The sequence below is a fragment of the Erwinia sp. MYb375 genome (assembly GCF_037479175.1).
GTDB lineage: Bacteria > Pseudomonadota > Gammaproteobacteria > Enterobacterales > Enterobacteriaceae > Erwinia > Erwinia rhapontici.
In genome coordinates this window covers 1,333,206-1,448,548 of sequence record NZ_JBBGZS010000023.1, presented here as the reverse complement: position 1 = coordinate 1,448,548, position 115,343 = coordinate 1,333,206, and the positions used below count along the sequence as shown (strand labels likewise).

General features: G+C 52.4%; 97 protein-coding genes, 2 pseudogenes and 1 other annotated feature (1 of these 100 only partly in view). Of the genes and pseudogenes, 65 read left to right on the top strand and 34 right to left on the bottom strand.

The window, feature by feature from the left end; translation table 11 throughout:
• From baeS to WH279_RS19530, 5 genes and pseudogenes are all read right to left on the bottom strand, one after another.
• A pseudogene (gene baeS, locus WH279_RS19550) lies at positions 1–846 on the bottom strand (two-component system sensor histidine kinase BaeS); it reaches 540 nt to the left of the window's first position.
• Positions 846–2,252 (bottom strand): multidrug transporter subunit MdtD, encoded by a 1,407-nt coding sequence (mdtD, locus tag WH279_RS19545; RefSeq protein ID WP_339458107.1) that lies wholly within the window; start codon positions 2,250–2,252, stop codon positions 846–848. Before mdtD ends, baeS begins: the two are co-directional and overlap by 1 nt.
• A 4-nt stretch (positions 2,253–2,256) precedes the next feature.
• Complete coding sequence (gene mdtC / locus WH279_RS19540) at positions 2,257–5,331, bottom strand: multidrug efflux RND transporter permease subunit MdtC (protein ID WP_339458106.1); 3,075 nt, start codon at positions 5,329–5,331, stop codon at positions 2,257–2,259.
• Positions 5,328–8,444, bottom strand: coding sequence for an MdtB/MuxB family multidrug efflux RND transporter permease subunit (locus WH279_RS19535; protein WP_339458105.1), 3,117 nt, complete (start codon positions 8,442–8,444; stop codon positions 5,328–5,330). Before WH279_RS19535 ends, mdtC begins: the two co-directional genes overlap by 4 nt.
• On the bottom strand, positions 8,444–9,691 hold the full coding sequence (locus WH279_RS19530; protein WP_133841516.1) for an MdtA/MuxA family multidrug efflux RND transporter periplasmic adaptor subunit: 1,248 nt from the start codon (positions 9,689–9,691) through the stop codon (positions 8,444–8,446). Before WH279_RS19530 ends, WH279_RS19535 begins: the two co-directional genes overlap by 1 nt.
• Before the next feature lie 255 nt (positions 9,692–9,946).
• On the opposite strand from WH279_RS19530, the gene WH279_RS19525 reads away from it, so the two are divergent.
• Positions 9,947–10,909, top strand: a complete 963-nt coding sequence (locus WH279_RS19525; RefSeq protein WP_339458798.1) for an aldo/keto reductase — start codon at positions 9,947–9,949, stop codon at positions 10,907–10,909.
• Between the two features lie 168 nt (positions 10,910–11,077).
• On the opposite strand, the gene yegD is transcribed toward WH279_RS19525, so the two are convergent.
• A complete protein-coding gene (gene yegD, locus WH279_RS19520; protein WP_200643556.1) occupies positions 11,078–12,430 on the bottom strand; it encodes a molecular chaperone in 1,353 nt (450 codons plus the stop codon).
• A 188-nt stretch (positions 12,431–12,618) separates the two neighbouring features.
• On the opposite strand from yegD, the gene WH279_RS19515 reads away from it, so the two are divergent.
• Positions 12,619–14,034 carry a hypothetical protein gene (locus WH279_RS19515; RefSeq protein ID WP_339458104.1) on the top strand — a complete coding sequence of 472 codons (1,416 nt, stop codon included), beginning with the start codon at positions 12,619–12,621 and terminating at the stop codon, positions 14,032–14,034.
• A gap of 22 nt (positions 14,035–14,056) precedes the next feature.
• Here the strand turns inward: WH279_RS19515 and WH279_RS19510 are convergent.
• Positions 14,057–17,395, bottom strand: a pseudogene (locus tag WH279_RS19510) (diguanylate cyclase).
• 159 nt (positions 17,396–17,554) lie between these two features.
• Complete coding sequence (locus WH279_RS19505; RefSeq protein ID WP_339458103.1) at positions 17,555–18,184, bottom strand: phosphatase PAP2 family protein; 630 nt, start codon at positions 18,182–18,184, stop codon at positions 17,555–17,557.
• A gap of 271 nt (positions 18,185–18,455) precedes the next feature.
• Between WH279_RS19505 and udk the strand changes: the two genes are divergently transcribed.
• From udk to asmA, 3 genes are all read left to right on the top strand, one after another.
• The gene (gene udk / locus WH279_RS19500) at positions 18,456–19,097 is read left to right on the top strand and encodes a uridine kinase (protein ID WP_339458102.1); all 642 of its coding nucleotides are present in this window, start codon (positions 18,456–18,458) and stop codon (positions 19,095–19,097) included.
• Between the two features lie 24 nt (positions 19,098–19,121).
• Positions 19,122–19,703: a dCTP deaminase gene (dcd, locus tag WH279_RS19495; RefSeq protein ID WP_133841521.1), complete on the top strand. Its 582-nt coding sequence runs from the start codon at positions 19,122–19,124 to the stop codon at positions 19,701–19,703.
• A 229-nt stretch (positions 19,704–19,932) separates the two neighbouring features.
• Positions 19,933–21,780 carry an outer membrane assembly protein AsmA gene (gene asmA / locus WH279_RS19490; RefSeq protein WP_339458101.1) on the top strand — a complete coding sequence of 616 codons (1,848 nt, stop codon included), beginning with the start codon at positions 19,933–19,935 and terminating at the stop codon, positions 21,778–21,780.
• A gap of 48 nt (positions 21,781–21,828) precedes the next feature.
• On the opposite strand, the gene WH279_RS19485 is transcribed toward asmA, so the two are convergent.
• Positions 21,829–23,394, bottom strand: coding sequence for a TerC family protein (locus WH279_RS19485; RefSeq protein WP_200643551.1), 1,566 nt, complete (start codon positions 23,392–23,394; stop codon positions 21,829–21,831).
• A gap of 812 nt (positions 23,395–24,206) precedes the next feature.
• Here WH279_RS19485 and wbaP point away from each other — a divergent pair.
• The 33 genes from wbaP to WH279_RS19320 all read left to right on the top strand — a co-directional run bounded on the left by wbaP (position 24,207) and on the right by WH279_RS19320 (position 63,104).
• Positions 24,207–25,640 carry an undecaprenyl-phosphate galactose phosphotransferase WbaP gene (gene wbaP, locus WH279_RS19480; protein ID WP_339458100.1) on the top strand — a complete coding sequence of 478 codons (1,434 nt, stop codon included), beginning with the start codon at positions 24,207–24,209 and terminating at the stop codon, positions 25,638–25,640.
• 115 nt (positions 25,641–25,755) lie between these two features.
• The gene (locus tag WH279_RS19475; RefSeq protein WP_133841525.1) at positions 25,756–26,889 is read left to right on the top strand and encodes a polysaccharide export protein; all 1,134 of its coding nucleotides are present in this window, start codon (positions 25,756–25,758) and stop codon (positions 26,887–26,889) included.
• A 15-nt stretch (positions 26,890–26,904) separates the two neighbouring features.
• Positions 26,905–27,339, top strand: a complete 435-nt coding sequence (locus WH279_RS19470; protein WP_339458099.1) for an arsenate reductase/protein-tyrosine-phosphatase family protein — start codon at positions 26,905–26,907, stop codon at positions 27,337–27,339.
• Between the two features lie 11 nt (positions 27,340–27,350).
• A complete protein-coding gene (gene wzc / locus WH279_RS19465; protein WP_339458098.1) occupies positions 27,351–29,531 on the top strand; it encodes a tyrosine-protein kinase Wzc in 2,181 nt (726 codons plus the stop codon).
• Between the two features lie 88 nt (positions 29,532–29,619).
• A complete protein-coding gene (locus tag WH279_RS19460; RefSeq protein ID WP_339458097.1) occupies positions 29,620–30,525 on the top strand; it encodes a glycosyltransferase family 2 protein in 906 nt (301 codons plus the stop codon).
• A 36-nt stretch (positions 30,526–30,561) separates the two neighbouring features.
• Positions 30,562–31,686: an EpsG family protein gene (locus WH279_RS19455; RefSeq protein WP_200643546.1), complete on the top strand. Its 1,125-nt coding sequence runs from the start codon at positions 30,562–30,564 to the stop codon at positions 31,684–31,686.
• Positions 31,687–31,875: 189 nt separating this feature from the next.
• Entirely contained in the window at positions 31,876–32,628 is a 753-nt protein-coding gene (locus tag WH279_RS19450; protein WP_339458096.1) for a glycosyltransferase family 2 protein, read from the top strand.
• A gap of 18 nt (positions 32,629–32,646) precedes the next feature.
• Entirely contained in the window at positions 32,647–33,681 is a 1,035-nt protein-coding gene (locus WH279_RS19445; protein WP_339458095.1) for a glycosyltransferase family 4 protein, read from the top strand.
• Between the two features lie 89 nt (positions 33,682–33,770).
• Positions 33,771–35,987: a phage tailspike protein gene (locus WH279_RS19440; RefSeq protein WP_339458094.1), complete on the top strand. Its 2,217-nt coding sequence runs from the start codon at positions 33,771–33,773 to the stop codon at positions 35,985–35,987.
• A gap of 144 nt (positions 35,988–36,131) precedes the next feature.
• Positions 36,132–37,382: a colanic acid biosynthesis pyruvyl transferase WcaK gene (wcaK, locus tag WH279_RS19435; protein ID WP_200643542.1), complete on the top strand. Its 1,251-nt coding sequence runs from the start codon at positions 36,132–36,134 to the stop codon at positions 37,380–37,382.
• A gap of 4 nt (positions 37,383–37,386) precedes the next feature.
• On the top strand, positions 37,387–38,610 hold the full coding sequence (locus tag WH279_RS19430; RefSeq protein ID WP_339458093.1) for a glycosyltransferase: 1,224 nt from the start codon (positions 37,387–37,389) through the stop codon (positions 38,608–38,610).
• Positions 38,607–39,947 carry a lipopolysaccharide biosynthesis protein gene (locus WH279_RS19425; protein ID WP_339458092.1) on the top strand — a complete coding sequence of 447 codons (1,341 nt, stop codon included), beginning with the start codon at positions 38,607–38,609 and terminating at the stop codon, positions 39,945–39,947. Before WH279_RS19430 ends, WH279_RS19425 begins: the two co-directional genes overlap by 4 nt.
• A gap of 147 nt (positions 39,948–40,094) precedes the next feature.
• Positions 40,095–40,991: a UTP--glucose-1-phosphate uridylyltransferase GalF gene (gene galF, locus WH279_RS19420; protein WP_339458091.1), complete on the top strand. Its 897-nt coding sequence runs from the start codon at positions 40,095–40,097 to the stop codon at positions 40,989–40,991.
• Positions 40,992–41,037: 46 nt separating this feature from the next.
• Positions 41,038–42,051, top strand: coding sequence for a UDP-glucose 4-epimerase GalE (gene galE, locus WH279_RS19415; protein WP_339458090.1), 1,014 nt, complete (start codon positions 41,038–41,040; stop codon positions 42,049–42,051).
• 591 nt (positions 42,052–42,642) lie between these two features.
• Positions 42,643–43,734 (top strand): dTDP-glucose 4,6-dehydratase, encoded by a 1,092-nt coding sequence (rfbB, locus tag WH279_RS19410; protein ID WP_339458089.1) that lies wholly within the window; start codon positions 42,643–42,645, stop codon positions 43,732–43,734.
• Positions 43,731–44,630, top strand: coding sequence for a dTDP-4-dehydrorhamnose reductase (rfbD, locus tag WH279_RS19405; protein ID WP_339458088.1), 900 nt, complete (start codon positions 43,731–43,733; stop codon positions 44,628–44,630). The genes rfbB and rfbD overlap by 4 nt, the downstream gene beginning before the upstream one ends.
• A gap of 33 nt (positions 44,631–44,663) precedes the next feature.
• Complete coding sequence (gene rfbA / locus WH279_RS19400) at positions 44,664–45,536, top strand: glucose-1-phosphate thymidylyltransferase RfbA (protein WP_212813030.1); 873 nt, start codon at positions 44,664–44,666, stop codon at positions 45,534–45,536.
• Between the two features lie 4 nt (positions 45,537–45,540).
• Positions 45,541–46,086 carry a dTDP-4-dehydrorhamnose 3,5-epimerase gene (rfbC, locus tag WH279_RS19395; protein WP_339458087.1) on the top strand — a complete coding sequence of 182 codons (546 nt, stop codon included), beginning with the start codon at positions 45,541–45,543 and terminating at the stop codon, positions 46,084–46,086.
• A gap of 7 nt (positions 46,087–46,093) precedes the next feature.
• Complete coding sequence (locus WH279_RS19390) at positions 46,094–46,510, top strand: sugar 3,4-ketoisomerase (RefSeq protein ID WP_339458795.1); 417 nt, start codon at positions 46,094–46,096, stop codon at positions 46,508–46,510.
• The gene (locus tag WH279_RS19385) at positions 46,488–47,684 is read left to right on the top strand and encodes an ankyrin repeat domain-containing protein (protein ID WP_339458086.1); all 1,197 of its coding nucleotides are present in this window, start codon (positions 46,488–46,490) and stop codon (positions 47,682–47,684) included. Before WH279_RS19390 ends, WH279_RS19385 begins: the two co-directional genes overlap by 23 nt.
• Complete coding sequence (locus WH279_RS19380; RefSeq protein ID WP_339458085.1) at positions 47,681–48,784, top strand: DegT/DnrJ/EryC1/StrS family aminotransferase; 1,104 nt, start codon at positions 47,681–47,683, stop codon at positions 48,782–48,784. Before WH279_RS19385 ends, WH279_RS19380 begins: the two co-directional genes overlap by 4 nt.
• A complete protein-coding gene (locus tag WH279_RS19375) occupies positions 48,781–50,031 on the top strand; it encodes an O-antigen translocase (protein ID WP_339458084.1) in 1,251 nt (416 codons plus the stop codon). The genes WH279_RS19380 and WH279_RS19375 overlap by 4 nt, the downstream gene beginning before the upstream one ends.
• 23 nt (positions 50,032–50,054) lie before the next feature.
• Positions 50,055–51,482, top strand: coding sequence for a hypothetical protein (locus WH279_RS19370; RefSeq protein WP_339458083.1), 1,428 nt, complete (start codon positions 50,055–50,057; stop codon positions 51,480–51,482).
• A 55-nt stretch (positions 51,483–51,537) separates the two neighbouring features.
• A complete protein-coding gene (locus WH279_RS19365; protein WP_339458082.1) occupies positions 51,538–52,611 on the top strand; it encodes a glycosyltransferase WbsX family protein in 1,074 nt (357 codons plus the stop codon).
• 42 nt (positions 52,612–52,653) lie between these two features.
• Positions 52,654–53,751 (top strand): hypothetical protein, encoded by a 1,098-nt coding sequence (locus tag WH279_RS19360; RefSeq protein WP_339458081.1) that lies wholly within the window; start codon positions 52,654–52,656, stop codon positions 53,749–53,751.
• On the top strand, positions 53,717–54,637 hold the full coding sequence (locus WH279_RS19355; RefSeq protein ID WP_339458080.1) for a glycosyltransferase family 2 protein: 921 nt from the start codon (positions 53,717–53,719) through the stop codon (positions 54,635–54,637). The genes WH279_RS19360 and WH279_RS19355 overlap by 35 nt, the downstream gene beginning before the upstream one ends.
• Complete coding sequence (locus WH279_RS19350) at positions 54,624–55,184, top strand: acyltransferase (RefSeq protein ID WP_339458079.1); 561 nt, start codon at positions 54,624–54,626, stop codon at positions 55,182–55,184. Before WH279_RS19355 ends, WH279_RS19350 begins: the two co-directional genes overlap by 14 nt.
• On the top strand, positions 55,181–56,374 hold the full coding sequence (locus tag WH279_RS19345) for a glycosyltransferase (protein ID WP_339458078.1): 1,194 nt from the start codon (positions 55,181–55,183) through the stop codon (positions 56,372–56,374). Before WH279_RS19350 ends, WH279_RS19345 begins: the two co-directional genes overlap by 4 nt.
• Positions 56,352–57,467: a glycosyltransferase gene (locus WH279_RS19340; protein WP_339458077.1), complete on the top strand. Its 1,116-nt coding sequence runs from the start codon at positions 56,352–56,354 to the stop codon at positions 57,465–57,467. The genes WH279_RS19345 and WH279_RS19340 overlap by 23 nt, the downstream gene beginning before the upstream one ends.
• A gap of 31 nt (positions 57,468–57,498) precedes the next feature.
• Complete coding sequence (locus WH279_RS19335; protein WP_339458076.1) at positions 57,499–58,887, top strand: mannose-1-phosphate guanylyltransferase/mannose-6-phosphate isomerase; 1,389 nt, start codon at positions 57,499–57,501, stop codon at positions 58,885–58,887.
• A 31-nt stretch (positions 58,888–58,918) separates the two neighbouring features.
• A complete protein-coding gene (locus WH279_RS19330; RefSeq protein ID WP_339458075.1) occupies positions 58,919–60,340 on the top strand; it encodes a phosphomannomutase in 1,422 nt (473 codons plus the stop codon).
• Positions 60,341–60,540: 200 nt separating this feature from the next.
• The gene (gene gndA / locus WH279_RS19325) at positions 60,541–61,947 is read left to right on the top strand and encodes an NADP-dependent phosphogluconate dehydrogenase (RefSeq protein WP_339458074.1); all 1,407 of its coding nucleotides are present in this window, start codon (positions 60,541–60,543) and stop codon (positions 61,945–61,947) included.
• Between the two features lie 149 nt (positions 61,948–62,096).
• On the top strand, positions 62,097–63,104 hold the full coding sequence (locus WH279_RS19320) for a Wzz/FepE/Etk N-terminal domain-containing protein (protein WP_339458073.1): 1,008 nt from the start codon (positions 62,097–62,099) through the stop codon (positions 63,102–63,104).
• 49 nt (positions 63,105–63,153) lie between these two features.
• Here WH279_RS19320 and hisIE read toward each other — a convergent pair whose 3' ends face one another.
• The 9 genes from hisIE to hisL form a co-directional block, all read right to left on the bottom strand.
• Positions 63,154–63,765: a bifunctional phosphoribosyl-AMP cyclohydrolase/phosphoribosyl-ATP diphosphatase HisIE gene (hisIE, locus tag WH279_RS19315; protein ID WP_339458072.1), complete on the bottom strand. Its 612-nt coding sequence runs from the start codon at positions 63,763–63,765 to the stop codon at positions 63,154–63,156.
• Positions 63,759–64,535: an imidazole glycerol phosphate synthase subunit HisF gene (gene hisF / locus WH279_RS19310; protein ID WP_339458071.1), complete on the bottom strand. Its 777-nt coding sequence runs from the start codon at positions 64,533–64,535 to the stop codon at positions 63,759–63,761. The genes hisIE and hisF overlap by 7 nt, the downstream gene beginning before the upstream one ends.
• Complete coding sequence (gene hisA / locus WH279_RS19305) at positions 64,517–65,254, bottom strand: 1-(5-phosphoribosyl)-5-[(5-phosphoribosylamino)methylideneamino]imidazole-4-carboxamide isomerase (protein WP_200643518.1); 738 nt, start codon at positions 65,252–65,254, stop codon at positions 64,517–64,519. The genes hisF and hisA overlap by 19 nt, the downstream gene beginning before the upstream one ends.
• A gap of 5 nt (positions 65,255–65,259) precedes the next feature.
• On the bottom strand, positions 65,260–65,850 hold the full coding sequence (gene hisH, locus WH279_RS19300; RefSeq protein ID WP_133841553.1) for an imidazole glycerol phosphate synthase subunit HisH: 591 nt from the start codon (positions 65,848–65,850) through the stop codon (positions 65,260–65,262).
• Entirely contained in the window at positions 65,850–66,914 is a 1,065-nt protein-coding gene (gene hisB / locus WH279_RS19295) for a bifunctional histidinol-phosphatase/imidazoleglycerol-phosphate dehydratase HisB (RefSeq protein WP_339458070.1), read from the bottom strand. Before hisB ends, hisH begins: the two co-directional genes overlap by 1 nt.
• Positions 66,911–68,002 (bottom strand): histidinol-phosphate transaminase, encoded by a 1,092-nt coding sequence (gene hisC, locus WH279_RS19290; protein ID WP_167863649.1) that lies wholly within the window; start codon positions 68,000–68,002, stop codon positions 66,911–66,913. Before hisC ends, hisB begins: the two co-directional genes overlap by 4 nt.
• Positions 67,999–69,306 (bottom strand): histidinol dehydrogenase, encoded by a 1,308-nt coding sequence (gene hisD, locus WH279_RS19285; RefSeq protein WP_167863650.1) that lies wholly within the window; start codon positions 69,304–69,306, stop codon positions 67,999–68,001. Before hisD ends, hisC begins: the two co-directional genes overlap by 4 nt.
• Positions 69,307–69,310: 4 nt before the next feature.
• Entirely contained in the window at positions 69,311–70,210 is a 900-nt protein-coding gene (gene hisG / locus WH279_RS19280; protein ID WP_133841557.1) for an ATP phosphoribosyltransferase, read from the bottom strand.
• 58 nt (positions 70,211–70,268) lie between these two features.
• Positions 70,269–70,391 (bottom strand) — a sequence feature (His leader region).
• Entirely contained in the window at positions 70,367–70,414 is a 48-nt protein-coding gene (hisL, locus tag WH279_RS19275; protein WP_100396937.1) for a his operon leader peptide, read from the bottom strand. (Overlaps the previous feature by 25 nt.)
• Before the next feature lie 190 nt (positions 70,415–70,604).
• On the opposite strand from hisL, the gene WH279_RS19270 reads away from it, so the two are divergent.
• Positions 70,605–71,432, top strand: a complete 828-nt coding sequence (locus WH279_RS19270) for an SDR family oxidoreductase (RefSeq protein WP_200643516.1) — start codon at positions 70,605–70,607, stop codon at positions 71,430–71,432.
• A 64-nt stretch (positions 71,433–71,496) separates the two neighbouring features.
• Here the strand turns inward: WH279_RS19270 and WH279_RS19265 are convergent, their stop codons facing one another.
• The 3 genes from WH279_RS19265 to puuD are packed head-to-tail and all read right to left on the bottom strand — an operon-like array spanning position 71,497 to position 74,150.
• Positions 71,497–72,774 carry an NAD(P)/FAD-dependent oxidoreductase gene (locus WH279_RS19265; RefSeq protein ID WP_339458069.1) on the bottom strand — a complete coding sequence of 426 codons (1,278 nt, stop codon included), beginning with the start codon at positions 72,772–72,774 and terminating at the stop codon, positions 71,497–71,499.
• 57 nt (positions 72,775–72,831) lie between these two features.
• Positions 72,832–73,389 carry an HTH-type transcriptional regulator PuuR gene (puuR, locus tag WH279_RS19260; RefSeq protein ID WP_167863653.1) on the bottom strand — a complete coding sequence of 186 codons (558 nt, stop codon included), beginning with the start codon at positions 73,387–73,389 and terminating at the stop codon, positions 72,832–72,834.
• The gene (gene puuD / locus WH279_RS19255; protein ID WP_339458068.1) at positions 73,386–74,150 is read right to left on the bottom strand and encodes a gamma-glutamyl-gamma-aminobutyrate hydrolase; all 765 of its coding nucleotides are present in this window, start codon (positions 74,148–74,150) and stop codon (positions 73,386–73,388) included. The genes puuR and puuD overlap by 4 nt, the downstream gene beginning before the upstream one ends.
• Before the next feature lie 221 nt (positions 74,151–74,371).
• Between puuD and WH279_RS19250 the strand changes: the two genes are divergently transcribed.
• Positions 74,372–75,787 (top strand): glutamine synthetase family protein, encoded by a 1,416-nt coding sequence (locus WH279_RS19250; RefSeq protein ID WP_339458067.1) that lies wholly within the window; start codon positions 74,372–74,374, stop codon positions 75,785–75,787.
• 93 nt (positions 75,788–75,880) lie between these two features.
• Here the strand turns inward: WH279_RS19250 and WH279_RS19245 are convergent, their stop codons facing one another.
• Complete coding sequence (locus WH279_RS19245) at positions 75,881–76,204, bottom strand: hypothetical protein (RefSeq protein WP_339458066.1); 324 nt, start codon at positions 76,202–76,204, stop codon at positions 75,881–75,883.
• Between the two features lie 52 nt (positions 76,205–76,256).
• Between WH279_RS19245 and WH279_RS19240 the strand changes: the two genes are divergently transcribed.
• Positions 76,257–77,624: an APC family permease gene (locus WH279_RS19240; protein ID WP_200643510.1), complete on the top strand. Its 1,368-nt coding sequence runs from the start codon at positions 76,257–76,259 to the stop codon at positions 77,622–77,624.
• Positions 77,625–77,685: 61 nt separating this feature from the next.
• Here the strand turns inward: WH279_RS19240 and sbcB are convergent, their stop codons facing one another.
• Positions 77,686–79,113, bottom strand: coding sequence for an exodeoxyribonuclease I (sbcB, locus tag WH279_RS19235; protein ID WP_339458065.1), 1,428 nt, complete (start codon positions 79,111–79,113; stop codon positions 77,686–77,688).
• Positions 79,114–79,355: 242 nt separating this feature from the next.
• Between sbcB and WH279_RS19230 the strand changes: the two genes are divergently transcribed.
• Positions 79,356–79,583, top strand: a complete 228-nt coding sequence (locus tag WH279_RS19230) for a hypothetical protein (protein ID WP_339458064.1) — start codon at positions 79,356–79,358, stop codon at positions 79,581–79,583.
• A gap of 47 nt (positions 79,584–79,630) precedes the next feature.
• Here WH279_RS19230 and WH279_RS19225 read toward each other — a convergent pair whose 3' ends face one another.
• Complete coding sequence (locus WH279_RS19225) at positions 79,631–80,740, bottom strand: alginate O-acetyltransferase AlgX-related protein (protein ID WP_339458063.1); 1,110 nt, start codon at positions 80,738–80,740, stop codon at positions 79,631–79,633.
• A 10-nt stretch (positions 80,741–80,750) separates the two neighbouring features.
• Positions 80,751–82,232, bottom strand: a complete 1,482-nt coding sequence (locus WH279_RS19220) for an MBOAT family O-acyltransferase (protein ID WP_339458062.1) — start codon at positions 82,230–82,232, stop codon at positions 80,751–80,753.
• A 369-nt stretch (positions 82,233–82,601) separates the two neighbouring features.
• On the opposite strand from WH279_RS19220, the gene dacD reads away from it, so the two are divergent.
• From dacD to WH279_RS19200, 4 genes are all read left to right on the top strand, one after another.
• Positions 82,602–83,747, top strand: coding sequence for a serine-type D-Ala-D-Ala carboxypeptidase DacD (gene dacD / locus WH279_RS19215; protein ID WP_339458791.1), 1,146 nt, complete (start codon positions 82,602–82,604; stop codon positions 83,745–83,747).
• A gap of 155 nt (positions 83,748–83,902) precedes the next feature.
• A complete protein-coding gene (gene sbmC / locus WH279_RS19210) occupies positions 83,903–84,373 on the top strand; it encodes a DNA gyrase inhibitor SbmC (RefSeq protein ID WP_339458061.1) in 471 nt (156 codons plus the stop codon).
• A gap of 212 nt (positions 84,374–84,585) precedes the next feature.
• On the top strand, positions 84,586–85,644 hold the full coding sequence (locus WH279_RS19205) for an FUSC family protein (protein ID WP_339458060.1): 1,059 nt from the start codon (positions 84,586–84,588) through the stop codon (positions 85,642–85,644).
• 161 nt (positions 85,645–85,805) lie between these two features.
• Positions 85,806–86,123 carry a DUF496 family protein gene (locus tag WH279_RS19200; protein ID WP_133841570.1) on the top strand — a complete coding sequence of 106 codons (318 nt, stop codon included), beginning with the start codon at positions 85,806–85,808 and terminating at the stop codon, positions 86,121–86,123.
• Between the two features lie 56 nt (positions 86,124–86,179).
• Here WH279_RS19200 and WH279_RS19195 read toward each other — a convergent pair whose 3' ends face one another.
• Positions 86,180–87,253 (bottom strand): LacI family DNA-binding transcriptional regulator, encoded by a 1,074-nt coding sequence (locus tag WH279_RS19195; RefSeq protein ID WP_339458059.1) that lies wholly within the window; start codon positions 87,251–87,253, stop codon positions 86,180–86,182.
• Positions 87,254–87,428: 175 nt separating this feature from the next.
• On the opposite strand from WH279_RS19195, the gene WH279_RS19190 reads away from it, so the two are divergent.
• The 4 genes from WH279_RS19190 (at position 87,429) to WH279_RS19175 (ending at position 91,336) form a co-directional block, all read left to right on the top strand.
• Positions 87,429–88,325, top strand: a complete 897-nt coding sequence (locus WH279_RS19190; protein WP_339458058.1) for a Kdo hydroxylase family protein — start codon at positions 87,429–87,431, stop codon at positions 88,323–88,325.
• Positions 88,326–88,460: 135 nt separating this feature from the next.
• Complete coding sequence (locus tag WH279_RS19185; protein WP_339458057.1) at positions 88,461–89,888, top strand: EmmdR/YeeO family multidrug/toxin efflux MATE transporter; 1,428 nt, start codon at positions 88,461–88,463, stop codon at positions 89,886–89,888.
• Between the two features lie 130 nt (positions 89,889–90,018).
• Positions 90,019–90,807 (top strand): siderophore-interacting protein, encoded by a 789-nt coding sequence (locus WH279_RS19180; RefSeq protein ID WP_200643504.1) that lies wholly within the window; start codon positions 90,019–90,021, stop codon positions 90,805–90,807.
• 19 nt (positions 90,808–90,826) lie between these two features.
• On the top strand, positions 90,827–91,336 hold the full coding sequence (locus WH279_RS19175; protein ID WP_339458056.1) for a PadR family transcriptional regulator: 510 nt from the start codon (positions 90,827–90,829) through the stop codon (positions 91,334–91,336).
• A gap of 61 nt (positions 91,337–91,397) precedes the next feature.
• Here WH279_RS19175 and WH279_RS19170 read toward each other — a convergent pair whose 3' ends face one another.
• Together WH279_RS19170 and WH279_RS19165 are read right to left on the bottom strand one after the other, a co-directional pair.
• Positions 91,398–92,498: an NADH:flavin oxidoreductase/NADH oxidase gene (locus WH279_RS19170; RefSeq protein ID WP_171149144.1), complete on the bottom strand. Its 1,101-nt coding sequence runs from the start codon at positions 92,496–92,498 to the stop codon at positions 91,398–91,400.
• Positions 92,499–92,585: 87 nt separating this feature from the next.
• On the bottom strand, positions 92,586–93,485 hold the full coding sequence (locus tag WH279_RS19165; protein ID WP_339458055.1) for a LysR family transcriptional regulator: 900 nt from the start codon (positions 93,483–93,485) through the stop codon (positions 92,586–92,588).
• Positions 93,486–93,609: 124 nt separating this feature from the next.
• Here WH279_RS19165 and WH279_RS19160 point away from each other — a divergent pair, with 124 nt between their 5' ends.
• Positions 93,610–94,122: an SRPBCC domain-containing protein gene (locus WH279_RS19160; protein WP_339458054.1), complete on the top strand. Its 513-nt coding sequence runs from the start codon at positions 93,610–93,612 to the stop codon at positions 94,120–94,122.
• Positions 94,123–94,233: 111 nt separating this feature from the next.
• On the top strand, positions 94,234–95,172 hold the full coding sequence (locus WH279_RS19155) for a 2-hydroxyacid dehydrogenase (RefSeq protein ID WP_339458053.1): 939 nt from the start codon (positions 94,234–94,236) through the stop codon (positions 95,170–95,172).
• A gap of 279 nt (positions 95,173–95,451) precedes the next feature.
• On the opposite strand, the gene WH279_RS19150 is transcribed toward WH279_RS19155, so the two are convergent.
• Positions 95,452–96,144: an RraA family protein gene (locus WH279_RS19150; protein ID WP_200643500.1), complete on the bottom strand. Its 693-nt coding sequence runs from the start codon at positions 96,142–96,144 to the stop codon at positions 95,452–95,454.
• A gap of 12 nt (positions 96,145–96,156) precedes the next feature.
• Positions 96,157–97,365 carry an aspartate transaminase gene (locus tag WH279_RS19145; RefSeq protein ID WP_339458052.1) on the bottom strand — a complete coding sequence of 403 codons (1,209 nt, stop codon included), beginning with the start codon at positions 97,363–97,365 and terminating at the stop codon, positions 96,157–96,159.
• 320 nt (positions 97,366–97,685) lie between these two features.
• Here WH279_RS19145 and nac point away from each other — a divergent pair, with 320 nt between their 5' ends.
• The 13 genes from nac (at position 97,686) to licT (ending at position 110,754) form a co-directional block, all read left to right on the top strand.
• On the top strand, positions 97,686–98,609 hold the full coding sequence (nac, locus tag WH279_RS19140; protein ID WP_191932852.1) for a nitrogen assimilation transcriptional regulator NAC: 924 nt from the start codon (positions 97,686–97,688) through the stop codon (positions 98,607–98,609).
• Between the two features lie 220 nt (positions 98,610–98,829).
• Entirely contained in the window at positions 98,830–99,501 is a 672-nt protein-coding gene (gene pxpB / locus WH279_RS19135) for a 5-oxoprolinase subunit PxpB (protein WP_191932851.1), read from the top strand.
• The gene (locus WH279_RS19130) at positions 99,498–100,466 is read left to right on the top strand and encodes a 5-oxoprolinase subunit C family protein (RefSeq protein WP_339458051.1); all 969 of its coding nucleotides are present in this window, start codon (positions 99,498–99,500) and stop codon (positions 100,464–100,466) included. The genes pxpB and WH279_RS19130 overlap by 4 nt, the downstream gene beginning before the upstream one ends.
• A gap of 19 nt (positions 100,467–100,485) precedes the next feature.
• Complete coding sequence (locus WH279_RS19125) at positions 100,486–100,941, top strand: acetyl-CoA carboxylase biotin carboxyl carrier protein (RefSeq protein WP_339458050.1); 456 nt, start codon at positions 100,486–100,488, stop codon at positions 100,939–100,941.
• Positions 100,922–101,695 (top strand): LamB/YcsF family protein, encoded by a 774-nt coding sequence (locus WH279_RS19120; RefSeq protein WP_339458049.1) that lies wholly within the window; start codon positions 100,922–100,924, stop codon positions 101,693–101,695. Before WH279_RS19125 ends, WH279_RS19120 begins: the two co-directional genes overlap by 20 nt.
• Before the next feature lie 105 nt (positions 101,696–101,800).
• A complete protein-coding gene (locus tag WH279_RS19115; RefSeq protein ID WP_133841586.1) occupies positions 101,801–102,553 on the top strand; it encodes an SDR family oxidoreductase in 753 nt (250 codons plus the stop codon).
• A 28-nt stretch (positions 102,554–102,581) separates the two neighbouring features.
• Positions 102,582–103,283, top strand: coding sequence for an amino acid ABC transporter permease (locus WH279_RS19110; protein ID WP_133841587.1), 702 nt, complete (start codon positions 102,582–102,584; stop codon positions 103,281–103,283).
• 6 nt (positions 103,284–103,289) lie between these two features.
• Complete coding sequence (locus tag WH279_RS19105; protein WP_133841588.1) at positions 103,290–104,048, top strand: amino acid ABC transporter permease; 759 nt, start codon at positions 103,290–103,292, stop codon at positions 104,046–104,048.
• Between the two features lie 3 nt (positions 104,049–104,051).
• Positions 104,052–104,789 carry an amino acid ABC transporter ATP-binding protein gene (locus WH279_RS19100; RefSeq protein WP_339458048.1) on the top strand — a complete coding sequence of 246 codons (738 nt, stop codon included), beginning with the start codon at positions 104,052–104,054 and terminating at the stop codon, positions 104,787–104,789.
• A gap of 32 nt (positions 104,790–104,821) precedes the next feature.
• Positions 104,822–105,664, top strand: coding sequence for an ABC transporter substrate-binding protein (locus WH279_RS19095; protein WP_445235259.1), 843 nt, complete (start codon positions 104,822–104,824; stop codon positions 105,662–105,664).
• Between the two features lie 880 nt (positions 105,665–106,544).
• A complete protein-coding gene (locus WH279_RS19090) occupies positions 106,545–108,434 on the top strand; it encodes a beta-glucoside-specific PTS transporter subunit IIABC (protein ID WP_339458046.1) in 1,890 nt (629 codons plus the stop codon).
• Positions 108,431–109,843: a glycoside hydrolase family 1 protein gene (locus WH279_RS19085; RefSeq protein ID WP_339458045.1), complete on the top strand. Its 1,413-nt coding sequence runs from the start codon at positions 108,431–108,433 to the stop codon at positions 109,841–109,843. Before WH279_RS19090 ends, WH279_RS19085 begins: the two co-directional genes overlap by 4 nt.
• A 53-nt stretch (positions 109,844–109,896) precedes the next feature.
• A complete protein-coding gene (gene licT, locus WH279_RS19080; RefSeq protein WP_200644129.1) occupies positions 109,897–110,754 on the top strand; it encodes a BglG family transcription antiterminator LicT in 858 nt (285 codons plus the stop codon).
• 18 nt (positions 110,755–110,772) lie between these two features.
• On the opposite strand, the gene WH279_RS19075 is transcribed toward licT, so the two are convergent.
• The 4 genes from WH279_RS19075 to WH279_RS19060 all read right to left on the bottom strand — a co-directional run bounded on the left by WH279_RS19075 (position 110,773) and on the right by WH279_RS19060 (position 115,284).
• Entirely contained in the window at positions 110,773–111,633 is an 861-nt protein-coding gene (locus WH279_RS19075; RefSeq protein WP_339458044.1) for a MurR/RpiR family transcriptional regulator, read from the bottom strand.
• 135 nt (positions 111,634–111,768) lie between these two features.
• Positions 111,769–112,809: an ABC transporter permease gene (locus WH279_RS19070; RefSeq protein WP_339458043.1), complete on the bottom strand. Its 1,041-nt coding sequence runs from the start codon at positions 112,807–112,809 to the stop codon at positions 111,769–111,771.
• Positions 112,806–113,807 (bottom strand): ABC transporter permease, encoded by a 1,002-nt coding sequence (locus WH279_RS19065; protein ID WP_133841595.1) that lies wholly within the window; start codon positions 113,805–113,807, stop codon positions 112,806–112,808. The genes WH279_RS19070 and WH279_RS19065 overlap by 4 nt, the downstream gene beginning before the upstream one ends.
• On the bottom strand, positions 113,800–115,284 hold the full coding sequence (locus WH279_RS19060; protein ID WP_159336360.1) for a sugar ABC transporter ATP-binding protein: 1,485 nt from the start codon (positions 115,282–115,284) through the stop codon (positions 113,800–113,802). Before WH279_RS19060 ends, WH279_RS19065 begins: the two co-directional genes overlap by 8 nt.
• Positions 115,285–115,343 lie beyond the last annotated feature (59 nt).

Here is a 115,343-nt window from a genome sequence, read left to right as displayed (position 1 = left end):
GCCCTGTAAGGAGACAATTGATTCCGGAGTCAGTTTACGCACCCCGTCCTGAATCGCTTCCAGCTCGCCGCGCAGGATCGCCAGCGGCGTGCGCAGCTCGTGGGAGATATCGGCCATAAACGCCCGGCGCATTTTTTAATTTTTCTCCAGCGTGTTGGCGAGGCGGTTAAAGTCCTGCGCCAGCCTGCCCAGCTCATCGCGGCTGGAGGCCTGCACCCGGCTGGTAAAATTCCCTGTCGCGAGGTGATGGGTGCCTTCCACCAGACGTTTTACCGGCGCCAGCAGCCCGCGTGACAGCAGCCAGGTAACGGCGGCGGCCAGCAGCATCGTCAGGCCGACGATCATCCAGCTGGTACGATTCTGCTGCCGATCGAAATTAATGTCGGCGCTGCGCGTCAGGCGTTCAGAGGGGGAGCCAATCACCCAGCCGACCACTTTGCCATTGCTGGTGGTAATACTGCGGCGGGAGCCTTCCTGCGGAACCGGAGCGCGTGGGCCAATCATCACATGATACTGCTGGTCGATAATCCAGAACTGTGTACGCCAGCCGTGAGGCGGAAGCTGATTGTTAGCATCCGGGTTCTGCTCCAGCGAGCGCAGAATATTAAACACCAGCTTGTTGTTATTACGCAGGAAATCCCAGTTGCCATGCTGCTCATACTGGTCTGCCAGCGCATCGCTGAGCAGCGTCAGCCGCTGCTCATTGCCGCGTTTGATATAGTCGATAAAACCGTGTTCAAAGCTCAGACGAACGCCCCAGTGCATGGTGATCAACACCAGCATGCAGGTGGAGAAGATCGCCGCGAAAAGCTTGGCAGTGATGCCGATACGTAATTTTGCCAGCATTAAGGCTTTCTCCTGCGCGCCGGAAGCGTATTAGGGGACGTCTCTTTGGGGACGCGCCAGAAAACAAAGACCGGCAGGGCAATGATCAGTGCCATACACAGCCAGGTATAGATAAACGTCTCTGCGATTTGCGGGCTGCCGCTCGCGGCCTCGTGGCCGAAAGTGCCCAACAGCAGCCCGGCCACGGTCACGCCGATACTCATCGACAGCTGCATCACCATCGACAGTAGGCTGTTACCGCTGCTGGCAAGCTCGTCAGGCAGCTCTTTCAGCGTCAGCGTATTCATGGCAGAGAAGCGAATGGCGTTGACCATTCCTTGTAAAAACAACACCACGGGCAGCAGGGCATGCCAGCCCATCAGCGCCACGGCAGGGAATAAGAGCACCACCAGCGCCAGTGCCAGCGTCGAGCCCATCAGCACATGGCGGTAGCCAAAGCGGTTAACGATCTGCACGACAATGCGCTTCATCCCCATATTGCCCAGCACCATCGGGATCATCATTAATCCGGCGTGCAGCGGGCTGTAACCCATGCCGATTTGCAGAAAAATGGGCGTCATAAACGGCAGCATGCCACTGCCGATACGTCCGGTCAGGCTGCCAATCAGGCCAATAGAATAAATGCGATTGTCGAAAAGTTTCAGGCTGAACAGTGCGCCATCGTTGTGACGGGCATGCAGCAGATAAAACAGCAGGCTGAAGACCCCGCAGAGGATCAGCAGACACAGCAGCAGGGGAGAGAGACCGGAGCCGCGCTGGCCGGCCAGCGCCAGTGTGAGCGTGGCCATACCGGCTGCCAGCAGCAGATAGCCGGTAAAATCGAAGCGTCGGGTTTGCAGGGTAAAGTTTGACATCAACGTGAGCGTGGCAATCGCCCCGATAATCCCCACCGGGATGTTGATCAGGAAAATCCAGTGCCAACTGGCGTACTCCACCAGCACACCGCCCAGCGCCGGGCCGAGCAGCGGGCCAATTTGCCCCGGCAGGGTGACGAAGGTCATTGCGGCCATATAGTCGGCGCGCGGCACCAGCTTCATCACCGTTAAGCGGCCCACCGGCACCATCATTGCCCCACCGATGCCCTGCAACACGCGTGAGAGAATCAGCTGGTCCAGTGTGGTCGAGAGCGCACAGCAGAGCGAGCCCGCACTGAACAGCACAATGGCGCTGAAGAACACATTTCGCACCCCGAAGCGGTCTGCCAGCCAGCCGCTGATCGGTAACATCACCGCCACCGTCAGCACATAGGAGACAATCACCGAATGCATATTCAGCGGGCTTTGATGCAGGCTGGCCGCCATCGACGGCAGCGCCGTATTGACGATGGTGGTATCCAGCGTCTGCATAAAGAAGCCGAAGGCCACTATCCAGAGTTGCCAGCGTACGGAAGCAGGAGGCGCGGTCATGGCATCAGCTTTCCCCGGTGACGGCATCAAAGCGCGGTTTACGCCGCAGTTTGTCCATGTACAGATAGACCACTGGCGTCGTGTACAGCGTCAGCAACTGGCTCATCACCAGCCCGCCGACGATAGTGATCCCCAGTGGCTGGCGCAGTTCGGCACCGTCACCGCTGGTCAGCACCAGCGGCAGCGCACCGAACAGCGCAGCCAGGGTGGTCATCATAATCGGGCGGAAGCGCAGCAGACTGGCCTGGAATATCGCATCGCGCGCCGTCATCCCACCGTTGCGCTGGGCGTCCAGCGCGAAGTCGACCATCATAATCGCGTTTTTCTTCACGATGCCGATCAGCAACAGGATGCCGATCAGCGCGATCAGGCTGAACGGGGCACTAAACAGCTCCAGCGCCAGCAAGGCGCCGACCCCCGCTGACGGCAGGGTGGAAAGGATAGTCAGGGGATGAACGTAGCTCTCATACAGGATCCCCAGCACGATATACACGGTGGCAATCGCCGCCACAATCAGCCACAGCTGGCTGCTTTGGGTTTGCTCAAACACCGCCGCCGTGCCGGAAAAACTGCCGCGCACGCTGGATGGCACACCCAGCGAGGTGACGCTGCGGTCGATGGCCGCTGAGGCCTGCGACAGCGATACCCCTTCGGGCAGGTTAAACGAGACGGTGGAGGCGGCGGACAGCCCCTGATGATTCACCGACAGCGGTGAGTTCGCCGGCTGCCATTTTGCAAACCAGGAGAGCGGGATGGATTTCCCCTCACTGTTAATCACATACATCTGGTTAAGGGCGCTGATATCCTGGGTGTAGCGCGGATCGACCTCCATCACCACTTTGTACTGATTCAGCGGCTGATAAATAGTGGAAATCTGCCGCTGGCCGAAGGCGTTATTCAGCAGGTTATTAACATCGGCGACATCAATGCCGAGCCGCGCCATACTGGCGCGATCGTAGGTCAGCGCCATCTCAGCCCCTTTATCTTCCTGATCGGAGTTCACATCGGCCAGCTCGGGCAGGGCGGCAAAGGCGCGGCGGATTTTAGGCTCCCACTCACGCAAATCATCCAGGCTGTCTGAGAGCAGCGTGTACTGATATCCGGCATTGGACTCGCGCCCGCCGACGCGAATATCCTGCACCGCCATCAGAAACAGGTTGGCACCCGGTTCTTTTGCCAGCTTGCCGCGCAGCCGGGCGATCACCTGTTGGGCGTTTTCGCTGCGCTCACTGAGCGGCTTCAGTGAGATAAACATCGAGCCGCTATTGGTGCGAGAACCTCCGGTAAAGCCCACCACACTTTCGACGGCCGGATCGGCGTGGACGATACGCATAAAGTCTTCCAGCTTGCCGCGCATCGACTGGAACGAGATGCTCTGGTCGGCCTGAATAAAGCCCATCAACCTCCCGGTGTCCTGCTCCGGCATAAAGGTTTTAGGAATGGAGACGTACAGATAAAGGGTCAGCCCGATGGTGGCGAGAAACACCAGCAGCGTCCAGCGCGCATGGTCCATCACCCGTTGCAGAGTGCGGCCATAGCCCTGTTGTACCGCCAGCAGCACGCGGCCAAAACCGCGAATGCGCGGCTGCTCATGTTGGGGTTTATTACGTAGCAGCCAGGCACACATCATCGGCGTCAGGGTAATGGATATCACGAGGGAGATGGCGATGGCCACCGAGAGTGTGACGGCAAATTCTCTGAAAAAACGGCCAATAATGCCGCCGAGCATCAGCAGTGGAATAAACACCGCCACCAGCGAGATACTCATCGACACCACGGTGAACCCGACCTCGCGTACCCCCTGCAACGACGCCTGAAGCGGCTTCATGCCAGCCTCAACATGGCGTGAGATATTCTCCAGCACCACAATGGCATCGTCGACGACAAAACCGGTCGCTACCGTCAGCGCCATTAGCGACAGGTTGTTCAGACTGAAGCCACAGAGATACATCGCGGCAAAAGTGCCGATCAGCGACACCGGCACGGCCACTGCCGGGATCAGCGTGGCACGGCCGGAGCGCAGGAAGGCAAACACCACCAGGATCACCAGACCCACGGAGATCGCCAGCGACTGTTCCACCTCGTGCAGTGAAGCACGAATGGTCGGAGAACGGTCCTGCGCCACCTCCAGCTGAATCGAGGCAGGAATAATCTGGCTCAGCTCAGGGATTTTTCCCCGAATCCGATCAACGGTATCAATGATATTGGCTTCCGGTGCTTTTCGGATCAGCACCAGGATCGCCGGGCGGGCGTTTGACATCCCGGCGTTGCGCACATCTTCGACCGAGTCGGTTACCGTGGCGACGTCCTGCAAGCGGACTGCGGCACCGTTGTTGTAATGCACCACTAACGGCTGGTATTCGGCGGCGGTTTGCAGTTCATCGTTGGTTTTCAGCCACCAGCGTTGGTGAAGATCTTCAACGGCACCCTGAGGTTTACGCACGTTGGCGCTGGCAATGGCCGTTCGTACCGCGTCCAGCGATACGCCCTGATGGAACAAGGCTTGTGGATTGAGTGCAACACGCACCGCAGGCAGTGAACTGCCGCCGATAGTGACATCACCCACCCCGTCGATTTGTGACAGTTTCTGCGCCAGCTGTGTCGAGGCGTAGTCATACAACTGACCCGGGGACCAGCTGTCTGAGGTCAGCGTCATGATCATAATCGGCGCGTCGGACGGGTTCGCTTTGCGGTAGGTCGGCCGGCTGGGCATCCCGGTCGGCAGCAGGCTCTGGGCGGCGTTGATTGCCCCCTGCACATCGCGTGCCGCGCCGTTGATATCGCGTTCGAAATCAAATACCAGGATAATCCGCGTGCTGCCAAGCGAACTGGTGGAGGTCATTTCAGTGATGCCGGCCACCCGGCCCAGCGCGCGTTCCAGCGGCGTTGCAACGGAGGACGCCATGGTTTCTGGCGAGGCGCCAGGCAGCGATGCGCTGACCATGATCACCGGGAAATCGACCTGTGGCAGCGGAGAGACCGGCAACAGACGGAAACCGAGGATCCCGGCCAGCAGGATCGCCACGGTCAGCAGGCTGGTGGCGATCGGACGATGAATAAACAGGGCGAAAAATTTCACTCTGCCTCCCGGCGTGCCAGGCGGCGGGTCGCGCGCGACAGACGATCAAACAGCAGGTAGATCACCGGCGTGGTAAACAGCGTCAGCACCTGGCTGACAATCAGTCCACCCACCATCGCGGTTCCCAATGGACGACGCAGTTCCGCACCGACCCCGGTACTCAGCATCAGCGGCAGGGCACCAAACAGGGCGGCCAAAGTAGTCATCAGAATCGGACGGAAACGCAGCAGACATGCCTGGTAGATGGCCTCATACGGCGTCATGCCCTGTTCACGCTCTGCCGCCAGTGCGAAATCGATCATCATGATGGCGTTCTTTTTGACGATGCCAATCAGCAGAATAATACCAATGATGGCAATCACATCCAGCTCGCTACCGCTCAGCAACAGTGCCAGCAGCGCACCGACTCCCGCCGTTGGCAGTGTGGAAAGAATGGTTACCGGGTGGATCAGGCTCTCATACAGCACGCCAAGCACGATATACATTGCGACAACCGCCGCCACAATCAGCCATACGGTACTGGAGAGCGCGGCCTGGAAGGCGAGGGTGCTGCCCTGGAACTGCGTCATGATTTCTGACGGCATCGAGAGATCTTTTTCCGCCTGGGTAATGGCATTCACCGCCTGCTCCAGCGAATAGCCATCGCTGACGTTAAACGAGAAGGTGGTGGACGGGAACTGGTCGAGGTGATTGATGCTCAACGCACCATGACGCTGCTCTACGCTGGCAATCGCGCTGAGTGGCACGCTGCCGCCATCGGTACTGTTCAGGCGAATGGATTGCAGCGCTGCCAGGCCTGGCGTGGCCGCCGTGTCATGCTCCAGCACCACGCGGTACTGATTAGCCTGGGTATAAATGGTCGATATCAGTCGCTGGCCAAAGGCGTTATACAGCGCGTTATCCACATCGGCCAGTGAGATGCCCAGGCGGCTGGCGCTGTCACGGTCAACGCGGATATACGCTTCCAGTCCCTGGTCCTGCCAGTCGCTGCTCACTTCTTTGAGTTCAGGCAGTGTGGCCAGCCTGGCCTGTAACTTCGGTACCCAAAGGCTCAGTGAGTCCAGCGATCCGGCCTGCAGGGTAAACTGATACTGCGTGCGGCTGGCCTGGGTATCAATGGTCAGGTCTTGCACCGGTTGCAGCCAGAGGTTAATGCCGGGGATTTTCGCAGTCTGCTGTTGCAGACGGGCCATCACCACCGGGATGCGGTCATCACGTTCATCCAGCGGTTTCAGGTTGATTTGCAGCCTGCCGCTGTTGAGTGCGGCGTTGGTGCCGTCCACCCCCACGAAGGAGGTCAGGCTTTGTACCGCCGGGTCCTTCATGATCACCGAAGCCACTTCCTGCTGGCGCTGCGCCATATTGCTGTAGGAGACCGACTGCGGAGCTTGGAGGGTTCCCTGAATAATGCCGTTATCCTGCAGCGGGAAGAAGCCCTTGGGGATCACCAGCCACAGTAGGACGGTCAGCGCCATGGTGCCGAAGGCGACACCGAGTGTCAGCCACTGATGTTTCAGAACCTTCTGCAACAGGCGGCCATAGCGGGCAATAATCCGTTCGAACAGGGCTTCACTGGCACGTGAAAAACGGTTCTGTTTGCGCAGAGACTCAACGCTTAACATGCGTGCGCACATCATCGGCGTCAGTGTCAGCGACACAATGGCCGAGATAAGGATCGCTACCGCCAGGGTAATGGCAAATTCGCGGAACAGGCGGCCAACGATATCCCCCATAAACAGCAGCGGGATCAGCACCGCAATCAGCGAGAAGGTCAGGGAAATAATGGTAAAGCCAATTTCACCCGCCCCTTTCAGCGCTGCCGTCAGCGGTTTTTCCCCTTTCTCGATATAGCGTGAAATGTTTTCGATCACCACAATGGCATCATCAACCACGAAGCCGGTGGCGATCGTCAGCGCCATCAGCGTCAGGTTGTTGACCGAAAAACCAAAGAAATACATCACCGCAAAGGTGCCTACCAGAGAGAGTGGCACCGCCACGGCGGGAATAATGGTCGCCGCGACGTTGCGCAGGAACAGATAAATAATCATCACCACCAGCGCCAGCGCCAGTAGCAGTTCAAACTGCACATCGTGGACCGAGGCACGGATATTGGTGGTTCGGTCGGTCAGCAGCTTCACGTCTACGGACTTGGGCAGTGAGGCGGTGAGGGCGGGCAGCATTTGACGAATATTGTCGGCGGTGGCGATGATATTGGCCCCCGGCTGACGCTGGATATTCAGCACAATCGCGGGCTGGCGGTTAGCCCAGGCCCCGAGCCAGCTATTTTCGGCCCCTTGCTCTACGGTGGCCACATCCCCGAGCCGCACCGGCGCCCCGTTCTGGAAACTGACAATCAGCTGGCGATAGCCTTCAGCCGTTTTGATCTGGTCGTTGGCCGAGAGCGTAATCGAGCGTTCCGGGCCATCCAGGCTACCTTTCGCTGAGTTGACGTTGGCATTGCTGATGGCGGTACGCACCGTCTCACTGGTGATATTCATCGCCGCCAGCGCCTGAGCGTTCAGTTTCACTCGTACAGCCGGACGCTGACCGCCGGAGATCGTCACCAGCCCCACACCGGAAACCTGCGAAATTTTCTGCGCCACACGGGTTTCCACCATGTCGGCCACCTGGGTCATTGGCAGGCTGGTGGTGGTGACGGCAAGGGTCATGATCGGGGGATCGGCCGGATTGACCTTGCTGTAAACCGGCGGGTTAGGCAGATCGGAGGGCAGCAGATTGGTGGCGGCGTTGACCGCGGCCTGCACTTCCTGCTCGGCCACATCCAGCGGCAGCGTCAGTTGGAACTGAAGGGTGACAACCGAAGCACCGCCAGAACTTTGTGACGCCATCTGTTTCAGGCCGGACATCTGGCCAAACTGGCGTTCCAGCGGCGCGGTAATCGCCGATGTCACCACATCCGGGCTGGCCCCGGGGTACAGCGTGACCACCTGAATTGTCGGATAGTCGACCTCTGGCAGCGCCGAAACCGGCAGGGCGCGATAGCCGATAATCCCCGCCAGCAAAATAGCGATCATCAGCAGCGTGGTGGCGACCGGGCGCAGAATAAACTGGCGGGATGGACCACCGCCTGGTGTTGGGGGCATGACCTGCATCAGTCGCTGGCTCCCTTCGCCGGTTGGGCGGTTTTACCGGATGTCAGCGGTGTGGCCTGCGGGGCGACCACTTCCACCGTTGCCCCGTCTGTCAGACGATCGATACCGTCTGTCACCACTTTTTCACCGGCTTCCAGCCCGGCCTTGATCACCACTTTTTCGCTGTCCTGGAATTCAATGGTGACGATTTTCTTACTCACTTTGTTGTCGCTGTTAACCACCCAGACAAAGCTCCCCTCATTGCCCATTTGCAACGCGGCTGCCGGGATCACAATCGCATCCTGCAAGGTGCTGACCTTCAGACGGGCGTTAACAAACTGATTGGGGAACAGGCGGTCGTCCTGATTCTCGAAACGCGCTTTTAGCTTGACGGTGCCGGTCGTGGTATCGATCTGGTTATCCAGGCTCAGCAGCGCCCCGGTGGTCAGCAGCGTTTTATTGCTGCGATCCCAGGCTTCTACCGGCACTGCACCCTGTTTCTGCGCGCTGAGGATGGCGGAAATATCATTTTCCGGCAGGCTGAAAATCAGGTCGATGGGATGCGTTTGCGTGATCACCACAATGCCAGTGGTGTCGCCGCTGCTGACATAGTTGCCAATATCGACCTGCTTCAGGCCCACGCGTCCGTCAATCGGTGACGTCACGCGGCTGTAGGTGAGGTTGAGCCGGGCACTGGCCACGCTGCCTTCATCGGCTTTGATGGTGCCCTGGGTTTCACTGACCAGCGAACGCTGGGTATCCAGCTCCTGCTGTGAGACCAGGCTGGTTTTCGCCAGCTTCTCATAGCGTGCCAGGTCGCGCTTTGCATTGGCCAGCGTGGCGTTGCTTTTTGCCAGCTGCCCTTCGGCCTGGATCAGCGCCACCTGATAGGGACGCGGGTCGATCTCCGCCAGCAGTTGCCCGGCTTTCACTTCCTGGCCTTCATTAAAATGAAGGGCGATAAGGTCGCCATCGACGCGGCTGCGCAGTGTGACGGTGTTTGCCGCCGTCACGGTGCCCAGCCCGGTAAGATATTGAGGCACGCTCTGACGGATGGCGTCGGCGGCCTGCACCGGGGCCATCGCAGCGCCCATCGCACCGCCGTTACGCCCACCGCCGCGATGACCTTTGCCACGAGATTGCTCTGCGCCTTCGGCAGGCTGTGCCTGGGAAGCGCTACTGTGGCTGTACCACCAGTATCCGCCGCCTGCGATCAGCGCAACAGCGATAACCAGGGGGATGACAGGGAAACGACGCGGTGTTTTCATGTTTTTTGCTCTCAGTAAATCTGGTGAATACCCAGGCGGGACAAAAAGGTGCCCCGAATCTTAAAAGAATAGCGAACTTCAACCGCTGAAAAATGAAGGAATTAAGAATAACGGGTTAGCGATACGCTGTCGCGTGAGCATGAAATGATTTTAATCACTTCTCGCAAATTCATTACCATTATTGAACCAAGCGTGCTCCAGGTTCTTTGTTAGACTTAGGGACTGCTTTATTGACATCCAATCAGGAGAATCATGATGAGTACTTTAGAACATCGCCAGCTGGGCCGTTCCGGCATTCAGGTTCCAGTGCTGACGTTTGGCGGCAATGTGTTTGGCTGGACCATTGACGAAAAGACCTCGTTTTCTCTGCTCGACGCACTGGTGGAGAAAGGGCTGTATTTTATTGATACCGCTGATGTGTATTCTCGCTGGGCATCGGGTAACAAAGGTGGCGAATCGGAAGTCATTATCGGTAACTGGCTGAAAAAAAGCGGTCAGCGCGACAAGATTGTGCTGGCGACCAAAGTGGGGATGGATCTGGGTGACGGGAAAACCGGCCTGGCACCTGCCTATATTCGTCAGGCGGTAGACGCCTCGCTGGCGCGTCTGCAAACGGATTATATCGACCTGTATCAGGCGCATCGCGACGATGCGGATACGCCACTGCAGGAGACACTGGCGACATTTGACGCGTTGATTAAAGAAGGTAAGGTCCGTGCCATCGGTGCCTCTAATTATTCTGATGACCGCCTGAGCGAGGCGCTGAAAATCAGTGCCGACAATGGGCTGGCGCGTTATGAAACCCTGCAACCGGAGTATAACCTCTACGATCGCCAGGGGTATGAGAGTGGTCTGGAGTCGGTCGCCAAAGAGCACGGTCTCGGGGTGATTAACTATTATTCGCTGGCCAGCGGTTTCCTCAGCGGAAAATACCGCAGTAAAGCGGATGCCGCCAAAAGTGCGCGCGGTCAGGGCGTGGTAGAGAAGTATCTGAACGATCGGGGTCTGAAGATTGTGAATGCGCTGGTGCAGGTGGCAGAAGCACATCATGCTTCGCCTGCGCAGGTCGCGCTGGCATGGCAGATTGCCCGTCCGTCGATCACCGCGCCGATTGTCAGCGCCACCTCACTGGCACAGGTTGATGAGCTGGCGAAAGCGGCGGTGTTGACGCTGAAAGACGACGATCTGCGCCTGTTGTCGGAAGTCAGCAGTTATTAAATCATTGCCAACAGTGAACACGGGGGCGGGCATGCCCCACCCCTACGGCAGTAACGCGCGGGGCAAGGCATGATCAATCCCTACGGCAGTAGCGCGCAGGGGCGAGGCAGGCTCAATCCCTGGGACAGTATCCCGTAGGGGCGAGGCATGCCTCGCCCGATTGTTTCGTTACCGGAACATCACCTGCGCCCAGCGCGCCAGCCCCGCCGTTACGGAACCGAAGTCATCTCCGCTTGCCAGCGGAATATCCGGTAACTGCTGTTGCAGTGCCGCACGCAGTACTGGCGAGCGGGCGCTGCCACCCGTCAGATAAATCACGTCAGGACGCGTGCCACTGGTGTTCAGCGCCAGCGTCACCTGTTCCTGGATACGTTCCAGCGGCTGACTGATCGCCGCCTGAAGGCCCGCCACACTGATTTCGGTTTCCAGCCCACCATCAATAAAGTGCATGGCCGTCATCACCTCATCACGATCTGACAGCGCAATTTTGCTCTCTTCCGCTGCCCGCACCAGACGATAGCTCAGACGCTGTTGCCACACTTTCAGCAGGCGCTGCACTTTTTGCGGTTCGGCCGCGTCACGGATCAGATCCTGCAACTGCTTGCGGGATGCCGTGGCATAGAAGTCGCTCTGTGCCGGAACGTCGTTGATGGCAACGGCATTCCACCACGGCAGGGCCGGAAGTCCGGTGCCTTTCACGGTTTCGCCACCCAGACCGAGCAGCGGCATCAGTTCTTTAAAGGCCAGCATGATATCCAGATCGTTACCGCCGACGCGGCAGCCACTGTGGCCCAGCAGGCTGTCGCCACGATCGGCTTTATCGTGCCACTGCGGTCCCATCAGCAACATGGAGCAGTCGGTGGTTCCCCCGCCGATATCCACGACCAGCACACGCGTTTCTTTTGTCAGCGTGGCTTCAAAATCCAGACCCGCGGCAACCGGTTCAAACTGGAAGATCACATCCTGGAAGCCGGCACGACTGGCCGCGCGCGCCAGGATGCCTTCAGCCTGTTGGTTGGCCTCATCGCCGCCCAGTCCCTGGAAGTTAACCGGACGGCCAATCACCGCCTGGGTGACGCTGTCATTCAGGGTGCTTTCTGCTGTTTGACGGATATGCAGCATGGTGGCGCACACCAAGTCTTCAAAGAAGGCGACCTGCTGTGGTTTTAGCCCACTGGCTCCGAGGAAAGATTTGGGTGATTTCACAAACCACACGTCTTCCGGGTCATCCATATACTGTGCCAGTGAGGCAAGGCCAAATTTGACGCTGGCAGGCAGAACCTCAATATCTTCTTCGCGGTTAAAAGCCAGCGCGCGACGTAACAGCGCCTGGTTTTCTGCCTGCGGGGTCGGTACCTGGTGATGACGGAACAGCCATTCGCTGACCGCATCACGGGTTGGCGCACACAGCATTGAGGGTAAATAAGGCGAGCTCTGCTCTAACGGCAGCAGCTTAGGTGCGCCGTTCTCCATGATGGCAATAGAGCAGTTTGCCGTACCGTAGTCGAAACCGATAAACATCGTTTCCTCCGCTGAGTGTGAAAAAAGGGGGGACTTTAGCTTGAGAGCGCTGACGGCGCAAGCGGCAAGATGAGGCCCCACGCGGGGACTCGAATTATTTTGGGTATATCTGTCTGCTTTGTATAGAATCACGCCCTTCACACGGCATCACCGCCTTGCCATTTGGCCGCGGGGGCAGGGAGAAATAAATGGACTGGTCTGTACTGATATTACTGCTGGGGTTAATGCTGTCGCCATTGATGCTGGGGATCACTGCGCTGATGTTGCTGATCCGTAGTCAACATATCCGACCGCGCTGGGTTCTGCTGGCGATGGTGCTGCCACAGATACTGATTGGCGCACTGTTGCTCTGGCCGGGTGGCATGTCTACGGTGGAGTTTTCCCGCGATATTCTGCAATGGCTGGTGACGCTGGTGGCCTGGCTAACGCTGTTTCTGGCGCGCTGGCAGCGCCGCGGCACACCGCCCATCCAGGCGCTGGTGACCGGCTGGCTGCTGTTTATTGTCCTGGCCGCCGCCTTCTATTTTAATCCCTCCAATCAACGCACGATGGCCTGGAAACGCCACGAACAGCAGATGCAGCATAATTTGGTACTCCTGGAGCAGGGGGCCCGCTCGCAGCTGGACAGACTTTCGGAGGAGAGTGCGCGCGAGCTGTTCTATCGGGCGGCGGCAAAAGCGTATCCGGAACAGACGCTGCGCTACTTTATCCGGCGTGGCCTCTCGCCGCTGGATAAAGGTGAAAATGGCTATAGCGTGTTAAGCAATGCCATCGAAAGCCATAATACGGTGGCGCTGAAACTGTTCCTGTCGGTGCTCACCCCGGCGCAAATCCAGTCATTATCCTTTGATTACGACCCGCTGCGCGATCTGCGCCTGGACCCGCCAGCGGGAGAGGCAGAGCAGCAGCAGTTTTATGACAGCATGGCCTTGTTACTGGCGGCACGCCCGGACTGGATCCATCCGCGTGACAAGCGCGCCGCTTCTTACCTGACCCGTGCGATTTTTGACGGCAACGGTCAGAGTGCGAACTTCTTACTGAGGTATCTGCCTGCGCCGGAAGGGCTCTGGCGGCTGGCACTGCTGGCGCTCAATGAGGACACACAGACGCTGATGGCCGCGCTGCGTGAGCAGCCGTCACAGCTGGAACAAACGTTGTCTGATGGTGAGGGACGCCACCTGAACCTGATGGCGTGGATGATCAAATATGCCCCGCCAGCCACCCGCACCGCGCTGCTGAACAGCAAATTAATCGTCTGGGATCACTACCAGGAACCTTCTCCACGCGACGGGAAGGGGGCAATGACCAATACATTGATTGATGAATCCCGTGGCAACTGGCGTTTCCGTGAAGAGTCACCCAGCGTGTTACAGCAGGTGCTGGCCAGTGCGATCGCTCAGGGAGTGACCTTATCGCCTCAACAGATGCTGGCGGTGTTTCGTTATGAAGATGGGCCCGAGACGCTGGCCGTTATGCGCAAGGCAGGATTGCCCTGTGGTCCGTTGATGTCGGCCAGCGCACAGCTGTTGACTGATTCGGTGCAGGACAGTCAAGTCCGGCGCTGGGTCAGTGAGTCCTGTCTGCGTCAGCCCAGCTGGCAATAACATCGGCGTGGCGGTGAGGGGGTTATTTTATCGCAAAGTAGCTGTTGAGCAGCAGTGTCGATAGCGGCTGGCGTGGCGCAATCACCTCGCCCCAGACGACATCAATCCCAATGCCAGACAGCGTATTCAGCGCGCCCGGCAGTTCGACGGGCCCGGCAAGGGTGCTGATCCCCAGGCGCTGGGCGTGGCCGTGAATGATCGACACCATCATTTCGTCCATCAGATTGCGGTGCACATTGGCGACCAGCTCACTGGCGAGGATCATATAGTCGATCTGGTCGGCCGGTAGCTGGTTAAACGCATCAAGATTACGGCCAAAATCACGCAGTACAATGCGGCTTCCCATCGCGCGCAGACGGGCAATATTCTGGTGCAGCACGACGTCATGCTGGCTCAGGACATCGGCGTTGATCGCGAACCAGATAAGGTTGGCCGGAACGTGATAGCGTGCAAACTGTGCCAGTGTCTCGCTGATAAACTGCTCATCACGTAAACCAAAACCCGACACCGGTAGCGCCAGCGTTAACCCTTTGCTCAGTGCACCCTGCGCATAATGCTGGAAAAACTCTTTGATCAGTTTACGGTCAAGGGCCACAAACAGATCACCATCCTGTAACCCGGTGCGGAAGCTGGCCTCATCAATCTCGTGTCCCTCCGGGGTAAACAATTGCATCTCCGCCAGATAGAAGCTGGTGGCATGAATTTTCCCCGGCGGTGCGGCGGCCCAGACGTGCAGACGCATTGGCTGCTGAGCGATGATTTGTTCGTTTTCAATGCGGCTCATCACGGGTTTCAGGCGCTTCAGCAGATGGCTTTCATACATGGAAAGTTGGCCGCGTCCGTTATTTTTGGCGTGATAGCAGGCGAGATCGGCCTGTGCCATCAGTTCACTGGCGCTGGTGTTTTACGGGCTGATACGCGTCAGGCCTGCGCTAGCACCGACATGATGCAGGCGGCCCTCCCACAGGAAGCCATATTCATTCACGGCGTGAACAATACGTTCGACCACCTCACTGGCCTGTTCCAGCGAGCAATCTGGCAATAATGCACCGAACTCATCACCGCCCAGACGGGCCAGGAAATCGCTTGCGCCCAGATGCTGCTGCATCACGCCAGAGATTTCACGTAACAATGCATCACCCGCAGCATGGCCCGCGGTATCGTTGACCGCTTTAAAACGGTCGAGGTCGATAAACACCAGCACATGCTGCTGTTGCTCGGTGGAAGAGAGGATCAGACGTTTTAACTGATGTTCGAAGCTGACGCGGTTGGGAAGGCGAGTCAGCATATCGTGAGAGGCGCTGTAGCTCAGACGTTTCAGCATCGCACGCGATTCGCTGACGTCCTGAATGACCATCACGCTACCGATATTTTCTCCGGTCAACGTTTTCAGTGGTGACAGGCTGTAATGTATGGCGAACTGTTCGCCGGAACGGTTGTGCAGCACCAGTTCGGCATCAAGATCGCCGGGGGTTTTTTGCTGTGGCAATTCGCACAGCAGCAAATTTTCACGCTCGGATCCCTTACTGCCGTGAGTGATATGCAGAATATTGCTGATGTGTTGACCCGACGCCTGATGTTGCAGCCAGCCGCTCATTTTTTCTGCCACCGGGTTCATAAAGATAATGCGCATCTCTTCATCGGTGCTGATCACGGCTTCACCGATAGCATCGAGGGTAATATGCATGCGTTCTTTCTCTTCATAGAGCGCATCGGTCAACTGGCGCAGCGCGGTCATATCCTGATTGATGCCCAGCATACGTTCGACGTTGCCTTTTTTATCCAGCACGATACTGCACTGTGAGCGGATATGGCGGGTGCCGATATCGGTCTCAATGCGAAATTCAATATCCACGGTGGTGGCATTCTTAATCGCATTATCAAAAGCGGTGATGGCTCTATCGCGGTCGGTAGGGTGCAGGCTGTTTGCCCAGGTCAGATAGGTTGCCTGCGCATTGACAGGGAGTTGGTAGATCTGGAACATGCGCTTATCCCAGTTCATGGTTCCGCTTTGCAGGTCCCACTCCCACACGCCGATACCGCCGGCTTCATTCGCCAGGGTGATGCGTTCCATCAACTGCTGATTGACCTTCTCGGTTTTTTTTAACTCGGTAATATCTTCAATTTGCGCGATAAAGTAGAGCGGCTGCTGCTCACTATCACGAACCAGTGAGACCGCCAGCAGCGCCCAAAGGGTCTGTCCGCTCTTACTGAAATAGCGCTTCTCCATGCTGTAACTTTCAATATCCCCTGCCAGCAGGGTCCGTAACTGAACCAGGTCTGCATCAAGATCGTCTGGATGCGTCAACTGCTGAAAGTTCATCGCATAGAGTTCCTCGGGCGTATACCCCAGCAGTCGGCACAGGGCTTTATTGGCCTGCATCCACTGACCGCGGATGGAGACCAGTGCCATACCGATGGCTGAATATTCCATTGCGTGACGGAAACGGGTCTCGCTTTCAGAAATATGTTTGCGCTCTTCGCGGAACGAATGCATCACCAGCGTCATCATATGGCTGGGGATCAGCGCCAGCAGGAAAGGCACCCATGGCATGGAGGAGAGCAGTTGTGCACTGGTTTTGTCCGTTGGGATGAGGTGAAGCGCCAGCATCAGCGACATCATGGAAATGGTCGCGAGATAGATAACAAAGGCTTCAAAGCGGGGCAGCCGCACCGCACTGTAGAACAAGATCACAATGACAAAAGTGAACGGCCAGGGGGCATAGCTCAGCGTTACCCAGCACAGGGACAACGTGATGACCAGAGTCAGCAGCGTTTCAAACAAGACATGCTGGCGTAAGTGACGGCGAACATAATCAGGCTGCCACAGCAGACAAACCGGCCCCAGAGCCAGCATGCCGATCACCTCGGAAATCGTCCACGTGGTAAAAAAACGAAATGAGGCATGGCCGTTGATATCCAGTATCCAGGTGGCTAACAACCCGCCTGCCAGTGGCGTAAACAGGCCGATGGAAACGACCATCTTGCACCAGCTGTACAGGGAGTTGAGCGGCGCACGTCGGTCAAGCAGATGGCGAAGCAGTATTCCTCCCATCAATGCCTGTAGCAGGTTAACCAGGGGGAATTTTAGATTTGAGAACGACATGCCCAGCACCAGGGCGTTAGCGCAGGTGACACCCAGCACGCAGCTCATCAGAAGGACGGGCAGATCGCGTGAAGGATTGCGGAACACCACGATGGTCATCAGGGCGGTGGAAAACCACAGCGGGGAGATTTGTCCGCTGACTTTTATCAGCTCAAGGCAGAAAAAGGTGACGACAAAACTCAGTAATCCCAATAGCAGCCCGTTGACCCAACGTGGGCGGGAGAGGGCTACTTGTTGTAACGTTTCTGTCGTCATTACATATCCAGCGCGGCGCCGATATAGGCGTAATCTCAATCACTAATGCCATGCTAGCATAAGGAATAGACGATTCAGCGGCAAATGCACAATCAAAAGATCGTCTTATTCGAACGATTGAAGGGGGGCAATATCGCGTCAGGGAGAAGTTTTGCGCCATTACTGGCGCAATTTGAGCAACTCTTCACGGGTCCAGGCATGATCGATACCGGCGATCTGCACGGACAGGCGTTGCAGGAACTGCTGGGTGGTGGCGATGCGGCCATGACCAATCAGCAGCAGCGGCACCAGCAGGGCAATACTCAGTTGCCACAGGGAGAATCCGCGCGGGCGGGTGTGGCGCTGGCCGATCAGGAAGGCGCTGCTCAGTGTAAAGCCGAGGATCAATCCGCTGACCACTTCACTGACAGAGTGATAATTTAATACCAGGCGCGAGATGCCGACCATCAGCGGGATCAGATAGCCGATAGCGATCGCTGCGGTACGCCAGATTGTTGGCAGACGCGCGCCCAACAGCCAGAGCATCACCGGCCAGAGGGTTGCAGACATTGCGCTGTGGCCACTGAAACCGGTGAAATTGAAACGAGCGCTGCCAATACCAAACCCCAAGAAGGCGATTTTCGACAGGCTGACCACCGCGCCTGCGGTGCAGAAGGCCAGCAACCAGTACCAGGCGGTGCGTTTATTGTCGCTTTTCCGGTGAAGGAGTAACGCCATAATGGCTGCGGTGGGGATCAGCAACATGCTGTCGCCAAAATAGGTCAAAATATGGACAATATGCCAGGACACACGGTTTCCTTTTTACTGTTTTTCTGTCCATCAGTTTAACGATGAAACTGATTGTCGCCTAACGGGAAAGTCTGAAAAAGTTGCAGGCGCTTTTTGCTGGCATCAGCAGGGGTAACTCCCTATAATTGCGCCCTCTATGCCCTTCATATTTCAAGCCGCAGGCAGGTTTATTGACGTTATTTGCCTGCGTCAACAGCAGGCCCCATGAGGGGCTCGAAATCTGCCGGGTTATGCTTACCCTTATATTGTCTCAGAATCAGGTCTTTAATATATGACTGACAAGTCGCATCAGTGCGTCATCGTAGGTATCGCAGGCGCTTCGGCCTCGGGAAAAAGTCTTATTGCCAGTACGTTGTATCGTGAAGTGCGCGATCGCGTGGGTGATGAAAATATTGGTGTCATCCCCGAGGATGCCTACTACAAAGACCAGAGCCACCTCACTATGGAGGAGCGGGTCAAGACGAACTACGACCACCCCAGTGCCATGGACCACAATCTCCTGTTGCAGCATTTGCAAATGCTGAAAGCCGGTCAGGAGATTGAGCTCCCCGTATACAGCTATGTGGAACACACCCGCACCCAGCAAACCCTCTGCCTTAAGCCGAAAAAAGTGATTATCCTTGAGGGGATTTTGCTACTGACGGATGCGCGACTGCGTCAGGAGATGAACTTCTCTATTTTCGTTGATACCCCGCTGGACATCTGTTTGATGCGTCGTATGAAACGCGATGTGAACGAACGTGGGCGCTCAATGGATTCGGTGATGGCACAGTATCAGAAGACGGTGCGCCCGATGTTCCTGCAATTTATCGAACCTTCAAAACAATACGCTGACATTATTGTGCCGCGTGGCGGCAAAAACCGTATTGCCATTGATATCCTGAAAGCGAAAATTAATCAGTTCTTCGAGTAATCGAAGCGTCTGTTGGAGTGCTCCATGAGATTATGTGACCGCGATATAGAAGCCTGGCTCGATAATGGCAAACTGGGCATTGATCCTCGCCCACCGGTTGAACGTATCAATGGTGCCACCGTTGATGTCCGTCTGGGCAATCAGTTCCGCACTTTTCGCGGTCATACTGCTCCTTTTATTGATTTAAGCGGACCGAAAGACGAAGTCAGCGCGGCGCTGGAACGCGTGATGAGCGATGAAATTGTGCTGCCAGAAGGCGATGCCTTCTATCTGCATCCGGGTGAACTGGCGCTGGCGGTGACGCTGGAGTCGGTGACCATCCCCGACGACCTTGTGGGCTGGCTGGACGGTCGCTCTTCGCTGGCGCGCCTTGGGCTGATGGTTCACGTGACCGCTCACCGTATTGATCCGGGCTGGCAGGGCCGGATTGTGCTGGAGTTCTATAATTCAGGTAAACTGCCATTAGCACTGCGCCCTGGCATGCTGATTGGCGCACTGAGCTTTGAGCCGCTGTCGGGGCCGGCCGCGCGTCCTTATAACAGCCGCCAGGATGCCAAGTACAAAGGGCAGCAGGGTGCGGATGCCAGCCGTATTGATAAAGACTGATACCCGGCATCATTCAAGCTGAGCCTGCGCTATCAGTCAGTGACTGGGGTGAGGAAAGGCAGCCAACACCGCTGTGAGCGGAAAGAAGAGTGATGAAACCCTTTAGATTTCAGCTTGCAGCAATGCGGCAACTGAGCGAATCCCCAGGAGCTTACATCAGTCAGTGACTGGGGTGAGGGAAGGCAGCCAACACCGCTGTGAGCGGAAAGATGAAGGGGTAAGGAGAGGCATGAAAAGATTTATAACGACCCTTGCCATTCTACTGGTGGTGATGGTAGCGGGTATGACTGCGCTGGTCGTGCTGGTCAATCCTAATGATTTTCGCGCCTATATGATTCGCCAGGTGGAGCAGCGTAACGGCTACCAACTGGCGCTCAATGGCGATTTGCGCTGGCACGTCTGGCCGCAGCTCAGCATCCTTTCCGGGCCGATGACCCTGACCGCGCCGGGTGCCGCACAGCCCGTTGTCAGTGCGCAAAATATGCGGCTGGACGTCGATCTGTTGCCGCTACTTTCCCATCAGCTTTCCGTCAAGCAGGTGATGTTGAAAGGTGCCGTTGTGCGCCTGACGCAGGACAGCGAAAGCCAGCGTCCTGCTGATGCACCTATCGGCCCCGTCGATAAAGGTAACACTGCTTCCGTCAGTGACGTAACGCATGGCTGGAAGTTCGATATTTCCCATCTGCGCATTGCTGACAGCCTGCTGGTCTGGCAGCAAAGTAACGGTGAACAACTGAACGTGCGTGATTTTAATCTGGCGCTGGATCAGACGCAGCCTCGCCGTGCACATATCACGCTGAGCAGCCGGATTAACCGTGACCAGCGCGAGTTGCAGGTGAGCATGGATAGCGATCTGGATATTACCGATTATCCGCGACACGTTGGTGCGGTCATCAATCAGTTCGATTACCAACTCAAAGGGGCCGATCTTCCTCAGGACGGCGTGAAGGGCAGCGCCCGGATGAAAGCCCACTGGACGTCGCCAACCCGTCAGTTCAGTCTTGAAGATATCAGTCTCAGTGCCAATGACAGTCAGCTCACCGGCACGGTGTCCGGATCGCTGGGCACGCGCCCCCAGGTGGTTGCCAGTCTGCACGCGGCCAGTCTCAATCTGGATGCCTTACTGGGCCTGAACCCGGTTTCTGCCGGGGGGGGCACCGGGGCCGAACAGCGTTCCGGCCCTGCACCGGTGATTGCTGCGTTGCCAGAGTATGATAATGCCAATTCCCCGCTCAATGCGATGGACGGCCAACTCTCCCTCGTGGCCGATAAACTCAACTGGCGCGGGCTGCAGATGAACAATGTGCAGCTGGACGCCGCCAGTGAAGAGGGGTTACTGACGGTGAAAACCTTCAATGGCCAGGCCGCTGACGGCAGTTTCTCTCTGCCGGGTACGATTGATGTGCGTAGCGCCCAGACTAAAGTGGCCTTCCAGCCAGACCTGAAGCAGTTTGCACTCACTCCGTTATTGAATGGGTTTGAATTGCCAAACAACATCAGTGGTGCGCTTTCGCTGAAAGGGGACTTTCACGGTGAGGGGCTGACTGTCGACGCCTTTAAGCGACAGTGGCAGGGCAGTGCAGATCTGAGTATTCGAGACGCGCAGTTTGCCGGTCTGAATTTCCAGCAATTGATCCAGCGTGCGGTGGAGAATAACAGCACCAAGGTGCGCGGTCAGAATGACGACAGCCAGCCCAACCTGCAACAAATCCAGGGGCGGCTGGCACTCAATAATGGCGTGTTTAATTTTGGTCGCCTGGATGCCCGTTCCGATCAGCTCAACTATACCGGCGCAGGTATGATTGATGTGGTGAAAAGAACGCTGGATATTCGCTTTGGCGTGACGGTGACCCAAGGCTGGAGCGGTGACAGTACGCTGGTACAGCGTCTGCAACAAACGCCAGTGCCATTACACATCTATGGTCCGTGGTCGGCGATTAACTACAACCTGAGAGTGGATCAGGTGCTGCGTGACGAGTTGCGTGACGAAGCCCGTCAGCGTCTGCAGCAGTGGATTGAACGTAACCCGGATAGCAATAACAAAGACGATATGAATAAGTTGCTGAAAGGTCTGTGATGTTGTCGGGGGCGATGGGAACAGGATCGCCCCCGACATTCACTGACATTACACGGTGTCATTCTGCGGGATAATTTGCACCTTTTGTACCCGATGGCTGTCAACCTGTAACGTCCGGAAGAGGTAATCCCCCACCTGAACCTCTTCCCCTTCCTGCGGTATGCGCTGCAAATGCTCCATCAGTAATCCTGCCAGCGTGAGGTATTCGCGTTTCTCATCCAGTACCAGCGGCAGATGCATGGCCAGATCGTCGAGTGGCATATGGCCATTTGCCGTCCAGCTGCCGTCGGCATTCTGTTGAATATCGTAGCGTGGGTCGATCTTCTCCCCTTCATTGGGCAGATTCCCGGCGATGGTTTCCATCACATCACTCAGCGTCACAATGCCTTCAACCGAACCAAACTCGTCGACCACAAACGCAAAATGGGTACGGGCAGTACGGAATTGTTCCAGCGCGGGCAGCAGGGCAAGCTGCTCAGGGAAAACTAATGGCTGGCGGATCAGCGCGCGCAAATCCAGGTCATTGCCATGCAGAGCCTGCTTTAACAGGTCAATAATGTGTACCACACCGAGCGGTTCATCACTGTTTTCGGTAATGATCAGCCGCGTATGCTGATTATTGTCCAGCAGCGCCATGATTTTTTCCGGTGACTCTGCCAGGTCAATATGCTCAATATCATGACGCGAGGTCATGATGCTGCGCACGCTGCGCTGGCCCATGGCCAGTACGCGTGCAATCATCATGCGCTCCTGCTTGTTGAAGATGGCTTTGCGCCCGGCATTATCAGCAATCAGTGATGAGGTTTCCGCGTCCAGTTCAGCCTGTTCGTGGTGGCCGCGCAGTAGCCTCAGGACCGCTTCTGCGGTGCGTTTACGCAGCGGCGATTTTGCAGAGAGGAAACGGCGGCGGTTAAACTGTGCCAGCTGGTTCAGGGCTTCAATAATCACTGAGAAACCGATGGCAGCGTACAGGTAGCCTTTAGGAATATGGTAGCCAAAGCCATCGGCTATCAGGCTGAAGCCGATCATCAGCAGGAAGCTGAGGCAGAGAATGATAATGGTCGGGTGGCTATTAACGAAACGGGTCAAAGGCTTACTGGCCAGCAGCATCAGGAAGATGGCAATAATCACCGCTGCCATCATCACGGCGAGGTGGTCAACCATACCGACAGCGGTGATCACCGAATCCAGCGAGAACACCGCATCCAGCACCACAATCTGAGCCACCACAGGCCAAAAGCGTGCGCCCTGTTTTTGCGGGCCTTCTTCCCCATCCTTACCTTCCAGCCGCTCGTTCAACTCCATCGTGGCTTTAAATAGCAGGAATACACCGCCGACCAGCATGATCAGATCGCGTGCACTAAAACCGTGACCGTTGACGCTAAACAGGGCATCGGTCAGTGATGAAAGCCAGGAGATAGAGGCCAGCAGGCCAAGGCGCATCAGCAGAGCCAGCATCAGGCCGGTGACGCGCGCACGGTCGCGCAGTGCGGGGGGAAGCTTTTCAGCCAGGATGGCTATAAACACCAGGTTATCAATACCCAGGACCAGTTCCAGCAGGACTAGCGTGACCAGGCCGGCCCAGATTGACGGGTCGGCGATCCATTCGAACATTGTTTTCACCTGAACAGCATATGAGATCATCAATGATGAGTCGGAATCGCCACCATTTCAACCTGTAATCCGGGCGTATTGTCGTTAGGACTTCATGACGGGAGGATAATCCGCCTTATCGGCGGATTAATAACCATCGGTTACCGAAATTCTTAAACTGTTTCTTTTCAGGATTAATCGTATAGGGCCAGATTGATTAAAGAGTAATACTTATAACCTGAATACACGGAAGTAGGATTATTCTTAGTTTTCGACAGGGAATTAATCTTAATTTTACTGTGAGAGGAGTAGGGCAATGAGTGGTACTGACGCAGCAGCAACGTAGTCTTATTCCTAAAAGAAGGTACGGGCGAGGGGAGCCTCTTGTAAACAGGCCAGTTATAACTAGTATAGCAACGTGTTACTGAATGTCTGCGTGGATGTTGTATTTAGCGCAGTACTGACGGATTAAATGTTGATTTATGTGAATGATGACGCATTTCTGTCGATAAAAACGCTAAAACCTGACGCTGAAAATGGCAGGTGAACAACATGAAACGGCAACATTACAGCGCATTGGCAGCTACAAGCCAGGGGCGGTAGCGTGTCCTGACGAGTCTTGAGACTGTTCAGGAAGCGCCGCGGAACAGTAAACGTTCATGTTGATTTTCTTGCCAAAATCTCTAGCCGCTATGCCAGCTACGATGACCTTTTTGTCAGACTCCCTAAATAAGTTTCCTGTGTAATAACTGATGCGTTGATTAAATACTCATCTCACCAGGTCAGAAACCAATAAAACACAGGCTTCCTAAGATAAAAATTACGAGTTAACTATGCGCGATATTGAATTTACCTTTAAAGGGTTGTTAATAAAACTGTCATTGGCTCTCTCAGATCTCATCTGTTTTAATGCGGCACTGGCTGTGGCCATTCTGCTCATTAATAGTTTCCCTGGTGATACTCTGTCAGATATACCTGCCATCGATTTCAAATTGACTATTGCTACACATATTCTGCTTTCTGTTGTTTGCGTGGGATGGTTCTGGGTGAGATTACGCCATTACACTTACCGCAAACCCTTCTGGTTTGAGTTAAAAGAAGTCTTCAGAACGGTCTTAGTATTTTCGATTATTGCACTTTCCATCAGCGCATTATCTAAATGGGAATTGTCCCGCTGGATTTGGGTATTAACCTGGTTGCTGGCGATGGTGATGATCCCGGTGGGGCGTGCCGTTGTTAAACGGGTGCTTAATCGAAACAATCTGTGGAAAAAGCAGTCGATTATTTTAGGCAGTGGTAAAAATGCCGAAGAAGCGTATCAGGCGCTGCAAAGCGAAGAAGTGATGGGCTTTGATGTGGTGGCTTTCTTTGATGTCGATGGCAGCCAGCCCGCTCATGAACTCTTCGGTATCCCGGTGGTGAAAGACGAGCAGACGCTGTGGTCAATGGTGAACAGCGAAACTCAGTTTATCGTGGCAGTGGAATACGAACAGAGCCAGTCACGCGATCTGTGGCTGAAGAATCTGGCCAAACATAACTGTCGTTCAGTATCCGTCATCCCTTCACTGCGTGGTGTGCCACTTTATGGCACAGATATGGCATACATCTTTAGCCATGAAGTGATGATTCTTCGGGTGAACAATAATCTTGCCAAGCGCACTTCGCGCTTCCTGAAACGCACTTTCGATATTGTTGGCGCGCTGGGGATTATCACCATGCTGTTGCCCGCATTAGCGGCACTGATATTTATGGTGTCCCGCGATGGGGGTGCACCGATTTATGGTCATGAACGCGTTGGCTTCAAGGGCCGCAAATTTAAATGTCTGAAGTTCCGCTCCATGGTGGTGAACTCTAAAGAGGTGCTCGAAGAGGTGCTGCGCACTGACCCGGCAGCGCGTGAAGAGTGGGATAAAGACTTTAAGCTGAAAAATGACCCGCGCATTACCCGCGTTGGACATTTTATCCGTAAAACCAGCCTTGATGAATTACCGCAGTTATGGAATGTCGTGCGCGGTGAAATGAGTCTGGTGGGGCCACGTCCGGTCATCGAAGCCGAACTGGAACGCTATGCGGGTGATGTGGATTACTACTATATGGCTAAACCAGGCATGACCGGATTGTGGCAGGTGAGCGGACGTAATGATGTTGATTATGAAACGCGCGTCTACTTCGACTCCTGGTACGTGAAAAACTGGTCACTGTGGAACGATATCGCCATCTTGTTCAAAACCGTTGGTGTGGTTCTGAAACGGGATGGGGCTTATTAAAACAAAGCAGGGGGCCTTACAAATAAGTACCTGATTTGCAGTATTAGCAACTTTTAGACGCTACACAGCGGCGGTCTCGCCATTCACATTCAAATTACTGATAGCGATAAACCAGATGATTAAAATCAAAACTAAATTGATACCCCTGCTGGTCTCAGCAGCGTTCCTTTCCGGCTGTACCATCGAGCCGGGCAGCCACCTTTCCACCACGGGTAAAGATGTTGTCAAGCAACAGGACAGTGATTTTGACATCGACAAATACGTTAATGTCTTCCCGCTGACGCCGGGCCTGGTTGAACGCATGCGACCAAAACCGGTTGTGGCACAGGCGAATGAAGCGCTGCAGCGCGAGTTGCAGGCTTATGAGTATCGTATCGGGGTAGGTGATGTTCTGACGGTGACCGTCTGGGATCACCCGGAACTGACAACCCCATCTGGTCAGTATCGTAGCGCCAGCGACACCGGTAACTGGGTCCATTCCGATGGCACGATCTTCTATCCGTATATCGGTAAAGTGCGTGTAGCGGGTCGCACGGTGCAGGAAATCCGGGATGAGATCGCCCGCCGCCTGTCCCAGTACATTGAAAGCCCGCAGGTGGATGTCAGCATTGCCTCATTCAAATCACAGAAAACTTATGTGACCGGTGAAGTGACGACGTCCGGCCAGCAGCCGATCACCAACGTGCCGTTGACCATTCTTGATGCCGTCAACGCCGCGGGCGGGTTAACCGCCAACGCCGACTGGCGCAACGTAGTGCTGACGCACAACGGCCGCGAGCAGCCTATTTCATTACAGGCGCTGATGAAGAACGGTGACCTGTCGCAAAACCATCTGTTGTACCCTGGCGACATTCTTTATGTGCCGCGTAATGACGACCTCAAAGTGTTCGTTATGGGTGAAGTGAAACAGCAGGCCACACTGAAAATGGACCGCAGCGGCATGACGCTGTCGGAAGCGCTGGGTAATGCTCAGGGCATGGATCAGGCCGCTGCTGATGCAACGGGTGTCTTCGTGATTCGTCCAACTAAAGGACCTAACCGCAGCAAAATCGCCAACATCTATCAGCTCAATACTAAAGATGCCGCCGCGATGGTAATGGGTACCGAGTTCCAGTTAGAACCTTATGACATCGTTTATGTCACTTCTACGCCGCTCACCCGTTGGAACCGCGTGATTTCACAGCTCGTTCCGACCATCAGCGGTGTTTACGATGCGACACGTACCGTGCAGACGCTTCATAACTGGTAACCGCCGGAAAACATTATGATTAATTCAATCTTAGTTGTTTGTATCGGAAATATCTGCCGTTCCCCCACGGGGGAACGACTGCTGAAATCCGCACTACCTGAGAAGAATATCGCATCCGCGGGATTGGGGGCCATGGGCGGCCACGCTGCTGACGAGACTGCCAGCAGCGTGGCCGGTGAAAATGGTGTGTCACTGCAAGGGCATGTGGCACAGCAACTCACGTCGGGCATGTGCCGGGATTACGATTTGATCCTGGTGATGGAAAAAAAACATGTCGACCAGGTCTGCCGCATCAACCCTTCCGTACGTGGCAAAACCATGCTGTTTGGACACTGGATCAATCAGCAGGAAATCGCCGACCCGTATAAGAAAAGCCGCGATGCCTTTGAGGCCGTGTACGGAATCCTTGAAAACGCTGCCCAGAAATGGGTCAACGCATTAAGCCGATAGTTGGGACTTCCATGAAAATAAAAAGTAAGGCACCGTCAGCGCCTCAAGACGATTCAAACGGGTTCGATCTGGCGCATCTTGTGGGACAGTTCATTGACCATCGCTGGATAATCGTTGCGGTTACGGCGTTATTTATGTTGATGGGCACACTTTACAGCCTGTTCGCCACGCCGATTTACAGCGCGGACGCCATGGTGCAGGTTGAGCAGAAAAATGCCAACACCGTGTTGAATGACCTGTCGCAGATGATGCCCAATGCACAACCCGCGTCAGCGACTGAAGTGCAAATTATTACCTCACGTATGGTGCTGGGGAAAACGGTGGCAGACCTCGGCCTTGATGTGCTGGTGCAGGAGGACTATTTCCCGGTGATCGGTCGCGGCCTGTCACGCATGATGGGCAATAAGCCGCAGCAGATTGCCATTTCACGCATGAAAGTGCCGGCTATCTGGGATAAACGCCAGTTAACGGTTGAAGTCGATGGGCCGGACAGCTACACCGTCAGCAAAGACGGCGATGAGCTGTTTAAAGGCAAAGTCGGCCAGTTTGAACAGCACGGCGATGTCACCATGCTGGTCAGCGACATTCAGGCAGAGGAAGGCACCAGCTTCACCGTGTCTAAACTGAGCGACCTGCAAGCCATCAAACTGATCTACAACAACCTGACCGTTGCGGATATGGGCAAGGACACCGGCGTGCTGGGCCTGACCTATACCGGTGAAGACCCGGTATTGATCAGCCAGGTGCTGAACCAGGTGATTAATAACTATCTGTACCAGAACGTTGAGCGCAAATCTGAAGAAGCCGAGAAGAGTCTGGCCTTCCTGAAGAACCAGCTGCCTGAAGTTCGTAGCAAACTGGATGTCGCAGAAGACAAACTGAATACCTTCCGTCGCCAGAATGACTCCGTCGATGTGTCGCTGGAAGCGAAATCCGCGCTCGACTCTTCTGTCAGCATTCAGACGCAGCTGAACGAACTGACTTTCCGCGAAGCGGAAGTGTCACAGTTGTTCAAGAAAGATCACCCGACCTACCGCGCACTGTTGGAAAAACGTGCCACGTTGGAAGATGAACAGAAAAAGCTGAACGGCAAAATCAGTCAGATGCCGCAGACTCAGCAGGAAATCGTGCGTTTAACGCGTGATGTGCAGGCAGGGCAGGAAATCTACATGCAGCTGCTGAATCGTCAGCAGGAGCTGAGCATCAGTAAGGCCAGTACCGTGGGTGATGTTCGCATCATCGACCATGCGGAAACCGCCGGTACACCGGTGGCACCGAAAAAACTGTTACTGATTCTGGCCAGTATGGTGGCAGGTCTGGTGGTATCGGTGGGTCTGGTGCTGCTGAAAGCCCTGTTCCATCATGGTATTGATAACCCTGAACAGCTGGAAGAGCTGGGTCTGAGCGTGTATGCCAGCGTCCCGCTTTCCGAATGGCAGCGTAAGAAAGATGCCGAAGCGCTGGTGAAACGTAACCTGAAAGGGAAAACGGACCCGCACAACACGCTGCTGGCACTGGGCAACCCAACGGACCTCTCCATCGAAGCGATCCGCAGCCTGCGTACCAGCCTGCACTTCGCCATGATGGAAGCGAAAAACAACATTCTGATGATTACCGGTGCCAGCCCGGGCATAGGTAAAACCTTTATCTGTTCTAACCTGGCAACACTGGTGGCGAAAGCCGGTCAGAAAGTGCTGTTTATCGATGGTGATATGCGTCGCGGTTACACCCACGATTTGCTGGGTGCTGAGAGTAAAACGGGTCTGTCGAACATTCTGTCCGGTAAGACGCCATTTACCCCGGATCTGATCCAGCGCGGTGAATACGGTTTTGATTTTATTGCGCGTGGTCAGGTGCCGCCTAACCCGTCTGAGCTGCTGATGCACAGCCGCATGAATGAGCTGCTTGAGTGGGCCAGTCAGCACTACGACCTGGTGTTAATTGACACCCCACCGATTCTGGCTGTGACCGATGCGTCCATTATCGGCAAGCTGGCGGGAACCTCCCTGATGGTGGCGCGTTTCGAAACCAACACCCTTAAGGAAGTGGAAATCAGCTACAAACGTTTCGCCCAGAATGGTATCGATATTAAAGGGGTGATCCTCAACGCCGTAGTACGCAAGTCAGCCAATGCCTATGGTTACGGTTATGACTATTACGACTACAGCTATAAGCAGGATGCGAAAAGCTAATATCCCTGAGGAACCTTTATACCGAAAGGGTAAAGGTTCCTTTTTTCTGGTGAGTGTTTGTTTGTAACCGTTTAAAAGGTGCCTGGTAATGAAGGATATTTTCTTTTCCATCGTCATTCCTGCATATAATGCATCCGAATCTATTGTGACCACCCTGGACTGTGTGGCGGCGCAGAGCTATCAGCATTTCGAAGTGATCATCGTTGATGATAAATCGGCCGACGCCGATAAGCTTGCTGCGCTGGTGCAGTCAGACCGTTACCGCCAGCTGAAGATTAATCTGGTGCTGTCGCAGGAGAAACTGAACGGCTCCGGTGCGCGTAACAAAGGTATTGAACTGGCAACGGGTGATTACATCAGTTTCCTTGATGCCGATGATGAGTGGCACAAAGACAAGCTGGCTGAAAGCCTGAAGCTGATTCATCAGCTGGAAGGGCAGGGCAAACAGAAGTTCGTGATTTACAGCCAGGTCAATATTATTCAGGATGGCCAGTTCCTGAAAGTGTTGCCATTGCAGCAGGTGGGGCGCCATGAAACCGTGGCCGAGTATCTGTTTGGCTGCTATGGCTTTATCCAGACCAGCACCATCGTGCTGAAGCGTGAATGCGCGCAGGACATCCGTTTTGACCCGAAGTATATCCGTCACCAGGACTATGACTTCTGCATCCGGGCTGACAAACTCGGCTACGAGTTTGTGATGATTGACCAGCCACTGGCCAACTACCATCTGGTCACCAAATTTGGTTCTAAACATAAAGGCGAGTCGGTGAAGTATTCCTTCTTCTGGCTCGACAACATGAAACCGTATCTCACCCGGCGTGATATTCACACCTACAAAGCGTACAAACTGCCGCTGCGTTATAAGATGGACGGTAAGTCGTTCCAGGCCAGCCTCAGCTTTGCCCGCTACTTTTTCTTAACCAATAAAGATAACCGCACTTACTTCCTCAATCGTGTGAAAGACAAACTTCGGGCAAAACTCGGAGGGAAGTAACGTGAGCAGAAGAATAATAATTGGGTGGGAAACACTATGGCAATATATTGGATAGTCAGTTACAGCATTCTGATTTTATGTTTCTTTGAACTGGCGACGATTAACCAGGCGAATGAGCCGAAAATGAAACGCGTAACCACCTACTTCTTCTTTATCGCGGTGGTGGCGTTGATTATGTTTGCGGGCTTCAGGGGCCCCAATTCCGGTATTGATGACTGGCAGTATCTTGGGTTTTTCTACGATTTTTCCCGTCAGTCGAGTATCAGTGGTTATGAAACCGTGGCGGATATTTACCGTTACGAAAACCTGTTTATGTTACTGGCATGGGTATTGTCGTGGTTCACCCATGAAAGCTACTTTTTCCTGCTGTTCATCAGTTTTATTGCCGTATCAACCAATGCCTGGATTTTTAAAAAGTATTCGCCGTTGATCCTCTGTTCGCTGTGCCTTTACTCAGCGCACCTGTTTATCAACAAGGATATGAACCAGATTCGTTTCGGGCTTTCCAGCGCCTTCGCGGTGGCCTGCATCTGTTCTGCCGCCGGACGTAAATATTTTCTGGCGTTTGTTTTTCTGGCGTTCAGCACCCAGTCACACTCAACCGGTTATGCGGTACTGATGGTGTTACCGTTCCTGTTCCTGCGTGAGCGTAAATACTTTGGTATTGCGATGGTACTGGCGGCGATCCCGCTGGGCCTGATCGGCGGGAAAAAGCTGTTCCTGGACTCACTGGGGATTGTCCCGGTGATCGGGGACCGCGCGATGGGCTACAGCGGTACGGTATTTGATGCCGCCTCACCGGTCTTTGGTCTGGCGAACTTAAAAAACATCGCCTTTATTGCCTTCTTTACCGTGGTTTATTTTAACCGTCCGATTAAAGAAGAAGACCGTATTGCCTACATTCTGTTTATCGCTTACTCGGCCGGTGCCGCCGTGCGTATCATTTTCTCGGACTTCTCCATTATCGGTGGACGAGTCGGGAACCTGTTCCTGCACTGTGAACCGTTATTGCTGGCGTTTTTGATGATGCGTATCCGTCACACGCTGGTTAACTTTGGGCTGCTGTTTGCCATGACCTCTTATTATCTGGCGTACAACACCATTCTGTCAGTGCAGTCCATCAATGGTTACAGCATTGCGCCGTTATTCCGTCTTTTTTAACACCAGCGGGCGAGGCGTGCCTCGCCCCTACGCTTCCCCAGATATATTTCGTAGGGGTCAGGCATGCCTGACCCGTAATCTTCGACAGATATATTTCGTAGGGGGCAGGCCTACCTGGTCCGTAATCTTCGACAGATATATTTCGTAGGGGTCAGGCATGCCTGACCCGTAATAAAAATAGGGTATCAGATGAATAATCAAATCGGCACGGTAGGGATTATTATCCCGATGTACAATGCGCGCGCGACCGTTTTGCGTGCGGTGCAGTCGGTGATTGATCAAACGTATACCGACTGGCGGATCTATCTGATTAATGATAAATCCACCGATGACTCACTGGAATTTGTGCAGCAGCATTGCACTGACCCGCGGATTACTATTCTCAGTAATGACGTTAACCTCGGTGCAGCAGAAACCCGTAACGTGGGATTAAAAGCCGCGACGGAGCCGTTTATTGCCTTCCTCGACAGTGACGATGAGTGGGCCAGCGATAAGCTGATGTTGCAAACCGCCTGCCTGGCGGCCGGTGATGACCTGGTGATCAGTCATTATCATTACCAGTCACGCACCAAATCCTACGAGGTACGTTACGGTAACCCAGTGTTGCTGAAAGATAACTTCGTTAAAAAGCAGTTCCGCATCTGCTTCTCTTCTGTCTGCTATCGTCGTCCGGCGCGTCAGGTGCTGTTTAAGAAGAAAGGGCATGAAGATTTTCTCTTCCTGTATGAATTGTTCGAACAGTACAAGCAGGCGCGGGTGATTGATAAAAACCTGGTGACCTATTATGAAATGGGAGATTCCCTGTCGCGTAATAAAAATAAAGCGGCGAAATGGCACCTCGATTTACTCAAGTACATTTATAAAAATAACCCGCTGAAGGTTTATTACTACTACGTCTGGTACATGGTTAATGGCGTGTTGTTTACCTTAAAACATCGCTGATCTGAGGTGGTTGAAATAATGAAAAAAATCGTACTGGTCATCAAGGATGCGTATTCCTATGCCGGAACTGAGAATATCTGTAACTTCATGTCAGAGTGCTTCGGTGAGCAGCATGAGGTGACCATCTATTCACTGGAAGGGTCGGGAGAACCGTTTTATCCTTTCAGCCAGGTACAGCAGATCGTCAGCTTCGCTGGCGAAAAAAATCCGCTCAAGGCCGCCGTGAAGCAGATTCAGCAACAGCAGTTTGATGCGGTGTTTCTGATTAGCATGGGACGCCTGAGCGTGATGTTTGCACTCTACAGCATGATGACCCTCAAAAAGAAAACGGCCCGCGTCTATGCCTGTGAGCATGTGGCGATTAACTCCTTCAGTAAACCGATCAAACTCCTCAAGTACCTGATGCTGCGTTATTACGATCGCGTGATCGTACTGACCGACAAAGATCATCAGGTGTTCAATGGCTGGAATATCGCCAGCAAAACCATCCCCAATCCTGTGGTGTATAAAAATCTTCAGCGCACAACGCGGCACCATCAGGCGCTGGCGGTCGGACGTCTTGATCATCAAAAAGGTTTCGACCTGTTACTGGATGTCTGGCAGGGCTTTGTTGCCAGCAATCCTGACTGGAAGCTGGTGATTGCTGGGGACGGAGAGCTGAAAGATGAACTGATCGCGCTGGCAGCAAAGCTGAACATCAGTGACAGCGTTAATTTCGTTGGCCGCGTAAGCAACATTAACGACTATTACCGTGACAGTGATATGGCGCTGATGACCTCGCGCTACGAAGGTCTGCCGCTGGTGCTGCTGGAAGCCAAATCCTGGTCACTGCCTGTTGTCGCGTACGATTGTCCGACCGGGCCGCAGGAAATTATAAACCATCAGCAGGATGGCTTCCTGGTCGCAATGAACGATAAAGCGCGTTTCATCGACAGTATGAATAAGATCGCTCATGACGATGACCTGTTCTATGCCATGAGCGCCAGTACCCAAACCACGGCTCTCAAATTCGATGGCCGCGTGATTAAAGAGAGCTGGCTGTCCCTGGTGTAAGGGCAGTTCAGGTTCTAATTGAGTATCTCTGGACATCCGTTTCCTGCCTGCTTTGCAGGCTCCAAAAAATTGACCATGGGATAACACCAATGAAAAGAAGAGAATTACTCACGGCATTCTCGTCAATTCTTGCCGGGCTTTCTGTCAGCTCTATCTCCAGTGCGGCGGCGGCGAAAAGCGATCCTTCTCTGGCGTTAAAAGGGATTACACCCGGTGAGCTGCCGAAAGGCGATGTACCGATTCTGACGCCAGAGAATGTCTACACCATGCCAGACCAGTTCTGGAAGAATTTCAACGGTAAACTGTTTATCGGTAAAGCGGGCACGGACCCGACCCAAGCCGGAAATCTGATTAACCTCTATCTGCGCGATGCCTCTGGCAAACTGTCGCAGGTACAGCAGCCCGTTGCGCTGAATAAGGGCAATTTTGAACAGTTTATCGCTGACAACGCTGCGCTGATTGCCGATCCTTCGCATTCTATGGCGGTGGTCGATGATGCCGGAAACACGCTGTTTAATATCCCTGATGTGACCCGCGGTGCGAATAATTTCAGCCAGCGTCTGGCACAGCCCGCCGGGTATCAGCTGATTGGTGAAATTCCTTCGGTTGACGATCTGCGTAAAACGCGCCCGCTGTTTAGTGGCGCAAAAATTAAGCTGAAAAGCTGGCATGAGGGGCTGGAAGTGGGCGGCGGCGAGTTCGTTGGCACACTGGAAGCCGCCAAAGATGACGGAGGCGTCACGATCTCCTCCGGTGCGGATTACCACTGGCGCCGCGTGGTGGAGGACTTTAACCGTCTGACGCTGTTTGATTTCGGTGCGATTGCCGATGGTAAAACCGACAGCGCCCCGGCGATCAAAGCGATGTATCAGTGGGCGCAGGATGCGAACCAGCAGATCTGTCTGCAATTCCCGGCGGGCACCTTCTTCGTCAGTGCCTGTGACTTCTCGCAGCAGCAGACGCGTTTCTTCCGCGTCTCCGGTGCGATGGTGAACTTCGGCTATTTCCCGGCCACCACCATTGTCTCCAACGGCGATTCTGACTTCGTCTTCAAGGTCAACACCCGCTGGGTGGAAGTCAGCAACCTGCAATTTAACGGGCGCACCGACACCCAGCCGAACAAGCAAGGCTTCTTCGATAACCAATGCGAAGGCGGCCAGTATTTCCGTGGCGCCTGCCTGCGGTTTGTCCGCGTGGGGGGCACGGCGATCAGCCTGATGGATACCCTCGACTGTAAAATTGATCAGTGGTATGCGCTGCGCTGTAGCGGCGACGTAATCAAGTCTGTCTGGTCCAATGCACCTAAGGGTAAGTGGGATCACAGCACGGCCATCGAGCTGTCTAACTTTAATGCCCAGTACTGCACCGACGGTAAGGTGCTGAACCTGCAACGCTGCGGTCAGTCGCTGATCCACAACGGCTGGATTGAACACACCGAATTCCCCGGTGATATCTCGAACGGGCAGTGGATCATTGATGCGCTGAGCCTGGAAACCTGTAAAAACCCGCTGATTGCGCACAACTCGCGTCTCAATATGCGTCAGACCAATCTTCAGGCCGGTAGCTGGATTGATAATTCGCTGGCGGAAGGCGAGTGGCTGGGCGCCTGGGAACGCGGTTCCACGCGCGTGGAGTCTTACGGCGTGGCGGTTGATGGCAGTATGAAATACAACTATCTGACCTCAAGGTTCCGCATCGAAAACAACAGCGACCAGCAGAAGTGGGTGGAGCTGGGCAATATCTATACCCCGGATGTCGGCGATGCCTGGGAAATTGAAGTCTTCGGCCAGTCCTCCTTCAGCAATGGCAGCGGCAATGCGCCGCTGAACAAAGTGGTGGGGGACAAAACCACCGGCGGAAGGGCGATTGTCAGCCTGCAACGGAAAACCCACAAGTTTGAAGCGTCCTGGCATGCCGAAGGGGCCAGCCCGGTGCTGGATGTGATGATTGTGACACCGCACGACACCGATGTGCGGGTGTTTGTCAAAATCGATGGCTGGGTGGCGTCGGCCGGTGTGTTGATCAAAACCACCGCAAAAGATCGCTTTAAGACCGGCCGCTGCGCACGTTTCGATAGCAAAATGGCATTTGGCAACGCACCCTCGGGCAAGGATGTCAGCCGTGCCAGCCAGCGTTTCAGCCTGCATAACGGCAAGGCTGGGATCGGCGCAAATGAGGCGGGGGATTTGCTGATGGCTTCCCGGCCACTTACCGCCGATCAGGTCAATACCGATCACCCGGAAGGCTTCGTGTCTATCGTGCTGAACGGTAAACAGGTCGCCATTCCGTACTTTTCACTGAAATAAGTGTCAGTTTTTCGTTAAGACCAGGCAATTTCAGAGTTATCAGGCTGTTTTTCTCCGGGCAGGACAGGCAGCCTGTTTTAAACGATTCAGCTGCATTGATGGGCGTTAGCCTGTAAAAATTACAAAAATTTTTCTGGAGTAGTTATGAAGATTTTATTAGTTGGCAATCATACATGTGGAAATCGTGGTGATGGCGCTATTTTACGCGGGATTATTGATTCGTTGAATCTGGCAAGGAACGATATTGATATTGATGTTATTAGCCGTTATCCAACCAGTTCTGGTTACCTGCTCCAGCAAGACATTCTGCCTGATGCGCTCTTTTTGCAGACCAAAAAGGGCAAAAACAAGATCGTCGACAAGATCAAACGCCGCCTGATGCCAAAAATCATGATGGCGCACATCGCGAATAAGGGTGTGTTCAAGCTGTTTCCGGTGCCGCAGTATTTGCAGGAATTCAGCGACAACCTGAAACAGTACGATGCGATTATCCAGGTCGGCGGTTCGTTCTTTGTGGATCTGTATGGTCCGTTGCAGTTTGAGCACTCACTGTGTGCACTGCTGGCGAAGAAACCGATCCATATGATCGGTCACAGCGTGGGGCCGTTCCAGAAGCCACGTTTCAATGAAATTGCAAACTTCGTGTTCGACCGCGTCGATAGTCTGGTGCTGCGTGAAAGCGTCAGCCTGGAGATGATGAAGCAGGGCGGTATCACCACCGGGAAAGTGGTAAAAGGTGCTGATACCGCCTTCCTGGTCCGCGCACGTGAGGTGGCAGAGCCGGGTCATAACCTGGTGCACTGGCAGCAGGTGATTGGCCAGCAGAAAACGATTGCCATTACCGTGCGTGAACTGGCGCCTTTCGACAAGCGCCTTGGGGTGACCCAGCAGCAGTACGAAGCGGCGTTTGGCCGGGTGATCAACGCGATGATTGCGCGGGGCTATCAGGTGGTCGCCTTCTCCACCTGTACCGGCATCGACAGCTACAACAAAGATGACCGTATGGTGGCGATGACACTGAGCGATCATATTGAGCAGAAAGATAAGTATCACGTGATCATGGATGAATTTAACGACCTTGAGCTGGGTATCCTGCTGGGTCAGTGCCATCTCACGATTGGCACCCGTTTACACTCCGCGATTATCTCAATGAACTTTGGGACGCCAGCGGTGGCGATTAACTACGAGCACAAATCTCTGGGCGTGATGAACCAACTTGGGTTGCCAGACATGGCCAGCGATGTGAAGAGTCTGATGGACGGTAGCATTATCACGCGGGTGAATAATGTGCTGGATAACTATGAGGCGGTGAAGCAGCAGGTTGATACGGCTGTGGAACAGGAACGGATCCTGGGTAACCGTATCACTGACGACGTGGTCAAACGCTTAGGGTGAACCAATGAAACTGACATTTTTCACGATGCGATTTCCGGTTTCCTCGGAAACTTTCGTACTGAATCAGGTGACGCATTTTATTGATATCGGCTACGACGTTGAGATCATTTCGGTGTTTCCGGGCGACCTGGTGAATCGACACGGTGCGTTTGACCGTTATCATCTGGCTGAGAAGACCCACTATTTGCTGCCAGAAGAGAAGGTCAGTAATGCGGATAAACTGAAACAGCGTCTGCAAATTGTGCTGCCAAAAATCCTCAATACCGCCACGTTAAAATCCTTCAATATCGGGCGCTACGGCGCCCAGTCCAGCAAACTGCTGCTGCCGGCGATTGTGGCCGCCAACAAAACCCCTTTCGTTGCCGATGTGTTTTTAGTGCACTTCGGTTATGCCGGGGCGCTCGCCAATAAACTGCGTGAACTGAATGTTCTGCAGGGCAAGCAGGCCACCGTCTTCCACGGTGCCGATATTTCCCGCCGCCATATCCTCGATGAGCATAAAGATGACTATGCTCGCCTGTTTACCCAGACCGAGCTGCTGCTGCCTATCAGCCACCTGTGGGAGAACAAGCTGATTAGCATGGGCTGCCCGGCAGAGAAGATTCATGTGACGCGCATGGGCATCGAGCCGGAGAAATTTAATCTCAAAATCAGGGATTCTCTCCATCAGCCGCTACGCATTCTTTCCGTGGCGCGCCTCACCGAGAAGAAAGGGCTGGGTGTGGCAATTGATGCCTGCAAAATCCTCAAAGCGCAGGGCGGACAGTTTGAATACACCATTGTCGGCAACGGCGACCTCGAAGAGGAACTGCGTGCCACCATCGCGGCGGCCGATCTGGCTGACTGCGTGAAAATGGTCGGCTTTAAGCCGCAGGAAGAGATCAAACGCTATCTCGATGAAGCCGATATCTTCCTGCTTCCGTCGCTGACTGCGGCGGATGGTGACATGGAAGGGATACCCGTGGCGCTGATGGAAGCGATGGCTGTCGGGCTGCCGGTGGTGTCCAGCGAGCACAGTGGTATCCCTGAGCTGATTGAACACAATGTGTCCGGCTGGCTGGCACCGGAAGGCGATGCCGCAGCACTGGCTGACATTCTGCTGAAACTGTCACAGGGTGAGGCCGATATCGCACCGGTGGTGGTGGCCGCACGGCACAAGGTAGAAACCGAATTTAACCAGCATATCGCCTACCGCGAACTGGCAGAGATTCTGGAGCAATTAGCGTGAGTAGTTTAAAAAATCAGGCCGTATGGCTGTTTGGCGGTACCTGTTTTGCCGCCGTGTTACAGGTGGTGCAGCTTGGGGTGCTGGCGCGTAAGCTGGAAACCCACGAGCTGGGTATTCTGGCAATTATTAACGCCATTCTGGCCGTGGCGATGGTGTTGCAGGATATGGGGATGAGCAGCTACATCGTGCATCGCCAGAACATCACCCGCAAGGAGCAGAGCACCATCTACTGGGTGAACGTTTTACTGAGTCTGCTGACCGGATTGCTGTTGATCGCCATTGCCTGGCCGATCGCGCATTTCTATCACATCCCGGAACTCACCGGACTGATCATGCTGACCAGTATTAACTTCCTGGTGCTGGGTTCGCTGTCGCAGTATCAGGCCCACTTCGTTAAAGCCAAACGCATGGTATTGCTGGCGAAGATCGAAATGGTCACCAAGTTTCTGGCCTTTGTGCTGACGGTGGGGCTGCTTTACTACTCGCCGCTCAATGTCTCGGCGGTGATCCTTGGCCTGTTTGCCAATGCCGCCATGCGCATTCTGTGCATGATCTGGTTCGGTGAAAAGTCCTGGCGACCGACCTTCGAGTTTGATAAATCGACGTTTTTCAGTTCGATGAAGTACGGCGTGTATCAGCTGGGTTCACAGACGATTAACCAGTTACGTACCCAGGCCGACTCCCTGATTGTCGGTAAGGTGATGGGCGCTGAAATGCTCGGGGTGTACTCACTGGCGAAAGAGCTGGTGCTGCAACCGCTGAAACTGGTGACGCCGGTGATTAATCGCCTGGCACTGCCACGCTTTGCTGAGAAACAGCATGAACCTGCGCAGTTGCAGAAGCTGTTCCTGAAAGGCACCTTCATGATCATGCTGTTCAGCAGCCTGATGTATCTGGCGATAGGTATCCTCTCCCCGGTGGTGGTGCGCGTGCTTTACGGCCCGGCGCATGAGGCGGTTGGGTCGCTGATCCCGCTGATGCTGCTGTTCGGTATGCTGCGTCCGATGGGCGGGCTGACCGGCGCGATATCTCAGGCCAACGGCCGTACCAACGTCGAATTCTGGTGGAACGTGGTGGCAAGCATCATCGTGGTGCTGGTACTGGCAACCACCTGGATCTGGCCGAACGTCTGGTATGTGGCGCTGACGCTGTCGATTTCTCAGGTGCTCATCTCTGCCTTTGCCCATCCGTTCTTTATCAAACCAGTGATTGGCATTCCGTTTATCCCCTATGCCCGTCAGTGGATGTCGGTGGCGGCGGTGTTTGTCGGGATCATGGCGCTGGTGAGTTATTTCAATCTGTTTATCAGGCCGGAATGGTTCACTCACTGGCTGTAACCCGGTAATAAATATAAGGTCACCGTGATGGTGGCCTTTTTTATTGCTGGCCCTGGAGCTTATTTTTCAGATTAAGATTATACTTGTGAATCATCTCTTTAATGCATAATCAATGGACGTTTTTTACTTCATTTATATGGAAACACTATGACCAAGCTTAAAGCAGTTATCCCGGTTGCGGGTCTCGGTATGCATATGCTCCCTGCTACAAAAGCCATTCCTAAAGAGATGTTGCCTGTTGTCGACAAGCCGATGATTCAGTACATCATCGACGAGTGCGTGGCAGCGGGTATCAAGGAAATTGTCCTGGTCACTCATGCATCCAAGAATGCGGTTGAAAACCACTTTGATACGTCCTATGAGCTGGAAGCCCTGCTTGAAGCGCGTGTGAAACGTCAGCTCCTGAGTGAAGTGCAGTCTATCTGCCCGCCGGGTGTGACGATCATGAACGTGCGTCAGCCACAGCCACTGGGTCTGGCAAACTCCCTGTTATGTGCCCGTCCGATGCTGCATGATGAAGCCTTCGTGGTGGTTCTGCCGGACGTATTGCTGGATAACGCCAGTGCCGATCCGCTGCGTTACAACCTTGCCGCGATGGTGGCACGCTTTGAAGAGACCGGTCGTAGCCAGGTACTCGCCCACCATATGCCTGACGCGGATCTGTCTGAATACTCCGTGATCACCACCGAGGAGCCGCTGGACTTCCCTGGCAAGGTCAGTTCTATTGTCGAGTTCGTGGAAAAACCAGAGCAACCACAGACCCTGAATTCTGACCTGGCTGCGGTTGGCCGCTATGTATTGTCTGCGGATATCTGGCCAGAACTGGAAAATCTCGAGCCGGGTGCCTGGGGCCGCTATCAGCTGACCGATGCGATTGCCAATCTGAACAAAAAACAGCCGGTAGATGCACACCTGCTGAGCGGCGACAGCTTCGACTGCGGTCGTAAACTGGGCTATATGAAAGCGTTTGTGACCTGGGGCCTGCGTAACCACGCTCAGGGCCGCGAGTTCCGTGAAGAAATTCAAAAAATTCTGGCTAAGTAATCTTATTTGATTATGGCCGCGCCGGGCGTGGTCTGAAGGAGTCAACATGGCAATTTTAGTAACGGGCGGGGCGGGCTATATCGGTTCCCATACCGTGTTATCGCTGCTGCAACGTGGTGATGATGTTGTCGTACTGGATAACCTGAGCAATGCCTCACGCGAGTCGATTAACCGCGTGGAGAAGCTCACGGGTAAAACAGCCATCTTCTGCGAAGGGGATATCCTCGACCGTGCGTGCCTGCGCGATATTTTTGCCAGCAACCGCATCGATGCCGTGATTCACTTTGCCGGCCTCAAAGCCGTTGGCGAGTCCACCCGCAAACCGCTGGAGTACTACCAGAATAACGTTACCGGTACGCTGGTGCTGCTGGAAGAGATGCGTGCTGCGGGTGTGAATCAGTTTATCTTCAGCTCTTCAGCAACTGTCTACGGTGCCGATGCGCCGGTTCCGTATGTGGAAACCACGCCGATTGGCGGCACAACCAGCCCGTATGGCACCTCAAAGCTGATGGTTGAGCAGATCCTGCGTGACTACGCCAAAGCGAACCCGGAATTCAAAACCATTGCGCTGCGTTATTTCAACCCGGTGGGGGCGCATGAGTCTGGCCAGATCGGCGAAGACCCTAACGGTATCCCGAACAACCTGCTGCCGTACATTGCTCAGGTGGCCATTGGCCGTCTGGAGAAACTGGGCATCTTTGGCGGGGATTACCCGACGAAAGATGGCACCGGCGAACGCGACTACATTCACGTGATGGATCTGGCTGAAGGCCATCTTAAAGCGCTGGACCATATTGCTGCGGTTGATGGCTATAAAGCCTACAACCTCGGTGCCGGGGTAGGGTACTCGGTGCTGGAGATGGTGAAAGCCTTTGAGAAAGCCGCAGGTAAGCCTGTGCCTTACCAGATCTCACCGCGCCGTGATGGCGATCTTCCTGCGTTCTGGGCGGATGCTTCACTGGCGGATAAAGAACTGAACTGGCGTGTTTCACGCGGTATTGATGAGATGATGCGTGATACGTGGAACTGGCAGTCGAAGAATCCTAATGGGTATCGTTGAATAAAACGTGAAATCCCTTATGTATAAAACTCCCTCATCTGGGAGTTTTTTTGTTTGTGAGAGGTGGCAATGGTATATTTTAACCCTCTATCTTACCGATAGTTACTGAGAGCAGAGCGTGTGGGTGAGATCACAAAATAGCATGAGTTAGAAAATAACCTATCAGTGTTGCTTAATTGTTCATTTAAAGTCAAAAGCGTTAAACCCACAAAAAAAATAAAGATTAGGCTTGTATGGTCCAGTGCTTAGTATAAAAATTGGCGCTGGGTTTTGTGACACTTTATGTCTGATTATTTCCAGGACTAATCTGGTTATGAAAAGCACGTCGAGTGACAAGGTCAGACTATGCTTGTGTAACAAGGTAAGAGACAGCTATCTGGTGGCTACAGCCAGTGGCGGTAGCGTGGCTAAGTGAAACAGTATGCACATCTGATATGAACAATTCAGGTCATCACCGTATACCTATTGATGTTATACGCCATAAAAGTACGGCAAAAATTGACTGTGACTTCGCCACGCTGTTTGACGGACAAATGACCGTCAGCGAGCATTCTTAGCATTATCGATATTAGCCAAAGAGAGAACGACGGCGTGAAAATTCTAGTGACCGGCGGCGCCGGATTTATTGGTTCAGCAGTAGTTCGCCATATTATTACGCAGACTACAGACAGTGTCGTGAACATTGATAAACTCACGTATGCGGGCAATCCTGAGTCCGTTGCTGGTGTCAGCAATGATGCGCGTTATGCTTTTGTACAGGCCGACATCTGTGACAAAGATGCCATGAGTGCGATTTTCAATGAACATCAACCTGATGCGGTAATGCATCTGGCGGCTGAAAGCCACGTAGACCGCTCCATCAGCGGCCCGGCTGATTTTATTGAAACCAACATTGTCGGCACTTATGTCCTGCTGGAGGCCACACGCAGTTACTGGAGCGGGCTGGATTCTACGCGCAAAACGGCTTTCCGTTTCCACCATATTTCCACCGACGAAGTCTACGGGGATTTACCGCATCCGGACGAGATGAATGATGACTCAGCTGCGCTGCCATTATTTACCGAAACCACCGCCTATGCACCCAGCAGCCCGTATTCGGCATCAAAAGCCTCCAGTGACCATTTAGTCCGTGCCTGGCTTCGTACCTACGGTTTGCCAACGATAATTACCAACTGCTCAAACAATTACGGCCCTTATCACTTCCCGGAAAAACTGATCCCTTTAGTGATCCTGAATGCACTCGACGGTAAGCCTTTGCCGGTTTACGGACGTGGCGATCAGATCCGCGACTGGTTGTATGTGGAAGACCATGCGCGCGCACTCTACACGGTGGTAACAAAGGGTAAGATCGGTGAAACCTACAATATCGGCGGCCATAACGAAAAGCAGAATTTACAGGTGGTGGAAACCATCTGTGATCTGTTGGATGAGATGGTGCCGAAAGCCTCTCACTACCGTGAGCAGATTACCTATGTTGCCGACCGCCCGGGGCACGACCGTCGCTATGCGATTGATGCCTCTAAAATCAGTCAAGAACTGAACTGGCAACCGCAGGAAACATTTGATAGCGGGATCCGCAAGACGGTGCAGTGGTATCTGGACAATACCGAGTGGGTGAGTAACGTCAAAAGCGGCGCCTATCAGTCATGGATTGAACAGAACTACAGTGAACGTCAGCCATGAATATTCTGCTGTTCGGTAAAAATGGTCAGGTCGGCTGGGAATTGCAGCGTGCGCTGGCTCCACTGGGGAACGTTACCGCGCTGGCCACATCATCAACAAAATATTGCGGTGACTTTGCTGATACCAAGGGAATTATCGCTACGATCCGCAGCATCCGCCCTGATGTGATTGTGAATGCTGCGGCATATACTGCCGTCGATAAAGCCGAGAGTGAGCCTGAGCAGGCGCATCGGGTCAATGCATTGACCGTGGAAGCTATTGCTAAAGAGGCCGAATCGCTGAGTGCCTGGCTGGTTCACTATTCGACTGATTACGTGTTTCCGGGACAGGGTGAGCAGGCCTGGCAAGAAGACGATTCCACTGGGCCGCTTAATGTGTATGGTGCCAGCAAACTGGCCGGTGAGTTGGCCATTCAGCAGTATTGTTCCCGGCATCTGATTTTCCGCACCAGTTGGGTGTATGCCACCAAAGGTAATAATTTTGCCAAAACGATGCTTCGTCTGGCGAAGCAGCGTGATGAACTGTCAGTGATTAACGATCAGCATGGCGCACCAACCGGGGCTGATCTGATCGCGGATTGTACGGCTCATGCTATTACTGCTGCGTTGCGCGATCCGTCGGTGGCGGGGTTATATCACCTTGCCGCAGCCGGCACTACGACCTGGTATGATTACGCTAACGTCGTGTTTGCCGAAGCAAAAGACGCAGGTGTTGAGTTAGTCTTGAAGACGGTACATCCGTTGAACACCAGCCATTATCCAACGCCAGCGCATCGACCGCTTAACTCCCGGCTTGACACACGTAAATTTCAAAACACGTTTGGTCTGAACTTGCCCGACTGGCAGCGCGGGGTTCAGCGGATGATGGCTGAGTTAGCCGCCTTTAATGCGCTCTGACCTCATTAACCCCATATAAATTAGAGATATCTCATGCGTAAAGGAATTATTTTGGCAGGGGGGTCTGGAACCCGCCTGTATCCTGTCACTATGGCCGTCAGCAAGCAACTGCTGCCCATCTACGATAAACCCATGATCTACTACCCTCTCAGCACGCTGATGCTGGCAGGCATTCGCGATATTCTGATTATCAGTACCCCGCAGGATACGCCGCGCTTTGAACAGCTGCTGGGCGATGGCAGCCAGTGGGGGCTTAACCTGCAATACATTGTGCAGGAGAGCCCCGATGGCCTGGCACAGGCCTTTATTCTGGGTGAAGAGTTCATTGGTGAAGATACCTGTGCACTGGTGTTAGGCGACAATATTTTCTACGGTCACGACCTGCCGAAAGAGCTTCAGGCCGCGGTGAACCAGACCTCCGGTGCGACGGTATTTGCTTACCATGTTAACGATCCTGAGCGTTATGGCGTGGTGGAGTTTGATAAAGACGGCATTGCGGTCTCTCTGGAAGAGAAACCGCTGGAGCCCAAGAGTAACTATGCGGTTACCGGGCTCTATTTCTACGACAATAGCGTAGTGGAAATGGCGAAAAGCCTGAAACCTTCACATCGCGGCGAGTTGGAAATTACCGATATCAACCGCCTGTATATGGATCAGGGCAACCTGTCGGTGGCGATGATGGGGCGTGGCTATGCGTGGCTGGATACCGGTACGCACCACAGTCTGATTGAGGCGAGCAACTTTATTCAGACCATTGAGCAACGTCAGGGCCTGAAAGTCTCCTGCCCGGAAGAAATTGCCTATCGCAAAGGGTTTATCGATGCAGAGCAGGTGAAGAAACTGGCTGCGCCATTAGCGAAGAATGAATATGGGCAGTATCTGCTCAAGATGGTGAAAGGGTACTAATGCTATGAACGTGATTAGAACAGAAATACCGGATGTGCTGATTTTTGAGCCTAAAGTGTTCGGGGATGAACGAGGTTTCTTTTTTGAGAGCTTCAGCCAGAAAGTATTTGAAGAAGCAGTGGGCCGTAAGGTGGAGTTCGTGCAGGATAACCACTCTAAGTCTTTTAAGAGCGTTCTGCGTGGTCTGCACTACCAAGTCGCACCTTATGAGCAGGGCAAGTTAGTCCGCTGTATTTCTGGTGAAGTCTTTGATGTGGCAGTGGACATCAGAAAGTCATCTGCAACTTATGGTCAATGGGTCGGTTTTAATCTTTCTGCCGAAAATAAGCGTCAGATGTGGATCCCTGAAGGATTTGCACATGGGTTTCTGGTTTTGAGTGAGAGTGCGGAATTTGTGTACAAAACCACTAATTACTACAATAAAAATTCGGAAAGAGCGATTATTTGGAATGACACTAGTTTGAATATTAAGTGGCCTCTTATAAAAGCAATTCTATCCGAGAAAGACGAAATAGCTCCCGAATTTGAAATTATAAATTTAAAGAAGTGAGATAATGATGGATATCAAATTAATTCCATTGCAGTTGCATGGGGATGATCGCGGCTCACTTTTTGCGCTTGAAGAAGATAAAAATATACCGTTCAAAATAAAACGTGTCTATTATATGCTGAAGACAGCAAGAGGTGTAAGTAGAGGGTTTCATGCTCACAAAGCTCTTAAACAGATAGCGATTGCATTATGTGGATCATGTCGCTTTATTCTTGATGATGGCACTGAGAGGGTAGAGATTGTATTGAATGACCCAGCCCAGGGATTATTGATTGATTCGTGTATGTGGCGAGAAATGCATGATTTCTCAGAAGACTGCGTACTAATGGTGCTCGCCGACAGTTTATATGATGAATCTGACTATATCCGCGATTACGATGAGTTCATTAAAGAGATAAAAAATGAAAGTTATCATTGCAGGTAAAAATGATATAGCTGTTAACGTAACCTCTTGGCTGAGAGATAATTTTCAAGAGGTTGAGGTTTTAGCTGTTTTTAATAAAAGTGATGACGGTAAAAACACACACCAACGTTCCTTCAAAAACTATTGCCTTAAGAATAAGATTCAAGAAATTTCTTTAGATGTTGCATATGAAATTGAAGATTCAATTTTCCTCTCACTAGAGTTCGATCGTATAGTTAAACCAGAAAAATTTATTCATAAGCGGTTGTTCAATATCCACTTTTCGAAATTGCCACAGTACAAAGGGATGTATACATCAGCATGGCCTATTTTAAATAATGAAAAAGAAAGTGGTGTTACACTTCATATGATTGATGCTGGAATTGATACTGGAGCTATTTTAGATCAGTTCATATTTTCAATAGATGAAGATGAAACAGCTAAAAGTCTTTATCTAAAATACATAGCCAATGGAACCCGTTTGGTATTAAAAAACATACCATCGATAATAAATAACACTTTTAGTGTTCAAGATCAAAAAAGTGAAGGGTCTAGTTATTACTCTAAAAGCTCAATAGATTATAAAAAAATAACTATTGATCTGAATAAAACTGCATTCGAGATTTTAAGTCAAATAAATGCATTCACCTTTCGGGATTTTCAATTGCCAGAAGTTTATGGGTTCTCGATATTCGGTGGGTCTATTTTAAGTTCAAGATCAAGTGGTAAACCAGGTCAAATTTTACAAGATTCATTTAATAAAATAGTTGTATCAACAATAGATTACGATCTTGAATTAAAGAAAGATAACCTGCAAACCATTTTTGACATATGTGAAAAAGGGACTTTTCACGATTTAATTAAAATAGAAGCGACTAAAAAAAGCTTAATTGAGAAAAATGATAAGGGTTGGAGCCCTATTATAGTAGCAGCATACCATGGAAACATAGATATGGTTCGATGGCTTGTGGGTAATGGTGCTGACATAAATGATCGTAACCATAACGGCACAACCGTAGCGATGTATTTGAAAAATTTCATCGCTGAAAGCAGAAGATTTGAGTTGCTCGATGATTTAGTGGATATGGGTGCAGACTTGAATTTACAAGACTATAGCGGATTAACTGTTTTTGATTATGTATTAAATTCTCATGATGAAGAGTTAATCAACGAATTAAAAAGGCTGTCAAAATGATTGATTTTTTGAACTTAAAAAATGTTAATTCTCGCTATTCGAATGAGTTGAAAGAAGCTTGTGCGAGAGTCATTGATTCTGGCTGGTATGTGTTGGGTAAGGAGTTGGAGGATTTCGAAATGAAATTCTCTGAGTATTGTGATGTGAAACATACGATAGGGGTGGCAAACGGTCTCGATGCTCTTATCTTAGTCCTGCGCGCCTGGAAAGAGATGGGACTTCTGAAAGATGGGGACGAAGTTATCGTTCAGGCTAATACCTATATAGCTTCAATTATGGCAATAACACAGAATAAGCTAACGCCTGTGTTAGTAGAGCCCGATGAGGATAGTTTCAACTTGACAGTTGAGAATATTAAAAGAGCGATAACGAATAAAACACGCGTAATTCTTCCTGTTCACCTTTATGGGAAAATATCACCGATGTCTGAAATTATGGATATCGCACGTGAGAATAATTTGTTAGTTCTTGAGGATTGCGCGCAGGCACATGGAGCAAAGCTCAATAATACAATGGCAGGTAACTGGGGTGATGCTGCTGGTTTTAGTTTCTATCCAGGTAAAAATTTAGGTGCGTTAGGTGATGCAGGTGCAATCACAACAAATAATGAAGAGCTAGCGAAAAAAATTCAAGCTTTGAGAAACTATGGTTCACATAAGAAATACGAAAATGTCCATGTTGGATACAATAGTCGTTTGGATGAAATTCAAGCTGCTTTGCTTACAGTCAAATTAAAATATCTTGATGAAGACATCTTGAGCAGGCAAAAAATTGCAGCACGTTACAATAATGAAATTAGAAACCCATTGGTAAAATTACCGAAGATTCAAGATCCGTCAGAGCATGTTTGGCATCTATATGTAATTCAATGTGATCATCGTGAAGCACTTCAAAAACACTTAACTGATAATGGTGTGCAAACCCTTATACATTATCCTATTCCACCCCACAAACAAGAAGCATACAAAGAGTTGGCGGATACATACTTGCCTGTAACCGAGAAAATTCATTCGCGAGTGTTATCATTGCCTATGGATCCAACTTTGACGGATAGCGATATTTCAGTAGTGATCCGTGCTGTAAATGAGTTCCGGGCATGAAGAAATTTTTTAGCGTAACTGCATTTAGTGCCCTTTTAACACTTTGTCGTATGTGCGCAGGTTTTGTGGTTGCTAAGGTTGTCGCTATTTATGCTGGGCCATCTGGGATAGCAATGCTTGGGCAGTTTCAAAGTGTTGTCACTAGTATTACCGGCATTGTGAACGCTCCAGCAGGTAGTGGGGTTGTCAGATATACAGCGGAAAACCATAATAATGGTGTTGATTATTGTGCGCCCTGGTGGCGCGCATGTATTTACTGCATTATGGGCCTATCTCTGATAATTCTTCCTGCAGTTTGGTTTTTTTCCGAAGAACTTTCTCAGGTAATTCTAAAAGATAGTGAGTATTCCAGTTCTTTTAAAATTCTGGCTCTACTTATACCATTCGCCGCGTTTGGTACAATGCTTACTTCAATACTCAACGGCCAACAGAATTTCAGAAGATTTATTTCTATTGGGATGGTGTCCGTAATATTTTCATCTTTGATTATGCTCGGGTTTATATATTTTTATGGCCTCAAAGGTGCTATTAACGCAGTAGCATTACAAGGAGGGTTGGTTGGTGTTTTAGTCATGATGCTCTGTGTGACCCAACCATGGTTTAGGTTTAAATATTTTTTTTGTAAATTCAATGTTATTGAAATAAAAAAAATCGGTAGCTACATATTAATGACCGCGACTACCGCATTATGTATACCAATTTCATTAGTAATTATCAGGAAAATTCTAGTCGCTCATGTTGGATGGGAAAGTACAGGTGAGTGGCAGGCCGTCTGGAAAATATCAGAAACTTACCTGACAGTCATTACTGTCGCCCTCAGTACTTATTACTTCCCTAAATTGTCAAAATTGAATCGAGTTGGGGAAATTAAAAGTGAAATATTCAGCGTATTGAAAATGGTTTTACCTATTTCGATATTACTGGCAGTTTTAATTTATTTCTCTAAAGATATTATCATTTTTATCCTCTTTACTGAGCAGTTTAAAGGTGCGAGGGATTTATTTCTTATCCAGTTAATAGGTGATGTAGTTAAAGTTGCTAGCTGGTTGTTTGCATACCCAATGTTATCGCAAGGCGCGACTAAATGGTATATTAGTACTGAGGTGTTATTTTCAGTTAGTCTGATATCCTTAACCTACATTTGTGTGTCACACTTCGGGGTGCAAGGTGCAAATATAGCTTATCTGGCTAATTATATATTGTATTTTTTCGTTGCATATAAAGCTTTACCATTATATGTAAAATAACAATTAAACAGAATGGCATTTTTATGGATTACAATAAAAAGGTTTCCCTTTTAACTTCTGCAATTACAGTTAATAAAAATCTGGAAGAGGTTATTCTTGATTCACAGTATCTTGGGGAGATCTTGTGGCACAATAAAATTGGCGTTTTTAGTCTTCCCGATTTTGAAAATAAAATAACAGAAAAGTTTGATTTCTTAGTTGATGAGTTTAAAAAAGAACATAAAGGGTCAGTATATAAAGATCCTGTTTTTGTCGTAACAGAGGCGTTCAATGTTGGTGGGCATACACGGCTAATGGAAAGATTAGCAAGCTTTATGCCGAATAAACCAAACCTCATTATCACGCGGCCCATAGCAAAAGAAGTTATTTCCAGACTCAGTGGTTTTTTTGAAAGTCTGATCTTATGCTCGTCAGCTGGTGTAGACAGTGAGGTTGGACATGTCAAAAATATTCTAAAAGAAATGTTGTCTTATGATGAGGCTATATTAAATATACATCCTGATGACATCCACTCAGTAATAGCATGTAGTTTAGCGAAAAAGATAAACCACAAGTTTAAAGTTTATTTTGTTAATCATGCAGATCACGTTTTTAGTTTTGGTCAGACAATATCAGATGTTTGGTTTGAAATAAGTTCATCAGGAAGAAAATTAGATACCTTAAAAGGTATATCCTGTGAAAAATCTTTCTTAGGTATACCGTTATTCGAAAATTTCTCCGAGCTTAAATGTAGAAAAGTTGATGTTAATGATCAGGTTATTTATTTAACAGCAGCCGCAGGGTATAAATTCAGGCCAATACAGGGAGAAGGACTTGGAAAACTGGCCAGGGAAATCCTGAAAAAATATCCAAAATCTATTTTCAATGTTGTTGGCTGTGATCCTTTAAGAGACTATTGGTGGTGGTTACTAAAAGTTAAGTACAGACATAGAATTAATCTGATTAAAAAATTAGATTACAATCAATATATGACTCTTGCTAACAAAGCAGATGTGTATATTGATAGCCATCCTATGCCTGGCGGGAGTGCATTTGCAGAGCAATTTATATCAGGTCGGCTGTGCAGCGGTTTACTGAGCCCATTTCAGGGGTTTACTCCTCTTGAACTACTAAAAAAATCAAGCTCTGACGAGGTGCTGCAATTTTTGAGTGAAGGATTGACGGAGAACTATGAATCTGAACTGAGAAACAAAATAAAACAGGTACATGGTTATAACAACGTAAAGCAAAGATTTTTAGATGCAATTTATCATAATAAATATCATTCAAATTTGATTGAAGAAATTGTCCCTTGGACTGGTGATGTACATTTTGGAACATTACCTAAAATTGTAAGAATACCTGATCATTTTTTAGTGAACAATAATATTACCCGCTTCGCCTTGAAGAATTCGACATTGGTTGTTAAGTTGAAATTCTTATTGAAAAAAATCACTATCGGCAAGAAATAAAAAAGTAGCGTTCCTGGCTAAGACTAATATGCATTTTTAAAGGCAATTGAATTATATGAGTGAGAAATTAGCAATAAAAGAAAACCTGGCGTACTACCTTCCGCAATTTCATCAGATAGATGAGAACGATAAGTGGTGGGGCAAGGGTTTTACAGAGTGGACTCAGGTTCGTTCAGCTATGAAATTATTTAAAAACCACCAAATATTACAACCATATCAAGGTGATTATTATAATTTGATGAACCCGGAAATAATCGGTGAACAATACAAACTCGCTAAAGAGCATGCCATAACAGGTTTTTGTTTTTGGCATTATTGGTTTGGAAACGGTGAAATGCTGTTAGAGAAACCTGCAGAAATTCTTATTAAAAGTAATGTTGAAGCAAGATTCTGTTTTGGTTGGGCGAATCACTCCTGGTGGAATAAAACCGAAAATCTCTTGCTGAAAGAACAACGTTATCTCGGAAAGGAAGACCAAAGAAAACATTTTATGTATTTGCTTGATTTTTTTAAAGATGACAGATATGTAAAAATAGATGGAAAACCTGTTTTTCTTATTTTTAAAATTTATGAGATACCTGATGCTCTTGAATGGGTTCGAAACTTCAGGGCGCTTTGTAAGGAGTTTGGTTTTCCTGATGCATACATTATTGGTGAGTTCTGTAAGTCTCAAGACCTGAATGATTATAATCTGGATGCAGTTGTCAATTCTCGCGGTATGTTCACCAATAGAAGTTTTTACGAAAAAGTACGAGATAAACTTATTCGACATAAGTTCATCTCTGAGAGCCTGTTTAACCCGAGGGTTTATTCTTACCCGAAATTATCACCAGGCTTTAATAGTGATGAAACAAAATCAGATAAGGTTCTTCCAGTAATTATTCCTCGTTGGGATTCTACTATTCGTCATGGAAAGAACGGATGGTTACTTAACGGAAGCACCCCTGAGAGCTTTGAATTCCACGTTAGAGCAGTAAAGAAAATACTGTCAGCGAAAGATTACAATAACCGAGTTGTAATTATAAAGTCTTGGAATGAATGGGCTGAAGGTAATTTCATAGAACCGGATGATAACTATAATGATGCATATCTAAAAGTGATTAAAAAACATTTTAAGACTACGCTCTGAATATTATTTGGATGAAGTGTTTTTTCTATCGTGGTGAAAAAAATGATTTTCGTATTGTCACTAGTTTTTAGTTGTATGATTTCAATGTCATTTTCATATTTTATAAAAAATAGAAAAATATATTTGTCCATTATTGCATTTTCCTATTCCTTTGCATTTTTTTTCATGTGCGTGTTCTTTTTCGTCATTAAATTTAATGGCGAAAATATATTGATATTTCCAGATGAAGGGCTTTATGTAAATGATTATACTTCAGTCCTTCCATTTTCAGTATATGTCAGGACTGTAAATGAATTATTAGGGCAGGATGCTATTAGATTAATAAATATTTTCATTTTCTCGACTTCACTTGCGCTCTTATCGTCAGATGTAATGGGAAGAGTTGAAAGTGAAACTCATAAAATTTACATTGCATTCTTTTCTTTGTTTGGAGTGATCGTCGGTGGCTATTGGTCATACTTTATTTTAAAAGAAGCCTTTAGTATCGCTGCTATTTCTTTCTTGATGGTAGCTACACTGAGAAAAAGCTGGCTATTTTTAACCAACTCGCTCATTTTCTTAGCGCTTGCACGCCCTGATTTATTTACTCTTTATGCAGGTATCATTTTTATTTTTTATATACGAGATAAAAATAGAAGTCTATACAAGCTGATTGTGGTCGGCGCCATCCTTAGCACAATATGGTTTATGAATAGCGATCTTTCTTATCGTATTAAAATATTTACTCTTTCCAAAAGGTTTGGTGAGTTGAACGTAACGTATGATTCAACTACGTTAGCGGTGAGTCAATATTCGTTCATACCATTCATTTTATCTGATGCGTTCCATCAAGCTATAATCACAAATTTAAAAAGCAGTTTTAACCCATTCCACGAGATTAATGCTCTGACTATTGTACAAAGAACATTCAATGTATTAGCTATCATTCTCTTCATCAAATGCTTCTTTTCATCTTTCCTCAAAGATAAAGTATATACTTTTATCTTTATTGTTATCGTAGGTTTGATATGTACTCACTCAGTTTATAGATATATGAATACGTTGCTAATTCCATTTTCAATTTATTCTATCTACTTAATCGACTTGAAAAAAAGAAGAGCTAAGATTGAAAAAAATATCGGTCATAATACCCGTTTATAACTCATCTCAATATCTATTCGATGCTTTAAACTCTGTAGTTCAGCAGGAAATCACAGACTATGAAATTATTGTTGTTGATGATGGATCATCTAAGGTCGAACATGAAAACTACATTAAAATAGTTAATTCCTTTAAGAATACGATCATTTTTTCAAAAGAAAACGGTGGAGCAGCTTCTGCCAGGAACTATGGGGCAAGGAGAGCTAGTGGAGAGATTTTAGCTTTTCTTGATTCTGATGATGTATGGCTGGCTGGAAAACTCGTCAGCCAGTTAAAGGTTCTCGATGATGAAAATGCTGATGTAGTTCTTGGCAATATTCTTGTTGCCGATAACCTTTTGAACATTAAGCATCGATCATCCAAAAAAGTACCTACAGATTCTAAAAAATGTATGGAAGGTTTTTTCTACGGAAGGATTTTAATGAATACTCCAACAATTATTGTGAAAAAATCTTTCTTTGAGCAATTGGGTGGCTTCAACGAGCAGTTGAAGTATAGGGAGGATCATTACTTTCTCATCAATTGTGCCGCTAAAGGAAAAATCGCACTTGACGAGCAATTCCATACGATCCGGCGTGAAAGAGAAAATAGTTTGAGTATGGTTTCTGATATTGATACCGAACTTGGCAAGCATGTTGATTTTTGGACACTGGCTAGTGATAAATATCGCTTCTTGAATGTTAGAAAAGCAAGGGTAACGTTACTGCTCAGACTGTTTTTCTACTATCTAAGAATGAATAGACAAGCTGATATTCTCGGTGTGTTAAATTACATAAAGAAAGACAGCAGAATGCTTTATGTTTTTCTCTCGCCTGTCAGATTTCTTACCGGGTTCGCTAAATTACTCTTCAATCTAAGAGGTTCTCTGAGACGTGCACTTAAATAATTTTTTCAAACTCACCAGTCGTATTAGATACGCTGCACAGCTATTTTTTTTAAAAATTCGATTTGGTAAATCGATTAATTTGCCGAAGTTGCTAAGTTCTTATATCGCTTCAGGCACTTTGATAACCATTAATAAAGGAAAACTTACTTTCAGAGGTAAGTTTTACTCTCGTAGATTTCTAACGGTGAACATCAACGGTGGTAATGTCATTATTGATGAAGGTGTTTTCTTTAATCAGGGGGTAAGCATTAATTCGCATGAGCTTGTCACGATCGGAAAGAATACAATTCTTGGTGAAAATGTCAAAGTCTATGATCATAACCACCGCTTCCGGAGTTCAATCCCCGTGCTTCAACAAGGGTTTAAATCTAGACCTGTTCATATTGGTAATAATGTATGGATTGGTACCAATGCCGTTATACTTTCAGGCGTATCAATAGGAGATAATTCAGTTGTTAGTGCTGGTTCGGTAGTCAGGAATAATATACTTGAAAATTCACTCTATACTGATGGGCATTCGACAACGATAGAAAGGGACAAATCTTGAGCATTATTGCAGTTACTATAGAAAGAAGATATAAAAACTATAATAATGAGTTTTATGTGCAAGGTATCGAAGATGAGGAGTTTTTTAAACGATATCTTGATACCTTCGATCATGTGAAAATAATTGCTCGTGTAGAAAAAGTAGATGTATGCCCTGAAAATCATGTTAAATTTGAAAACGAAAATATCAGCTTCTTACCTATTTACACTACCGGAACTGGGTTGAGAAAATTCGCTGAAATTTGGCACTTGGCGAATAAGTTATATGTTGATAATACGCCTGTTATTATTAGAACACCTGGTATTCTTGCTTATCTATTTTCACTTGTTTGCATGCTCAAAAGGAAAAAATTCTCTTTAGAGGTTGTAACAAATCCCAAACAAGAAGCTTTACATTCTACCAATTTTTCAATTTTAAATCATTTTCTTTGCTTTGTATTTAACTTAATATTCAAAATGCAACTTAATTTTTCTAGTTGCGTTTCATTTGTTACTGAAAATGAAATACAAGATCTCTATTTAAAAAAAGAGGAAAAATCAGAACCAAAATTCAACTCTTTTTACAGTAGTATAACGCTATCAAAATTACTATACACAACAGAACAAGTTTTAGATGTTCGGTCAAATAACTATGACCCGATTAACAATGATACAGTTCTGCTGTTTACGGGAGTGCTCGATAGAAAATTCAAGGGGCTTGATGTTTTTTTGGATATTATTAAGCAACTGCCAGTAAACTACAAAGGTATAGTGGTTGGTGATGGTCTATTATTAGAAGATTATAAAGAGTATGCCCGCCAGCTAGGCGTATATGAGCGAGTGTTTTTTACTGGTTATATATCATCACCTGAAATGAAAAAAAATATAATGGAGTCTTCAGACATATTTATTCTGTCTTCTCGTAGGGAAGGGTTACCAAGAGTGGTAATCGAAGCTATGTCAAATGGCTTACCATGCGTTTGCACGAATGTATCCGGCGTTAAGGAACTCATATCACACTCAATGATCTATCCAGTAGATGATGTCTTATCGGCAAAAAAAATCATTCTTTCTTTAAAAAGAGATGATTATAAAAAACATTCTAAAATAAATTATTTAAAAGCATTAGATTTCGAAAAAGAAAAACTTCAACTTAAGCGTAATATATTCTATATTAAGGTAAGGAACAGTGAAAGTTCTTCATTTAAGTAAGTATTATAAACCTTTTTCTGGTGGACTTGAGCAGGTCGTTGCTGATATTTGTGAGGGTTTGGTTGAAAAAGGCATCTCTACTGACGTCCTTTGTGTTAACCATCTCAAAGAAAAATTCAAAACTTACTCCTACAATTCTGTAAATGTCTCTAGCTGCCCTTCAAATTTCCATAATAATTCTGCCGACTTTTCTTTAAGCTATATAAATAAATGTCGTCATATGATTAAAGACTTTGACGTCATACATGTCCATTTACCTAATCCTTTAGCAAATATCGCATTAATGGCATCAAGTCTTCGTGCAAAGAAAATTGTCGTACATTGGCATAGTGATATTATAAAACAAAAAAAACTCAAGTATTTCTATCAACCTTTTCAAAATTGGTTATTACGTCGCGCTGATAAAATCATTACTACTTCGCTAGTTTATGGGCAGCAGTCGAAAGACCTCACTGATTTTCAAGAAAAAGTCGTTGTTATCCCCATTGGAATAAAAGATGGCTTTCTGAAATCAGATCCTGCTGTTGTTAATAAAATAAAAAATGATTATTCTGATAAGAAAATCGTATTCTCTTTAGGAAGGCTTGTCTATTACAAAGGCTTCGAATACCTGATAGAAGCTGCTAATTTTCTCCCGTCCAATACTGTCATCGTTATCGGAGGAACGGGACCTGATAAAGCCAAACTTGAGAAAGTTATTGAATTAAACAATCTCTCTGAGAAAGTAAAGCTACTGGGGTTTGTAAAAGATGAAGACTTGCCTTCATGGTATGAAGCATGTGATGTTTTTTGTTTACCATCAATCGAGAAGTCTGAAGCTTTCGGTGTCGTGCAATTAGAAGCTTTTTCACTTAACACTCCAGTTGTTTCTTGCGATATTCCAGGATCTGGTGTTGGTTGGGTGAATAGGCATGGCGTCTCAGGACTGGTGGTAAAACCCAGGTCTCCTGAAGAACTTGCTGAAGCAATAAATGCTATTACTTCTAATTCTGTCGTTTTTGGTACTATTAAAGATTATTTTGAGAAAAACTTTGACTCAAAAGTTATGGTAGAAAAAACATATGATCTATATAAATCATTCTTCTTGAAATAAATTAATTTCGCACAATCTATAGGATGTAAGAATGCTGATCCCTGTCATTCTCGCCGGAGGTTCCGGTTCCAGAATGTGGCCATTATCTAGAATGAGCTACCCTAAGCAATTCCTTTCATTGTATACAGATGACTCAATGTTGCAGGATACCTTTAATCGCCTTACGAATATCGAATATACCGACTCTTTAGTTATTTGTAATAACGAACATAGATTCCTTGTCGCTGAGCAGTTAAGAAATATTAAAAATAAAAAAATTGAAATTTTATTAGAGACGGTAGGGAAAAACACAGCACCAGCTGTTGCACTGGCTGCATTTAAAGAAATCTCTTCTGGCCGTGACCCGTTATTACTGGTTTTAGCTGCTGATCATGTTATTAAAGATACTCAATCTTTTGAAAGTGCAGTTAGAGATGCTATTGAATTTGCTAATGCCGGTAAGTTAGTCACTTTTGGTATTGAACCCAAAACCCCTGAAACTGGATATGGGTATATCAAAAAAGGGTTTAAGGTTTCCGATACGGGTTATGCTGTAGATAGCTTTCATGAAAAACCTTGCTTAGCCGTTGCAGAAAGATTTCTCTCTGAAGGTGATTATTTATGGAATAGTGGCATGTTCCTGTTTAGATCCTCGACCTATTTGAGTGAACTGGAGAAATATCGCCCAGATATTTTACTTGCTTGTAAGGCCGCTTACGATGGAGCCTATAAAGATCTAGATTTTATCAGAATTGATGGCGCGTGTTTTTCGAATTGTCCCTCAGAGTCGATCGATTTTGCTGTTATGGAGCACACGCATGAAAGTGTTGTCGTTCCAATGAATGCGCAGTGGAATGATGTGGGTTCATGGTCATCATTATGGGATATTTCCAAAAAGAATAAAAACGGGAACGTCATTCGAGGTGATACGGTCGAAATAGACAGTAAAGATAATTATATCTATGGAGATAATGGACTTATTGCAGTCGTTGGTGTTTCCGATTTGGTAATCGTAAATACCAAAGATGCGACGTTAATTGCAAGCAGGAATAGTGTACAGGATGTGAAAAAAGTCGTTGAGAAACTCAATTCTTTGGGCCGCACAGAGCATATTAACCATCATGTTATCTACAGGCCCTGGGGTGAGTTCGATATTATAGAAAAGGGCAGTGATTACCAAGTTAACCGTATAACCTTACATCCTGGAAAGAAAATAAAAAATCAAATTCACTATCATCGGGCAGAGCATTGGATAGTGGTCTCAGGTACTGCTATGGTGCATTGCGGTGACGAAGTTTTCACATTAACGAGTAACAAATCTACATTTATCCCTGCTGGTGTTTCTCATTCTTTGGAAAATCCTGGCAAAGTACCTCTTGAAGTCATTGAGATTAAGACCGGTAGCTATCTTGAGGATGACGACACGGTACGGGTTCCTTGAGAACTTTCATTTCAGAATTAGGGATATATAATTGAATACCTCAGATATTCTAAAGCAGAGTGGAACTGCTTTTGGTACAAGCGGTGCCAGAGGACTGGCTGTAGATTTTACGTCGGAAGTGTGTCAGTCATACACACATGCCTTTATTGATGTTATAAAAAAGAAATATAGTTTCTCGAAATTAGCGATTGGTATCGATAACAGACCGGAAAGTGAAAATATTGCACGGCGTTGTGCTGCTGCTCTAATCGATTTAGGTATCGAAACTATATATTGCGGGGTTTTACCCACTCCAGCGTTGGCTTTTTATGCCATGGAGTGTGCGATTCCCTGCATCATGGTAACTGGAAGCCATATCCCTTTCGATCGTAATGGTCTGAAATTTTATACACCGGAAGGTGAAATCACTAAAAAAGATGAAGTTAACATTCTGCAATGTGATAAAAGCTTTTCGCTGTCACTGTCATTACCTGATTTTATTAAGACAAATGTTGCGGTAGAGCGTTATATTTCTCGTTATACTGACTTTTTACCTAAAAATGTGTTGAAGAATAAAAAGATCGGCATTTACGAACATTCCAGTGCAGGACGTGATATCTATCCTGAACTTTTCACTCGTCTGGGAGCGGAAATTATTTCGCTTGAACGTAGTGATGAATTCGTACCCATTGATACCGAAGCCGTCAGCCAGACGGACATTGAGAAAGCCCGTAAATGGGCTTCCATGCATCATTTAGATGCTATTTTCTCTACTGATGGAGATGGTGACCGGCCTCTGGTCGCTGACGAAAACGGAGAGTGGCTCCGTGGTGATATACTTGGATTGCTTTGTGCCGACGCACTCAATATAGAGATGCTGGCAATCCCTGTCAGCTGTAACACAGCAGTTGAGTTAAGCGGGCGATTTACTAAAGTCACACGCACCCAAATTGGCTCACCATTTGTGATTGAAGAATTTAACACTTTGCGTGCTGAGTCATCGAAAATTGCCGGCTTTGAGGCTAATGGAGGTTTTTTATTAGGCAGTGACATTCATATGGAGGGGGCGATCTTGCATGCCTTACCCACCCGTGATGCTGTACTGCCGGCTTTAGTGCTTTTTTCCGCAAGTCGGGATTGTTCTATTTCCTCCTTAGTGGCAAAGCTCCCGGGACGTTATACTTTTTCCGAGCGAGTGAAAGACTTTCCTACCGAAACCAGCACTGCAATCATTGCGAGGGCATTACTCAATCCGCAGACATTGATTGACGACTTAGGTTTTTCGGAGCTGTTGGTTGCATCGACTGATAGTACTGATGGGTTGAGAATGACGTTGAACAACGGTGATATCATTCACCTCCGCCCTTCAGGTAATGCACCCGAATTACGGTGTTATTCTGAATCAAGCGATATTGATGAAGCGATTAAGTATGTTAACCAGACTTTAAGCAAAATTGTTCAACTTCCGCTGTGAAAACTATTCTCTGATTTAATACATTTTTTGGGGGATATCTCGCTGGTAAGGCCTCCATTATGCAGGGTTTTTGGCGCTGTGAACTTAGCAATATCTATCGCACCAATCACTACCACCCCCCCCTAAACCTGAGTTAACATGTCTGGAACATTGACCGCAGTCACAGAACTGCGGGTTTTCCACCCAGACAGGAGTAGGTAATGTCCAAGCAACAGATCGGCGTTGTAGGTATGGCTGTAATGGGCCGTAATCTGGCACTCAACATCGAGAGCCGTGGCTACACAGTTTCTATCTTCAACCGCTCGCGTGAAAAAACCGATGAAGTCGTGGCTGAGAACCCAGGCAAAAAACTGGTTCCACACTACAGCATCGAAGAGTTTGTTGACTCTCTGGAAAAACCTCGTCGTATCCTTTTGATGGTGCAGGCCGGTGAAGCGACCGACAAAACCATCGCTTCCCTGACGCCACACCTCGATAAAGGCGATATCCTGATCGATGGCGGTAACACCTTCTATAAAGACACCATTCGCCGTAACCGCGAGCTGTCCGAGCAGGGCTTCAACTTCATCGGTACCGGTGTATCCGGTGGTGAAGAGGGCGCGCTTAAAGGCCCATCTATCATGCCTGGCGGCCAGAAAGAAGCTTACGAACTGGTTGCGCCAATCCTGACTGAGATCGCTGCTGTCGCTGAAGGCGAAGCCTGTGTGGCTTACATGGGGCCGGACGGTGCGGGTCATTATGTCAAGATGGTTCACAACGGTATTGAATACGGTGACATGCAGTTAATCGCTGAAGCCTATTCACTGCTGAAAGGCGCACTGAACCTGAGCAACGACGATCTGGCTAAGACCTTTAGCGAGTGGAATGAAGGCGAGCTGAGCAGCTACCTGATCGACATCACCAAAGATATCTTCACGAAGAAAGACGAAGAGGGTAACTACCTGGTTGATGTGATCCTGGATGAAGCCGCGAACAAAGGCACCGGTAAGTGGACCAGCCAGAGCTCACTGGACCTCGGTGAGCCACTGTCACTGATCACCGAATCCGTGTTTGCCCGTTACCTCTCTTCACTGAAAACCCAGCGCGTTGCAGCATCTAAAGTGCTGAGCGGTCCTAAGGTTCAGACCGTCAGCGGTGATCAAGCAGAGTTCGTTGAGAAAGTGCGCCGTGCACTTTACCTCGGTAAGATTGTTTCTTACGCACAGGGCTTCTCTCAGCTGAAAGCGGCCTCTACGGAAAACAACTGGGATCTGCACTATGGTGAAATCGCTAAAATTTTCCGTGCGGGCTGCATTATCCGTGCTCAGTTCCTGCAGAAAATTACCGATGCTTATGCTGTTGATGCTGACATCGCTAACCTGCTGCTGGCTCCGTATTTCAAAAATATCGCTGATGAATATCAGCAGGCATTGCGTGATGTTGTGGCCTGGGCGGTACAAAACGGTATCCCAACGCCAACCTTCTCTGCGGCCATCGCCTACTACGACAGCTACCGTTCAGCGGTACTGCCTGCGAACCTGATCCAGGCGCAGCGTGACTACTTTGGTGCGCATACTTACAAGCGTACTGATAAAGAAGGTGTGTTCCACACCGAGTGGCTGGACTAAGTCAATGCTTAACCCCCCGTTTTACGGGGGGTATTTCATTTTTTCTCCTCGATTTTAAGACTATCCTTCTGGTGTTCTGCTAATTGCTCGACTATCTTTTATTCGCATAACCATAAAAACGATATCAGTTTTTTTTAAGTTGAGTCACGATGAGCCAAAAAAATACAACTGCCTTTGAACAATTAGAATCTGTAAAGCATGATGAACTGAACCTGCTGGATATTTTTTTCCAGTTATGGAAGGGTAAGTGGATCATTATTGCAATAATAGCGGCCAGCCTGGCGTGTGCAGGAATCTATCTTGCCTCGGTTAAATCTAAATGGATATCAACGGCCATAGTGACGCAACCCGATTTCGGCCAGATGGTCTATTACAGTGGTATTTTAAATCAAGTCTATGCAATAAATGATACTGATAACAACGGTAACAGCGCTCAGAGTAAATCAGGACAGTTCTCTCCGGATATGCTTCAGCAAAGCCTGTTTAGTCGCTTTAGTGCTTCGCTTGCCGCATCAAACTCCGTCGATATTAAAGTCATAGACAAACCGCTTAACTATCCCCTTAGCATCTCAGTCACGGCCGATACTGCCAGCCACGCTCAGGCGCAGCTGTCAAGCTACATCCAGCAGGTGAATACCTCCCTGGTGAATGATTATGTCGCTGAAATCAAAACTAACCTTATTGCGATACAACGCGAACTGAACGTATCCCTGGAAGCGCAGAAAAAAATCGCGCAGCAGCGTAATGCACATCGTATGGAAGTTATTCGCTATGCATTGAAGATTGCTGAAGATTCGAATATTTCCAGCTCTCAACTGACCCAAGCGGAGAACCTGTCGGATGATACGTTATATCTGCTGGGTACCCATGCGCTAAGTGCGATGATTGCTAATGAGGCCAACAAGCCTCTCATACTCAATAAACAGTATTTCGATACACAATCTCAGCTCCTGGCACTGTCACAGTTGAAGCCTGACGCTGAGAAGTTACAGCCATTCACTTATATTAAACAACCCGATTTACCTGCTGCGCCTGTCAAACCCAAAAAGACGGTAGTGCTGTTGCTGGCCGCTATTTTGGGCGCGATTGCAGGTTCAGCGATTGTTATCGGGCGTACTGTGGTCGCTGATTATCGTTTGAGGATGAGAGCAGAGTAGGCAGAGTAGAATGCAGGCCGGGATGATCCGGCCTGATAATTAGACGGGCTTACTTATGACGCTGACGCAGATTCTCAATCACCGTTGACAGGTTCAGATCCTGGTCCTGCAGCAGGACCAGCAGATGATAGACCAAATCAGAGGCTTCATTGGTCAGCTCATGACGGTCGTTGACGGTCGCAGCCAGTGCCACTTCCACGCCTTCCTCACCGACTTTCTGTGCAATGCGCTTAGTGCCGCTGGCATACAGGCTGGCAGTATAGGAGCTTTTCGGGTCAGCGTGTTTACGCTCAGCCAGGATCTGCTCCAGTTGATAGAGGAAAGTCCAGTCTGTTGCTGCGGGCGAGAAACAGCTTGTGGTGCCACGATGGCAGGTTGGGCCGACCGGATTGACCAGCAGCAGCAGCGTATCGTTATCGCAGTCTGGCGTGATGCTCACTACATTCAGAAAGTGCTCCGAGGATTCACCTTTCGTCCACAGGCGCTGTTTAGTGCGTGACCAGAAGGTCACTTTGCCAATCTCCAGCGTCTTCGCCAGCGCTTCCTGATTCATATACCCATGCATCAGCACTTCACCAGACACCGCGTGCTGGACGATAGCGGGCATCATGCCGTCGGTTTTCACCCAGTCGAGCTGGGACAGTTGTTGTTCTGTTAACACGCGCGAATCTCCACACCTTTTTCAATCAGGTAGCTTTTCAGCTCACCGATATTAATAATCTGTTTATGGAACACTGAAGCTGCCAGTGCGCCGTCAACGTCAGCATCGCGGAAGGCCTCATGGAAATGCTCCATGGTGCCCGCGCCGCCGGAAGCAATCAGCGGTACTTTACAGCGTGCACGTACTTTTTGCAGTTGTACCAGGTCGTAACCATTGCGCACGCCATCCTGGTTCATCATGTTCAGCACAATCTCACCCGCGCCACGCTTCTGCACTTCTTCCACCCAGTCGAGGGTTTCCCACGTGGTGACTTTGGTCCGGCTTTCATCGCCGGTGTACTGATTCACATGGTACTTGCCGCTTTCACTGTCATACCAGGTATCGATGCCCACCACAATGCACTGCACGCCAAAGCGATCGGCCAGGCGCGTGATAAGGGAGGGATCGGCGAGTGCCGGGGAATTAATCGAAATCTTATCCGCGCCGAACGAGAGCAGCAGGGCGGCATCTTCAACCGACTTAATGCCCCCGGCCACGCAGAAAGGAATATCAATCACTTCTGCCACGCGCGAGATCCAGCTTTTATCCACCACACGGCCATCACTGGATGCGGTGATATCATAAAACACCAGTTCGTCGGCCCCTTCCTGAGCGTAGCGCTGCGCCAGTGGCACGATATCGCCGATGATTTCGTGGTTGCGGAACTGCACGCCTTTCACGACCTGGCCGTCACGTACGTCCAGGCAAGGGATTATCCGTTTTGCCAGCATGAGATAGCCTCCGATGCGGTGAATTTATCTTCCAGCAGAGCGCGACCCACGATCACGCCCTGAGCGCCACAGCCGCGCAGGGCAGCAATATCGTCCAGAGAGCCGATGCCGCCGGAGGACTGGAAAGCAATGCTCGGGTAGCGGGCAGACACTTCGCGATACAGTTCAACGTTAGAGCCACTGAGTGTGCCATCGCGTGAAATATCCGTGCACAGCACGTGTTTCAGGCCGAACGGCAAAAACTGCTCAATCACTTCCTCCAGCGTGATGCCGCTGGCTTCCTGCCAGCCGCTGATCGCCACTTCTTTACGGTTACTGGCATCAATGCGTACGTCCAGCGCCAGCACAATCGCTTCCGCGCCGTATTGTTTAAACCACTGCTGCACTTCTTCCGGCTGTTTCACCGCCGTAGACCCCACCACTACGCGTGTGGCACCCGCCTTTAACAGCGCGTCCACATCCTCTTTGGTGCGGATACCGCCACCCACCTGCACCGGGACGGAGACGCCTGCCAGCAGTTTGGTCAGCAGGGGGATCTGACGTGCGGCCGGATCTTTTGCCCCGGTCAGATCGACCAGATGCAGTGCCTGCGCACCCTGTGCTTCATAATCCTGTAAGCGCGGCAGCGGGTCGCTGCCATAGTCGCGTTGCTGGCCGTAATCGCCCTGGTGCAGACGCACCACCTTGCCATCAATTAAATCTAATGCCGGGATAATCATGCCGGTTACATCTCCAGGAAGTTTTTCAGCAGCTGCGCGCCAGCGGCACCGGAACGCTCCGGGTGGAACTGCACGCCAAAGAAATTATCTTTCTGCACGGCGGCGGTAAAGGCTTCGCCATAATTGCACTGGGCAATGGTGTATTCATTGACCGGCATGGCGTAGCCGTGCACGAAGTAGAAATAGGCACCGTCTTCAATACCGCGAAACAGGTGGTTACCCGCTTGCGAGGTGATTTGATTCCATCCCATATGTGGCAGCGGCAGGCCGTGATCTTTCATGCGCTGCACAGGCTGGTCGATGATATTCAGTGTGGGTACGCCGCCGCTCTCGTCGCTACCGCTGCCCAGCAGTTGCATACCGAGGCAGATACCCAGTACCGGTTGGGTACAGGCTTTAATCAGCGCGATCAGTTCGCGTTCACGCAGCTGATCCATCGCTGCCTGTGCGGTGCCCACGCCGGGCAGAAACAGTTTGTCGGCGTTCAGCACGATATCCGCTTCTTTACTGACCACCGGATCATAGCCAAGGCGCTGTACCGCCCACTTAACGGAGGACAGGTTGGCGCAGCCGGTATCGAGGATCACCACATCCATCACAGCACTCCTTTTGAGCTTGGCAGGGTATTTCCCTCCACGCGGATCGCCTGACGCAGCGTGCGGCCGAAGGCTTTAAACAAGCTTTCAACGCGGTGATGGTCATTTTTGCCTTTGGTGCGCAGGTGCAGGGTGCTGGCCATGGTGTAAGAGAGTGAGCTGAAGAAGTGTTCCACCATCTCGGTGCTCAGATCGCCAACGCGCTGATAGCTGAACTCCGCTTTATATTCGAGGTGCGGACGACCGGAGATATCCAGTGCGCAGCGTGCCAGGCATTCGTCCATTGGCAGCACGAAACCGAAACGACCGATGCCACGTTTTTCACCCAGTGCTTTCAGCAGGGCTTCACCCAGCGCCAGCCCGGTATCTTCCACGGTGTGGTGATCGTCAATATAGAGATCGCCTTTCACGTCGATGTTCATGCGGAAGCCGCCGTGGGTAGAGATCTGATCGAGCATATGGTCAAAGAAACCCACGCCGGTATTAATTTTGCTGTCGCCTTCGCGATCCAGCCACACTTCGACTTTAATCTGCGTCTCTTTGGTGTTGCGTTGCACCAGCGCATAACGGTCACGCTTCGTCAGCTGCTGTTCAATCGCGTTCCAGTTGAGGTCTTTGCTGTACAGCAGACCGGTGATGCCCATGTTCTGCGCCAGCTGCACGTCAGTTGCGCGGTCACCAATCACATAGCTGTTGGCGATATCCAGTGCGCCTTCCGCCAGCCAGGCCTCCACCATTTTGGTTTTTGGCTTACGGCAGTCGCAGTGATCTTCCGGCTTATGCGGACAAATCAGAATGTCGCTAAAGTTCACGCCCTGTGAACGGAGGATCTGCATCATCAGATTATGCGGACCGTCGAAATCGTCCTGCGGGAAGCTGCTGGTCCCCAGGCCATCCTGATTGGTGATCATCACCAACTGATAGCCCGCTTTTTGTAACGACAGCAGGGCAGGGATGACGTCAGGCTCGAAGGCCAGTTTATCCATGCGGTCTACCTGAAAATCTTCTGGCGGCTCAGAAATGAGGGTGCCATCGCGATCGATAAAAAGGACTTTCTGACTCATGCTTGCTCCTGAGATACGGATGAACCGGGTAATAATGTTAGTGCGGCCACTGCGCGTTCACACTCTTCGCGCGTGCCAATAGAGATGCGCAGGCAGCCCGCCAGACCAGGCTGTTTGTTCTGATCGCGCAGAATAATGCCCTGATCCCACAAGGTCTTAAACACCTGACTTGAGGCGGAGAAGCGCGCCAGAATATAGTTGGTATCGCTCTCAAACACCTGCTCAACGCAGTCTAGCGTACGCAGATCGGCAATCAGCTTTTCCCGGGTGGCGACCAGCTCGCTCACATGCTGGCGCATCAGTGCAATGCCCTGCTCGCTCAGTGCCTGACCCGCAATATCCGCCACAGGCGTAGAGAGCGGGTAAGGGGCGATCACTTTCATCAGCAGCGCAATGACATCGGCGTTGGCGAGAGTGAAACCACAGCGCAGCCCTGCCAGCGCAAACGCTTTAGACAGCGTACGGAGCACCACCAGGTGCGGGTAATCTTTCAGCCAGCCAGCGAGTGAGGCCGAAGGGCAGAACTCAATATAGGCTTCATCGGCGACGACCAGCGCTTTGCCACGGGTCATCTCCAGTAGCTGGCGAATATCATCCGGGTTGATCAGATTTCCGGTCGGGTTGTTCGGGCTGCACACATACACCAGTTTCACATTGTCTAACTGGTCAGCGATGGCGGGCAGATTCAGCTGCCAGTCTTCGCGTGCTTCTACCGTACGGTATTCAATGCCGATGGTTTCAGCGCTGACGCTGTACATACCGTAGGTCGGCGGGCAGAACAACACCGCGTCTTTACCCGGTTCACAAAAGGCGCGCATTAACAGTTCGATGCCTTCATCAGCACCGCGGCTCACCAGCACCTGCTCCGGCGTCAGTCCCGCATAGGCCGCGTAACGCTCAATCACTAACTTAGGCTGACATTCCGGGTAGCGATTCAGGGTCTGCTGGCTGAGCTCAAACGGCACCGCCAGCGGGTATTCATTGGCGTTCAGCCAGACATCACCGTTGCCCCCCAGACGGCGTGCCGACTGGTAGGGCGTCAGGGCGCGCACATTAGCACGGGCCAGATCTTCAATCTTGCTGCTCATGGCTTCTCCTTCAGTGCGGCTACGCGCAGGGTCACGGCATTTTTGTGGGCAGTCAGTTGCTCGGCAGCGGCGAGGGTTTCAATGGTGGCCGCCAGCCCCATAAAACCCTGCTTTGTCAGTTCCTGCACGGTCATGCGCTTCTGGAAATCCGCCAGTCCCAGGCTGGAACAGGTGGCGGTATAACCGTAGGTCGGCAGGACGTGGTTGGTTCCCGAGGCATAGTCACCTGCGGATTCTGGTGACCAGTCACCGAGAAACACAGAACCGGCACTGGTGATACTGTCGACCAGGTCGCGTGCCTGGCGCGTCTGAATGATCAGGTGCTCAGGCCCGTAACGGTTGCTGACTTCAACGCACTGTTGCAGATCACGCATTACAATCAGGCGGCTGCTTTCCAGGGCTTTTGCTGCCGTGGCCGCACGAGGCAGTTCAGCCAGCTGGCGTTCAACGGCTTCGGCGACCGCCACGGCCATGGTTTGCGACGGCGTCAGTAGGATCACCTGCGAATCCGGGCCGTGTTCCGCCTGTGACAGCAGATCAGAGGCCACGAAGTCCGGCGTGGCCCCTTCATCGGCAATCACCAGCACTTCAGACGGGCCAGCAGGCATATCAATCGCCGCGCCGTCCATGCGCTGGCTCACCTGACGTTTGGCCTCGGTGACATACGCATTGCCAGGACCAAAAATTTTATCCACCTTAGGCACGGATTCTGTCCCGAAGGCGAGGGCGGCAATCGCCTGCGCCCCGCCGACCTGGAACACTTCCTGCACGCCACACAGCCGTGCAGCATAAAGGATTTCATCGGCAATCGGGGGTGGAGAGCAGAGCACCACTCGGCCACAGCCTGCGATACGCGCCGGGGTAGCCAGCATCAGTACCGTGGAGAACAGCGGAGCCGTGCCACCCGGAATATAGAGGCCGACTGACGCTATCGGGCGCGTGACCTGCTGGCAGCGCACGCCGGGTTGTGTTTCGATATCCACCGGCGGCAGCTGCTGCGCCTGATGGAAGGTATCAATATTGGCGACCGCAACAGCCATCGCCTGCTTGATCTCATCACCCAATCGCGCACAGGCATCGGTGATCTGCTGTTCGCTGACGCGCAGTGCATCAACCTGAGTTTTATCGAAGGTGGCGCTGTAATAACGCAACGCATCGTCACCTTCACTCGAAACCTTGTCGAGAATGCCGCGCACGGTGGCACTGATGCTGTCAGAGGCGCCAAGCGCCGGGCGAAGCAGCAGGGTCTGCTGCTGTTCGGCACTGCAATCCTGCCAGGCAATGGGGGTCATCAGGGTCGCCATCGAATTACTCCATCATCTTCTCAATGGGCAGTACCAGAATGGAACTGGCACCCAGGGCTTTCAGTTTTTCCATTGTTTCCCAGAACAGGGTTTCAGTACTGACCATGTGCATCGCTACACGGCTCTTATCACCGGCCAGCGGCAGCAGGGTGGGGCGCTCAGCACCCGGCAGCAGGGCGATGATATCGTCCAGGCGTTCGCTCGGTGCGTGCAGCATGATGTATTTGGATTCACGCGCCTGGATCACACCCTGGATACGGGTCATCAGTTTGTCGATCAGCTCCTGCTTGGCAGCAGGCATTTCGCCATCGCGCTGAATCAGGCAGGCTTTAGAGCGGTAGATCACTTCCACTTCACGCAGACCGTTGGCTTCCAGCGTGGCGCCGGTCGAGACCAGGTCGCAGATCGCATCGGCCAGGCCGGCGCGTGGGGCGACTTCGACGGAACCGTTCAGCAGGCAGGATTTGAAGTTGACGCCCTGCTTGTCCAGGTACTTTTTCAGCAAGTGCGGATAAGAGGTGGCAATGCGGGTGTTTTGTAAACACTGTGGCCCGGTATATTCGTCATCAACGGACATCGCCAGCGACAGTCGACAGCCACCGAAGTCGAGGCGGCGCAGCGTGAAGTAACGGGGATCTTCGCCCTGTGCACGGCGAGTCAGCAGCTCTTCTTCCAGCACGTTTTCACCGATAATCCCCAGATCGACCACGCCATCCATCACCAGGCCCGGAATATCGTCATCGCGCACCCGCAGAATATCAATCGGCATGTTTTCGGCGAAGGCGATCAGGCGCTGCTGTTGGAGGTTGATCTTAATACCGCAGCGCGCGAGCAATTCGCGTGATTCATCGCTTAAACGGCCTGATTTCTGCATAGCTATGCGTAAACGGGTGTTATCTAACATGGGTTCTTATCCTTTTCCTGTCTGTATGGTGTATCCGCGTTCTTCTGATCAGAGGGCATAAAAAAAGCCCCCGGAAGGCGATCTTCCGGGGGCTGAGTTTGCGTTCTGCACCACTGGAAGATCCTGATCGTCTTCCAGCACACATCGCCTGAAAGACTAGTCAGGGTGATGGTGATGATGGTGATTGAACTGAACGCGTGTCATAAAATTCTCTTGGATGAATGGATATTCATTACGTGACAAATAACCTAACGAGAATGGACGCGTGGCGCAACACTTTTTTGTCAATGTTGAAAAATTCTCTTATCAACTGTCGGTTGTCACCGACTGAGCGCTGGCGTAGCCTGACAAGATAGCGGTCTGCACGATCTGCGTTAACTACAGGAGCTGAGGGATGAAACGAGTCGCAATTGTTGGCCTGGGATGGTTAGGTATGCCACTGGCGATGTCGCTGGCGGGCGCTGGCTGGCAGGTCACTGGTACGAAAACCACGCCTGATGGCGTAAATGCTGCGCGAGCAAGCGGTATTGACAGTTATCTTCTTGAATTGACACCGGAACTGAACTGCGAGGCAGACGATCTTGAGGCGCTACTCAGCGTGGATGCGCTGGTGGTGACGTTACCGGCCAGCCGGACGGCGGCGGGGGGCGAAAATTATCTGCTGTCCGTGCAGCAACTGGTAGACAGTGCGCTGGCGTTTAACGTGCCACGGATTATCTTTACCAGTTCAACCTCGGTTTACGGTGAGCATAGCGGCCTCACTAAAGAGAGCAGCGTGCTGGACCCGGTCACCGTGGCCGGACAGACGCTAAAGACGCTGGAGAGCTGGCTGCACAAGCTGCCGAACACCTCGGTGGATATCTTACGTCTTTCCGGACTGGTTGGCCCACATCGCCACCCCGGACGTTTCCTCGCCGGAAAAACCGATATCGCCAATGGCAATCAGGGTGTCAACCTGGTGCACCTGGACGATGTGATTGCGGCGATTAGCCTGCTGTTGCAGACGCCGAAAGGCGGGCATATCTATAATCTCAGTGCCCCGCAGCATCCGGCGCGTAATCAGTTTTACCCGCAGGTTGCGCGGCAGTTAGGGCTGACGCCGCCAACCTTCCAGGCAGACCATGATAAAAACAGCGGTAAGCTGATCGACGGCAGTAAAATCTGTCGCGAGCTGGGGTTTGAGTACCGTTATCCCGATCCTGCCAGGATGCCATTGTCATAATCAACAAGGGGTTGTGGTAGGGGGGACGCTTTTTCCGGTCGCCCCGTGCTGATGTCCGGCCCGCTTACACGCCCAGCCGGTCTCGTAATGCATACCACGCCGCACCGATCGCGGTTAACGGCACGCGCAGACGACGACCGCCGGGGAAGGGCAGGTGCGGTAGCCGGGCAAACGCATCAAAGCGCCCGGCATCTCCCTGCATGGCTTCGGTGACCAGCTTCCCGGCGAGATGGGTACAGGTTACGCCGTGGCCGCTGTCACCCTGCATATAGTAAACGCCGTTCTCCAGACGCCCAAACTGTGGCATCCGCGACAGGGTCAGCAGGAAATTACCGCTCCACGCATAGTCAAACTTCACGCCAGCCAGCTGCGGGAAGGTCTTCATGAGTTTCGGGCGGATAAGGGCATCAATATCGCCCGGATCGCGCGCCCCGTAGATCACGCCTCCCCCATACAGCAGACGGTTGTCCGCCGTCAGACGGAAGTAATCCAGCAGATAGTTACAGTCCTCCACGCAGCGATGGTTAGGCAGTAGCGAGAGGGCCTGGTCGGCCGACAGCGGTTCGGTGGCAATAATTTGTGAACCACAGGGCAGGCTTTTTTTCGCCAGCCGCGGTTCAAGATGTGGTGCGAGATAAGCATTCCCGGCAAAGATGACAAAACGCGCAGTCACCTCACCGCGCCCGGTACGCACCCGATGCGGAGTGCCATAGTTTACGGCAGTCACGGCAGAGTTTTCATAAATACGCCCGCCGTGGCGGCGAATGGCTTCGGCCTCACCCAGCGCCAGATTCAACGGGTGAATATGGCCACCACGTTTATCCAGCAGCCCGCCGACATAGCGCTCAGTGCCTATTTCTCGTCGTATGCCACTCTGGTCCAGCAGTTCGACGTCGTGATTGCCATAGCGCTGCCACAGCTGGTGTTGAGTTGTCAGATGCTGCATCTGGCGGTTATTCAACGCGGCGAAAATACTGCCCGGACGATAATCGCAGCGAATCGCATAGCGATCGATGCGATCGCGGATGATCGTTGCGCCTTCAAACATCATGCTGCCGAGCAGACGTGCAGTTTCTTTGCCGTAGCGCTGCTCAATAACGTCAACATCGCGGCTGTAAGAGTTAACCACCTGGCCGCCATTGCGCCCGCTGGCACCGAAACCCACCCGGGCCGCCTCCAGCAATACCACATCGTAGCCCGCCTCGGTGAGGAACAGGGCAGACGACAGTCCGGTAAAGCCTCCGCCAATGATGCAGACGTCGCAATGGATATCCCCGTCCAGCACCGGCCAGGGATCGTGCGGATTCGTGGTGGCGGCATAATAGCTGTTGATATGTTCCATCTCTTCTCCCTTAATCACTGCCTCAGAGGCGATCGGAAACAGCATCGCCTCTGGCCGTCAGAATGTGGCCGGGGTATGTGCGCTGATAATGCGGCAGGGCCGCGTGGACGAATTGGTAAAGCTGTGCGGTTTGCCGGTATCAATCACATAGCTCTGCCCGGCGTGAAGTGCGAAGTGCTGGCCGCTGATCGTCAGAATGATTTCGCCTTCCAGCAGCGTGCCGGTCTCTTCCCCCTGATGGCGGATTTTTTCGCCGGTGGTGGCGCCGGGTTCGTAGGTTTCCAGCAGCATCGCCAGCGTGCGCTGAGGATTGCCATTGTGGATCAGACGCAGCGATACGCCCTGACTGCCGATATCGATCAGCTCATGGGCATCGATCACCACCTTTGGCGGTTCATCCTGCACTTTTTCGGCAAAAAACTCGGACAGCGACAGGCCGTATACCTTGAGAAGTTTTTGCAGCGTGCTGACGGCCGGGCTGACTTTGTCCTGTTCAATTGTACTGATGGCGCTGTGCGTCAGGCCGGAAAGCTCCGCTACGCGACGCTGGGACAATCCCATCTGTTGCCGGATTTCGGATAGGCGCCGTCCCGGCGCCAGCGTGGTTTCACTCATTGCTGCGCGTCCTTTTTTGATGCCGCGCAGGCGGCGAGAAAGCCTTCAAACAATTGACGTGACAGCGCCGAGCTGTCGCTGTGCCATTCAGGATGCCACTGCACCGCCAGCGCAAACGGGTGCTGGCGATGGCTGACAGCCTCGATCAGCCCGTCTCCGGCACGCGCCTCAATGCGCAAGGCATCACCCGGCGAACGGATACCCTGCTGGTGCAGGGAGTTAACCCAAAATTTTTCACAGTGATTCACCAGCGGTGCCAGCAAGCCTCCGGGTTCCACCCAGACTTCATGCGCCGGCGCATATTGCTGGTCCAGCGACAGTTCCTCGTCCTCACGATGCTCCTGAAGGCCCGCAACCTGATGTAACTGACGGTGCAGCGTACCGCCGGTGGCTACCACCAGTTCCTGTAAGCCGCGACAAATCGCCAGCAATGGCATCTGGTGGTCCAGCGCATAGCGGATCAGGGCAAAAGAGAGCGTATCGCGGCCGGGATCGGCCAGGGCTTCTTTGCCGCTCTCGCCGTAGTGGTAGGGTTCAATATTGCTGGGGCTGCCGGTCAGCAGAATGCCGTCCAGCACCGCCATGGCATTGTCTAACCGCTGAGGAGCGGCCATCAGTCCGTGGGGCAGGGCGAGCGGGATACCGCCAGTCGATAAAATGGCATCAAGGTATTTGTTATGCACCATCTGCGTCGGGTGGCCGCCCATGTTGGTCTGGCACATCACCACGCCAATCAACGGCTTGTCAAAAATAATGCCCATCAATCCCTCCTCACGCTGGTCAATATATCAACCATTCGAGCCCGGAATGGCCGAAAACTGTGCAATATATTTTCAATCTAGCAATCAGGTGCTTAATATTCAAACGCAATAAGCGCAAATATAAAGCGCATAGTTACATTTGCACACTTTTTGTGTTGGCGCTATGTTAAGGGAGTGGCTGTTATTTTGAGCAGTATTCAACAACCTGAAAAGGTGATGCGATGACCAATATTGTCGAAGTTGAAGACTTCACGCGGCACAGTGAAGAAAAACGAACCAGCGCGTTCCAGAATGAAGTGAAAGCTTATCTGGAACGCCATCCTGAAACGCAGTATGCCGATATTCTTCTTAATGATTTAAACGGGGTATTTCGCGGTAAACGCATCCCCATCGCCAGCCTGACAAAACTCGATAAGGGTTGCTACTTCCCGGCATCGGTCTTCGCTATGGATATTCTGGGCAATACCGTTGAAGAGGCCGGGCTCGGCCAGGTGCTGGGCGAACCCGACAACCTTTGCATGCCGGTTGAAGGCACCTTAACCCCCTCAGCGGCGGATCCGCACCATCTGGCACAGGTTCTGCTGACTATGTGCAATCAAGATGGCACTCCCTTTGACGTTGAACCCCGAAACGTACTCAATCACCTCTGGCAGCGACTGCGCAATCGAGGTTTGTTTCCGGTGGTAGCGGTAGAGCTGGAGTTCTATCTGGTCGATAAGCAGCGTGACGCGGAAGGCGATATTCAGCCACCGTGTGCGCCGGGCAGCGACGAACGCAGCATGCAGAGCCAGGTCTATTCTGTCGATAATCTTGACCATTTCTCAGCGGTACTGGGTGATATCGATTCCCTGGCGCATTTACAAGGGATACCGGCTGACGGTGCGCTGGCGGAAGCATCGCCGGGGCAGTTTGAAATCAACTTGCATCACACCCGCCATGTGCTCAATGCCTGCGATCATGCTGTACAGCTAAAACGCCTGGTGCGCCAGGTTGCCGAGCAGCACGGGATGAATGCCACCTTTATGGCAAAACCTTACGAGGCCTATGCGGGCAGTGGCATGCATGTGCATATCAGCATGCTGGATGCGGCCGGTCATAATGCTTTTGCCAATGACGATGGCAGCGATTCGCCGCTGCTGAAGCGCGCGCTGGCGGGCATGATTGATCTGATGCCTGCATCAATGGCGCTGCTGGCCCCAAATGTGAACGCTTATCGCCGTTTTCTGCCGGAGGCGTTCGTTCCGCTTCAGGCATCGTGGGGCCATAACAACCGCACCGTGGCCCTGCGCATCCCCTGTGGCGATCAGCAGAACCATCGCGTGGAATATCGTGTCGCCGGGGCGGACGCCAATCCTTATCTGGTGATGGCGGCCATTCTGGCAGGCATATTACATGGGCTGGACAATCAATTACCTTTACCCCCTGCGGTCAAAGGTAACGGGCATGAAGCGGAAGGGAACCCGCTGCCGATCCGCCAAAGCGATGCGCTCAATGCCTTTGAGCAAAGCCATCAAATACAGGCATTACTGGGCACGCGTTTTGGTTTTGTCTGGCATCAGTGTAAGCACCATGAACTGATGCAGTTTGAACGGTTGATCACCACCACGGAGATTGACTGGATGCTGAAAAATGCCTGAAAATCCCTGTACCGGGTGTGACTGTCACGCCCGGCTTACTCTCTTTGTTTCAATAAATTGTAACTGAAACTCCTGGGGGCTTGTCATCGCGCCTTACTTTGGTGCAGAATGTTCGCCCTGCAAAACGATACCAGTAAACCGACGCTTAATTTCCCGGCGGCGGTATTTTTTTATCTGTCGGTCAGCAGCAATACTATTTTTGAATTTTAAAGAGGCCGGTCCAGAACCGGATAGATATTCGCTTTTAAATACACTTTGACGTGTTTTATCGAGGAAACAAACATGGGGCTTCACCATCTTACTCCAGCGTCTGCTGGGATCCGCCAGCGCGATGACTACGGCGCCACAGCAGGTGATACCTTCACGCCTGCCTGTTCTTCCCAGTATCCTCTTTCGAAAAGCTATCGCACGACGCATAGCTCCCCTGTGGTTCAACCCAGAACGGTTGATGCTGTGGGGAGGCTAAATCATGTCGTTTGATACGCTCACTCCAGCCGCCCAGCCGCGTGCAAAACTGAAAAAAACGCTGACGTTACTGCCTGTTGTGATGATGGGTCTGGCTTATATGCAGCCAATGACCTTATTTGATACGTTTGGCATCGTTTCTGGCCTGACAGATGGTCACGTCGCGACCGCGTACGCCTTTGCGCTGATTGCTATTCTGTTTACCGCACTGAGCTACGGCCAGTTGGTTCGTCGTTTCCCGTCTGCGGGATCGGCCTATACCTATGCGCAGAAAGCGATCAGCCCGCACGTGGGCTTTATGGTCGGCTGGTCTTCGCTACTTGATTATCTGTTTATGCCGATGATCAATATCCTGCTGGCGAAAATATACTGGGAAGCACTGGTTCCTGGCATTCCATCCTGGATCTTTGTGGTGTTGCTGGTCGGCTTTATGACCCTCTCCAACCTCAAAGGCATCAAAACCGTTGCCAACTTTAACAGCGTGATTGTCGTGCTGCAGGTGGTGGTGATGGTGGCGATCATGGCGATGGTTGTCTGGGGTGTGGCGCACGGTGAAGGCGCAGGCACGCTGGTCAGCAGCAAACCGTTTTGGTCAGAAAACGCCAATGTGGTGCCGATGATCACTGGCGCGACGATACTCTGTTTCTCCTTCCTTGGCTTTGACGGTATCAGCTCACTGTCGGAAGAGACCAAAGATGCAGAGCGCGTTATCCCGAAAGCGATCTTCCTCACCGCGCTGATCGGCGGCGTCATCTTTATTGTGGTGTCGTATTTCCTGCAGCTGTACTTCCCGGATATCTCGCGCTTTAAAGATCCGGACGCGTCACAGCCGGAAATTATGCTGTATGTGGCAGGTAAAGCCTTCCAGTTCGGTATCCTGATCTTCTCCTGCGTGACGGTACTGGCTTCTGGTATGGCGGCGCATGCGGGCGTGTCACGTCTGATGTATGTGATGGGCCGTGATGGGGTATTCCCGGTGCGTTTCTTCGGTTATATCCATCCGAAATGGCGTACGCCGGCACTGAACGTGCTGCTGGTGGGGGTGATCGCACTCTCTTCAATCACCTTCGATCTGGTGACGGCAACGGCGCTGATTAACTTTGGTGCGCTGGTGGCGTTTACCTTCGTTAACCTCTCGGTGATTTCTCAGTTCTGGATCCGTGAGAAGCGTAACAAGACCTTGAAAGATAACTTCAAGTTCCTTGTATTGCCGCTGATGGGGGCACTGACCGTGGGGGCTCTGTGGGTGAATCTGGAAGAGAGCTCCATGGTGCTGGGCCTGGTCTGGGCCGCGATTGGTCTGCTGTATCTGGCCTTTGTCACCCGCAGCTTCCGTAATCCGGTGCCGCAGTGCAGTGAAGATTTGATGTAAACCCTCGTGGGTACATCATTCTCTGTGAGGGCGGACCGCTGTTGGGTCCGCCCTTTTCATATCAGGACACCAGTTCCCGTGCGTACTCGAACAGCGCTTTCAGCTGATCCAGCTTCGCCTGTTCCCCTTCATACTGGTTAAACAGCATTTCCAGCTCCTGAATATAGTTCTGCACTCGCTCAGGATGCAGCACCTCGCGACGATGCTGCAGCCAGCGTTTCTGCTCGGCGTCATCCAGCGTGCCGGGGAAGTTACGTGCGCGATAGCGGAACAGTAACTTCTCAATGCGTGCATCATTGAATGCTAAATCCAGCGCCGGAAGATTCTCCGGCGCAGTCTGACGAATGATATTCATCGCATTGCGGTCAGCATCGCTAAAGAAACCGTTATAAATCTGGGCATCCACATCTTCGGAGGCTTTGAAAGGTTCGGCATCGGCATAGAGCGCCACCACTTTCTCGCGTACCTCAGGGTGTTGACGCAGCAGGGCGAGATTATCCAGGCAGCGCTGACGGTCAATCCCAATGCGTTCCGCATCTTCCGGGCGAAGGGTATTCGCCGGGGCAACCACCGGGCACTTGTTGATATGTACCAGTTTCAGCGGTACCGGGGCGGCATCACCCAGCTCACTGCGCGGTGTGTACAGCCGCTCACGCAGTTCATCGGCGCTCAGGGTGAGCAGGGGGGTCATATCACCGCCCAGATCGCAGGTGATCAGGGCATTGCGATTATCGGGATGCCAGGCCAGCGGGGCAATCCAGCTGGTGTTACCGCGAGCAGCGCCAAACATGCCGGAAATATGCACCAGCGGTTTCATCTGCGGAATATCAACCAGCGCGCTGATTTTTTGCTTATTACGGTGGCTGAACAGGAAGTCATACAGGCGTGGCTGCTTCTCCTTGACCCGTTTTGCCATCGCAATGGTGGCATACACATCCGACATCGCATCATGGGCGTTTTCATGGGCAACACCGTTGGCTTTGGTCAGGTGTTCAAGGCGGAAGCTGGGGAAGCCGTCCTCGTTTTCAGGCCATTCGATCCCTTCCGGTCGCAGCGCATAGCAGGCACGCATCACATCCATCAGGTCCCAGCGGCTGTTGCCGTACTGCCAGCTCCAGGCGTAGGGATCGTAAAAGTTGCGATAGAACAGATTGCGGGTGACTTCATCGTCAAAGCGTACGTTGTTATAACCCACCACACAGGTGTTGGGTTCGCTGAACAGCTGATGAATACGACGGGTAAATTCCGCTTCAGTGACACCGCGAGCACGTGCAATCTGTGGCGTGATGCCGGTGATCATCACGGCTTCCGGCTGTGGCAGATAGTCATCCGCAGGCTGACAGTAAAACACCTCAGGCTCGCCCAGGATATTGAAATCCATATCGGTACGGATGCCCGCGAACTGCGCAGGGCGGTCCAGCGAGGGACTTTTACCGAAGGTCTCGTAATCGTGGAAAAGGAAGGTAGGTTGATTAGTTGTGTCTTTCACTGTTTCGCTGTCCACTTCTGTTTGTTAACTTTCTGAAAAGGCAGTGCTCAACTCTACTTACAAACCCTGCATTATTCACATCTGTTCATTATGGTTCGCTTTAGTCTATGCAATATGGTGCACATAGTGGGTACAGAATCCCTGAAATCCCGCGTACAGAAAATCATATGGCCCTCAGCGACACTAACTTCGCGCTATACATGGTAAACCATATTCGGACTCGCCTGAAGTAGCAGGCCTCTATGGCCTTGCATATTCGCATATCTGTAGGAAGGGTATGGCATTTTGATATTGATATTGCGGTAAAAATGACGACGTTGCCTGAGAGTGTTGCCAGCTGTAAACCCGCTAACAAGGCTGGAATTTGTACGGTGATGCGCGATACACAGGGTTTTGAAAACGCAGTGCGTTTATGCAGTATTTTTTTCAACGCACTGATTTATATTGTTTTTATTGATTTTCTTGAGTGATTTATAGCAACCCCATTAATAATTTAAAATCAATGGGATTAGTACTTTTACGGTTCCATCATAAAGAAGTCTGCGGAGAAAGATCTCTCGATGACAGTTATTATGACAATATCAGGTTGATATCTTCGAATCAGTTCTTTGAGGTCTTCAGGCTTTTTGGTGAAAGCATCGAAATGCCTTTCCATAATTTCACTGAAAGTTGCATTCATATACGGGTAAAGTGCTATTCCGAAAGAGTCTCTCAGCCAGAGCACTTTCATCTTATTTAATGCTCCAGAAGAATAAATATGTAATGGTGAATTTGCTTCCGAAAGGCCATCAGAAAGCCCTACAGACCTTAAAGTCTCTCCTGACCAGTCTTTAACAGTGACTTGCGAGTTTATATCAATGTTAACTTTTATTTCTGTATCGGTTATTTTTTCCTTAATATGCTCAAAACGACTCATATCACCACCAGGTCTGATTTCCTGAGTGAATGATACATCGGTTGGTGTTAGCCATTTTAAATCAGGGAAATCATGGGATAATGAAGTGGCCAGTTTTTGATAGCCATACCATGCACCTTGTTTATTCCAGTGTGTATCTGTTTTGTAAAAGAGAGGGAGTTTGCTTTTACTAACGTTATTCTTTAACTCTGTACTGAGATCGATCAGCGTTCTGTCTTTATCAGCATGACTTAGAAAATATCCGATACTCTTGCTTGATGAACTTTGTGCTACCCAATCTGGTAATTTTTCAGGATATATGGATTGTGAATTTGGGGCGACAGTAACAACATATCCTTTTCCGCCAAGACTCTTAATGTATGAGTTCCACTTTTCCCGGTTAGCTGCCATCAAATCGAGCTTTTCCTGGTTGAACGGGGTCAGCCCTCTGGTTTCAGTCAGGGTATTAGCATATCTGTCACCTAGAAACATCCATCCATCTTTCCCGTTCAGCGCTAAGCGAGGAGCTATTGATATCCCAAAATGACGATATGCCAGCCCAAAAGGTGGAAGTATGAAGTCTAAATTATAAAGATTTTTCTTGGATACCCAGCCTGTCGGGTTGGAAACTATTATCTTTTCGCCAGTTAAGTCATTGTAAATATTGACTGCCGGAGCAATGGCTAAAGTGAGTGCTGATGTGGTAAGGAAACCATAAATATACATTTTCATCGTGATTTCCTTAGAAGTTAAAGTATAAAAATACAGTGCTGGTTGACTGTATTGTCGTATATACGGCAGAAGTGAAGAGAATCGTCATCCAGACAGATTTAAGAAGTCTGGAGTGATGCCCGATGGTAAGTTCATAGGCATTTTTCATTGGGGTAATAATGAAACCAATAAAAATAAGTGAAAAAGATAAAATATTACTCACCAGCCCTACCGGGAGAATAGTAAGAAGATGATCAATAAATGTCCCGCCCCATGCCAATGAGTCACTCGGGACCTGAGCGATTGTGAGCGTATTTACCGATCCCAGGTCAACCATGCCTTTCAGTATTTTTAGTGCCTCGTCCAAAGATTGAGCTCTAAAAAATACCCATGCTACGTTCACGAACATAAACGTAATAATCCAGGCGACAGGTTTAGGCATTGAAAACCCACATTGTTTCCAGAGTCTGTGAATCATCAGTGCACCACCATGCATCGCTCCCCAGATTATAAACATCCAGCTAGCACCATGCCAAAGGCCACCCAGTACGAAAGTGAAGAACAGATTAATATAAACTCGGGTCTGAGAGCAGCGACTTCCACCTAAAGGAATATATATATAGTCTCGCAGGTAGCGACCAAGAGTAATATGCCAGCGACGCCAGAAGTCTTGAATATCAAAAGATTTGTACGGCGAATTAAAGTTAAGTGGTAGCCAAATATTGAATAGCAGCGCAGCACCAATAGCCATGTCACAATACCCACTGAAGTCGAAATAAAGTTGGAATGTGTATGAAAGGCTGGTTGCCCAGGCGCTAAAAAAGTCGTGCTCTGCAGATGGAGAAAAACCTAAGTTAGCAAAACTTGCAAAACTGTCTGCAATAACAACTTTTTTGAACAACCCTATACTGAATATAAACAGACCCATGAAAATGTTGCGATATCTTACAGACAGCGTCCACTTTGATTTGAACTGTGACATCATTTCTTTGTGATGAAGAATTGGCCCGGCAATCAAATGAGGGAAGAATGTCACAAATAGCGCATAATTTACGAAATCATATTCCTTCGCAAGCCCCTTATAGCTATCCACCAAAAATGCTATTTGAGTGAAAGTATAGAAACTTATGCCGAGCGGTAATATAATTGTTTTGAAAGTAAGATCATAACTTGTCAGGTTGTTTATATTTTCAATTAAGAAGTTAGTGTATTTATAGTAACAGAGCAACGCGAGATTAGTCACTATTGCAATAAATAGAATGGTTTTTTTAACTTTTTGGCTTAATGATGTGTAAGCAAAAGGTGAGGCCGTTTTTCCAGCCATGAAGTTAAATAATATTGAGGAAATAAGTAATGGTATATAGCTTGCATCCCAATACCCATAGAAAAAAATACTACATGCAACAAGCCAGCATTTTCCGGCATAAATAAATCGTTTGTGATTTAATAAAAAATAAACAAAAAATGATATGGGTAAAAACAAAAAAATAAAAACAGATGAACTGAACAGCATTACACTTACCTGTTAATTATCAACTCACATATAATTCTTTTGAGAACTCATAGAGTTAGACTATCCGAATGCATGAAATATTAGCATACAAGAAATCAACTAGACAGTGATGTTCTTAGAGATACGGACTAAAAATCACCTTCAATCGATTTAATCCATCAATGCAATATAAATTGATAGCCTAAATATTTTTAAATCGGATGCCGTCACACTGTTACAACACGCTAATCCCCTGATTTATTCATATTTTCTTGCAATTTAGTCACGCAAAGACATCACGGATCCCGTACAACATGCGCAGTTTTTTATTGTGTCTATGTTGAGGATTGAGCGTTGAAAAAGCATCAGCTTGCAAGTTTCTGTGTGGTTATGGCCCTGAGTACCGCCGTCTGTGCCGAAGGCCAGCCTGCCGGGGATGCCCTGGCATTCCCGATGACCGCTCCGGCGATTGATGCCGCCTCCTGGGTGCTGATGGATGCCACCACCGGACAAATCCTCACTTCCGGGAATCCGGACGAACGCCGCAACCCGGCCAGCCTCACCAAGCTGATGACCGGCTATGTGGTGGATCGCGCCATTGATAAAAAACGCATCACCCGTGACGACATGGTGACGGTGGGTAACGATGCCTGGGGAGCCGGTAACCCGGTATTTAAAGGATCGTCACTAATGTTCATTAAACCGGGAGAGAAAATCTCAGTACGCGACCTCAGCCGGGGGGTGATTATTGATTCCGGTAACGATGCCTGTGTTGCACTGGCTGACTATGTGGCCGGCAGTCAGGCGAATTTCGTTACCATGATGAATCAGTACGTGGATAAACTGGGGCTGAGCAATACCCACTTTGAAACCGTGCATGGACTGGATGCACCCGGGCAGTTCACCACGGCACGCGATCTGGCCACGCTATCGCGCGCCATCATTAGCGGTGAGCAGGACTTCTACCAGATGTACAGTGAGAAATCGCTCACCTGGAATGGCATTACTCAGCAGAACCGTAATGGCCTGCTGTGGGATAAAACACTGCATGTTGATGGGCTGAAAACCGGTCATACCGAAAGCGCGGGCTTCAATATCATCGCCTCCAGTGTTGACGGGCAGCGCCGCCTGATTGCCGTTATCATGGGTGGAAAAAGCCCCAAAGGGCGGGAAGAGCAGGCGCGTAAACTGCTGACCTGGGGCCAGAGCCAGTTCGACACCATCCAGCTGTTCCACGCCGGCAAAGAGATTGGCCATGAAAACGTCTGGTACGGTAACCCGCACCGCGTTTCTCTGGGTAGCGAGAAAGATGTGTTCCTGGCACTGCCGCGTGATCAAGTACAGAAAGTGAAAGCCCGGTATGTGATTGACCGCAAAGACCTGGAAGCGCCGATTAAACTGCATGAACAGGTGGGCACTATCCAACTGGTCGAAGGGGACAAAACGCTGGCCAGCTACCCGCTGGTGGCGTTGCAACCGGTTGAGCAGGCGGGGCTTATCACCCGCATCAGCGACTACATCAAACAGAAGTTATAATCTCACTCTGTGCGGGCCGGGCATAAAGATATGACCCGGCCATCCCTCCACTCTGTGCAGTGCCTCACAAATCATTTCTCTTCAACGAAAGATGCCTGGTAAAAATCGCTTTTAATGGTTATTTATACAGTAGTTAATTCATTGAGGAGAGAACCATGCAGGTCGATATTAAGCATCTTGAGGCGAAAAATGTCGCCGCCTTTCGTCTGGTCGGTCCCTGGCAGGACACCGCGCCGCAAGGCTTTGCCCGTTTGAGCGAATGGGTGGAACGTCATCAGTTGGCAGGAGACTGGCTGGCGATCTATTACGATAACCCCGAGGTCGTCCCCCCCGAACAGTTGCGTATTGATACCGGTATCAGTGTGCCTGATGGCTACGTTTTGCCGCTGGACAGTGAGGGTGTGGAACTGCGTGCTATTCCCGGTGGCACCTATGGCGTGGCAAAAGTCACTGTCAGCGACGGCGATTTTTCAACCCCCTGGCTGGCCTTTTACGACGAGTGGTTGCCGACCAGTGGCTATCAGCGTGCAGAAGGGCCCTGTTTTGATCACTATCTCAATGACGGCTCGCAAAGCGGAATTTGGGAATTCCTGATTTGCGTTCCGCTGGTTAAACGCAGCCTTTAGCACTCTCTATTTTGTTATCGAAATGTGAATGACATCCGCAAGAAGAAAATGGCCGATTAACGGGTTGTATCAGTGCGGTAATCTCAGTGTTTTCTGCTGCTTAATGCAGTGAAATGAGCGAAAAAACGGGGAGAAACCTCCATCGTTCGCCTGTTACCTGAGCTTGCTTCAGGTATGATGTCCCGCTGATTCTTTCTTCTTTCGGAGCTACTTTGCGACCGGACAAGCCGCTGTCGGCCTTTGAGTTCAGCCTGTACCGCAATTACCGCATCGTCCACGGTGTGCGTATCGCTCTGGCATTTATCCTGACGTTCCTGCTGGTGCGCATAATGGAGATCCCGGAAGGCAGCTGGCCGCTTATCACGCTGGTGGTGGTGATGGGGCCGATCTCCTCGTGGGGCAATGTCTTCCCCCGTGCGGTTCAGCGTATTGGCGGCACCATCTTTGGTTCAATCTCCGGGTTGATTGCGCTCAAACTGGAACTGATCTCTATGCCGATAATGCTGGTGTGGTGTGCGGCGGTGATGTTTATCAGTGGTTTTCTGACGCTGGGTAAGCACCCTTATATGGCGTTGCTGATCGGCATCACCCTGGCCGTGATCTGTGGCGGGATCCCGGGCGATATGACCACCGCGCTGTGGCGTGGGGGCGATGTGATCCTCGGTTCGCTGCTGGCGCTGCTGTTTACCAGTATTTATCCGCAGAAAGCCTACACTCACTGGCGCATTCAGCTTTCCGATTTGCTTCTGGAGACCGCGCGGGTATATCACGCCGGTTTTTCCCCTAACCTCGTCGAGAAGCCGCGTCTGTCGCACCCGTTACAACGCCTGTTAAGTAACGTGATTAAAATGCGTGCGTTGATTGAACCCTCCAGCAAAGAAACACGCACGCCGCGCTCGGTGTTTGAGGGTATTCAGACGCTGAATCGCAATCTGGTTTGCACGCTGGAACTCCAGCTCAATGCCTGGTGGGCCTCCCGTCAGAGTCATCTGATTATGCTCAACGCGCCGGCACTGCGGCGTACCCAGCAAATGACCGAAAATACCCTGCGTGCACTGTCAAAAGTGATTGTCGAAGGGGATACCGGGAAAATTGCCGCCAACAGCGAAGAGCTGGCGGAAATCACCCGGGAACTGCGGCAACTGATTGCCGAGTCAGACAGCGACGAACTGGTGGAAACCCCCATCCATGGCTATGTCTGGCTCAGTCTGGAAATGGCCAGTCAGCTGGAAAGGCTGACCGAACTTATCCGCCTGGCACTGCGAAAATAGAATGATTCAGCAACAACTTACTGCGAGCTGACTCGGTTCAGGGTAAGATGGGGACAGCGCAGTTCTGTAAGTTTAAAATTGCCATCGGCAGCGGCTCGCCGTTAAGCTGGTAGCCACGACAATGATGCCTGTTTGCACAGGCCCAAATGAAAGGTGTCTTCATGGAAAATGCAAAGCAATCATTTCAGGACGTACTGGAGTTCGTGCGTATGTTCCGTCGTAAGAACAAGCTGCAACGTGAAATTCACGATAATGAAAAGAAAATCCGTGATAACCAGAAGCGTGTGCTGTTGCTCGATAACCTCGGTGAGTACATTAAGCCAGGGATGAGCGTCGAAGCTATTCAGGAAATTATCGCCAGCATGCGTAGCGACTACGAAGATCGCGTTGATGATTACATCATCAAAAATGCCGACCTGTCGAAAGAACGTCGCGACCTGTCGAAAAAACTGAAATCACTGGGCGAACCAAAAGCGTAATCACGTGCAGTGACGTCAGTGAACAGAGTGAGCCGGGCAGAGATGCCCGGCGTTTTTTATGGCACATCATTATCCAGCTGTTGCGCCAGACGGCGTAATTCCGCCGCCACCGGATGGGGCGCACGCTGTTCGTCACGTGGCGCAGCAGTACTGGCGCGCACCACGAGGGAGGTTGCAAACGGGGGTAATCCTGCTTCACTGCCGGGCTGCTCCAGCTGGCGGGTCAGCCACTGTACGCTGCATTCGCCCAGCTGACGCATATCCTGACGCACGGTGGTCAAAGGCGGCTGATACCAGGCACTGTCTGCCGTATCGTCATAACCGACCACCGACATCTCTGCGGGCACGGCTACGCCCATCTGATGCAGGGCCTGCATGGCGCCCAGCGCCATCTGATCGTTAGCCACCAATAGCGCAGAGGGCATCTCCTGCCCGGCCAGTTGCATCACAGCCTGATATCCCGATTGGGCGCTCCAGTCGCCCTCTAACTGGTTGCAGGGGGCCAGCTGATGCTCTTGCAATACCTCCATCCAGACCGCACGGCGTGCGCGTGCCGCGACCGAATCTGCCGGACCGTTCAGCAGGGCAATATGACGGTGCCCCAGTTGCAGCAGGTGTTCCGCACCCTGACGTGCACCGGTATGGGCGCTGAAGGTGCAGGTGGCAACATCGGCATCTTCCGCCACATCGAGGAACAGGCAGGGCAGGGAAGCGGCCATGCGCTCAATCTGCTGCGCGGCCTGCGCTTCAAGCGGCACATTGATAAGCAGCGCATCGACCCGCTGGGATAACAGATCGCTGACCGCCTGCTGCGCGCCACCGCTGCCCGCCATCGCGATCACCAGATGGTAACCCAGCTGGCTGGTGCGCTGCTGGATCGCCGAGGCAATCTGTGCCGGAGCCAGCAGCGCGAGATCGCTGGTGGCAAGGCCGAGTGTACGGGTATTTTTCCCCGCCAGCTGCTGAGCCACCCGGTTAGGCACATAATTCAGCGCCTGCATCGCCGCTTCCACCCGCATGCGGGTCTGCTCTGCCACCTGGCTCGAATGATTCAGCACCCGGGAGACGGTCTGATAAGACACACCGGCAGCACTGGCGACGTCTTCCAGCGTTACGGAACGGGCTCTCATAGTTCACTCCTGTTTTTGAATGCGCAGTGTAGCAATAAAACGCAGCCGCATCTTTCGCTGTGCACCCTCCTTTCCCACTGCGTTATGGTTTAGCCCGTGTTTAATTAAAATTGATGTCGCAGAATATAATGGTCGCCGAACTGACCTCATTTTTGACAGACAATAAGGATATAACATGTCTGAACACTCGTTATCCCGGGATCGGGTGATCCACACACTTCTGCTGACCGGCTGGAATCAACCACAGCACGATAGCAATGCTCTCGAGTCACTTGAGCAGGGCAATGTCCTGTTTATGCCTCACCTGACCTTTACGCTGCTGCCGGAAGAGCTGGCTTTATTGACGCCAGCACTGGTGGACCCCAAACGTAAAAATATCAGCTTTAATCCACAAAAAAATCAGGTGCGGGGCATTGCGCAACAGGATAAAGCGCCTGAGGTGACCGCGTTACTGTCACGCTATTATCAGCATTGTCTGCAACTGCTCGACGCGCTGCTGCCGGAGTACCGCCACGCGGTGCACTCCCCGTCAAATACGCTGCGCCTGCATCCGGTCACCGCCTGGCGTGATGCCAGTTCCTGGCGTAAAGATGACAGTCGCCTGCATGTGGATGCGTTCCCTTCACGCCCCATCCAGGGCGAGCGTATTCTGCGTATTTTCACCAATATTAATCCGCATGGTGAAAGCCGCGAGTGGCGCGTGGGCGAACCTTTCCCGGTGCTGGCACAGCGATTTATGTCACATCTGAAAGGATATTCCCCGCTGGGAAGCTGGCTACAGCATCGCCTGCGCATGACCAAATCCCGACGTACCGGATACGACCATATGATGCTCAGGCTGCATGATGCGATGAAAGCGGACAGGCATTATCAGGAACAGGGGCCACAGGTAGCGCTAACGCTGCCGCCGGGCAGCAGTTGGATCTGTTTTGCTGACCAGACTCCCCACGCGGCAATGAGCGGCCAGTTTATGCTGGAGCAGACCTTTTTACTGCCGATTTCCGGGATGAAAAACCCGCAAAATGCGCCGCTGTTGGTACTGGAAAAACTGTTGCAGCGGCCGCTGCTGTAGCGTAAACGGGATGCCGCCAGCAGGCATCCCTTTGTTTCTGCATTTTGAAACATAAAAAGACTTTGCATAATGTCATGTCTTTTACCATCATCTGGTTAGCGTATATTTCTTTCCCAGAGAAAAGCGGTAACAATCTTGCAAAACCTTCGTGTTTCCTTGCAGCAAGCGATACAACGTACTGACTGGTATCCGAAAAGACGTTCCTTCCGCGTACTCTTCTGGCGTGAAATCACCCCGCTAGCGGTGCCGATCTTTTTTGAGAATTTATGCGTCTTGCTGATGGGGGTGCTGAGCACGTTCCTGGTCAGCTGGCTGGGGAAAGAGGCGATGGCCGGGGTCGGGCTGGCCGACAGTTTTAATATTGTCGTGATCTCCTTTTTCGCTGCTATCGATCTTGGGACAACGGTGGTGGTGGCGTTCAGCCTCGGTAAGCTGAACCGGGAACGAGCGGTGGCCGCCGCGCGTCAGTCGCTGATCATCATGACGATTTTTGCCGTTCTGCTGGCGCTGGCGATCGAGTTTGTTGGCCCGCAGATCATCGACCTGATTGCGGGTAAAGCGGAACCGGAAGTGAAAGCGCTGGCGCTCTCCTACCTGCAAGTCACCGCCTGGAGTTACCCGGCGGCAGCCATCGCCCTGATTGGCTGCGGGGCGTTACGTGGTGCCGGAAACACCAAAATCCCGATGTTGATCAACGGCGGGATGAACATCCTCAATATCATCATCAGTAGCGTACTGATCTACGGCTGTTTCTCCTGGCATGGGCTGGGGTTTGTCGGGGCCGGGCTGGGGCTGACGATCTCGCGCTATATCGGTGCGGCAGCGGTGATTTACGTGCTGGTGATAGGTTTTGTTCCGGCACTGAAAATTTCGCTAAGAAGCTATTTCACCCGTCTGAATATGAATATTCTGCGCGAAGTGCTTGGCATTGGCGTTCCGGCCAGCATTGAATCGGTGCTGTTTAACGGCGGCAAGCTGTTAACCCAGATTTTTGTCGCCGGGATGGGGACCGATGTCATCGCCGGTAACTTTATCGCCTTCTCGATTGTGTCACTGATTAACCTGCCAGGTAATGCGCTTGGCTCTGCGTCGACCATCATCGTCGGTACCCGTCTGGGGCGTGGTCAGCTGGGCCAGCCTGAGCGCCTGCTGCGCTTTATTTTCGGGCTGTCGAGCATTGGTCTGTGCCTGCTGGCGCTGCTGACGGTGCCTTTTGCCGGGCTGCTGGCCCAATTTTATACCCAGGACCCGGAAGTTATCCATGTGGTGAAAATGCTGGTCTGGCTCAATGCGGCCTTTATGCCGTTCTGGGCGGCGTCATGGGTGCTGCCCGCGGGATTGAAGGGGGCACGCGATGCGCGTTACACCATGTGGGTGTCTCTGTTAAGCATGTGGGGCGGGCGTATCGTGGCCGGATATCTGTTGGGCATTGTGCTGGGCTTCGGCGTGGTCGGTATCTGGCTGGGCATGGTGCTGGACTGGATGATACGTGGCTGGTTCTTCTACCATCGAATGAACAGCGGCCGCTGGTTGTGGAAATATCGCCCACAGCCTGAGCAATAATAGCGCACAAATTGCCCCTTTTTTTACGCATAACAAGGTCAGCCTGTGTTGCACTTAAGATATATCATAGATATATTTTACCTCGAATGAGAATGATTCCTGATTTCATATCCTAACGAGGACAAGCACGTTGACTGACTCTCATAAAGCAAATCGTGCGCCACAGCGCGTACGTAATGAACTGCGTTTCCGCCAGCTGACGGTCACCGCGAAAACCAACGTGGCCGACAGTTTCTGGCGTATTGAATTTGGCGGTGAAGATCTCGCGGGTTTTATCTCTCCGGGCTTCGATGACCATATCAAAGTATTTTTCCCCGATGCCAGCAGCGGTACGCTACATCTACCGGAAGTGACCGAAGACGGCGTGGTGTGGAAAGAGGGCGCACGGCCGGTTTCCCGCGACTACACGCCGCTGTTCTTTGATGGTGTAGCCAAAACGCTAACCCTCGATTTCTATATTCATGACGGCGGCGTGGCCAGTGACTGGGCAGCCCAGGCACAGCCCGGTGATGCTTTAGCGATTGGCGGTCCGCGTGGTTCTCTGGTGGTGCCGGAAGACTATGCTTTCCAGCTGTATGTCTGCGATGAAAGCGGGTTGCCAGCATTTAAACGCCGTAAGGAAACCCTCAGCGGTCAGCGGCTCAGTCTGTTCGCCTATGTGGATGAAGCAGCCGGGCAGGCCTATCTGGACGGCCTGAACGGCGTGGATGCAACCTGGGTTGGCAGCGGTGCCATGAAGACAGAGAATCTGGCTGCACTGATTGAGACATTCAACGGCATTCAGCTTCCGACAGAGGATTACTTTATCTGGCTGACCGGCGAAGCGGAGTTTGTGAAAAAGCTGAGTGATTACTTTATCGAACAGCGTGGCTGTGACGCGACCTTCGTGCGCGCCGTTGCTTACTGGCATCAGAAGTAAGGTGAAAACGGAGCCGCCCATGTGGCATCCCGATGGCGCAGCACGTGCCGGCCACCGCAGAAAACGTCGGGAAAAAATACTCGATGCCAGCGATATCCGGCTGCTTCTGCTGCATTTCCTCAGCCACAACGCCGCGCATGGTTATGAGTTAATCAAAGCCGTTGAGGAGCTGTCGAAAGGGGAGTACAGCCCCAGTCCGGGCATTATTTATCCTAATCTCCAGCTGCTTGAGGAGATGGAGTGCATCGCGGTGGTGGATGGTCAGGCGACACGTAAAGCCTATCGTCTGGAAGAGAAAGGGGCGGAGCAGTTGCAACATCACGCTGCGGCACTGGTCAGCATCATTCAGCGACTGTCCACGCTGGCAGTGCTGGTGAACAACCGCAGTCTGCCGGATGTGGAGCGGGCCATCCACAATATGAAGACGGCGCTCAATGTTCGCCTGTCGCAGGACGGGATCTCGCAGCAGTCGCTGTTCGCGATTATTGATGCGCTGGATGATGCAGCGAAAAAGATTGAACGTAGTTGAAACAACAGTGGGTAAGGTGCGTGAGGTGGCCCGAAAACAGGCCACCTTTTTTTCGGGTCGATTACTCACCCAAACGGTAGCGTTCCAGCCAGTGCGCGTAAGGCGCAGGCAGGACCCAGGATGGGCGCTCAACGTTCAGTTTCTTCGCCAGATAGTACGGATAGTGCGGGTTGGCGAGGTGTGCACGACCAATCATCACCAGATCCATCTGCTGTTCGGCAATCACCCGCTCAGCGACGTCCGGTGCTTCAATGCCCCAGGACGATGCCACCGGTAAAGCGGCTTCACGACGCACGCGTTCGGCCACCGGCGCCAGGAAGGCCGATCCCCACGGGATCTCGGTTTCAGCAATCGTGAAGCCCACGCTGACATTCAGCAGATCCAGACCGCCATCACGCATCAGTCGCGTCAGTTCAATCGATTCCGCCAGCGTCTGCTCATCACGTCCGTCATATTCGATCACGCCAAAACGTGCCGTCAGCGGCAGATTTTCTGGCCATACTTCGCGAACAGCGGCCAGTGTTTCCAGCAGGAAGCGGCTGCGCCCGGCGAAGTCTCCGCCGTACTGGTCGTTACGCTGGTTGGCGTGGACCGAGAAGAAGCTCTGTGCCAGATAGCCGTGCGCGAAGTGCAGCTCCAGCCATTCAAAACCGGCATCACGTGCACGGCGTGCCGCTGCGACAAAATCGCTTTTCACCCGGGTAATATCATCCAGTGTCATGGCCTTTGGCACCTGAGGCAGATGATGCCCAAAGGCGACCGCAGACGGAGCGAGGGTTGCCCAGCCCCGACTGTCCCCGGCGGCGATATGGTCATCACCTTCCCACGGACGGTTGGCGCTGGCTTTACGTCCGGCATGGCCGATCTGAATACCCGGCACGGCCCCGGCGGCTTTAATCGATGCGGCAATTTTTGCCATTCCTTCAGCCTGCTGATCATTCCACAGCCCGGTACATGCCGGAGTGATACGGCCTTCCGGTGACACCGCCGTGGCTTCGACAATGACCAGCCCGGCACCGCCGCGCGCCAGCGCCGGGTAGTGCACCTGATGCCAGTCAGTGGTCAGGCCCTCTTCGGCGCTGTACTGACACATCGGTGGGATGGCGATGCGGTTACGCAGCGTGACGTCTTTCAGTGTAAAGGGAGTAAACAGTGCAGACATAATCAACCTGTAAAGTGAGAAAATACGAGAAACAGTGCGCCACACTAAGGCACGTGACACGGCGGACGATAAGCTGTCCGTGCTGTATCAGTGGGTTAGCATCTTTACCAACAGTGTACGCAGCCAGCGATGCCCGGGATCGCGATGGCTGCGTTCATGCCATGCCACGGTTTTACTGAACCCGACGATCGTTAAAGGTGGTGCGAGCTGGATCAAGCCGTGGGTATGCTGCGCCAGTCGCTGAGGGACAACAGCGATCAGATCGCTGCTGCGCAGAATCTCAGGCAGTACCAGAAAACTGTTCACTGCCAGCGTGACCCGACGCTCGCGACCCAATGCTGCCAGCGCATCGTCGGTCACACCACGAAACTGTGTGCCGCTGTGTGACACCAGCGCATGGTCGAGTGCGCAGAAGCGGTCAAGTGAGAGCGCACCCGATGCCGCATCGGGATGCCCGGTGCGCAACAGGCAGACATACTGCTCCTCAAACAGCGGGTGGGCATGCAGGTCTGGTGGGGTGGTCTCCGGCGTGACCAGCGCCATATCCACCTCTCCTTGTGCCATCTGTGCGGCCAGCTGTTCGTTGACCACCGGCTGCACGCTAACCCGCACTCCCGGTGCCTGCTGGCGCAGCGCCGTAATAAACGGCACCACTACGGCACTGAGCGCGTAATCGGTGGCGGCAATCCGCAGCGACATCTGCGCACGGGCAGCATCGAAGACCTTCGGCTGCAGCAACTGGCTGACTTCAGCCAGGATTTGCTTTACCGGAGCGGCCAGCTCCAGCGCACGCAGAGTCGGCGTAATGCCGTGACGGTTACGGATAAACAGCGGGTCGTTAAAACATTCGCGCAACCGGGTCAGCATGCCACTGACGGCGGGTTGCGTCAGGGCCAGACGCTGAGCAGCGCGGGTCACACTGCATTCATCCAGCAGGGCATCCAGGGTTTTCAGCAGGTTAAGATCAAGGGTTCGGAGATCGGCCATGGTGCAGACTCACTGATATAAGATATTAGAATATAGAATATCTTAAATAAAAAATGACGATTGGTTTTATGTCTCAGGCCGGTGCAGCATAGCGGTGAATTCAACCTTAATGAAGGCACTCCCGATGAACAGCATTAACTGGCCACAAGGCTATATTCCCGGTTTTAGCGATAACTTCGCCTCCAACGAAATGGTCATCACCGGGGTCAGCGTCGTCGCACTGTGGGACAAGCTGACCGATACGACCGCATGGCCGGGCTATTACAGCAACGCCAGTGAGATAGGTTTCCACGATGACACTGGCCCACGTCTGACGAATGGCGCACGCTTCCGCTTTACCACTTTTGGTTTCCCGGTCGAGGCCGAAGTAAACGAATTTGAGCCACCGCTGGCGGGCAGCGCAGGACGCATCGCCTGGCATGGCTGGTGCGGTGACGACAGCGAAAGCCGCCTGGATGTGCATCATGCCTGGCTGATTGAAGCGCTGCCGGGCGGCCGCGTCCGCTTACTGACGCAGGAAACACAGAACGGTAAACCTGCCCGCGATCTGGCGTCTGCCCGCCCCAATCCGATGATCAATGGTCATCAGGCGTGGCTGGACGGCATGATTGCAGCAGCCCGCACCGCGCAGCAATAAGTTCAGCTTATCAGGTAATAAGTAGAATGTTGCTGGAGGGATAGCGAAACTCTGCCAGGTTATTAACGTGTTTTTCCTCTTACCCTGACGTTAATAATAAAGGTACCCGCAATGAAACAGGACATTCTGATTATTCAGCCACTGATGCCGGAACTGAGCGAGGTTCTGCACCAGCACTATCACTGTCATCGTCTGTATGAACAGACGGACGTGGCCGCCTTTCTTGAGGAACATGCAGGCAAGATCAAAGCGGTTGCCACCCGGGGAGATGTCGGGCTGGCGGCCGATCTGATGGCTGCGCTGCCTGCGCTGGAACTGATCGCTGTTTTTGGTGTTGGCACCGATGGTATCGATCTGTCGGCTGCCCGCGATCGCGGTATTACGGTGACCATCACCTCCGGCATTCTGACGGATGACGTGGCGGATCTGGCACTGGCGCTGATGCTTGGCGTGTCACGGCAGATCGTGGCGCAGGATGCGTTTCTACGCAGCGGGGCCTGGCAGGAACGCCCGCCGCAGTTGGGTTACAAGCTGTGCGGTAAACGCGTGGGGATTATGGGGCTGGGTAAGATTGGTGCCGCGATTGCCCGGCGCTGTGCGGGCTTTGATATGCAGATCGGTTACTGCAACAGTCGCCAGAGCAGTGAGCCTGGATGGCAGCGTTTTGGCGATTTGCATCAGCTGGCGCAGTTCAGTGATTTCCTGGTGCTGGCCGTGCCGGGAGATGCGCGTAACCGCAAGAGGGTGGATGCAGAGATCCTCAGCGCGCTGGGGAAAGAGGGCATTCTGATTAATGTCGCGCGCGGAGCGGTGGTGAATGAGGATGACCTGATTGAGGCGCTGCAAAATCATACTATTCGCGGTGCCGGTCTGGATGTGTTTGATAATGAGCCGGGGATTGATGCGCGTTTTGCGGCGCTGACCAACACGGTATTGATGCCGCATATTGCCAGTGCAACGGTAGAGACGCGTCAGGCGATGGCACAAAATGTGGTGGATAATCTGGCGGGGTGGTTTGCAGGGAAGGGGGCGGTCACGCCCGTGGAGTAGAAATATCCCCACAAAATAAGTCAGCGATTATTTGTAGTGGTCGACCTCTGAGGGATCCCCAGGCATTTTTTATCGCGGATAGTTTGGCTTCCGGTCTGAGGCCAGTTTGAGCACGCCGGATCGGCAACTGCCGCATCCCTGCGGGCCTCGGCACGCGGCGTCCCTGCCGCGTGACGTCCGGCTTACCTCAAACTGGCCCCATCCCCGCAAGAGAGCGCTCGCTGTAGGTTTTAAAACCGCCACAACATGATGATTTATGTGGAATGATTTGAATAAAGCTTAATACTGCCCGTCAATCACTTCCACGCCCTTACCGGCCAGCCAGGGGTCGATCCACTCCCGCTCCAGCTCCCCGCGCTTCGCCAGTTCAAAATTGCGCTCATCAACAATCAGGTAGGCCTGTGCCGCTTCCAGAATCTGTGCAGCGTCTGCTTTGGGGATCACTATCACGCCATCGTGATCGCCGAGAATGATATCGCCCGGCGAGACATGAATATTCCCACAGGCAATCGGCACATTGATCTCACCAGGGCCATCCTTAAACGGCCCGCCGGGCGTGACGCCGGCAGCGTACAGGTGATAATCCATCTTGCTGATGCCCTCAATATCACGGATCGCGCCGTCCAGTACCAGTCCTTCAATATTGCGCTGGCGTGCCCAGGTGGTCATCACTTCCCCCATCAGCGCCTGGCTGCGATCGCCCTCGTTCGACACCACGATGACATCACCCGCACCTGCCATATCCATCGCTTTATGCAGCATCAGATTACAACCGGAACGGGCTTTGACCGTCACCGCCAGACCGCACATGGTGGAATGGGACGGATTGCTCATTAGCCGAATATCGCAGGCCAGCGCAGGCAGACGGCTCATGCAGTCTGCAACTACAGCCGCAGGCAGGGTGCGGAATGCCTCAACATAAGGCGCGGCCTGTAAATCACGTTGTAAGAAAATACGGTTACCGACAGTCATAAAAATCCTCGTTTAGTTCAGGCTGGCAACGGCGGCGGAAATCAGATCCGCGCCCTGTTGCAAGGCAGGTAAATCGGTAGCAATCGACAGTCGGAAGTAAGGCGACAGGCCGTAAGCCGCCCCGGCCACCACCGCAACGCCAGCGGTATCCAGCAACCACAGCACCACGTCGTTATCCGTGGACAGACGTTGCCCTTCCGCCGTGGTTTTCCCCAGCAGACCCCCGCAGTTGACGTAAAGATAAAAGGCACCTTCCGGAAGACGGCAGCTCAGCCCGGGAATGGCATTCAGACGGGCGGCCATATCGTCACGGCGCTGGCGGTAAACCTCCAGACTGTGGGTGATAAATTCGGTGCCGCTGTTCAGCGCCGCCAGTGCCGCAGCCTGGCTGACGGAGCTGGCGTTGCTGGTGGACTGCGATTGCAGCGTGCCCATCGCCGCGATCAATGCTTTCGGCCCGGTGGCATAACCGATACGCCAGCCGGTCATAGCGTAGGTTTTCGACACGCCGTTGACGATCAGGGTACGGTCAGCAAGGCGCGGCTCCACTTCCAGCAGATGGACATTCGGCGCATTGTCATAGCGGATATGCTCGTAGATATCGTCGGTCATGATCGCCAGATGCGGATAATCCAGCAGCACATCGGCCAGTGCGCGCAGCTCGGCACGCGTATAGCTGGCACCGCTCGGGTTGGAAGGGGAGTTAATCAGCAGCCAGCGGCAGCGGCTGGTAATCGACGCACGCAGATTTTCCGGCGTCAGTTTGAACCCGTCCTGCTCGCTACAGGTGACAATCACCGGGCGGCCATCGCAGGCCAGCACCATATCCGGATAGGAAACCCAGAAAGGTGCCGGGATCAGCACTTCATCGCCGGTTTCCAGCGTAGCGGCAAAGGCGTTAAAAATGGCGCTCTTGGCCCCGTTGGTCACAATTACATCGTCGGCATTCACCGTCAGACGGTTTTCGCGCAGGAACTTCTCTGCGATCGCCGCACGCAGTGCAGGGGTACCATTGTTCTGTGTATAGCGAGTTTCGCCCCGCTCAATCGCGGCGCTGGCGGCCTGACGGATCACCGCGGGGGTGTCAAAGTCCGGCTCACCCACCACCAGATTAACAATCGATTTTCCGGCACGTTTTAGCGCATTGGCGCGGTCGGAAGCGGTACTGCTCGGCGAGGGTTTAATGCGGGTAACGCGATTAGCAATATGGATGGCACTCATGGCAACACTCCGGTCGGTGGCGTAATAGCCTTAAGTTACGAACACCGGCGCGCTTCGGCTAAGAGGAGTTTGTTCTGATTCAAGAGCGAAAGCTTATGGATGGGGCAGAGCCATAAGCAAAAGCCATTTCATGGTGCAGGGCTGCATCACAGAACGGAGAGAAAATATGTTAAAAAACGGTTAAAATCGAGATCTATCTCACTGTTTTACATATTAACTTTCCTGGTGTGTCGGCGCTCACCCTTAGAGTGGTCTGGATCTTGCTATATTACCCTTCACCCGATGGTTACCGCAGCGCAGTGCAGAAGAGGAAGGTCACGATGAATCTCAGGCGGCTCAAATACTTTATCAAAATTGTCGATGTCGGCAGTTTGACTCAGGCAGCTGATATTCTGCACATCGCGCAGCCTGCCCTTAGCCAGCAGCTGGCATCGCTGGAAGGCGAAGTCAAACAGCAACTGCTGATCCGCACCAAACGCGGCGTCACGCCCACCGAGGCAGGCAATATTCTTTATGCGCACGCCCAGGCGATCCTGCGCCAGTGCGAACAGGCACAAAGTGCCATTGATGGTGCCGGGCAGGCACTGAGTGGGCAGGTGTCGGTCGGGCTGGCGCCCGGTACGGCGGCCTCGCTGCTGGCCCTGCCGCTGATGGAAGAAGTGCGTAAACAGCACCCGGGCATTTTGCTCTATTTTAATGAAAGCTTCGGCACCACCCTCAGTGAACTGATCATGAGCGGGCGTATGGATATGGCGGTGCTATATGGCAACCGTCAGGTGCACGGGCTGGCGTTTATCCCGCTGATGAAAGAGGACCTGTATCTGGTGACGCCGCAGGCCACCGCCAGCTTTGGTAAAACCGTTACCCTGCAAGAGATTGCGCATCTGGAGCTGTTCCTGCCGCGTCCTTACAACATTATGCGCAAACTGGTCGATGAAGCCTTCGTGCAGAAAAACCTCTCTTACAGCGTAAAATGTGAAATTGAGTCAGCTTCCACACTGGCGCTGGCGCTGGATAAGAACCTCGGTGCCACTATCCTGCCGGAGTCCATTGCGCGCAACATGGTGGCGCAGGCCCATGCACGCATGGCGAAGATTGTCGACCCGGGCATTCAGGCGCCACTCTCATTTTGTACCTCAGATCACCTGCCGCTTTCACAGCCTGCCGAGGCGGTGAAAAAAATCCTGCTGGCGCTGATGGCCGAACGCACCCAGGACAATCGCCCACTGACGCTGGTGGGGTAAGGTCATCTTCTGAAGGAGGCGGCGATACTCTGTAGGGGTCGATCATCTTTTTCGATCGACCCGTGCTGATGGTATGCACCTCATGCACGCAAAATCTTAAGAGTAATAAGTCTGTCTTATCCCCCTAAAGCGAAACCCTCTTACAGACTGGCAGAACGACCGGGCTACAGTGGCCTTATGTCGGGCTTTCCGTTGACGGATATGATGTTGAGGATGAGGAATGGATCCAGCAGGTCAGTTACAGGCACCGCAAATCAGCTGGCTGGGCACCCACGCTCTGCTGTTTGAAGCGCCGGGGGCACTCTCACTCGTGAACCAGCAGCGCATCTGGGCGCTGGCAGACTACAGCGCCAGGCTGAACAGTATTCGCGGCGTGGTTCCGGGGATGAACAACCTGATGCTGGTGTTCGACCCACAGTGGTGCGGGGCCGCATTGCTGCCGGAACAGCTGCTGCGCCAGTGGGAGCGGGGGGAGAGTAAAACCTTCTCCGGGCGCATCATCGAACTGAACGTCATCTACGGTGGCGAACCGGGGCCGCATATTTGCGATGTGGCGGAACACACCGGTATGACGATCCAGGAAATCGTTCAGCGCCACAGCGAACCCCTCTATCCGGTTTATGCCCTCGGTAGCCATCCCGGTTACTGCTATCTCGGCAATATGGACCCGCAGATCGCCACGCCACGCCGCAGTACCCCGGTGCAGAGCATTCCCGGTGGTTCAGTGTCGATTGGCGGTGTGCAGACGGGCGTTTCCGCCTCCGCCGGACCGAGCGGCTGGAACACCATCGGCCGCACGGATTTTATCTTCTTTGATGCCCACGCTGAACCGCCGGTGCGCTTGCAGCCCGGTGACAGCATTCGTTTTCGCGTGGAAAAGGTGCTGGCATGATCGAAATTGAACGCACCACACCGCTCACCAGCGTGCAGGACAAGGGGCGCTTCGGCGCGCTGCATTACGGCGTCGGTACGGCGGGGGTGATGGACCCTCTGGCGCTGCGCCTCGGTAATGCGCTGCTGGGTAATCACCCGGACGACGCAGTGATTGAAGTCCCGCTGTTTCCTTTCCGTGTCCGTTTTCATAGCGATGGCCTGTTTGCCCTCAGCGGCGGTGACAGCCAGGCCTTGCTGGACGGCAAGCCGGTTCCCGCATGGTGGGTGGCACACGCCCGCGCAGGCCAAGTGTTGACGCTGAATGCCTCGCGTTTTTCCGCCCGCAGCTATCTGCACCTGCCGGGTGGGGTGGATGTTCCCCGGGTGCTCGGTTCGCGCAGCACGCAGTTACGCGGTGAATTTGGCGGCTGGCAGGGACGCGGCCTCAGCGCTGGCGACCGGCTGAACGCCCGCACCCCTGACTATCGCGGAGCCTCTGACTTCGGTATTCCTTCACCACGACTGACGTTGCAAGCAGGCTCATTGCAGGTGCCGGAGATCCGCGTGCTGCCCGCGGCCGAATACACCCGCTTCACGACGGAATCGGTCCAACGCTTCTGGCAGCAGTCGTGGCGTATCACACCGCAAAGCAACCGCTACGGCTACCGGTTGGAAGGCGAAGGGCTGGTGGCAAAAGTGCCGCTGGAGATGCGTTCTCACGGCATCATCCCGGGCGTTATCCAGGTCACCCATAGCGGCCAGCCGATTATTCAGATGCGTGATGCGCAACCCAGCGGAGGCTATCCGAAACTGGGGACGGTGATCGACGCCGACATGTGGCTGTTGGGACAGGTGCCGGTGGGCAGCCAGGTACGTTTTGTGGAAGTGGATCTGCTTCAGGCGCAGCAGGCACAGCAGGAGCAGGACCGCTGGCTGGATAACCTGTGTCATCAGATTGAACGTTACCGCCGCAGCGCGGGCTGACCCGATAAAAGGAGAACGAATGTTAGCATTTCGAGAGTTACAGGGCCTGGTCAATCAGATGCAGCGTAGCGGCCTGACCAGCCTGCAAATTAACAGCGCGGACTATGCCATTCGCATGACCTGTCAGCCAGGAAGTCAGCGGCCCGTCGTCGCCCCCGAACCGGTTACTGCCATAGCGGTGCCCGTCATGCCGGTTGCCGTCACGGCACCGATGCCGGGCCGCCTCTGGTTACAGGACCCGTTGAGCGGTAAAAACGTCGGCCCCGCTTCCGGGCCGGTGGAAGCAGGCTGCCTGCTGGCGCTGGTTCAGGCCGGGCCGCTTTGCCTGCCGGTCCGTGCGCCGCAGGACGGCATCCTGACTAGCATTGAGGCGACACAAGGTCAGGCAGTGGAGTACGCCCAGGCGCTGATGCAATTGCTGCCGCAGGAAAAACCACAGACAGAGGAACAGAGCCATGCGCAGCATCGATCTTAACGCCGATCTCGGCGAAGGCTTTGGCGACTACACCCTCGGGGATGATGCCGGACTGATGGCACTGATCAGCTCGGCGAACGTGGCCTGCGGATTTCATGCGGGCGACGCCACGATCATGGCTCGCAGCGTTGCGCTGGCGAAACAGCACGGTGTTGACCTGGGCGCCCACGTTGGTTTCCCGGATTTACAGGGGTTTGGTCGCCGCCGGATGCAGATCGACCCGGCCCGGCTTGCGCACGATGTCACCTATCAACTGGGGGCGTTATCCGGCTTTGCCCGTGCCGCCGACTATCCGCTGACGCACATGAGCTTTCACGGCGCACTGGGCAATATGGCGGCAGAAGAGGAGGCGCTGGCACGGCCGCTGTTACAGGCGGTGCAGGCTTTTGATCCCGCACTGATTATCAGCACCACGCCGGGCAATGCCGTTGAACGCTGCGCACGGGCGCTGGGGCTGCATGTCGCCTGCACCTTCCTTGCCGACCGGGCTTTTCAGGCCAATGGCCTGCTGGTGCCGCGGGGGTCGCCGGGGGCCGTTATTCATGATGTTGAAGAGGTAAGCCGCCGGGTGATTGACCTGCTGACCACCGGGTCCATCACCGCCATCGACGGCACGCGGCTGCCGATGAATGTGTCCTCCATTTTGCTGCACGGTGACACGCCGGGGGCGCTGGCACTGATTGCGCGTCTGCGCCGGGATATCCAGGCAAATGGCGGAGAAATCAGATCGCTGTCACAACAAAAAGCCCGTTAAGCCCGGTTATAAGAGTGGCTTATTGCCACAAAGGCTTAACCTCTTACCCCCTGGTAAGCCCAGGGGGATAGAGTCAAAACACCAGAAGAATAACAGGAGTGCATTATGCCTTTTTCAGATTACAAAACGGCCCTGGTCACCGGCGCATCCGCCGGCATGGGAGAAGCCATCGTCGAGCGCCTGTGCAAAGAGGGCATTGTGGTGCATGCGCTGGCACGCCGCAGTGATGAGCTGGAACGCCTGGCTGCCCGGACCGGTTGTATTCCCCACGTAGTGGATGTTGCGGATGTTAACGCACTGACCGAAGTCTGCCGCGACCTGCCGATCGATATTCTGGTCAACAACGCCGGTGTTTCACATCCTGGCTCCATTCTTAGTGCCGAAGAACAGCATGTTGACACCCAGGTAGATGTGAATCTGCGTGCCGTGCTGCATCTCTGCCGCCTGCTGGTACCGGGCATGATGGAGCGCGACTGCGGGCATGTGATCAACATTACGTCGATTGCGGCGATCTACAACTTCGGTGGCAACTCGATTTACCACGCCACGAAAGCAGGTGTGCATGCGCTCTCGCGTCAGCTGCGCGTCGACTGTTATGGCAAACGTGTGCGTATCACCGAAATCTGTCCTGGCCGGGTGGCGACCGATATCTTCGGTAACGTGTCCGGTGATAAAGAGGGGGCGCGCCGTCAGTTTATCGACGGCTTCGAACTACCGCAGGCCAAAGATATCGCCGATACCGTTGCCTTCGCGCTGGCCGCCCCGGTGGCGGTGAATATCGGTCATATCGAGATCACGCCGACGCTCCAGGTGCCGGGTGGGTTGTCAACCATGCGTCCTGGTGATGCCATCCGCTGACAAGCCGATTAACTGAGGGCAAGCGACAATGAACGGTTCACTTGATTTTAGCGTCATTCTGCATGGCCAGTACGGGCAGATGATCATCGACGGCATGCTGCTGACGCTGCAACTGGCGCTGGGTTCCTGGCTGCTGGCGATGGTACTGGCGATGCTGCTGGTGGTGATCCGCCTCAGTAACCTGCGCGTATTGCAGTGGCTGGTGGCCGCTTATGTCTCGTATCACCGCAATGTGCCCACGCTGATCCAGCTGATGATGTGGTATTTCGCCATTCCCACGCTGCTGCCGGAATCGGTGCAGATGTGGCTGAATGATTTCAACGCCGAATTTGTCTTCTCACTGGTGGCGCTGGGGCTGTGCCAGGCGGCGTATTTTTCCGAGGACATCCGCAGCGGCCTGCGTGCCACGCCGGAGGGGCAGACGGAAGCCGCCCGCGCCCTCGGCATGGGATATATGCAGTCGATGCATCTGATCATTCTGCCGCAGGGCATTCGTAATGCGTTACCTGCGCTGATTAACCACACGGTACTGCTGTTTAAAAACACCAGTCTGGCGATGGTGATTGGCGTGGCAGACCTGACCTACGTGACGCGGGAAATCGAAAACTACACCTTCCGTACCTTTGAAGCTTACCTGGTGTCAACGCTCTGTTACCTGTTCTTCTCTCTGTTGTTGATGGGCGCGGGTGCGCTGCTGGCGCAACGTTTCCAACGTGTCTATGCGAGGTAACGTCTGATGACGGAAATGCTGACGATTTTACAGCAGAACGGCATGTTGTTCCTGATGGGACAGTATCCGAACGGCCCGCTGGGCGGGGTGCTCTGTACCTTACTGGTGTCAGTACTGGCGATTGTGTTTGCGCTGCCGCTCGGCGTACTGCTGAGTGTGGCACGTGTTTCACCTTACCGCTGGCTGCGCTGGCCAGCGACCGCCTGGGTGTACGTGCTGCGCGGCATCCCGCTGCTGATGGTGGTGTTCTGGACCTACTTCTGTCTGCCGCTATTACTGGGGCATACCCTGAGCGGCTTCGGCACCATGCTGATCACCCTGGTGATCTATGAAAGTGCCTATATCGCGGAGATCGTCCGTGCCGGTATCCAGGCACTGCCGCCGGGGCAGTACGAGGCATCACGTGCGCTGGGCATGAGCTACACCCGCACCTTCCGTCTGGTGATCCTGCCGCAGGCGCTCTACAACATGTTACCAAGCCTGGTCAGCCAGCTGGTCTCGATTATTAAAGACAGCACGCTGGGCTATGTGATCAACGTTCCTGAGCTGACCTTTGCGGCCAACCAGGTCAACAACCAGCTGCTGACCAAACCTTTCCAGGTGTTTGCCATTGTGGCACTGAGCTATTACATCATCTGTTTCAGTCTGACGTGGCTGGCGAACTGGCTGGAGCGGCGCATTGCGCAGAAACGTAATCGCAGCCATCCGGTGGCCTCTTCACAGTCCGGCACGTTGCTGGTGACCAAACCCGTTATTGAGGAGTAAGGCATGCATCCGATTATCCGGTTTAATCAGGTTAATAAGTGGTATGGCGCGTATCACGCTCTGGCCGACCTCAACGCGGAAGTGAACAGCGGTGAGGTGGTGGTGGTGTGTGGCCCGTCCGGTTCTGGCAAATCTACCCTGATCCGCACCGTCAACCGCCTGGAGCCGATCCAGGAGGGGCAGATCGTGTTCGATGGTCATGATATTCACGGCAGCGGCATGCAGCAGAACAAGCTGCGGGCGCGCATTGGCTTTGTGTTCCAGAGCTTTAACCTGTTCCCGCACCTGTCGGTGGTCGACAACGTGATGCTCTCACCCGTGAAAGTGCTGGGGATGAAGCGCAGTGAAGCGAAGCAACAGGCGCTGGCCTTACTGGACCGCGTGGGTCTGGCACACAAAGCCAATGCCTGGCCCGCTCAGCTCTCCGGTGGGCAACAGCAGCGCGTGGCGATTGCCCGGGCGCTGGCGATGAACCCCCCGGTGATGCTGTTTGATGAACCGACATCGGCGCTTGACCCGGAAATGGTTGGGGAAGTGCTGAACGTGATGCGCGGTCTGGCACGGGATGGCATGACCATGATGTGCGTGACACACGAAATGAATTTTGCCCGCGAAGTGGCGGACACGGTCTGGTTTATGGATGAAGGAAAGATCCTCGAAAAAGCCCGACCTGAAGACTTTTTTACCCGGCCCGCACATGAGCGCGCCCAGCGTTTCCTGACCGATCTGCGTCAGCACTGATCTCACCTGCACATTAACGGAGTCTGTCGATGATGAATAAGAAACTTCCGCTGTCGTGGGCGATCTGCCTGCCCTTACTGCTGAGTGCCACCCTGCCTGCGCAGGCTGATACGCTGTCTGATATTGCCAGCCGCGGTCAGCTTAACTGTGGCGTTTACGCTGATGTTCCGCCGTTCTCCTCACCGGATCCGAAAACCCGTCAGCTGGTGGGGATGGATGTTGACCTGTGCCAGGCGCTGGCGGGTCAGCTGGGCGTCAAGGTGAACCTGATGCCGGTTTCCGTCGAAGCCCGTATCGCGGTGCTGACGACCGGGCGCGTGGATGTGCTGATCGCCAACCTCGCTTACACCAAAAGCCGTGCTGCGCAGATCCAGTTCAGCGATCCGTACTACATTGCGAAAGAGGTGCTGGTGGTGAAAAGCCCCAATGCCAATAAAACCCCGGCAGACTTCAAAGGCAAGCGCCTGAGTTCAACGAAAGGTTCCACCTCAGAACAATCCATTCGCATGGCGCAGGCTAAGCCGGTGACGTTCCAGGATACCGCATCGGCCTATTTAGCACTGCAACAGAATAAATCCGTGGGTTTTGTCACCAACGGTATGACCGCCACCCAGCTGGTGAACCGCGCTGCGGCTGACAATATTAAGCTGGCGATGATCAAAGAGCCGATGGCGCTGGAACCGGTCGCCGTTGGGATGAAAAAAGGCGATGAGGCGCTACTGACCAAAGTGAATGCCGGACTGATGGCCATGGAGCAGGGGGGTGAAATTGACCGCATCTGGAACCGCTGGCTGGGGCCGGACACCGAATACAAAATGGTGCGTGAAGAGAAAGTGCAGCCGCTGAGTGAGCTGAAGTTCGTGCCGCTGGAGTAGCACGGGAGGGACTTCCCCTGAGCCGGGGTGATGGTCTGCATGACGGTCAACGTCAAGGTCAACGTTAAGATCAACGTTAAGGTCAACGTCAAGGGCGTTTCGCTTTCCCGCTGCGCGGGCGAAGCGACCAAAGGGCGGCAGTCGCCCCGCCCGTTGGAATCCGGGCTTGCGGCAGGCGCATCGCCCGCTTTCAGCGGGTGCCATCGTCAGCTTCGTTCACAGACGGAGCGGTCGTGACGGCACATCCCTGTGCCGGCTCTCCCTCTCACCGCCGTCCTGGCGGTTCGTCCTGGTTCACTGCGCTTCCTCAGCGCTGCTGAATGCCGCCTCAACGTCAAAATCCAGGTCAAAACCCAAACCCAAATTAATCCGCAGAGACTGTCACATGGTGGGGGGTGTAATACCCACAGCGAGCAGACGTTCTGCGGGGAGGGGGCCAGTTTGAGGTAAGCCGGACGTGCCGCGCCAGGACGTCGCGTGCCGAGGCCCGCAGGGATGCGGCCGTTGCCGTTCCGGCGTGTCCAAAACGGGCCCCCGGACCTGAGGCCAGACTGCCAGCCATTCATTTTTGTGGGGCTCCCTCAGGGGACGACATTTTTTTCGGTTGTCCCCTGAGGTCAGCAGGTTGCCGGAACAGAGGCGCACCTCGACGTTTATTCGCTAAAACATGAGAGCCAGATCCCATTCTGTTACGGGAGTCATTGCCAGTTAATGCCGGAAATGATGATAATCGCGGCGCAACGGCTTTACAGGTTGCCCCCATTTTTTATTGCGGCATGTCACTGGTAAAGCAGGCAAGACCAAAATAAAAATGCATGACCTCTTTATTGAGGCGCATTTTTATTTTGGTCTTTTTTTTTGGTTTTTTTGAGGGAATACCGTGGATTATAAAAAACTCGGCCATGAGATTTTAGCTCTCAGCGGCGGCAAAAATAACATCAGCAGGCTCACTCACTGTGCAACACGTCTGCGCCTTGAGTTCAGCGACCGCAGCCGGGTACAGGAGACGGAAATTGAAAAACTTCCGGGTGTGATCGGCGTGGTGGAAAGCGGCGGCCAGTTCCAGATTGTTGTGGGAAACCAGGTGCAGCAGACCTACCGTACGATGCTGGATGCTATTGGCAATGCCGCGCCAGGCGGCAAACCTGCGGCAGCAAAAGGCGGGATTTTCAGCCAGATTATCAGCGTGATTTCCACCACGTTCACCCCGGTTATCCCGGCAATCACCGGCGCCGGGATGATCAAAGCCCTGCTGGCGATTCTGAAACTGTGCGGGCTGATCAGCGTCAGCAGCACCACCTATCAGCTACTGGATACCATTGCTGATGCCGCCTTCTTCTTCCTGCCGGTGCTGCTGGCCTACGGTGCGGCGATTAAGTTTTCCTGCAACCCCATCCTTGCCATGACGATTGCCGGGGCGATGCTGCACCCCAACCTGGCGCAAATGCTGGCGAAAGGCGGGGAGATCACCTTTATCGGGATCGACGTTCGTTTGGCCGATTATGCCGGCTCCGTGCTGCCCATCATCTTTACCGTGTGGATCATGTCGTGGGTGGAACGCTTTGCTGAACGCGTGTCGCCGTCGATGATCACCTTCTTTATCAAACCGATGATTGTGCTGCTGGTGACGGCACCGCTGGCGCTGGTGGCGATAGGGCCGTTTGGGTTTTTACTCAATGACCTGGTGGCGAGCGGCGCGGCGGCGATTAACGGCAAGGCCAGCTGGCTGATTCCAATGCTGATGGGCGGCCTGCAACCCTTCCTGGTGATCACCGGCACTGCCTGGGCGATGACACCGATTGCCACCATGCAGCTGACCCGCCAGGGATTTGAGACGATTAACGGCCCCGGTATGCTGGCCTCCAATATTGCCCAAGGGGCGGCGACGCTCTGTGTTGCACTGAAAACCAAAAATAAAGATCTGAAGCAGCTGGCATCGTCCTCCGGTTTTACCGCGCTGCTGGGGATTACGGAACCGTCGTTATACGGGGTGACGCTGAAGTTAAAACGCCCGCTGATTGCCGCGATGATCGGCGGTGGTTGTGCCGGAATCTATGCCGGGTTAAGTGGGCTGGTGCGCTACGCCTTCGTCTCACCGGGCCTGGCGGCGTTGCCAGCGTTTATTGGTGAAAACCCGATGAATATTGTGCATGCGCTGGTGACCTGCCTGATTGCGGTGGTCGTCGCCTTTGCGCTGACCTGGATACTGGGTTTTGATGATCCCAAAGCCGCGGATGAAGCGACTGCCGAACCTGTGCCGGTGCAGGCAGCAGGCGTCTCGCCATCAACTCAGGTGAGTGAAACCCTGCACAGTCCTCTGAGCGGGCGCGTGCTGCCGCTGTCGGCAGTACCGGACGACGTTTTTTCTCAGGGGCTGTTAGGCCAGGGCGTGGCCATTGTGCCGGATCGCGGTGAACTGCTCTCGCCGGTTAATGGGGTGGTCGTGACCTTTCTGCCGTCGAAGCATGCCGTGGGAATTTTGTCGGACAGTGGCGCAGAGGTGTTGATCCACGTCGGAATCGATACCGTCAATCTGAACGGCACGTATTTCACCTCTTCATTACAGGTGGGCGATCGTGTCCATACGGGGGATGTGCTGGTGACCTTTGATGGCGCAGCCATTACCGCCGCGGGATATGAACTGATTACCCCGGTGCTGGTGGTCAACAGTGATGACTATCAGATCGTGCAGAATCTGGCTACAGACCAGGTCAATGGCGGCTCAGCGTTGCTGGCCCTGACCCCAAAACAACAAGCGAGCGTATCATGATTTATCAACAATCCCAGCCTTTCCCGGACGGCTTCTTGTGGGGGGCATCCACCTCTGCCTATCAGGTGGAAGGGGCATGGAATGAAGATGGCAAAAGCCCGTCGATTATCGATATGTGCCAGCACCCGCAGGAGACGGCAGATTTTACCGTTGCCAGCGACCACTATCATCGCTGCATCGAAGATGTACAGCTTTTCGCCGAACTCGGACTGAAAGCCTATCGCTTCTCCATCGCCTGGACGCGCATCATTCCCGGCGGCGTCGGTGAGGTGAATGCGCCGGGGCTGGCGTTCTATGAGCGACTGATTGATGAACTAAACCGTCACGGCATTGAGCCGATTGCCACGCTTTATCACTTTGACTTGCCCTGGTGCCTGGAGGAACAGGGCGGGTGGGAGAACCGCGCAACGATAGCGGCATTTGTTGAGTATGCGCGTACGCTGTTCAGCCATTTTGGCGGCAAAGTGAAACACTGGCTGACTATCAACGAACAGAACACCATGATCCTGCATCCGGGCGCCATTGGTCTGCCGCCCGGTGGTGAACTGCCGTCGCCAGCGTGCCTATGGCAGCAAAGTCATCATATGATGCTGGCCCAGGCACAGGTGATGGCGCTGTGTCATCAGATGTTGCCCGACAGCAAAATTGGCCCGGCGATCAATACCACGTCAATGTATCAGGCCACATGCCGCCCGGAAGATGCTATCGCCGCGCATAACTGGGAAACCCTGCGCTGCTGGAGTTTTCTTGATGTGGCGGTGCACGGGCGCTATAACGCGCTGGCCTGGCGTTATCTGCAGGATCGCGGTCTTGCCCCACAGATGGCCGCCGGGGATGCTGAGATTTTACGCCAGGGTAAACCGGATTTTATTGCGATTAACTACTACTCGACCGCCACCATCGCCGCCAGTCAGGGTGATGCGTCGGATATCAGCGCACGTGCCGGTGACCAGCAAATCATGCTGGGCGAACCGGGTGTGTATCGGGCAGCTGAAAATCCCTGGGTGGAGAAAACACCGTATGGCTGGGTGGTTGATCCGGTCGGGCTGCGTCTGACGTTGCGTAAAACCTGGGAACGCTATCATTTGCCGATTCTGATCACAGAAAACGGGATGGGCGCGCCGGATGTGCTGGAGGAAGGCGATATCATTGCCGATGATTATCGTATCGATTTTTTGCGGCAGCATATCGCGCAGATGCAGCTGGCGATAGCGGATGGCGTGCCGCTGATGGGGTATTGCCCGTGGTCAGCCATCGATGTGGTCAGTACGCATCAGGGCTATGGTAAACGCTACGGCTTTATTTATGTGGATCGCGGCGAGCATGACGTGAAAGATCTACGGCGTATCCGCAAGGCCAGCTTCGGCTGGTATCAGCGGGTGATTGCCAGCAACGGCGCGACCCGGTAAAACAGAGCGCACAATCAGCAGCACAGGGGCCGGATGGCAGCACAATGGATAAAATGACCGTAGCAAAGGTGCTGAATAACAGTCTGGTGCTCTCCAGCACCGCTGACCATGACGAAGTCATCGTGATGGGGAAGGGCATCGGCTTTAACAGCAAGGTGGGCGATACGCTGGATGCGTCACAGATTGAGAAGATCTTTATCGTGCAGGGAAGCCAGACCCGCCGCGACTATCTGCGGGTGATTGAAAACGCGCCGGAGTCTCTGCTGCCGCTGGTGCAGGAGCTGCTCGATCGTGCCAGCGCCCAGTTAAACAGCCGGCTGAGTGAGCAGCTGTTTTTTACGCTGGTGGACCATATCAGCTTTGCTGTTGAGCGTTTTACAAAAGGGATTGCCATCCAGAACCGGCTGCTGTTTGAGGTAAAACGTTTTTATCCGCGTGAATTTGCCGTGGCGCAACAGGCGGTACGGCAGCTTAACCAGCAGTTGAATATTGACCTGCCGGAGGAGGAGGCCGGGAATATTGCCTTCCATCTGGTTAACGGGCAAACCGATGTGCAAAACATGGAAACCACGCTGCTGTCGGTGAAGATGCTGAAAGATATTTTCAATATCATCAAGTATCACTTTCGCGTGGAGATCAACCGGGACTCCCTGAACTACCAGCGCTTCCTGACCCACCTGCAATTTTTTATTCAACGGATGGTGGAGGGGCGGCAGATCGCCAATAAAGACGATTTTATTTTCACCCAGGTCAAGGCTGAATATCCCGATCACTATCGCGCCAGTCAGCTGATTGGCGAATATGTGTTTAACCTGTTGCAGGTGTCATTAACCAACGATGAGCTGCTGTATCTGATTATTCATCTGGTGCGCATTGTGACGCCGGATGAGGATCTGCCCTATACAGAATAAGTCCGGCTAGCGGCCGGATTATTTTCTTTTGTGGGCGACAGACATCATCGTGCGGTTGAGCTGTTGCTCGGCATGAGCATAATCGCTTTGCGCCACCACCACGAACAGGGCATCCAGAATGTTGAGCTGGGCGACGCGTGCGGCGGCGTTTTCACCGGTGAGCGGAGACCCCCGTGCCGTGGAGCACAACACCGTATCGGCCAGATTGGCCAGCGGCGAACCGGAATAATTAGTGATAGCGATCACCGGCACCTGGTTGGCCTGTGCGGCTTTAACGGCTTCGAGAATATCTTTGGTCTGGCCGGAATGCGAAATCGCCAGCACCACATCATTTTTACCCAGTAATGAGGCTGACATCAGCATCATATGGGGATCATCCCAGGCGGTGGCGCGCGCGCCAATAAGCAGAAATTTATGCACCGCATCGCGGGCGATTTGTGCTGACCCTCCGAAGCCATAAAAATCACGCTGTTGCGCTTTCGCCAGCAGTTCGGCAGCACGTTCAAAGGCTTTCATATCGAGGATCGCCAGGGTTTCTTCCAGCGCCTGCGCCGAAGTGCGAAACACCTTGGTGACAATTTCCGCTGCCGTATCCGTCGGGGAGACTTCCTGATGCATTTCGGTGATCGGCAGGCGATTATATTCCGCCGCTTTACTGCGCAACTCTCTGAAGCCACTAAAGCCCAGTTTCTTTGCTGTTTTGACCACCATGGCTTCAGACATGTCGCACTGGCTGGCCACGTCTTTCAGGGCAACCCGTTCGTGAAAGTCGTTTGAGAGCACCGCGTTGACCAGTTTCGTTTCCAGCGGGGTCAGCAGCGACACCATCATGCGTAACCGGGGGCCAATCGAACTTGCATCATCGGCAGAGTTGACCATGAGACACCTTATTTCCTTACTCAGTGTGTTAACGCGTAAACATATCATGACCCATAGAGTGGGGCTAATGTAATGATTTCCCACATTGATCGGGTGACGATCAATGTGGGTCATCTGTACGTCCATGAGGGGTCGTCAGACCTTATAAGCTCGTGTCGCCGTCTTCGCTTTCGCGCGTTCAGACATCCACTCTTTCAGCACCAGACCGCCGGAGGCCAGCAGCAGGATCGCCCCCCACAGCGCCAGCGTAATAAACTGGCTGAGATCGAGCAGGATGGATGCTGTCGACATCAGTTGCAGGATCAGCAGCGACAGGATCACACCGCTGACCCTGCCAAATCCCCCCAAGGGATCTACGCCACCCAGCACCACTGCGAGGATCGCCACCAGCAGGTAGCTTTCGCCATAGGCCGCATTAGCCGAATCGAAACGTGCCATCATGATGATCCCTGCGACACCGGCTAACAGGGAAGCGATCAGATAGACCCAGACCAGACTGCGTCGTGTATTGATGCCGGAATACTGTGCCGCCCGTTCGTTGGAACCTATCATCGCAATAGCATTACCCAGCGGGGTTTTATTGACGAAGATGCTTAACGGGACGATGACGGCGGCAAAGATAAGCAGCGCCACGGGAATGCCGAGCAGCGTGCCATTACCGATAAAGACAATCGGCTCAGGGAAACCGGAAATCACATTGCCATGGCTGATACCAATCGCCAGCCCTTTTGCCGCGGTCATGGTGCCGAGGGTGGCCAGCATCGGTGGCACTCGCACGTACGCCACCAGTATGCCGTTGAGCAAGCCTACCAGCGCGGCGACCACCAGCCCGGCACCGATCGCCGCAAACTGGACCATGCCCCAGGCCATACCCTGAGTTTCAGGGATCAGAGCGGCCAGCATATAGGCCACCGTCAGCGCGCACAGGTTAGCCGTGGCGATAATCGACAGGTCAATACCACCAGACAGCATCGGGATCATCATGGCCAGCGCCAGGAATCCCAGCTCGGGGAGCTGAAAGCCCATCGACTGCAGCCCGGCGATGCCAAACAGTTTGTTGCCTTCCAGCAGGCCAAGGCCGATGACCATCAGGGCCAGCATCACCAGCAGGCGGGCATTGGTGGCCCCCACGCGGTGATGCAGGTTATCTAACAGGCCGTTGTTATGATTTTTCATGATGCCACTCCGGGTTCTGCCAGCTTGTGACGTTTGCGCGTTTCTCTCGCCATCATGATCATCGCGGTGATGATCACCAGACCAGTACTGAACAGCGACCAGTACGACGAGACGCCGAGCAGGATCAGCCCATTTTGCAGAATCGCGATCAGCGCCAGCCCGAGTACAGTACCCAGCACCGTACCGGAACCGCCGGTCAGACTGGCACCGCCAATGACCACGGCCGCCACCACATCCAGTTCGCGCCCGACCAGCGCGGTAGGCGATACGGATTGCACCAGCTGCGCCTGCACCAGTGATGCAATGCCTGCCAGCGCCCCCATATAGCCGTAGACCAGCATATTCAATCGGTAAACGTTAAACCCCACGCGCTGCGCCGCATCAGGATTGCCGCCCATGGCATAGATTTGACGGCCTACATTGCTGCGGTTAAGCAGCAGCCACGTCAGCAGGAAGGCCAGGAACATGGCGATAATCTGGAAGTTCACGGCGTAAGGAATGCCGTCAGCATCGGTATGAAAAACAAATTCAAAGCCCGCGGTAAACCAGTCCGGCAGGGCAAAGATGTCAGCACCGCCGGTGACGGTCAGTAAAATGCCAAAGAACACGTTCAGTGTGGCAATAGTAATAATCAGCGCCGAGGTTCTGAGTGAATTGACCAGCAGGCCGTTAATCAGCCCAAGTGCGACCCCGAGCCCGACAGCGATGGCGAAAACCCCCACCCAGCCGATGCCGTAGTGGTTGGCCACCGTCAGTGCGGCAAACTGAGTAATCGAGGCCGTGGCCGCAAAGGAGATATCAATACCTCCCGTGATGATCACCACCAGCAGGCCGACGGCGAGGATACCGATAAATGACGTTGCCCCAAGGACATCCACCAGGTTTTGCAGCGAGGCAAACTCCGGGGTGAACAGGGTGAGGAAGATCACCATCAGCGTGATAACAATCAGCAACCGGCACTCGTGGGTATGGATGAAACGCTGGAAAAAATCACGCATTGACCGCCTCCTTCAATTCTTCTTCCGAGCAGCGACCTGGAATATATTCGCCGTTAAGCCGCCCGGCACGCATTACCAGCACGCGATCGCTGTGGTAGTAAATTTCCGGGATTTCATCCGAAATCATGATGATGGCAATGCCCTGTGCAGCAAGGTTTCTGATTACGGCGTAAATTCCGTCTTTAGCGTGGATGTCCACGCCGACGGTCGGGCTGTCGAGGATCAGCAGGCTGGGATTTGTCGCCAGCCATTTAGCGAGCACCACGCGCTGCTGGTTTCCGCCGGAAAGCGTTTTCACTTTGTTCTCAGGATTGCCTGCTTTGATGGTCAGGGCGTCGATGCCGTGACGCACGGTGTCGGCATAGAGATCATCACGAATAAAACCGATTTTGTTGACCAGTTTTTCAATCACCGACAGGGTGATATTGGTGCTGATGGACTGTTCAAGCACCAGCCCGAGAGCCAGGCGATCTTCTGACAGATAAGCGATGCCGCGTTGAATGGCATCCCTGTTGGATCGCATTACCGCGACTTCACCATTCACGATAATCTCACCCTGTTCAGGGCGGGTGAGGCCAAACAGCGACAGGGCCAGCTCAGTGCGCCCGGAGCCGAGTAACCCGGTCAGACCGAGGATTTCGCCCCGGCGGACATCAAGGGTAATATCGTGGTATTCATCCTTGCGGGACAGTCCGCGAACCTCCAGCACGGTGTCGGTTTCCGGGCGATCTTTGGCGGCACACTGGTAGCTGAACTCTTTACCGGTCATCAGGGTGGCCAGCTTGCGGTCGGACATCTCCCTGGCATCATAGGTACCGAGCATTTTGCCGTCGCGCATCACGGTGACCCGGTCGGCAATTTCAAGCACTTCATCCAGACGGTGACTGACAAAAACGATGGTGATACCGCGTTCTTTCAGTTGCAGTGTCAGCTTCAGCAGGGCATCCACTTCGTGACGCGTCAGCGAGGACGTGGGTTCATCCATAATCACCAGCCGTGCATCGGCAGCCATTGCCCGGCAGATAGCGACCAGCTGGCGTTGCGCGATAGAAATATCGGCCACTTTGTCGCCGAGTGGCAGCGAAACGCCGATGCGCTGCATGGCATCGCGGGCGAGCTGATGAACCTGTTTCCAGTTCACCTGGCGCAGGCCCCCCGCGTGCAGACCAATGGCAATGTTCTCCGCCACGGTCAGGTTGGGAAACAGTGACAGATCCTGATAAATCACCTGAACGCCAAGACGGGTGCTTTCTACCGGCGTCAGGTGACTGATGCGATCCCCGGCAATGGTAATGTGCCCGCCGGGTTCAGGCTGATGCACCCCGGACATGATTTTGATGAGCGTGGATTTACCGCAGCCATTTTGCCCGCACAGGCAGTGCACCTCGCCTTTTTCTAGCGTGAGATTGACGTTCGACAGGGCATGAACCCCGCCAAATATTTTTGATATTCCATTCAGCTGTAAAAAAACGGACATCAGGCTACCCCTTTCATTAATTTAGGGTACAAGGAATCGGGGAGGGGGGGGCTGGGGGG

Bases quoted from the DNA above. Each gene is read 5' to 3' on its own strand.
- WH279_RS19360 (WP_339458081.1), top strand. From the start codon at position 52,654: ATGATTTTCGTATTGTCACTAGTTTTTAGTTGTATGATTTCAATGTCA.
- hisG (WP_133841557.1), bottom strand. From the start codon at position 70,210: ATGTTAGATAACACCCGTTTACGCATAGCTATGCAGAAATCAGGCCGT.
- WH279_RS19485 (WP_200643551.1), bottom strand. From the start codon at position 23,394: ATGTTCGAATGGATCGCCGACCCGTCAATCTGGGCCGGCCTGGTCACG.
- WH279_RS19160 (WP_339458054.1), top strand. From the start codon at position 93,610: ATGAACAGCATTAACTGGCCACAAGGCTATATTCCCGGTTTTAGCGAT.
- galF (WP_339458091.1), top strand. From the start codon at position 40,095: ATGACCAAGCTTAAAGCAGTTATCCCGGTTGCGGGTCTCGGTATGCAT.
- WH279_RS19060 (WP_159336360.1), bottom strand. From the start codon at position 115,284: ATGTCCGTTTTTTTACAGCTGAATGGAATATCAAAAATATTTGGCGGG.
- WH279_RS19460 (WP_339458097.1), top strand. From the start codon at position 29,620: ATGAAGGATATTTTCTTTTCCATCGTCATTCCTGCATATAATGCATCC.
- WH279_RS19475 (WP_133841525.1), top strand. From the start codon at position 25,756: ATGATTAAAATCAAAACTAAATTGATACCCCTGCTGGTCTCAGCAGCG.
- galE (WP_339458090.1), top strand. From the start codon at position 41,038: ATGGCAATTTTAGTAACGGGCGGGGCGGGCTATATCGGTTCCCATACC.
- WH279_RS19365 (WP_339458082.1), top strand. From the start codon at position 51,538: ATGAGTGAGAAATTAGCAATAAAAGAAAACCTGGCGTACTACCTTCCG.
- WH279_RS19270 (WP_200643516.1), top strand. From the start codon at position 70,605: ATGAAACGAGTCGCAATTGTTGGCCTGGGATGGTTAGGTATGCCACTG.
- pxpB (WP_191932851.1), top strand. From the start codon at position 98,830: ATGGATCCAGCAGGTCAGTTACAGGCACCGCAAATCAGCTGGCTGGGC.
- WH279_RS19115 (WP_133841586.1), top strand. From the start codon at position 101,801: ATGCCTTTTTCAGATTACAAAACGGCCCTGGTCACCGGCGCATCCGCC.
- WH279_RS19430 (WP_339458093.1), top strand. From the start codon at position 37,387: ATGAAACTGACATTTTTCACGATGCGATTTCCGGTTTCCTCGGAAACT.
- WH279_RS19095 (WP_445235259.1), top strand. From the start codon at position 104,822: ATGAATAAGAAACTTCCGCTGTCGTGGGCGATCTGCCTGCCCTTACTG.
- wbaP (WP_339458100.1), top strand. From the start codon at position 24,207: ATGCGCGATATTGAATTTACCTTTAAAGGGTTGTTAATAAAACTGTCA.
- mdtD (WP_339458107.1), bottom strand. From the start codon at position 2,252: ATGACCGCGCCTCCTGCTTCCGTACGCTGGCAACTCTGGATAGTGGCC.
- WH279_RS19375 (WP_339458084.1), top strand. From the start codon at position 48,781: ATGAAGAAATTTTTTAGCGTAACTGCATTTAGTGCCCTTTTAACACTT.
- WH279_RS19170 (WP_171149144.1), bottom strand. From the start codon at position 92,498: ATGTCTGCACTGTTTACTCCCTTTACACTGAAAGACGTCACGCTGCGT.
- WH279_RS19455 (WP_200643546.1), top strand. From the start codon at position 30,562: ATGGCAATATATTGGATAGTCAGTTACAGCATTCTGATTTTATGTTTC.
- wzc (WP_339458098.1), top strand. From the start codon at position 27,351: ATGAAAATAAAAAGTAAGGCACCGTCAGCGCCTCAAGACGATTCAAAC.
- WH279_RS19105 (WP_133841588.1), top strand. From the start codon at position 103,290: ATGACGGAAATGCTGACGATTTTACAGCAGAACGGCATGTTGTTCCTG.
- rfbC (WP_339458087.1), top strand. From the start codon at position 45,541: ATGAACGTGATTAGAACAGAAATACCGGATGTGCTGATTTTTGAGCCT.
- WH279_RS19445 (WP_339458095.1), top strand. From the start codon at position 32,647: ATGAAAAAAATCGTACTGGTCATCAAGGATGCGTATTCCTATGCCGGA.
- WH279_RS19390 (WP_339458795.1), top strand. From the start codon at position 46,094: ATGGATATCAAATTAATTCCATTGCAGTTGCATGGGGATGATCGCGGC.
- WH279_RS19120 (WP_339458049.1), top strand. From the start codon at position 100,922: ATGCGCAGCATCGATCTTAACGCCGATCTCGGCGAAGGCTTTGGCGAC.
- puuD (WP_339458068.1), bottom strand. From the start codon at position 74,150: ATGGGCATTATTTTTGACAAGCCGTTGATTGGCGTGGTGATGTGCCAG.
- WH279_RS19370 (WP_339458083.1), top strand. From the start codon at position 50,055: ATGGATTACAATAAAAAGGTTTCCCTTTTAACTTCTGCAATTACAGTT.
- WH279_RS19535 (WP_339458105.1), bottom strand. From the start codon at position 8,444: ATGCAGGTCATGCCCCCAACACCAGGCGGTGGTCCATCCCGCCAGTTT.
- WH279_RS19440 (WP_339458094.1), top strand. From the start codon at position 33,771: ATGAAAAGAAGAGAATTACTCACGGCATTCTCGTCAATTCTTGCCGGG.
- WH279_RS19525 (WP_339458798.1), top strand. From the start codon at position 9,947: ATGAGTACTTTAGAACATCGCCAGCTGGGCCGTTCCGGCATTCAGGTT.
- WH279_RS19125 (WP_339458050.1), top strand. From the start codon at position 100,486: ATGTTAGCATTTCGAGAGTTACAGGGCCTGGTCAATCAGATGCAGCGT.
- hisH (WP_133841553.1), bottom strand. From the start codon at position 65,850: ATGGATGTGGTGATCCTCGATACCGGCTGCGCCAACCTGTCCTCCGTT.
- puuR (WP_167863653.1), bottom strand. From the start codon at position 73,389: ATGAGTGAAACCACGCTGGCGCCGGGACGGCGCCTATCCGAAATCCGG.
- rfbA (WP_212813030.1), top strand. From the start codon at position 44,664: ATGCGTAAAGGAATTATTTTGGCAGGGGGGTCTGGAACCCGCCTGTAT.
- WH279_RS19265 (WP_339458069.1), bottom strand. From the start codon at position 72,774: ATGGAACATATCAACAGCTATTATGCCGCCACCACGAATCCGCACGAT.
- WH279_RS19470 (WP_339458099.1), top strand. From the start codon at position 26,905: ATGATTAATTCAATCTTAGTTGTTTGTATCGGAAATATCTGCCGTTCC.
- WH279_RS19515 (WP_339458104.1), top strand. From the start codon at position 12,619: ATGGACTGGTCTGTACTGATATTACTGCTGGGGTTAATGCTGTCGCCA.
- WH279_RS19450 (WP_339458096.1), top strand. From the start codon at position 31,876: ATGAATAATCAAATCGGCACGGTAGGGATTATTATCCCGATGTACAAT.
- WH279_RS19335 (WP_339458076.1), top strand. From the start codon at position 57,499: ATGCTGATCCCTGTCATTCTCGCCGGAGGTTCCGGTTCCAGAATGTGG.
- hisA (WP_200643518.1), bottom strand. From the start codon at position 65,254: ATGATTATCCCGGCATTAGATTTAATTGATGGCAAGGTGGTGCGTCTG.
- WH279_RS19240 (WP_200643510.1), top strand. From the start codon at position 76,257: ATGTCGTTTGATACGCTCACTCCAGCCGCCCAGCCGCGTGCAAAACTG.
- gndA (WP_339458074.1), top strand. From the start codon at position 60,541: ATGTCCAAGCAACAGATCGGCGTTGTAGGTATGGCTGTAATGGGCCGT.
- WH279_RS19150 (WP_200643500.1), bottom strand. From the start codon at position 96,144: ATGACTGTCGGTAACCGTATTTTCTTACAACGTGATTTACAGGCCGCG.
- WH279_RS19110 (WP_133841587.1), top strand. From the start codon at position 102,582: ATGAACGGTTCACTTGATTTTAGCGTCATTCTGCATGGCCAGTACGGG.
- nac (WP_191932852.1), top strand. From the start codon at position 97,686: ATGAATCTCAGGCGGCTCAAATACTTTATCAAAATTGTCGATGTCGGC.
- hisB (WP_339458070.1), bottom strand. From the start codon at position 66,914: ATGAGTCAGAAAGTCCTTTTTATCGATCGCGATGGCACCCTCATTTCT.
- WH279_RS19530 (WP_133841516.1), bottom strand. From the start codon at position 9,691: ATGAAAACACCGCGTCGTTTCCCTGTCATCCCCCTGGTTATCGCTGTT.
- sbmC (WP_339458061.1), top strand. From the start codon at position 83,903: ATGCAGGTCGATATTAAGCATCTTGAGGCGAAAAATGTCGCCGCCTTT.
- udk (WP_339458102.1), top strand. From the start codon at position 18,456: ATGACTGACAAGTCGCATCAGTGCGTCATCGTAGGTATCGCAGGCGCT.
- WH279_RS19380 (WP_339458085.1), top strand. From the start codon at position 47,681: ATGATTGATTTTTTGAACTTAAAAAATGTTAATTCTCGCTATTCGAAT.
- WH279_RS19085 (WP_339458045.1), top strand. From the start codon at position 108,431: ATGATTTATCAACAATCCCAGCCTTTCCCGGACGGCTTCTTGTGGGGG.
- WH279_RS19155 (WP_339458053.1), top strand. From the start codon at position 94,234: ATGAAACAGGACATTCTGATTATTCAGCCACTGATGCCGGAACTGAGC.
- WH279_RS19225 (WP_339458063.1), bottom strand. From the start codon at position 80,740: ATGAAAATGTATATTTATGGTTTCCTTACCACATCAGCACTCACTTTA.
- asmA (WP_339458101.1), top strand. From the start codon at position 19,933: ATGAAAAGATTTATAACGACCCTTGCCATTCTACTGGTGGTGATGGTA.
- dacD (WP_339458791.1), top strand. From the start codon at position 82,602: ATGGCCCTGAGTACCGCCGTCTGTGCCGAAGGCCAGCCTGCCGGGGAT.
- WH279_RS19100 (WP_339458048.1), top strand. From the start codon at position 104,052: ATGCATCCGATTATCCGGTTTAATCAGGTTAATAAGTGGTATGGCGCG.
- dcd (WP_133841521.1), top strand. From the start codon at position 19,122: ATGAGATTATGTGACCGCGATATAGAAGCCTGGCTCGATAATGGCAAA.
- WH279_RS19245 (WP_339458066.1), bottom strand. From the start codon at position 76,204: ATGCGTCGTGCGATAGCTTTTCGAAAGAGGATACTGGGAAGAACAGGC.
- WH279_RS19200 (WP_133841570.1), top strand. From the start codon at position 85,806: ATGGAAAATGCAAAGCAATCATTTCAGGACGTACTGGAGTTCGTGCGT.
- WH279_RS19190 (WP_339458058.1), top strand. From the start codon at position 87,429: ATGTCTGAACACTCGTTATCCCGGGATCGGGTGATCCACACACTTCTG.
- WH279_RS19195 (WP_339458059.1), bottom strand. From the start codon at position 87,253: ATGAGAGCCCGTTCCGTAACGCTGGAAGACGTCGCCAGTGCTGCCGGT.
- WH279_RS19250 (WP_339458067.1), top strand. From the start codon at position 74,372: ATGACCAATATTGTCGAAGTTGAAGACTTCACGCGGCACAGTGAAGAA.
- wcaK (WP_200643542.1), top strand. From the start codon at position 36,132: ATGAAGATTTTATTAGTTGGCAATCATACATGTGGAAATCGTGGTGAT.
- hisD (WP_167863650.1), bottom strand. From the start codon at position 69,306: ATGGCGACCCTGATGACCCCCATTGCCTGGCAGGATTGCAGTGCCGAA.
- WH279_RS19165 (WP_339458055.1), bottom strand. From the start codon at position 93,485: ATGGCCGATCTCCGAACCCTTGATCTTAACCTGCTGAAAACCCTGGAT.
- WH279_RS19320 (WP_339458073.1), top strand. From the start codon at position 62,097: ATGAGCCAAAAAAATACAACTGCCTTTGAACAATTAGAATCTGTAAAG.
- WH279_RS19130 (WP_339458051.1), top strand. From the start codon at position 99,498: ATGATCGAAATTGAACGCACCACACCGCTCACCAGCGTGCAGGACAAG.
- licT (WP_200644129.1), top strand. From the start codon at position 109,897: ATGACCGTAGCAAAGGTGCTGAATAACAGTCTGGTGCTCTCCAGCACC.
- WH279_RS19065 (WP_133841595.1), bottom strand. From the start codon at position 113,807: ATGCGTGATTTTTTCCAGCGTTTCATCCATACCCACGAGTGCCGGTTG.
- WH279_RS19070 (WP_339458043.1), bottom strand. From the start codon at position 112,809: ATGAAAAATCATAACAACGGCCTGTTAGATAACCTGCATCACCGCGTG.
- WH279_RS19175 (WP_339458056.1), top strand. From the start codon at position 90,827: ATGTGGCATCCCGATGGCGCAGCACGTGCCGGCCACCGCAGAAAACGT.
- yegD (WP_200643556.1), bottom strand. From the start codon at position 12,430: ATGTTTATCGGTTTCGACTACGGTACGGCAAACTGCTCTATTGCCATC.
- hisC (WP_167863649.1), bottom strand. From the start codon at position 68,002: ATGAGCAGCAAGATTGAAGATCTGGCCCGTGCTAATGTGCGCGCCCTG.
- WH279_RS19385 (WP_339458086.1), top strand. From the start codon at position 46,488: ATGAAAGTTATCATTGCAGGTAAAAATGATATAGCTGTTAACGTAACC.
- rfbD (WP_339458088.1), top strand. From the start codon at position 43,731: ATGAATATTCTGCTGTTCGGTAAAAATGGTCAGGTCGGCTGGGAATTG.
- WH279_RS19230 (WP_339458064.1), top strand. From the start codon at position 79,356: ATGGCCTTGCATATTCGCATATCTGTAGGAAGGGTATGGCATTTTGAT.
- WH279_RS19075 (WP_339458044.1), bottom strand. From the start codon at position 111,633: ATGGTCAACTCTGCCGATGATGCAAGTTCGATTGGCCCCCGGTTACGC.
- WH279_RS19145 (WP_339458052.1), bottom strand. From the start codon at position 97,365: ATGAGTGCCATCCATATTGCTAATCGCGTTACCCGCATTAAACCCTCG.
- WH279_RS19220 (WP_339458062.1), bottom strand. From the start codon at position 82,232: ATGCTGTTCAGTTCATCTGTTTTTATTTTTTTGTTTTTACCCATATCA.
- hisF (WP_339458071.1), bottom strand. From the start codon at position 64,535: ATGCTGGCAAAACGGATAATCCCTTGCCTGGACGTACGTGACGGCCAG.